The sequence below is a fragment of the Pseudarthrobacter sp. NPDC058362 genome, from assembly GCF_042723515.1.
GTDB lineage: Bacteria > Actinomycetota > Actinomycetes > Actinomycetales > Micrococcaceae > Arthrobacter.
The window spans coordinates 147188-228963 of the sequence record NZ_JBHXIW010000005.1 but is presented as its reverse complement, the minus strand read 5'-3'; the positions used below and the strand labels follow the sequence as shown (position 1 = coordinate 228963).

66 protein-coding genes, 3 tRNA genes and 1 pseudogene are annotated in these 81776 nt (G+C 64.5%); 43 read left to right on the top strand and 27 right to left on the bottom strand.

Annotation, left to right across the window (positions count from 1 at the left end; translation table 11 throughout):
• Window positions 1-99: 99 nt before the first annotated feature.
• Window positions 100-182, bottom strand: a tRNA-Leu gene (locus tag ACFWIX_RS12270).
• Between the two features lie 320 nt (window positions 183-502).
• Between ACFWIX_RS12270 and ACFWIX_RS12265 the strand changes: the two genes are divergently transcribed.
• From ACFWIX_RS12265 to pknB, 7 genes are all read left to right on the top strand, one after another.
• On the top strand, window positions 503-1240 hold the full coding sequence (locus ACFWIX_RS12265; RefSeq protein WP_377216398.1) for an FhaA domain-containing protein: 738 nt from the start codon (window positions 503-505) through the stop codon (window positions 1238-1240).
• Window positions 1237-1719, top strand: a complete 483-nt coding sequence (locus tag ACFWIX_RS12260; protein ID WP_377216397.1) for an FHA domain-containing protein — start codon at window positions 1237-1239, stop codon at window positions 1717-1719. The genes ACFWIX_RS12265 and ACFWIX_RS12260 overlap by 4 nt, the downstream gene beginning before the upstream one ends.
• Window positions 1720-1721: 2 nt before the next feature.
• Complete coding sequence (locus ACFWIX_RS12255; protein ID WP_377216396.1) at window positions 1722-3431, top strand: protein phosphatase 2C domain-containing protein; 1710 nt, start codon at window positions 1722-1724, stop codon at window positions 3429-3431.
• Window positions 3428-4825 (top strand): FtsW/RodA/SpoVE family cell cycle protein, encoded by a 1398-nt coding sequence (locus ACFWIX_RS12250; protein WP_377216395.1) that lies wholly within the window; start codon window positions 3428-3430, stop codon window positions 4823-4825. The genes ACFWIX_RS12255 and ACFWIX_RS12250 overlap by 4 nt, the downstream gene beginning before the upstream one ends.
• Window positions 4822-6279 carry a peptidoglycan D,D-transpeptidase FtsI family protein gene (locus ACFWIX_RS12245; RefSeq protein ID WP_377216394.1) on the top strand — a complete coding sequence of 486 codons (1458 nt, stop codon included), beginning with the start codon at window positions 4822-4824 and terminating at the stop codon, window positions 6277-6279. The genes ACFWIX_RS12250 and ACFWIX_RS12245 overlap by 4 nt, the downstream gene beginning before the upstream one ends.
• A complete protein-coding gene (locus ACFWIX_RS12240; RefSeq protein ID WP_377216393.1) occupies window positions 6276-7988 on the top strand; it encodes a protein kinase in 1713 nt (570 codons plus the stop codon). The genes ACFWIX_RS12245 and ACFWIX_RS12240 overlap by 4 nt, the downstream gene beginning before the upstream one ends.
• A gap of 77 nt (window positions 7989-8065) precedes the next feature.
• Entirely contained in the window at window positions 8066-9958 is a 1893-nt protein-coding gene (pknB, locus tag ACFWIX_RS12235; RefSeq protein WP_377216403.1) for a Stk1 family PASTA domain-containing Ser/Thr kinase, read from the top strand.
• A 37-nt stretch (window positions 9959-9995) separates the two neighbouring features.
• Here pknB and ACFWIX_RS12230 read toward each other — a convergent pair whose 3' ends face one another.
• From ACFWIX_RS12230 to ACFWIX_RS12220, 3 genes are read right to left on the bottom strand one after another with little or no spacing between them, the layout of a single operon-like run.
• Window positions 9996-10637: an anthranilate synthase component II gene (locus tag ACFWIX_RS12230; protein ID WP_377216392.1), complete on the bottom strand. Its 642-nt coding sequence runs from the start codon at window positions 10635-10637 to the stop codon at window positions 9996-9998.
• Window positions 10634-10804 (bottom strand): hypothetical protein, encoded by a 171-nt coding sequence (locus tag ACFWIX_RS12225; RefSeq protein WP_377216391.1) that lies wholly within the window; start codon window positions 10802-10804, stop codon window positions 10634-10636. The genes ACFWIX_RS12230 and ACFWIX_RS12225 overlap by 4 nt, the downstream gene beginning before the upstream one ends.
• Before the next feature lie 2 nt (window positions 10805-10806).
• On the bottom strand, window positions 10807-11601 hold the full coding sequence (locus ACFWIX_RS12220; RefSeq protein WP_377216390.1) for a class E sortase: 795 nt from the start codon (window positions 11599-11601) through the stop codon (window positions 10807-10809).
• Window positions 11602-11789: 188 nt separating this feature from the next.
• On the opposite strand from ACFWIX_RS12220, the gene ACFWIX_RS12215 reads away from it, so the two are divergent.
• Both ACFWIX_RS12215 and ACFWIX_RS12210 read left to right on the top strand, forming a co-directional pair.
• Window positions 11790-12044, top strand: coding sequence for a cell division protein CrgA (locus ACFWIX_RS12215; RefSeq protein ID WP_377216389.1), 255 nt, complete (start codon window positions 11790-11792; stop codon window positions 12042-12044).
• A 24-nt stretch (window positions 12045-12068) separates the two neighbouring features.
• Entirely contained in the window at window positions 12069-12713 is a 645-nt protein-coding gene (locus tag ACFWIX_RS12210; RefSeq protein ID WP_377216388.1) for a DNA-3-methyladenine glycosylase I, read from the top strand.
• Window positions 12714-12896: 183 nt separating this feature from the next.
• Here ACFWIX_RS12210 and ACFWIX_RS12205 read toward each other — a convergent pair whose 3' ends face one another.
• From ACFWIX_RS12205 to ACFWIX_RS12195, 3 genes are all read right to left on the bottom strand, one after another.
• A complete protein-coding gene (locus ACFWIX_RS12205; RefSeq protein WP_377216387.1) occupies window positions 12897-13367 on the bottom strand; it encodes a carboxymuconolactone decarboxylase family protein in 471 nt (156 codons plus the stop codon).
• Between the two features lie 549 nt (window positions 13368-13916).
• Window positions 13917-14792, bottom strand: coding sequence for a rhomboid family intramembrane serine protease (locus ACFWIX_RS12200; RefSeq protein ID WP_377216386.1), 876 nt, complete (start codon window positions 14790-14792; stop codon window positions 13917-13919).
• Between the two features lie 9 nt (window positions 14793-14801).
• On the bottom strand, window positions 14802-15347 hold the full coding sequence (locus ACFWIX_RS12195; protein WP_377216385.1) for a peptidylprolyl isomerase: 546 nt from the start codon (window positions 15345-15347) through the stop codon (window positions 14802-14804).
• A 155-nt stretch (window positions 15348-15502) separates the two neighbouring features.
• Here ACFWIX_RS12195 and ACFWIX_RS12190 point away from each other — a divergent pair, with 155 nt between their 5' ends.
• Window positions 15503-16513: a hypothetical protein gene (locus ACFWIX_RS12190; RefSeq protein WP_377216384.1), complete on the top strand. Its 1011-nt coding sequence runs from the start codon at window positions 15503-15505 to the stop codon at window positions 16511-16513.
• Between the two features lie 127 nt (window positions 16514-16640).
• A complete protein-coding gene (locus ACFWIX_RS12185) occupies window positions 16641-17516 on the top strand; it encodes a glycosyltransferase (RefSeq protein WP_377216383.1) in 876 nt (291 codons plus the stop codon).
• Here ACFWIX_RS12185 and ACFWIX_RS12180 read toward each other — a convergent pair.
• The 13 genes from ACFWIX_RS12180 to dnaA all read right to left on the bottom strand — a co-directional run bounded on the left by ACFWIX_RS12180 (window position 17409) and on the right by dnaA (window position 32788).
• Window positions 17409-18410 (bottom strand): DMT family transporter, encoded by a 1002-nt coding sequence (locus ACFWIX_RS12180; protein ID WP_377216382.1) that lies wholly within the window; start codon window positions 18408-18410, stop codon window positions 17409-17411. The genes ACFWIX_RS12185 and ACFWIX_RS12180 overlap by 108 nt on opposite strands.
• Before the next feature lie 63 nt (window positions 18411-18473).
• A complete protein-coding gene (locus tag ACFWIX_RS12175) occupies window positions 18474-20489 on the bottom strand; it encodes an FG-GAP-like repeat-containing protein (RefSeq protein WP_377216381.1) in 2016 nt (671 codons plus the stop codon).
• A 170-nt stretch (window positions 20490-20659) separates the two neighbouring features.
• Window positions 20660-20735: transfer RNA gene (locus ACFWIX_RS12170), tRNA-Ala, on the bottom strand.
• A gap of 71 nt (window positions 20736-20806) precedes the next feature.
• Window positions 20807-20923: a DLW-39 family protein gene (locus ACFWIX_RS12165; protein WP_377216380.1), complete on the bottom strand. Its 117-nt coding sequence runs from the start codon at window positions 20921-20923 to the stop codon at window positions 20807-20809.
• A 69-nt stretch (window positions 20924-20992) separates the two neighbouring features.
• A tRNA-Ile gene (locus ACFWIX_RS12160) sits at window positions 20993-21066 on the bottom strand.
• 98 nt (window positions 21067-21164) lie between these two features.
• Window positions 21165-21773: a DUF3566 domain-containing protein gene (locus ACFWIX_RS12155; protein ID WP_377216379.1), complete on the bottom strand. Its 609-nt coding sequence runs from the start codon at window positions 21771-21773 to the stop codon at window positions 21165-21167.
• Window positions 21766-24444: a DNA gyrase subunit A gene (gene gyrA, locus ACFWIX_RS12150; RefSeq protein ID WP_377216378.1), complete on the bottom strand. Its 2679-nt coding sequence runs from the start codon at window positions 24442-24444 to the stop codon at window positions 21766-21768. Before gyrA ends, ACFWIX_RS12155 begins: the two co-directional genes overlap by 8 nt.
• Before the next feature lie 54 nt (window positions 24445-24498).
• The gene (gene gyrB / locus ACFWIX_RS12145) at window positions 24499-26583 is read right to left on the bottom strand and encodes a DNA topoisomerase (ATP-hydrolyzing) subunit B (protein ID WP_377216377.1); all 2085 of its coding nucleotides are present in this window, start codon (window positions 26581-26583) and stop codon (window positions 24499-24501) included.
• Window positions 26584-26975: 392 nt separating this feature from the next.
• A complete protein-coding gene (locus tag ACFWIX_RS12140; RefSeq protein WP_377216376.1) occupies window positions 26976-27536 on the bottom strand; it encodes a DUF721 domain-containing protein in 561 nt (186 codons plus the stop codon).
• Complete coding sequence (gene recF, locus ACFWIX_RS12135) at window positions 27520-28731, bottom strand: DNA replication/repair protein RecF (RefSeq protein WP_377216375.1); 1212 nt, start codon at window positions 28729-28731, stop codon at window positions 27520-27522. The genes ACFWIX_RS12140 and recF overlap by 17 nt, the downstream gene beginning before the upstream one ends.
• Before the next feature lie 45 nt (window positions 28732-28776).
• Window positions 28777-29661: a phosphogluconate dehydrogenase (NAD(+)-dependent, decarboxylating) gene (gene gnd / locus ACFWIX_RS12130; protein ID WP_377216374.1), complete on the bottom strand. Its 885-nt coding sequence runs from the start codon at window positions 29659-29661 to the stop codon at window positions 28777-28779.
• A gap of 42 nt (window positions 29662-29703) precedes the next feature.
• A complete protein-coding gene (gene dnaN / locus ACFWIX_RS12125) occupies window positions 29704-30828 on the bottom strand; it encodes a DNA polymerase III subunit beta (RefSeq protein ID WP_377216373.1) in 1125 nt (374 codons plus the stop codon).
• Between the two features lie 538 nt (window positions 30829-31366).
• The gene (gene dnaA, locus ACFWIX_RS12120; protein WP_377216372.1) at window positions 31367-32788 is read right to left on the bottom strand and encodes a chromosomal replication initiator protein DnaA; all 1422 of its coding nucleotides are present in this window, start codon (window positions 32786-32788) and stop codon (window positions 31367-31369) included.
• Window positions 32789-33257: 469 nt separating this feature from the next.
• On the opposite strand from dnaA, the gene rpmH reads away from it, so the two are divergent.
• The 9 genes and pseudogenes from rpmH to ACFWIX_RS12075 form a co-directional block, all read left to right on the top strand.
• Complete coding sequence (rpmH, locus tag ACFWIX_RS12115; protein WP_003800212.1) at window positions 33258-33395, top strand: 50S ribosomal protein L34; 138 nt, start codon at window positions 33258-33260, stop codon at window positions 33393-33395.
• A gap of 40 nt (window positions 33396-33435) precedes the next feature.
• A complete protein-coding gene (rnpA, locus tag ACFWIX_RS12110) occupies window positions 33436-33843 on the top strand; it encodes a ribonuclease P protein component (RefSeq protein ID WP_377216371.1) in 408 nt (135 codons plus the stop codon).
• On the top strand, window positions 33836-34231 hold the full coding sequence (yidD, locus tag ACFWIX_RS12105; protein WP_377216370.1) for a membrane protein insertion efficiency factor YidD: 396 nt from the start codon (window positions 33836-33838) through the stop codon (window positions 34229-34231). Before rnpA ends, yidD begins: the two co-directional genes overlap by 8 nt.
• 15 nt (window positions 34232-34246) lie before the next feature.
• Window positions 34247-35218, top strand: a complete 972-nt coding sequence (gene yidC / locus ACFWIX_RS12100; RefSeq protein ID WP_377216369.1) for a membrane protein insertase YidC — start codon at window positions 34247-34249, stop codon at window positions 35216-35218.
• Window positions 35218-35787: a protein jag gene (locus ACFWIX_RS12095; protein ID WP_377216368.1), complete on the top strand. Its 570-nt coding sequence runs from the start codon at window positions 35218-35220 to the stop codon at window positions 35785-35787. The genes yidC and ACFWIX_RS12095 overlap by 1 nt, the downstream gene beginning before the upstream one ends.
• 21 nt (window positions 35788-35808) lie before the next feature.
• Window positions 35809-36459 carry a 16S rRNA (guanine(527)-N(7))-methyltransferase RsmG gene (gene rsmG, locus ACFWIX_RS12090; RefSeq protein WP_377216367.1) on the top strand — a complete coding sequence of 217 codons (651 nt, stop codon included), beginning with the start codon at window positions 35809-35811 and terminating at the stop codon, window positions 36457-36459.
• Window positions 36460-36549: 90 nt separating this feature from the next.
• A complete protein-coding gene (locus ACFWIX_RS12085) occupies window positions 36550-37617 on the top strand; it encodes a ParA family protein (RefSeq protein ID WP_377216366.1) in 1068 nt (355 codons plus the stop codon).
• A gap of 65 nt (window positions 37618-37682) precedes the next feature.
• Entirely contained in the window at window positions 37683-38981 is a 1299-nt protein-coding gene (locus ACFWIX_RS12080) for a ParB/RepB/Spo0J family partition protein (protein ID WP_377216365.1), read from the top strand.
• Window positions 38982-39890: 909 nt separating this feature from the next.
• Window positions 39891-40526, top strand: a pseudogene (locus ACFWIX_RS12075) (helix-turn-helix domain-containing protein); the annotation flags it as partial.
• A gap of 2480 nt (window positions 40527-43006) precedes the next feature.
• Here ACFWIX_RS12075 and trxA read toward each other — a convergent pair.
• The 5 genes from trxA to ACFWIX_RS12050 form a co-directional block, all read right to left on the bottom strand.
• Window positions 43007-43333, bottom strand: a complete 327-nt coding sequence (trxA, locus tag ACFWIX_RS12070) for a thioredoxin (RefSeq protein ID WP_377216364.1) — start codon at window positions 43331-43333, stop codon at window positions 43007-43009.
• 36 nt (window positions 43334-43369) lie between these two features.
• Window positions 43370-44326, bottom strand: coding sequence for a thioredoxin-disulfide reductase (trxB, locus tag ACFWIX_RS12065; RefSeq protein ID WP_377216363.1), 957 nt, complete (start codon window positions 44324-44326; stop codon window positions 43370-43372).
• Window positions 44327-44480: 154 nt separating this feature from the next.
• Window positions 44481-46028, bottom strand: coding sequence for an ABC transporter substrate-binding protein (locus tag ACFWIX_RS12060; protein WP_377216362.1), 1548 nt, complete (start codon window positions 46026-46028; stop codon window positions 44481-44483).
• A gap of 155 nt (window positions 46029-46183) precedes the next feature.
• Entirely contained in the window at window positions 46184-48355 is a 2172-nt protein-coding gene (gene murJ, locus ACFWIX_RS12055) for a murein biosynthesis integral membrane protein MurJ (protein WP_377216361.1), read from the bottom strand.
• A gap of 60 nt (window positions 48356-48415) precedes the next feature.
• Window positions 48416-48916 (bottom strand): NUDIX hydrolase, encoded by a 501-nt coding sequence (locus ACFWIX_RS12050; RefSeq protein WP_377216402.1) that lies wholly within the window; start codon window positions 48914-48916, stop codon window positions 48416-48418.
• Window positions 48917-49123: 207 nt separating this feature from the next.
• Between ACFWIX_RS12050 and ACFWIX_RS12045 the strand changes: the two genes are divergently transcribed.
• Genes ACFWIX_RS12045 through ACFWIX_RS12025 form a run of 5 tightly spaced genes read left to right on the top strand, consistent with a single transcriptional unit; the run spans window position 49124 to window position 56113 of the window.
• A complete protein-coding gene (locus ACFWIX_RS12045; RefSeq protein WP_377216360.1) occupies window positions 49124-50632 on the top strand; it encodes a CCA tRNA nucleotidyltransferase in 1509 nt (502 codons plus the stop codon).
• On the top strand, window positions 50629-51213 hold the full coding sequence (locus tag ACFWIX_RS12040; RefSeq protein WP_377216359.1) for a histidine phosphatase family protein: 585 nt from the start codon (window positions 50629-50631) through the stop codon (window positions 51211-51213). Before ACFWIX_RS12045 ends, ACFWIX_RS12040 begins: the two co-directional genes overlap by 4 nt.
• A gap of 34 nt (window positions 51214-51247) precedes the next feature.
• Window positions 51248-52693 carry a glycosyltransferase family 87 protein gene (locus ACFWIX_RS12035; RefSeq protein ID WP_377216358.1) on the top strand — a complete coding sequence of 482 codons (1446 nt, stop codon included), beginning with the start codon at window positions 51248-51250 and terminating at the stop codon, window positions 52691-52693.
• Window positions 52686-54131 (top strand): phytoene desaturase family protein, encoded by a 1446-nt coding sequence (locus ACFWIX_RS12030; protein WP_377216357.1) that lies wholly within the window; start codon window positions 52686-52688, stop codon window positions 54129-54131. The genes ACFWIX_RS12035 and ACFWIX_RS12030 overlap by 8 nt, the downstream gene beginning before the upstream one ends.
• A 41-nt stretch (window positions 54132-54172) precedes the next feature.
• The gene (locus tag ACFWIX_RS12025) at window positions 54173-56113 is read left to right on the top strand and encodes a penicillin-binding transpeptidase domain-containing protein (protein ID WP_377216356.1); all 1941 of its coding nucleotides are present in this window, start codon (window positions 54173-54175) and stop codon (window positions 56111-56113) included.
• A gap of 36 nt (window positions 56114-56149) precedes the next feature.
• Here the strand turns inward: ACFWIX_RS12025 and ACFWIX_RS12020 are convergent, their stop codons facing one another.
• Both ACFWIX_RS12020 and ACFWIX_RS12015 read right to left on the bottom strand, forming a co-directional pair.
• Complete coding sequence (locus tag ACFWIX_RS12020) at window positions 56150-57520, bottom strand: aspartate aminotransferase family protein (protein ID WP_377216355.1); 1371 nt, start codon at window positions 57518-57520, stop codon at window positions 56150-56152.
• Between the two features lie 26 nt (window positions 57521-57546).
• The gene (locus ACFWIX_RS12015; protein ID WP_377216354.1) at window positions 57547-59034 is read right to left on the bottom strand and encodes a CoA-acylating methylmalonate-semialdehyde dehydrogenase; all 1488 of its coding nucleotides are present in this window, start codon (window positions 59032-59034) and stop codon (window positions 57547-57549) included.
• Between the two features lie 106 nt (window positions 59035-59140).
• Here ACFWIX_RS12015 and ACFWIX_RS12010 point away from each other — a divergent pair, with 106 nt between their 5' ends.
• From ACFWIX_RS12010 to ACFWIX_RS11925, 18 genes are all read left to right on the top strand, one after another.
• Window positions 59141-60793 carry a PucR family transcriptional regulator gene (locus ACFWIX_RS12010; RefSeq protein ID WP_377216353.1) on the top strand — a complete coding sequence of 551 codons (1653 nt, stop codon included), beginning with the start codon at window positions 59141-59143 and terminating at the stop codon, window positions 60791-60793.
• A gap of 68 nt (window positions 60794-60861) precedes the next feature.
• Entirely contained in the window at window positions 60862-61806 is a 945-nt protein-coding gene (locus ACFWIX_RS12005) for a LysR family transcriptional regulator (RefSeq protein WP_377216352.1), read from the top strand.
• 167 nt (window positions 61807-61973) lie between these two features.
• Window positions 61974-63347: an MFS transporter gene (locus ACFWIX_RS12000; RefSeq protein ID WP_377216351.1), complete on the top strand. Its 1374-nt coding sequence runs from the start codon at window positions 61974-61976 to the stop codon at window positions 63345-63347.
• Between the two features lie 49 nt (window positions 63348-63396).
• Window positions 63397-64662: a M20 family metallo-hydrolase gene (locus ACFWIX_RS11995; RefSeq protein WP_377216350.1), complete on the top strand. Its 1266-nt coding sequence runs from the start codon at window positions 63397-63399 to the stop codon at window positions 64660-64662.
• Window positions 64659-66086, top strand: a complete 1428-nt coding sequence (locus ACFWIX_RS11990; protein ID WP_377216349.1) for an amidase — start codon at window positions 64659-64661, stop codon at window positions 66084-66086. The genes ACFWIX_RS11995 and ACFWIX_RS11990 overlap by 4 nt, the downstream gene beginning before the upstream one ends.
• Before the next feature lie 27 nt (window positions 66087-66113).
• Entirely contained in the window at window positions 66114-67799 is a 1686-nt protein-coding gene (locus ACFWIX_RS11985) for an ABC-F family ATP-binding cassette domain-containing protein (protein WP_377216348.1), read from the top strand.
• Window positions 67796-69022 carry an MFS transporter gene (locus ACFWIX_RS11980; RefSeq protein ID WP_377216347.1) on the top strand — a complete coding sequence of 409 codons (1227 nt, stop codon included), beginning with the start codon at window positions 67796-67798 and terminating at the stop codon, window positions 69020-69022. Before ACFWIX_RS11985 ends, ACFWIX_RS11980 begins: the two co-directional genes overlap by 4 nt.
• A 30-nt stretch (window positions 69023-69052) precedes the next feature.
• Complete coding sequence (locus ACFWIX_RS11975; RefSeq protein ID WP_377216346.1) at window positions 69053-70567, top strand: bifunctional phosphatase PAP2/diacylglycerol kinase family protein; 1515 nt, start codon at window positions 69053-69055, stop codon at window positions 70565-70567.
• Window positions 70564-71487 carry an ABC transporter ATP-binding protein gene (locus ACFWIX_RS11970; protein WP_377216345.1) on the top strand — a complete coding sequence of 308 codons (924 nt, stop codon included), beginning with the start codon at window positions 70564-70566 and terminating at the stop codon, window positions 71485-71487. Before ACFWIX_RS11975 ends, ACFWIX_RS11970 begins: the two co-directional genes overlap by 4 nt.
• Window positions 71484-72314 carry an ABC transporter permease gene (locus ACFWIX_RS11965; protein WP_377216344.1) on the top strand — a complete coding sequence of 277 codons (831 nt, stop codon included), beginning with the start codon at window positions 71484-71486 and terminating at the stop codon, window positions 72312-72314. The genes ACFWIX_RS11970 and ACFWIX_RS11965 overlap by 4 nt, the downstream gene beginning before the upstream one ends.
• Before the next feature lie 22 nt (window positions 72315-72336).
• Complete coding sequence (locus tag ACFWIX_RS11960) at window positions 72337-73644, top strand: M18 family aminopeptidase (protein ID WP_377216343.1); 1308 nt, start codon at window positions 72337-72339, stop codon at window positions 73642-73644.
• A gap of 114 nt (window positions 73645-73758) precedes the next feature.
• Window positions 73759-74634 (top strand): MurR/RpiR family transcriptional regulator, encoded by an 876-nt coding sequence (locus ACFWIX_RS11955; protein WP_377216342.1) that lies wholly within the window; start codon window positions 73759-73761, stop codon window positions 74632-74634.
• 50 nt (window positions 74635-74684) lie between these two features.
• On the top strand, window positions 74685-76844 hold the full coding sequence (locus ACFWIX_RS11950; RefSeq protein WP_377216341.1) for a PQQ-binding-like beta-propeller repeat protein: 2160 nt from the start codon (window positions 74685-74687) through the stop codon (window positions 76842-76844).
• Window positions 76841-77755: a carbohydrate ABC transporter permease gene (locus ACFWIX_RS11945; protein WP_377216340.1), complete on the top strand. Its 915-nt coding sequence runs from the start codon at window positions 76841-76843 to the stop codon at window positions 77753-77755. The genes ACFWIX_RS11950 and ACFWIX_RS11945 overlap by 4 nt, the downstream gene beginning before the upstream one ends.
• Window positions 77752-78582, top strand: a complete 831-nt coding sequence (locus ACFWIX_RS11940; protein WP_377216339.1) for a carbohydrate ABC transporter permease — start codon at window positions 77752-77754, stop codon at window positions 78580-78582. The genes ACFWIX_RS11945 and ACFWIX_RS11940 overlap by 4 nt, the downstream gene beginning before the upstream one ends.
• Window positions 78583-78638: 56 nt before the next feature.
• The gene (locus ACFWIX_RS11935) at window positions 78639-79934 is read left to right on the top strand and encodes an extracellular solute-binding protein (RefSeq protein WP_377216338.1); all 1296 of its coding nucleotides are present in this window, start codon (window positions 78639-78641) and stop codon (window positions 79932-79934) included.
• Window positions 79935-79936: 2 nt separating this feature from the next.
• Window positions 79937-81058: an ABC transporter ATP-binding protein gene (locus tag ACFWIX_RS11930; protein WP_377216337.1), complete on the top strand. Its 1122-nt coding sequence runs from the start codon at window positions 79937-79939 to the stop codon at window positions 81056-81058.
• Window positions 81055-81669, top strand: a complete 615-nt coding sequence (locus ACFWIX_RS11925) for an HAD family hydrolase (protein ID WP_377216336.1) — start codon at window positions 81055-81057, stop codon at window positions 81667-81669. The genes ACFWIX_RS11930 and ACFWIX_RS11925 overlap by 4 nt, the downstream gene beginning before the upstream one ends.
• Window positions 81670-81776: the final 107 nt, after the last annotated feature.

Genomic DNA, 81776 nt, shown 5'->3' with positions numbered 1-81776 from the left:
CCAGAACATCCGGACAAAGAAAAACACCCCGGTCCGAAGACCGGGGTGTAACCGATGACCCGACTCATCCGTGAAGGATGTCTCGACTCATCACATGCGTGCGCGAGGGGGGATTTGAACCCCCACGCCCTTTCGGACACTGGCACCTGAAGCCAGCGCGTCTGCCGTTCCGCCACTCGCGCGCAACTTCTTTCACTTGTTGGCGGGCCGGTTTCCCGTTCCGCGTCCCTGTAAAAGCAGCGAGATCAAGCATAACGGACACCTGCGGCAAAACACCAATCGGGCTCCGGAGCGGCCTTGACCGGCAGGTCAGCAGGGTGGAGGCGCGAACCTTTTGGCGGCGCCCGGCCGTTGCGGATTAAGGTCATTCACAGGCCCGCCCAGTAGTATCGGGTGTAGGAGTGCCTGCCATCGTGCTGGCTCCCCGCAGAGTCACGGGCTGCACCACGTGTGGAGTTCCACCGCCAAGAATGCCCCGCTGCCGGGGGGAAAGGAGAAGACCATGGGTCTGCTGGACAAAGTTGAACGCGGCATCGAAAAGGCAGTCCGGGGCGTCTTCTCCACCGGATCCAAAGCGCAGGTCGAGCCGGTGGAAATCGCCAGCCGACTCCGGAGGGAAGTGGACAACAAAGCGCTGACTGTTGCGGCCGGCAGGACCCTCGCGCCCAACGTCTTTGACGTACAACTGAGCGGGGAGGACTTCGCTCGTGCACAGGAGTGGGGCACGCCCCTGGCCGAGGAACTCTGCGACGTCGTTATCAACCACGTCCGGAGCCAGGGATACACGCTTCAGGGACCCGTCCGGATTTCGTTTCGCCGCCAGGAGGAGCTGCGCGCCGGCGACTTTGAAATCGTCTCCCGCACCGAGAAGGCCACGGGTGCTCCTGCCCCCGCGCGGCCCATGGTTCCCGCGGCGCCCAGCCGCCAGCCGGTGCGGCTCCAGCCCGTGCTGGACATCGACGGCCAGCGTTATTCGCTGAACGCGCCGTCGATCGTCCTGGGCCGGTCCTCCGAGGCCGACATCCTGATCGAAGACACCGGGGTATCGCGCCGCCACTTGGAAATCCGCACCGAGAACGGCGTGACGCACGCGGTGGACATGGGTTCCACCAACGGCAGCTATGTCAATGGCCAGCGGGTTTCCGGAAGCACCGAACTCACTGACGGCTCCACCATCACGATGGGACGGACAAAAATCATCTTCCGCCTGCTTCCCGCCAGTCCCGGGGGCCGCGCATGAGCGACCTCACCATCACGGCACTGCGGTTCGGTTTCCTGCTGCTGCTCTGGGTCCTCGTTTTCAGCATCGTTTCGGCCATGCGCCGGGACCTGATGGTGGGCCGTAAGGCAGCGTCGGGGGCGCCGACCGCGCGGCAGGTCCGCAAGCATCCGGAGCTCGCCGAAGCACCTCCCCAGCCCGTGAAGCAGCAGGCCCACCAGCTTGTGGTGGTGGAGGGCCCACTCAAGGGCACCACGATTCCCCTGGCGGCCAGCCCCATCCTCCTCGGCCGCGCCCAGGAAGCCACGCTGGTCCTTGAGGACGACTACGCATCCGGCCGCCACGCCAGGCTTTTCCCCCAGGGCAGCCGCTGGTTCATCGAGGACCTGGGCTCCACGAACGGAACCTACCTGGCAGACCAGCAGCTCACCCGCGCCCTCCCTGTGGAGCCCGGCGTTCCCGTGAGGATCGGCAAGACGGTCATTGAATTGAGGCCATAGCCGTGGCTGTCCCCGAGACCCCTGCCACCGGGCCAGCACCCGCGGGGCGGCCCCTCATCATGCGTTATGCGGCCCGCTCGGACGTGGGCCGCATCCGGTCCAAGAACGACGATTCCGCCTATGTGGGCCGCCACCTTGCCGTCGTGGCGGACGGAATGGGCGGCCACGCCGGCGGCGACGTCGCATCGGCCGCAACCGTCCTGGACATGATCCACATCGACCGCGCCGACTATGCAGGGGAGGCTTCCACCACCCTGGCCGACGAGATCCAGACCGCGAACTCGCTGCTGTCCGAGCTGGTCCACGTCAATCCGAAGCTTGCTGGCATGGGCACCACCGTCACCGCGCTGCTGCTTGCCGAGGGAAAGCTGCACTTCGCCCACATCGGCGACTCCCGCGCCTACCGGCTGCGCAACGGCGAGTTCGAGCAGATCAGCGTTGACCACACATTCGTCCAGCGTCTCATCGATGAGGGGCGGCTGCGCCCCGAAGAAGCCGAGTCCCATCCGCACAAGAACGTCCTCATGCGCGTCCTCGGCGATGTGGATGCGAGCCCCGAGCTGGACCTGGACACCCTTGACGTCGAACCTGGAGAACGCTGGCTGCTCTGCTCCGATGGGCTAAATTACGTTGCAGCACACGCGGTGGAGCGCACGGTCCGCGAGACCAAGGACCTGCGCGAATGCGTTGAGACATTGGTGGACCTGACCCTCGAGGCCGGCTCACCGGACAACGTCACCGTGGTGATGGTGGAGATTGTGGAGGAAACGCACGACGACGTCCGCACTGCCGCCGTCGACGTCGTGCCTTCCCAGCCGGACAGTGCAGCCGCGGCGGCTGCGGTGGCACAGGCGGCCGCCGGTGAGGGCAAACCCGCAGATGCAAAAGGCAGCCCGGCAACTGCATCAAGGGACAGCGCGCCAGAGACCGCCGCCGGCAAGAACAGCGCAGCTGACAAGACCGCGAAGGGAAGCAGTCCCACCGCCACCTCGGGCGATGTCGGTGCCACCGACCCGAACCTGGGCGAACACCTCTCAGCCGAAGTGCTGCGCGAGGAACTCGCCTCCCGGCCGCATGAGCTGGTGGGGGCGGCTGCGGCCGCTGCCGAATCTGGATCCATCCCCAGCATTGCCGGACGCACCGTCGCCCGCCGCGCGGCCACGGTGCTCACCCACAAGGCCGAGCCCAACGGCGAAGCTGACGAAGTCCTTGTGCCCGCCAAGCCCCGCCGCTGGGTCACGTGGTCGGTCGCCGCTGCGCTCCTGTTTGCCCTGACCGCTGGCCTGTGGCTGGGCTACGCGTGGACCCAAACCCGCTACTACATCGGCGAGTTTGATTCCCGCGTCGCCATCTTCAACGGTGTCTCCCAGCGCCTCGGTCCGTTTCCGCTGTCCACGCTGGAGGCAGTGACGGACATCCGGGTCGACTCTTTGCCCCCGTTCTCCCAGCAGAGGGTCCGGCAGACGGTGCCTGCCAGCGACCTGTATGACGCGCAACGGATCGTGAAGAACCTCGAGCTCACCGGCACCACGTCTCCGGAAGAAGGCTGCCCCACCCCGGCGGCTTCCCCAAGCGCTTCGGCCACCCCGACGGCCATTCCGACGACGAGTGCCACGAAGCCTGCTCCCCCGGCCACCGCGAAGCCCACTGCGGGGGCCACCGCGCCCGTGCCCTCCCCCAGCCCTGCCGTGACCTGTGAGGTGGGCCAGTGAGCCAGATCAGTACCGCCATCAAACCGCGCCGCAATGTGGAACTGGCCCTGCTGCTGCTGGCGCTGGCCGTCGGCATCGGCGCAAACATGCTGGTGGGTGTGGACCAGAAGAAGGCTTTCGACTCCGACTTCTGGTTCCAGTCGAGCCTCCTTGCTGTGGCAGCGATCGTCTTCCATGTTGCCCTGCGCCTCCGCGCAAAGTATGCCGACCCGGTAATGCTTCCCTTGGTCGTGGCCTTGAACGGCCTCGGACTCGCAATGATCCACCGTCTCGATGAGCCCGGCGGGGACACCGGGAACAACCAGCTGCGCTGGACCCTCATCGCCATGGCCGTCTCCATTGCCGTGGTCTGGTTCCTTAAGGATCACCGCATCCTGCGCCGGTTTACCTTCATTTCGCTGGCCGCTAGTGCCCTGCTGCTGATCCTTCCGCTGATCCCCGGCATCAGCGCCGGCGAAATCCTGGGCGCCCGGGTTTGGATCCGGCTGGGGCCCATGACCTTCCAGCCCGGTGAAGTCGCAAAGATCACCCTCGCTATATTCTTTGCCGGGTATCTTTCGTCCAACCGGGACCTCATCCTCCTTGCCGGACGCAAGATCGGTCCGCTGCAGTTCCCGCGCTTCAAGGACATGGGGCCCATGATCACCGCCTGGCTGGTCAGCATCGGGGTGCTGATCTTCCAGCGCGACCTGGGATCATCGGTCCTGTTCTTCGGCCTGTTCATCGTCATGATCTATGTGGCCACCAGCCGGATCAGCTGGGTTGTCATCGGTGTGGCCCTCATTTTGGGCGGCGGTTTCGTGGCGTCCCGGGTGTTCTCCCACGTTGGTCTGCGGATCGATGGCTGGCTGAACGCCTTCACCGAAGAGGTCTACGGCCGTTCGCCGGGCGGCAGCCACCAGATCGTCCAAGGGCTCTTCGGCATGGCCAACGGCGGCCTCGTAGGCACCGGTCTGGGCCAGGGCCGCCCCAACCTTGTCCCGTTCGCGAACAGCGACATGATTATTGCCTCCCTGGGCGAGGAGCTCGGCCTGATCGGCCTCTTTGCCGTGGTCCTGATGTACCTGCTCCTCTTCACGCGGGGCTTCCGGGCTGCGCTGGGGACCCGCGACGCCTTCGGGAAACTCCTGGCCTGCGGCCTGTCCTTTGCGGTTGCCCTGCAATGCTTCGTAGTGATCGGCGGCGTCACGCGCCTGATCCCGCTTACCGGCCTCACCACACCATTCCTCGCCGCCGGCGGTTCTTCGCTGCTCGCCAACTGGATCATCGTGGGACTGCTGCTGATGATTTCCAATACGGCCCGGGGTCCCGTGGACACCACCCCCCTGCCGCCGGCCAAGGGCGGCGAACCCCTGGGCATCGATACCCCCACCGAGACGGTGAAGAGCGCATGAACCAGGCCATCCGGAATTCGTGGGTCGCAGCGGTGGCCATGTTTGCCCTGCTGTTCGGGGCCATCAGCTACGTCCAGGTTGTGGGGGCGGACGAGCTCCAGGCCAACCCCTGGAACCAGCGCGCCATCCTGCAGAACTACTGCAACGACCGGGGTGCCATCGTGGTAGACGGAACGCCGGTGGCGGAATCCGTGGAGGGCTCAGAGTCCTGCAAATTCCAGCGCACCTATCCGGAGCCTGAACTCTATGCCGGCATCACGGGGTACTTCTCGCAGAACTTCGGCGCCACCGGGCTGGAGCGCACCATGGGCGAGCAGCTCGCCGGGAGTTCGGATCAGCTCTTCCTGGACCGGGTGGGCCAACTCTTCCTGGGAAACCAGCCCAAGGGCGCCTCCGTGGAACTGACCATTGACTCCGAGATCCAGAAGCTGGCGTACAGCCTCATTCCGGACGGACAGCGGGGATCCATCGTGGTTACCGATCCCAAGACGGGAAACATCCTGGCCCTGGTGTCCAAGCCGTCCTACGACCCCAATCTGGTAGCCACCCAGGATCCGGCAGCGGAAGCGGCCAACATGGCAGAACTGGTCAAGGTCCCGGGGATCAACCTGAACCAGAACGTCAGCGGCCCCACCGGCGCCCTGCTGGCCCCGGGCTCGGTCTTCAAGCTCGTGGACACGGCGGCCGCGCTGGAGTCCGGCAAGTACGACGCGGACAGCGAATTGCCCAACCCGGCGGAAATGTCGTTCCCCGGCATCGATTACAAGCTCCCCAACTACGCCGGCGGCAACTGCTACACCCGGAACAAGGCCAGCTTCGCTTTCGCCCTGCAGCAGTCCTGCAACACGCCCTTCGCCAGCATCGCCCAGGACTTGGGCCGCGACGCCATCGCAGAACAGGCCGCCAAGTTCGGCTTCGGCCAGGACCTCGGGGGCCAGCTGAAGCTCGGATATGCCCGCGGCAACGGGTTCCCTGAAGATCTGGACGGGCCCGGCCTGGCCCAGTCCGCTATTGGCCAGAAGGACGTCCGGGCCACGCCGCTGCAAGTTGCCCTCATGACGGCAGCCATCGCCAACGATGGGGTGCAGATGCAGCCAAACCTCGTCAAGGCACTCCGCGCCCCGGACCTGCGCATCATCGAAGAGCCCAAGCCCGAACAGCTGCGCACCTCCACCACCCCGGCAATCGCCAACCAGATCACCGAGTGGATGGCCAGCGCCGTCTCTGAAGGAATCGCCCGGGGCGCAGCAGTACCAGGCGTCCAGGTGGCAGGCAAGACCGGCACCGCCGAACTCGGCAACGGAACCAACAACTCATGGTTCACGGGGTTCGCACCCGCCAATGACCCGCAGGTGGTGGTCACCATCGTCATGGAGGGCGTGGACATCACCACCGGCGCACAGCTAACCAGTCCCAACGCGAAGAAAATTTTTGAGGCGGTGTTGAATAAGTGAGGCCTACAACCGGAATCACCCTCGGCGGAAGGTTCCAGCTGACCACGCGGATCGCGATCGGCGGCATGGGTGAAGTCTGGAAAGCCAAAGACCTCGTCCTGGGCCGAATCGTTGCGATCAAGGTGCTGAAGGAGGAGTACACGGGTGATCCCGGCTTCCTTCAGCGGTTCCGCGCCGAGGCCCGGCACACCGCCCTGCTGAACCACGTGGGCATCGCCAACGTCTTCGATTACGGCGAAGAAGAAGGCTCGGCCTACCTGGTCATGGAACTTGTCCCGGGACAGCCGCTGAGCAGCATCATCGAACACGAACAAGTCCTCTCACCGGACCGCACGCTGTCCATGATCGCGCAGACCGCCCGCGCCCTCTCGGTAGCCCACGAACAGGGCCTGGTGCACCGCGACATCAAGCCCGGCAACCTCCTCATCACACCAGACGGCCGCGTCAAGGTCACCGACTTCGGCATCGCCCGGCTGGCGGACCAGGTGCCGCTCACCCAGACGGGCCAGGTGATGGGAACCGCCCAATACCTGGCGCCGGAACAGGCCACAGGACAGACCGCCACCGGGTCATCGGACATCTATTCGCTTGGCGTTATCGGCTACGAATGCCTCACCGGGCACCGGCCGTTCTCCGGGGAGTCCCAGATCGCGATCGCACTGGCCCAGGTCAACGATGCCCCGCCGCCGCTGCCGGACACCCTGCCCGCACCGGTGCGCGCGCTGCTGATGTCCATGCTTGCCAAGGATCCTAAGAACCGGCCCGCAAACGCCATCAAGCTGGCCGAGGCCGCCGAGGCAATCCGTAACGGCGACATCGGAGCCGCCCGCGCCGCCGTCCCGGGCATGCTTCTCATCGACGCGGACACCGGGCCCATCACCGCACCCGTGGATACAGCAACTGCGCCCACCGGCGTCATTGGCGCGCACCGCGACTCTTCCCCCACGCCGACGTCGGCCCTTCCCGTCCTGGGTGCCGGTGCCGGTGCCGCCGGCGCCGCAGCAGGAGCAGCCGCCGCCTCAGCCGCGGACGGGCAGGGACCGCAGGGGGCCTTGGCCCGCGCCAACGCCCTCGCCGCAGAACGCCAATGGGACCAGGAAGACGACACCTACGACGACGAACCCGCCGACGAGCCGGAACGCAAGGGCCGCAGCCCCTGGACATGGCCGCTGATTGCCCTGATCGTCCTGCTGCTGTTCGCCCTCGTCGGGTTCTTCCTCAACCAGGCCGGCGTCCTGTTCCCGGCGAACAGTCCCACAGGTGCCGTCACCAGCAGCCCGGCCAGCAAGAGTGCCACGCCCACTCCCACGTCGGAGTCCCCGACGCCCACACCCACCGAGGACTCGCCGACGCCCACCGAAGAGCCTGATGAGACGGTCAATGTGATCCCCGCGGCCTACCTGGGCAAGGATTACAGGCAGGTGCAGGCCGAGCTGGCTGCCCTCGGGCTGCAGGTTACGGTGGTCCCCCAGGAGACCTCCGCCGCAGCGCCGGGCGAAGTGCTGGAACTCAACCCCACCGGGGAACTGCCCAAGGGGACGCCCATCACCATCATCTACGCCGTGGCCCCGCCGGAACCCGAGCCAGCCCCTACGCCCACGCCCGAACCCACCACGTCCTCCGTAGCCGTACCCACCGCCGGCTCCGCACTCCCCGCATGCGGGACCGGTGAAGAACCCGGGACGCCGCCTACCTGCGCCGCCCCGTAACCGCCGGACATGCCGTGAACGAAGCACCCCGAAGCCACAGCCCGCGCACGCCGCTCCACCGGGAGGACAGCCTCCCGGTGGACAACCAGCGTGTCCTGAACGGACGGTATGAACTGGGCGCCTTGATCGGCCGCGGTGGCATGGCGGATGTCTACAAGGGAACCGACACCCGGCTGGGGCGGACGGTGGCCATCAAGCTGCTCCGCCCCGACCTGGCACGGGATCCCCAGTTCCAGGCGAGGTTCAAGCGTGAAGCCCAGTCCGTGGCTGCCCTGAACCACTCTTCCATCGTGGCTATCTTCGATACCGGCGAACATACAATCCACGACGGTTCGGAGGACACAGTTCGGGTTCCCTACATCGTCATGGAATTCGTGGACGGAAAGACCATCCGCGATCTCATAAGGGCCAAAGACGTCAGCATTGCCCAGGCCATCGACTACTGCCTGGGCGTCCTCTCGGCGCTCGAATACAGCCACAAGGCCGGCATCGTGCACCGCGACATCAAGCCCGCCAACGTGATGCACTGCCCGCGGGACAACTCCATCAAGGTCATGGACTTCGGCATTGCCCGGGCCATGGCCGACTCTTCCGCCACGATGACCCAGACCCAGGCAGTGGTGGGCACTGCGCAGTATCTTTCGCCTGAGCAGGCGCGCGGGGAAACGGTGGACGCCCGGAGCGACCTCTATTCCGCGGCGTGCCTTCTCTATGAAATGCTCACCTGCCGGCCTCCCTTCGTGGGCGACAGCCCCGTGTCCGTGGCCTACCAGCACGTCCGCGAAATCCCCGAGCCGCCCAGCAGCCTGAACCCGGAGGTTACCCCCGCCCTGGACACGGTGCTCGCCAAAGCCCTGCAGAAGAACCGGGCAGACAGGTTCCAGGACGCCGCCGCCTTCCGCCGCGCCCTCCGCGCCGCGCGCGCCGGTATCCCCGTGCCGCCTGTACCCGCCTCCGAGGCCCAGACCGACCCGAACGACCACGTACCTGCCCCGGAAACGCCGCCCACTGAGGCGTTCGCCATGTCCGGCCCCGCATTCCTGGACGGGCCGCCCACCGGCCGACTCGCAGCCTCCCGGGACTACGTGGACGACGCCGGAACGTCAGTTTCCGGGCCACCCCCGGTAAGGCACGAAGCAGCGGAGGCCATGCCCCTGGGGCTCCCTCCGGAACGTGCGCGGACCGCACGGCAGGACTCCCGCCGTCGTACCTGGATCGCCACACTGGTGGTGTTCACCCTGCTGGTCCTGGCCGGAGGCGGCCTGTGGGTCTACAACATCGTCAACCGCCCGGAACCCGTGGTAGCCATGGTCAAGATTCCCGCGGTGGCCGCCATGACGGAGTCCGAGGCGCTGCAGGAACTGTATAACGCCGAACTGCGGCCAAGAATCGCCCGGACCCAAAGCGACACGGTAAGGAAGGGTGTGGCGATCGGCACCGATCCGGCCTCCGGAACGTCCCTGGAGCCGGGATCGGAGGTGGTTCTGAACATCTCCGAGGGCCCCAGCGCCGTGAAGATTCCGGCGAACCTGCCCGGCATGACCGAGGCGGCGGCACGTGACCTGCTGCGCGAAGTGGGCCTGTCCGGTGCGCCGTCCACCACGACTGCCAACAGCGCCACTGTGCCTGCCGGCATCGTCATCACCACCAACCCTGCGCCCGGCCAGAGCGTCGGTGTGGGAACCACTGTGGAAATCGTGGTGTCCACCGGGAAGGTGGCCCTGCCGGAGCTTCGGGGCCGGACCAAGGCCGAGGCGGAAGCCGCCCTAAAAGAGCTCGGCCTCGTAGCCAAAGTCGTCGAGGCAGCAAACGCCCAAGTGGAACCTGGCCGGGTCACGGACCAGAGCGCTCCGGTGAATACGCTCGTTGAGCAGGGGAGCACGGTGACGATCGTCGTAGCCAAGGCGCCCCCGCCGCCGTCACCGGCGCCAACATCCAGCCCGAGCCCTACGGCCAGCAAGAAGGGCTAAAGTATTCCTTTACTGGAATATTGGCTTCGCCTTAGCGTCAGTGCTGGATGAGCGGGCTAAGGGTGGCCGCTTTGGCTGCCGCGCCCTTCATGCCCAGGGACTCAAGCCAGTTGCCGAGCATCTGGTAACCGCCTTCGGTGAGCACCGATTCCGGGTGGAACTGGACACCGCACAGCGGCGCCGTCCGGTGCTGGAGGCCCATGACCACTCCGGAGGCCGTCTGCGCGGTAACCTCCAGGACGTCGGGAATGGATTCCCGGACGGCAGCCAGCGAGTGGTAGCGGGTAGCGGTGACGGGGGAGGGGAGGCCGGCGAAGACGCTGGTCCCGATGTGTTCCACCAGGGACGTCTTGCCATGCATGAGCTCGGGCGCATGGGTGACTTTGCCGCCGAAGGCCTCCGCCAGCGCCTGGTGTCCCAGGCACACACCGAACATCGGCACGCTGTTCTCGCCGCACCATCTGATCAGGTCGATGCAGACGCCCGCCTCCGCAGGGTTGCCAGGGCCCGGGGAGACCAACACGCCGTCGCGCGCGCCGGCAAGTTCGATGGCTTCGGCAAGGGTGACGTCGTCGTTGCGGACCACTGTGGTCTCCGCGCCGAGTTCCTGGAGGTAGCCCACCAGGGTGTAGACAAAGCTGTCGTAGTTATCCACTACGAGGATCTTGGTTGTGGTCATGGCTGGCTTATGGAACCAATCGTTGAGTCGGTGAGGGACGTGTATTCGGACATCCAGGGGAACAGGAACTGGACCATCAGGACTACGGCGGCCGCGACCAGCACCACGGAGGTGACGATGCGGACCCACAGTGGACCGGGCAGGTGGCGGAAAATCCAGGCGTACATGCTCAGCCCTTCCCGGTTGCCGCAGCCACCTGGGCGGCGATCTCAGGCGGAGGCCCGGCAGAGGCGGGTCGCCAACTCTCCAGGAGGGAATAGGCGATGATGCGTTCTTCGGCCCCAAACCGCGGGTTGCAGCTGGTCATGGTGAGGTATCTTTCCGTCGGCTTGACGCCCGGGGCCGTGGGCACGGGCTCCAGCACGTCGGTACGGTCCGGCATCACAATCTGGTTGTTGCGGAACACATAGACGTAGAAGCCGTCCCTCGTCTGGACGTAAATCTTGTCTCCGGGCACCAGCGTGTGGATATTGTCCAGGACCGCGCCGTGGGTCTGCCGGTGACCGGCTACGGCAAAGTTGCCCACGGCCCCGGGCATGGCGGTTGAGGGATAGTGCCCCAGCCCGAGGGTGTCCAGCACGTCTCCGGTGGTCCCCTCCACGATGGGCCGGGTGTACGAGCTGCCGAAACGGGGAATGTAGATGATGCCGATGGTTCCCGCATGCTGCGGGACTGCACCCACTACGGGCTCGCCGAACGCTTTGGCCGCTTGGGTATCAGAAGGTTTAGCCGGGCTCGGTGACGGCTGGACGGGTCCACCCAGTTCCTGCGCGAACTCCTTGATGACCTGGCTCTGCTTGGCGTCGGACTCCACGTTGGTCCACCACAGCTGCCACGCCACGAAGAGCAGCAGGATAATTCCGGCGGTCATCAGCAACTCGCCGATGATCTGGACGGCGCCGCGCAGAATAACGACGCCGGCCGCCGGCGCAGTGCGCAGCCTCGCCTTCTCCTGCAACACCACGCGTTCTCCTCAAGGGCGGTTCCATTGGGCGGGGCCGGCCCATGAACTGCGGCTAGAATTGGCTGCTAGTAAGAATCGAATGTGACCAACAAAGATTTGCTCAAGCTCACTCAGCCCGCTGGCCATTTCCTTCCTGCAGGATATCAAGCCCGGGACGCCGAGCTTGCCGCCGCCCGCAAGGAGACCCCGTGCCCGAGTCCAAGCCCCGCAAGAAGAGCACTGACAGCAGCACCCGCCCCGCTGCAGCACAGGCCTACAAGCCCAACCCGGTGTGGTTCAAGCCCGTCATGTTCGGCCTGATGCTTATTGGCCTCTTTTGGATCATCACGTTCTACATCAGCGAAGGCCAACTGCCGGTCCAGGCGTGGGGATCATGGAACATTGTGGCGGGCTTTGGCATCGCCATCGTGGGCTTCCTGATGACTACCCGCTGGCGCTCCTAGCCAACCCCTCGAACAGACCCGCTCATGGAAGCTGCAGGCGCCGGCGTGGTGGTGGGTCCTGACGGGCTGGCCCGCCCCGCCTGGGCTGCCACCGACCCGCTGATGCGGGAGTACTACGACACCGAGTGGGGCCTGCCCGTCACGGACGAACAGGGCCTTTATGAACGGATCTGCCTGGAGGGCTTCCAGGCAGGACTGTCTTGGGCCACTATCCTGCGGAAGCGTCCCGCGTTCCGCGCCGCTTTCGCGGAGTTCAGCCCGGACGCCGTGGCCAGGTTCACCGAGGCGGATGAGGCGCGCCTGATGGCAGACGCCGGAATCGTCCGCAACCGGCTGAAGGTCCGCGCCGCCATCACTAACGCCCGTGCAACCCTCGCCCTGCGGGCCGAGGGCGGGCTGGTGGACTTCGTCTGGCAGTTTCGCCCGGACGCGACTCCCCGGCCGCTGACCTTCGCAGACGTGCCCACACAGTCGGAGGAGTCTGTGGCGCTCTCCAAGGCGCTGCGCAAGAAGGGCTTCGCCTTCGTCGGGCCCACCACCATGTTCGCGCTGATGGAGGCCATCGGCATGGTGGACACCCATCTTGTCGACAGCCACCGCCGCGGATCCTCCGGGGTTTGGGCAGACGAGGTTGGGTCCGCTTCCCCCACCTTGGGCTCCAGCCGCTGAACTGGCGGCGGCCGGAGTGCCGCCCGCACTTTTCCCCAGTTGTTGGGAAAGTTATCCACAATGGGGATAACTTTCTCGATGAGGGGATTTAACGCCCTGCAACTGGCTTCGAGGCCAATCTTGCGCACCGAATACGGTTATTAACAGTGTGGAAAAGCACTGTGGATAGCCGCTGGGAAGAGCCTAACGCTCGGCGCGCACCGGGTGATGGCTGGTGATCGAAACTCGGTTAAAGGCGTTCATGGTGATGGCGAGCCAGCTCACCACGCTGTACTCCTCCACAGTGAGGTGATCCCGAGCGTACGCTTCCTCGTGCTCCATTGAACGATGGTCCGGCAGGTCCGTTATCGCTTCCGCCAGCGCGAGGGCCGCACGCTCCCTCGCTGTGAACAGTGCCGTTTCCCGCCAAGCCGGCAGCACGGCCAGGCGCTGCGGTGTTTCCCCTGCCTTGACGGCATCCCTCACGTGCAGATCCAGGCAGAAGGCGCAGCCGTTGATCTGGGAGATCCGAACGTGCAGGAGCTCGATCATGCGCTGGTCCAGGCCCGCCTCATCGGCCGCCTCGCGGACCTTGAGTCCCAGGCCGTTCAGGGCCCGCCACAGGACCGGATGTTCCTTGTCGAGAAAGATGTGCTTGGTATTCGCGGCGGTCAAAGGTCCTCCCGGCATCGTTGGGCGCGCATGCGTCAGCTGCTTCTCGAAGCTTATCCACTCCCCACACTTATGCACTTACCAACAGCACGATACCCACAAGTTATCCACAGTTGTGGAAAGATGTCCTCGCCGGATGGCCCGGCGCCCGCTGAGACGGCCCTGCTGCACGAAAGCTGTCCTATGAATTACATGACTGTGAGTTATTAACAGTGTGCAAAACCCTGTTGATAGGCGGCTCAGACCGCCCTCCCCACGGCCTTGTTCAGGCTGGTGGACGGAGTTTGTGCACATCCGTGGCTCATGAGGGGGAGTTGTCCACTTACGCACAGGAGTATCCCCAAGAGTTATCCACAGTTGTGGACGGGCAGCCTGGCCCCTCGCCGACGGACGCCTTGTGACACGGAAAATCCGGAAGAGGCACCCTGAACTACAGGTGTGTAAGTTACCAACAGTGTGGATAAGGGCTGTGGAAAACATCTTTAGCGCAAGAGATCCCACCGTCCGCCTCGAGGAGGCTTGGACCATGGGATCCTTCCGAGCGCTGTCCTGCTACAGCGAGATGCGCACCCAGCTGCTGGCGATGAGCATCAGCAGCACAGCGGCGAGGCCGGCCGCCTGCACCAGGCGCTGGCGCGGGCCCCGCGGGGCATAGGCCAGCACGGCAGCACAGAGTGCGCCGGTTATCAGGCCGCCCAGGTGCGCCTGCCAGGCGATCTGCGGAACCATGAAACCTATAACGCCGTTGATGGCGATAAGGACCCACAGCTGCCGGGTATCGCCGCCGCGGTGGCGTTGGACCAGAAGCATCGCTCCGAACAGGCCAAAGATGGCCCCCGAGGCACCGACCACCCCGACGGGCCCACCCGGGGGAAGAATCGGGGTTAAGGCGAGGTAACCGACCGAGCCGCCGATCGCGGAGATCAGGTAAACGGCCAGGAACCTGATGCGCCCCAGGAGGGGCTCCAGCGCCTGGCCGAAGATCCACAGCATGTACATGTTAAGCACTACGTGCAGAATGAAGCCTTGGGAGTGGAGGAACGCCGCCGTGAGCATGCGCCACGGCTCAAAGGCCCCGTATTCCGGGGTGGCGTATACCGAGGCGAACGCAAAGTTTCGGAATACCGCGTCGCCTGGGATGATCCACTGGAGTACGTACACCAGGGCGCACGCCGCGATGATCCCGAACGTCACCTTGGGCGAGCCGGTCGCAACGGCACCGCCGTAGACCGTCCGCACCTCCGGCGTCGTACGTTTTGTTTCGTTGACGCAGTCAACGCATTGGAATCCGACGGCGGCCGCCCGCTGGCATTCGGGGCAGGCAGGACGCCCGCACCGCTGGCAGCGCACGTAGGATGGCCGGTCCGGGTGCCGGGGGCACACCGGGACCTGCGCGGACGGCTCTGCCGCCGGAATCCCGTAACTCATGGCGCGGTATTACAGCTGTTCGATGTCGATGCTGTTGATGGTGACGTCCTCAACGGGGCGGTCACCCATACCGGTGCGGACACCCTCGATGGCGTCGACAACCTTCTTGGATTCTTCGTCGGCAACCTCACCGAAGATGCTGTGCTTGCCCTGCAGCCAGTCGGTGGGGATGGTCGTGATGAAGAACTGGGAACCGTTGGTGCCCTTGCCCATCTGGATGCCGGCGTTGGCCATGGCCAGCTTGTAGGGCTGGTTGAAGCTCAATTCCGGGTGGATTTCGTCGTCGAAGCGGTAGCCCGGACCACCGGTGCCGCGGCCCAGGGGATCGCCGGCCTGGATCATAAAGTCCTTGATGATCCGGTGGAAGATGGTGCCGTTGTACAGCGGCGTCCCGGTCTTCTCCTCGCCCGTCTCCGGGTGGGTCCAGGCCTGCTCGCCCGTGGCCAGACCAATGAAGTTCTTGACCGTCTTGGGGGCGTGGTTGCCGAAGAGGTTGACGACGATGTCGCCCATGCTCGTGTGGATGGTTGCTTTTGCGGTTGCGATGGCAGTCATGGGGTCTATTCTTTCACGCCGCTTCGCGGGGCAGGCGGCCGGGCAGACAGTTCCGCGCTCGGTGAAATATGCCCAAAATCAGCGCTGGGAATAGCCGGTGGAAGGCAACACACGTAGGCTAACCACAGAACCGTCACATTAATCGGGAGGTAGTTGTGAAGAAGTCAGACCGTATTGCCCGTGACCTTGAGCTGTCGGTCACCCACGCTGTGGAAAACGCCCGCGACTGGGCGACGCCGCGCGTGGAAGCGGCTGTTGACTGGGCGGTCCCCCGCCTCCAGCAGGGCATCGATACTGCATCCCCCAAGATCCAGGAAGGCCTGAAGACCGCAGCGCACAACCTCGCTGACGGCGTCGCCACGGTTACCCCTCGGATCCAGGACGGGCTGGCGCACCTCGCCCCCAAGATCAACGACGCCGTTGAGGGCGCCTCGCCCCGCCTGCACGAGGCCCTGGACAAGGCCACCCCTGTCATACTGAATGCCCGGGACCGCGTTGTTGTCGAATATCTGCCGCGGCTCTCCGACCAGATCGGCCAGGCCTCCACCGTTGTGCACCGCACGCTGGAGAACACACCGGCACACGTCGATGCCGTGGCACAGAAACTGGGGGATGTTGGCCTGATCCACGCTCTCCAGGAGCAGGCACACGCAACCGGCGCCCAGCTCAAGGCAGCCGCCACGGAGGCGGGCCGCGCCGCAAACCTGCAGCTGGCCGAACCGGCGAAACCCAAGAAGCGCGGCTGGCTGGTCTTCGGGGTCATCGCCGCCGCGGTGGCAGCCGGGGTAGCAGCCTGGAAGGCATCGAAGCCCGTCGAGGATCCCTGGAAGACGCCGTCTCCCGTGAAGCCCACCCCGGCTCCTGTTCCTGCCGCCACGGTCAGCGAAGCCAAGGCCGAAACTCCGGCAGCCGCCGTCGGCACCGCCGCTGCCTCTCCTGCCACTACCGCCGCGTCGGCGGCCGCGGGAGATAAGGCAGGCGCTGCAAAGGAGGTGGCTTCCGCGGAAAGCACCGACAAGGATGCTGCCGAGAAGGACTCCAGCGAGAAGGCCAAGCACGTGGCCGGGGATGCCCCCGCCTCCGCGGCAGCGACCGATGCCAAGACCGCTACGAAGAACATTGCAGCGAACATTGAGGATAAGGGCAAGGGCAACGTCCAGGCCTGACCGCCGCCGATTGCCTCAGGGGCCCCGTTCATTCACGAACGGGGCCCCTTTTGTGCGCCACGCAAGGCTTCCGCGCAGGAGTCCCCGGCCCGGAAACTGAGCCGCCATCGGTGCTAGATTTGAAGTGATGTCAGCCGATCAATCCTCTGGGGATGCCTTGAACGACGCAGCCGTGCTGCCCCGCGTGTCCATCGTCATTCCGGCCTATAACGAGGAAAGCGTCATCCAACAGTGCCTGATAGCGGCCATCTACCAGTCAGTGCCCGCGCACGAGATCATCGTGGTGGATAACCTGTCTAAGGACCGTACCGCGGCCATTGTGGACCAGATGCAACGGGAATACCCCGAAACTCCCCTGCTGCTGCTCAGCCAGGACCGGGAACAGGGCCTCATCCCTACCCGCAACTTCGGCCTGGACCAGGCTACCGGGGACGTCCTGGGCCGGATCGATGCCGATTCCGTCGTGGAGCCGGACTGGGTGGAGCAGGTGCAGAAGGCATTCCTGGACCCGTCAGTGCAGGCGGCCACCGGACCCGTCGTGTATTACGACATGCCCATGCGCCGCTTCGGTCTCAAGGCGGACGACAAGATGCGCCAACTCATGCTCAAGCTGGCCAAGCACCAGTACCATTTCCTCTTTGGTTCGAACATGGCGCTGCGGGCGTCCGCCTGGGACACCATCCGTGCCGAAACCTGCCGGGACGAGAAGGACGAAATGCATGAGGACATCGACCTGTCCCTGCACCTGGCTGAACATGGCCTTAAGATCCAGTACTGCCCGCAGATGGTCTCCGGAATGTCCGCGCGGCGTCTGGAGGATTCGCCGCGGGACTACCGGTACTACGTCACCCGCTTCGACCGGACGTACAAGGCCCACAACGTGAAGAAGATGGCCCTAAAGGCTCCCATGGTGGTGTTCTTCTCCGTCTACTTCCCGGCCAAAATCCTCCGGGCGATCCACACGGTCAACACCGCCCAGCCCGTCCGGCGCGGGGGCCAGTAGGCGGGCACGCCGCCCCCGGATCAGCCGCCAGCCGGAAGCCTGACCCAGGACCACCACCGCCAGTCCCACCAGAATCATTCCCAGGCCCGCATAGGTTCCTGCGGGCAGCGTCTCGCCAAGAAACACTGCAGCCAGCAGCGCCGCGCCGGGAATCTCGAGCAGGATGATCATGGACACCACCAGCGGGCTCATAGTGGCCAGGAGGTGGTTGAAGGCCGTGTGGCCCACCAGCTGGGCGCAGACCGTGATGGCAAGGATGCCCAGCCAACCTGCCGCCTCAAAGCCTACGAGCGGCTGCCCCGCCACGAGCGCCAGGACGGCCACCAGTGCGGCGCACATGCCGTAGCACAGCGTGGTGTAGGCCCCGGTGGTCATAGTTTGCCGGGCCTTGCCGCCGGCCAGGGTGTACAGGCCCGCCAACGCACCGCCGGCCACGGCCAGCAGGTCCCCCACGAGGGCCTGCGGCGACGCTCCCATGTCGAACCCCGTAATGGCTACCACACCGCCAAAGGCGATCCCCAGCCCCGCCAGCACGCGCCACCCGTGGCGTGCGCCGCGCAGGAGCTGGAACACCGCGATCCACGCCGACTGCAGGCAGACCAGCGCCGTGGCTGCGGCGACCGACGTCAGCTGCAGCGACGTGATGAAGCAGGCAAAGTGCAGGGCAAGCGCGACGGCGGCCGTCAGGGACCAGCGCAACTCACGTCGGGTGATCCGTCCGAATTGGGCAGGCTCCCGTATCAGGGTGGGCCCGGCCATGACCACGGCACCAATGGCATTACGCCAAAACGCAATGGCCAGGGCGGTAACGGAGGTAGCCCCGAGGGTGGCAGCGATGAGTGGGCCGGAGGAGGCCACACCCAGGACACCCAGGGCCGCGAGAAAGAAGATCACTTCACACCCCTTTCAGCGCAGCGAGGCATGTGCCTCCATCCATCTGACATAGTTCGCTGCTGGTTAGAAAATGCTGGTGAAGTATTGCCAGCCTGAACCGATCTTTACCCGCGGTTTCCAACCGCCGGTCCCGTTACCGGGATACAGGTAGAGCACTCCATACTTGTCCCGGGCCATGACGTCGACGTTACCGTCGCCGTTGAAATCACCCCCGGCACTGATGCTGGTGAAGTATTGCCAGCCTGAACCGATCTTTACCCGTGCTTTCCAACCGCCGGTCCCGTTACCGGGATACAGGTAGAGCACTCCATACTTGTCCCGGGCCATGGCGTCGACGTTACCGTCGCCATCGAAATCGCCGGGACCGAGGATGGTGGTGAAGTTCTGCCAGCCTGAGCCGACCTTCACCCTAGGCTTGAAGCCGCCTGTCCCGTTACCGGGGTACAGGTACAGGGCGCCATACTTGTCCCGGGCCATAACATCGGGTTCGATATCGCCGTTGAAGTCGTCCGGGGCGATGATGGTGTATCCGGTCCAGCCGCTTCCAATGAACCCGCCGGATGGGCCGTCGGACATCCACAACTTTCCCCAGGCGTCCTGGGCGAGATAGTCAGGGAGTCCGTCGCTGTTGAGGTCGCCCGGCCTGACGAGCCCAACGTAGCCCTCGTGTCCGTCCTGCAACCGGTAGCGGGGTTTCCATCCGCCGGTTCCGTTGCCCGGGTAAACCCAAACAATGCCGGCCTTGTCACGTGCCAGGACATCCGACTTATCGTCCCGGGTGAAGTCCATGAAAGCCCGGGCGTCGAAGCTCGGCGCAATGGGTTTAGATAAGGCTGTCGTGCTGTAGTAATAGTGGGTGCGGTGGTATCGGGCACGCACCGTGATCCTGTGACCTCGGTCCTCCCGCGTCACTGTGTACGTCGGGTCGGTGCTCCAGACGGCGAGCTTCTGATCATCCCGGTACCACTCGTACATGACCGTCTCAGCAACAGGTGTGGGGATGCCGGGGACGGCGGTGAGAACCTGGCCAGGTAGCGCCGTACCTTTGATGGTCGGGGCGGTGACTCCCGTGAAGCTACCCCAGATGTACGGTCGCAGGTTGGATGTGACGCCCCTTGTCCGACCCGTGTAATGAGCAGCGACTGGTGTCACGCCGACGTTAATAGTCTTGCCGATGTATTCCGGAGCAGCGATGTACTCCGGCCCCGTCGCCCCGGGAATCGCTTGGCTCCACCAGCCGTCCGAGGCATACCACTGGTACGCATAGCTCAGGTCAGCCGGCGCGGTCCCGGTGACCGGCGGCGCGGAGGCCCGCAGCACGGTTCCGGTGGGGACGTTGTTGGATTCGGCAGTCCTGTTCCAGGTGATCGTTGGATCGGATGCCAAGGTCAGGTAACCGCGGAAACCGGTACCATGCGATGCCGTGTGACGCCATGTCAGATATTCCGGCGCCGACAGGGTAACCGTGCTGTGGAGTTCTGCGCCCAGGTCCGCTTCAGTGACGGTGTAGGTCTCTGCATCCGCTCCCGGGATCGGAACCCCGTTTCGCGACCACACGTAGGAACGCTCCGGCGCGGTGGCTAGGGCTGGTCGTGCACCCACAGATGGAATGCCGGCCGATATGGCTTGGCCCAACACGGGTTCCCCGGCGGACCCCCTGGCAGCGTCGAAGTAACCACGGACCGGAGGTGTCTCCTCAGACACGTACACGACCGGATCAGCGCCGAATTCCTTCATGGTCATACGAACCGAGATACGGCGCCCGAACATCGACTCTTCGAGCGTCGTGTAAGTACCAGCCCGGGAGTAGACCTGGCCGTCAGCCAGCCATTCATAGTTGATCCACTCCCAGGACTTGCTCCGGTCAATGTCCGCGACGAAGTGCAGGGTCCGGAACACCACGGCCTCGCCCTCAAACCTCATCGACGGCGCTGTCGCGGTCTCGTTTACCGAGGACGGATCTGCAGTGGTGGCGCCAGCGGGAACCACCGGCGAGAAAAGGATTACCGTCGTGAATACCGCGCACAAAGCAGCAAGTACCTGACGCGAGCGTCCGGGCAGGATAGAAGAATTGTTCACCGTGCGTGTCCCCCTGGTCAGCGTGGACCAATCACCAGTCGCACGTTTCTACTGGAGAAGATATAGCACCCAGGAACCCACCACCAAGACTGGCCCCGCACACGGCCAGAAAGGTGAGACGGCAACGAAGAAGCCAGGCGGGTAGCCGCCTGGCTTCTTCGTTTTCAATATGGTGGAGGCACGGGGACTCGAACCCCGAACCCCCTGCTTGCAAAGCAGGTGCGCTACCAATTGCGCCATGCCCCCATAAGAAGCAACCCGTCCATCATACCCTAAGAACCTGGGAGCCTTTGACCGGCTCCGGTCCGGGTTCCGGGCTAGTCCACCGTGTCGGTCGACTTGCTCCAGAGTTCTTTCCGGGCTTCGGATTCCTGTGCTTTCTTGTAGACCAGGACGCCTGCGATTGCCGCTGCCAGTACAAGCAACTTCTTCACGTGCTCCCCGTTCCGGCCTGTCCGCAGAGCCTGCGAACCAACCTTCAACTTGAACCTGCACAGGTTCCGTGGGCGTACCAGGACTTGAACCTGGGACCTCTTCGTTATCAGCGAAGCGCTCTAACCGCCTGAGCTATACGCCCCGATGCCTCATCGGGCCGAGACATGACTTTACAGCACATCCCGGCCCGATCTCAAATCGGGCCCTCCTGCCCGGTTTTACGGGGCGAAAGGAGGATTACTAATCGTCAGTGAGGGTCACGCCGATGCCGCCCACCAGGGTGGCAGAGATGTTGTAAAGAACCGCCGACAGCATGGAGAGTGCCGTCAGCAGGACCACATTCACCACCGCAATGATGGTGGCGAAGGACGCCACCTGGCCCAGTGAGGCAACCTTCTTGAGTTCGAAGCCACCGCCTTCGGACCCGGACAGCGTACCCAGCAGGCTGTCCACCTGGTCGAAGATACCTGTGAGGTCCAGGACCGTCCACAGCACGATGGCAGCCACCACCGTAACGATGCCCAGTGCCACGGACAGCAGGAACGCCATCTTCAGCACGGACCAGGGATCCACCTTGCTGACCAGCAGTCGGGCCCGGCGGACCTTTGCCTTGGGCGCAGGCTTGACCAGGCCGGGAGTACCCTGCTGGGCAGGACGCTGGCCGGGCGATGAGGGGCGTGGACCGGAGATGGGCCGCTGACCAGGAACTGCAGGCCGCTGGCCGGGGGTTCCGGCGCCGGCGGGACGCTGCTGGGGGCGGACGGGAGCGTTCACCCGCGGCGCCGCAGAGGCCCGCCCGGGGCCGGGGGCGGTGCTGTTCGGCTTGGGAAATGAGTCGGAATTACTCACTCGTTACCTCCGTGTTGTCTTCGTTCGGCTCAGCGTCGCCCGAGGCGTCCTCTGACTCAACGGCCGGTGATTCTTCTGCCACTGCTGGCTCGGTGGAGTCCACAGGGGCTCCGCCGTCTTCAGCCAACGTTACGTCATCCTCCGCGGATTCCTCGCCCTCAAGGCCGCGTTCGCTGTTGCGGGCCACCTCGATGATGCGGTCGTTCTTATCCGGCTTGGCGAAGATGACGCCCATGGTGTCACGGCCCTTAGCCGGCACGCCGGCCACCGATGACCGGACTACCTTGCCGCCTTCCATGACCACCAGGACCTCATCCTCTTCCTGAACGATGAGGGCACCCACCAGGTCACCGCGTTCCTCGGCCAGCTTGGCCACCTTGATGCCCAGGCCACCGCGGCCCTGGAGCCGGTATTCCTCGACAGCGGTGCGCTTGGCATAGCCGCCCTCGGTCACCACGAACACATAGGAACCGTCAGTGACCACATTCGCAGCAAGAAGTTCGTCGTCCTCGCGGAACTTCATCCCGGTCACGCCGGAGGTGGCGCGACCCATGGGGCGGAGCGCTTCTTCTGAAGCGGTGAAGCGGATGGACTGGCCCTTGCGGGATACGAGCAGCAGGTCGTCTGTTTCGGAGACCAACTGCGCGGACACCAGTTCGTCGCCGTCGCGCAGGTTGATCGCGATCACGCCGGCGGAGCGGTTGGTGTCGTAGTCCTCCAGCCTGGTCTTCTTCACCAGGCCACGCTTGGTGGCCAGGACGAGGTAGGGAGACTGCTGGTAATCCCTCAGGTCAAGGACCTGGGCGATGCGCTCATCCGGCTGGAACGCCATCAGGTTGGCCACGTGCTGGCCCTTAGCGTCACGGCCCGCTTCCATCAGCTCATAGGCTTTCGCCCGGTAGACGCGGCCGAGGTTGGTGAAGAACAGCAGCCAATGGTGCGTAGTGGTCACGAAGAAATGTTCCACGACGTCGTCACCGCGCAGCTGGGCGCCCTTGATTCCCTTGCCACCGCGCTGCTGCGACCGGTAGTTATCGCTGCGGGTCCGCTTGACGTAGCCGCCGCGGGTGATGGTGACCACCATTTCCTCTTCGGGAATGAGGTCTTCCATGGACATGTCGCCGTCGAATCCCATGAGGATCTTCGTGCGGCGGTCATCACCGTGCTTGTCCACGATCTCACCGAGTTCGGTGCTGATGATTTCGCGCTGGCGCTGCTCGGAGCCGAGGATGGCGTTGTACTCGGCAATCAGCGCCTCGAGCTCTGCGTGGCGGTCCTGGATCTTCTGTCGTTCCAGGGCGGCCAGCCGGCGCAGCTGCATGTCCAGGATGGCCCGCGCCTGCAACTCGTCGATGTCCAGCAGCTCCATCAGTCCGTCGCGCGCCGCCTCGGTGGTACTGGAGGCGCGGATCAGGGCGATGACCTCGTCCAGCATGTCCAGGGCCTTGAGGAGCGCACGGAGGATGTGGGCTTCTTCCTCTGCCTTGCGGAGGCGGTAACGCGTCCTGCGGGCGATGACGTCCATCTGGTGCGTGACCCAGTGGCGGATGAAGGCATCCAGGCTTAGTGTCCGGGGCACGCCGTCCACGATGGCCAGCATGTTGGCGGAGAAGTTGCTCTGCAGTTCGGTGTGCTTATAGAGGTTGTTCAACACCACCTTGGCCACGGCATCGCGCTTGAGGACGATGACGAGTCGCTGGCCGGTGCGGCCCGATGTTTCGTCCCGGAGATCCGCGATGCCCTGGATCTTGCCGTCCTTCACCAGTTCGGCAATCTTGATGGCCAGGTTGTCCGGGTTGGCCTGGTACGGCAGTTCGGTGACCACCAGGCAGGTCCGCCCCTGGAGCTCCTCCACGTTGACCACGGCCCGCATGGTGACGGATCCCCGGCCTGTACGGTAGGCGTCCTCAATGCCCTTATGGCCCAGGATGGTGGCCCCGGTGGGGAAATCCGGTCCCTTGATCCGGAGCAGGAGCTCTTCCAGCAGCTCCTCACGGCTGGCACCGGGGTTGGCCAGGTACCACTGCACGCCGTCCGCCACTTCCCGCAGGTTGTGCGGCGGAATGTTGGTGGCCATGCCCACTGCGATGCCCGATGAGCCGTTGACCAGCAGGTTGGGGAACCGCGCCGGCAGGATAGTGGGTTCTTGGTTCTTCCCGTCGTAGTTGTCCTGGAAGTCGACCGTTTCCTCGTCGATGTCCCGGACCATTTCCATGGCCAGCGGGGCCATCTTGGTCTCGGTGTACCGCGGTGCAGCGGCGCCGTCGTTGCCCGGGGAGCCGAAGTTGCCCTGGCCAAGGGCCAGCGGGTAGCGCATGGTCCAGTCTTGGATGAGACGCACCAGGGCGTCGTAGATGGCTGTGTCGCCGTGGGGGTGGTACTGGCCCATGACCTCGCCCACAACGCGGGCGCACTTGTTGAAGGAACGGTCAGGGCGGTAGCCGCCATCGAACATGGCGTACAGCACGCGGCGATGCACCGGCTTGAGTCCGTCCCGGACATCCGGCAGGGCACGGCCCACGATCACGGCCATCGCATAGTCAAGATAGGACCGCTGCATTTCGGTCTGCAGGTCCACCTGTTCGACGCGGTCGATCAACACATCGCCTTCAAGAACGGTGTCCGGGTTCCCGGCCTCGGGGGCGGGCGTCTCGGGAGTTTCGTCACTCATGTATATATTTTCCGTTTCAGGTATATGTCAGTCCGGGAATTCGTAGCGGGAGGCCTAGATATCCAGGAACCTGACATCCTTGGCGTTCTGCTGGATGAAGTTACGGCGGGATTCAACGTCTTCGCCCATCAGCACGGAGAAGATCTGGTCCGCGGCCAGGGCATCGTCCATGGTGACCTGCAGCAACGTCCGGTTGTCCGGGTCCATGGTGGTATCCCACAGTTCCGTGTAATCCATCTCGCCGAGTCCCTTGTACCGCTGGATGCCGTTTTCCTTGGGAATGCGGCGTCCAGCGGCTTGGCCGGCGACGAGTTTGGCGTCGCGTTCCCGGTCGCTGTAGACGTAGTCGTGCGCCGCGTTGGACCACTTGATGCGGTACAGCGGAGGCTGGGCCAGGTACACATAGCCGTGCTCAATAAGGGGGCGCATGTAGCGGAACAGCAGGGTCATCAGCAGGGTAGTGATGTGCTGGCCGTCCACGTCGGCATCAGCCATGAGGACAATCTTGTGGTACCGCAGCTTGGAAAGGTCGAAGTCCTCACCGATGCCGGTGCCAAAGGCGGTGATCATCGACTGGACTTCGGCGTTGCCCAGCGCCTTGTCCAGGCGGGCGCGCTCCACGTTGAGGATCTTGCCGCGCAAGGGCAGGATGGCCTGGGTCTCCGGGTTGCGGCCGCGCTTGGCAGATCCGCCGGCGGAGTCACCCTCCACGATGTAGACCTCGCACTTCTCCGGGTTCTTGGAGGAGCAGTCCGAAAGCTTTCCGGGCATGCCGAAGGATTCCAGCGGGCTCTTGCGGCGGGCGTTGTCGCGGGCCTTGCGGGCCGCCATGCGGGCCTGCGCCGCCGAGATGGCTTTGCGGATTACGTCGCGGGCCGGGCCCGGGTTGCGTTCCAGCCAGTCACCTAGCCCATCCGTCACCACGCGCTGCACGAAGCCCTTGACCTCGGAGTTGCCCAGCTTGGTCTTGGTCTGGCCTTCGAACTGCGGCTCGGAGAGCTTCACCGAAATAACGGCAGTGAGGCCTTCACGGATGTCATCACCGGTGAGGTTGTCCTCTTTTTCCTTGATGATGCCCTTCTCGCGGGCGTACCGGTTGATCAACGAGGTCATCGCCGCGCGGAAGCCCTCTTCGTGGGTTCCGCCCTCATGGGTGTTGATGGTGTTGGCGTACGTGTGAACGCTTTCAGAGTAGGCGTTGGTCCACTGCATGGCCATTTCCAGCGCGATCCGGCGCTCGGTGTCTTCGGTTTCGAAGGCAATGACGTCCTCGTGGACGACCTCCACCTTCTTCCCCGAGTTCAGGTGCTTGACGTAGTCCAGCAGACCCTCGTCGTACTGGTAGACCACGGTGCGGTGTTCGGCGGCCACTTCACCTTCGATGGCAACGCCATCCAGATCCAGGTCTGCGTCGGCTTCGTTGGCCTCGGTCTCGCGTTCGTCGGTGAGGGTGATCCGCAGGCCCTTGTTCAGGAAGGCCATCTGCTGGAAGCGGGCGCGGAGCGTCTCGAAATCGAACTCAGTGGTCTCAAAGATGGCTGGGTCCGGATAGAACGTCTGGGAGGTTCCGGTACGGTCCGTTTCCTCGCCCTTGACCAGGCTGCCCTGCGGCTTGCCGCCGTCCGCGAAGGACATCCGCCAGACGTGGCCCTGACGGCGAACTTCGGTATCCACCCTGCTGGAGAGTGCGTTGACGACAGAGATGCCAACACCGTGCAGGCCACCGGAGACGGCGTATCCGCCGCCGCCGAACTTGCCGCCGGCATGCAGGATGGTCATGACTACTTCCACCGTGGGCTTGTGCTCGGTGGGATGCATGTCCACGGGGATGCCGCGGCCGTCGTCGACAACCTTCACGCCGCCGTCCGCCTGAAGCACAATCTCGATATGGGTGCAGTATCCGGCCAACGCCTCATCCACGGAGTTGTCCACCACTTCGTACACCAGGTGGTGCAGGCCGCGCGGTCCGGTGGAGCCGATGTACATGCCCGGACGCTTCCGGACAGCCTCAAGGCCTTCAAGGACCGTGATGTCGCTGGCACCGTATTCCCGAGGTGTCACAGCATCCGGGCTTTCTGGGGTGCGGCCGTCCCCGGCTGCGGATTCGGCTGCCGGAATGTCTGTATTGTCGTTAGCCACAGGCGCTGTCGACTCCTCTGTTCTCGATGATGGCCGGCTGATTCCCCCTTGGTTTCCACCAGGGAAGCACCCGCCAACAGGCACAAACTTATGGCGCCGATGAGGTACTGACGGAGGGGACCCATGCTCCGCGAAGAGGAATTCGCGGAGAACGGACCCGGTCAATGTGTCACCCGCGCCCAGTTATCTCCGTCGATTCTACCGCGACACGCCCTATTTCCCCGCATTCCGAGGCCGTGGGCGAAGCCCAATATGGCTGTGACTGGCCATTGACCGCGCCTAGGGCGGTCCAACAGCATGGCCTCCGGGGGCCTATACACCCATGGGGCTCTAGCGGGCTCTACATGGCGTTAAAGGGATTTTCAAGACCTGTGGCACTGCTTTCGGCGGAACTATCCATAGGTGTCCCGCGGACCCCGACCATTGACGGTCCGTCCGCCTTTGCGCCAGCTGGGGGCCGCCGGTCCCAGGACGTGGATGCTGGTCACCACGCCGTCGCCCAGTTCGGTCCGGAACTTCTCGAGCAGGCTGGCGCTGAGCAACCTCAGCTGGGTGGCCCAGGCGGTGGAATCGCAGCGGACATGGAGGGTGGTGTCAGTGAAGCTCTCGGGCGTGCAGTGCGCAGAAATTTCCGGCCCTACAAGGGCAGGCCACTCTGCCATCACCGAACCGACCGCCACCGGCGAGGTCCAGCCGCGTTCCGCCACCAGGCGGCCCACCACTTTTCCTAGGCCCAGCGGATCCCGGCCGGTTGCGTGGAACTGTCCGAAACCCCGGGTGTCCCGGATTCCCTTCTTGGCCTTGGCTGAGCCGGGACGGACCGCTTTCCTTCGGATTTCGCCCCGGGCCGCGGCCGCCTCCCGCATCCGGTTCAGTGCGGCCTGGGCGGCATCGATCGCGTCGGGATCCCGGCCGGGCTGCAGCCCGCCTGGACCTTCACTGTCCCTGCTCATCGATTCCTCCCGGGATGACCTTCACCCGCCGCCCGGCGAGTTCTTCCGGAATATCAGCGTCGACGGCGGCGGTCACCAGGACCTGTTCCGCGCCTGCGACTATGGCGGCCAGTTTACGCCTGCGCTGGACGTCCAGTTCGGCGAACACATCATCGAGGATCAGGATCGGAGCGGACCCGCCGGTCCGTGCGTCATCCAGCATGACGTAGTACGAAGCAAGCCGCAGCGAAAGACACATGGACCAAGTTTCGCCATGTGAGGCGTAGCCCTTGGCCGGTGCCTGGCCCAGTATCAGTTCCAGATCGTCCCGGTGCGGGCCGACTAGCGAAATGCCGCGTTCGAGCTCCTTCTTGCGCGCTTCGGCGAAGGCCCGTACATACCGTTCGGTGAGATCTTCAACCGAAAGCGCGCGCAAGTCCTCCCTTCCCCCTGCCGCACCCGGCACCCCGGCCGCGCCGGCCCCGGCGAGGGCAGCGCCGTCGTCGTCCATCTGGTCCTGGAGGGTGGAGCGGTAAGTGGCGTCCGCAGGCTTGGTCGCATCCGTCAGCCCCGCATAGGCGTGGGCCAGGTGCGGGCGCAGGAGTTCCACCAATGCCAACCGGGCATGGAGGAGCTCGGCGCCGGCCCTGGCCATGTGCTGGTCCCAGACATCCAGCGTGGCCTCGTGCCCCGCAGTGAACTTTCCGGCACGCGCGGACTTCAGGAGGGCGTTGCGCTGTTTCAGCACCCGGTCATAGTCGCTGCGGGTCGCTGCGTGGTGCGGCACCAGACTGGCCAGAAGCTCGTCCAGAAACCGGCGGCGGTGCGAGGGATCTCCCTTCACCAGCGCCAGATCCTCCGGCGCGAAGAGGACTGTCTGGCAAATGCCCAGCAGATCGCGGGCCCGCACAGGATTGCTCCGGTTGATCCGTCCCCGGTTGGCACGTCCCGCATTGATCTCCAGTTCCAGCACAGTGACCTGGCCGCCGCGGACCAGGCGGGCCCTCACCAACGCGCGTTCCGTCCCGAACCGGAGCAGCGGAGCGTCCGTACTGACGCGGTGGGAACCCATCGTGGCCAAGTAACCGATGGCCTCCATCAGATTGGTCTTGCCAATTCCGTTGGAACCCACCAGGACCGTGACGCCCGGCTCCAGGGCAAGGTCCACCTGGGCGTAGCTGCGGAAATCGGTCAGGGAGAGGTGTTCCAGGTACACGCGGAAATCGGCAATTCTGGGACCCGTACGGGTTCCCGGTGGATGTTACTTGGCGGGGCGGGTGGCATGCCCGCCGAACTGGTGGCGGAGCGCGGAAACCATCTTCATGGCAGGCGAGCTGTCCTCGCGGGATTCGAAACGGGCGAACAGGGCTGCCGTGATGGCCGGAGCGGGGATGGCATTGGCGATGGCTTCTTCAACTGTCCACCGTCCCTCGCCCGAGTCCTCCACGTAGTCGTCGATGTTCTGCAGGCCCGGATCCTCGTCAAGGGCCTTGACCGCGAGGTCCAAGAGCCAGGACCGGACGACGGTACCTTTCTGCCATGCGCGGAAGGTCCCCGGCAGGTCCGTGATGATGTCCTTCGAAGCCAGCAGCTGGTAGCCCTCGGCGTAGGCCTGCATCAGGCCGTATTCAATGCCGTTGTGCACCATTTTGGCGTAGTGGCCTGCGCCGATGCCGCCCACGTGGACGAAGCTGTCCGCCCGATCGCCTTCGGGGCGCAGGGCGTCGAAGACGGGAAGTGCGTACTCGATGTCCGCGGCATCCCCGCCGGCCATGAGGCCGTAGCCGTTCTGCAGGCCCCACACTCCGCCGGATACACCGCAATCCACAAAGCGGATGCCCTTCGCCGCCAGTGCTTCTCCGTGCTTCTGGTCCTCCGTGAAACGGGAGTTCCCTCCGTCGATCACGAGGTCGCCCTCGGCGAGTTTGTCGCCAAGCTCAGTGATGACTGCATCCGTAATGCCACCTGCAGGGACCATCACCCAGACCAGTCGAGGGGCAGGAACGGCGGCAATCAGGGCATCCACGGACGCCACGTCAGTGATGTCGGGGTTGCGGTCGAATCCCGTCACCTCGATGCCTGCCGTGCGCAGGCGTTCGCGCATGTTGAAACCCATTTTTCCGAGGCCGATCAATCCAATGTGCACGTGGATCCTCTTTCCTGCGCTGGGGAAGGGTGGCGGTGTGGATTAGTTGGGCAGGCGGACGGGCATGACGAGGTAGCGGTAGTCGTCCTGGTCCTCGCCGTCCGCATCCGTTTGTGCCGTGATCATCGCGGGTTTCGGGGCGGTGGTGAAAGAGAACCGGACGAATTTGGTTTCGATAACGCTCAGGCCCTCCACCAGGTAGTGGGGGTTGAATGCGACGGTTATGTCCTCACCGGAAAGCTGGGCTTCGAGTTCTTCGGAGGCCTGCGCGTCCTCGCCGGTGCCGGCGTCCAGGTTCAGCTGCCCTTCGGTGAAGGCGAGGCGGACCGGGGTGTTCCGTTCAGCCACGAGCGACACACGGCGTACTGCTTCGACGAGTTCCTGGGTCTGGACCGTGGCATGGATAGGTGTGCTGTCCGGGAACAGCGAACGGATCTTGGGGTAATCGCCGTCCACCAGCAGAGAGGTGGTGGTGCGGCCGCCACTTTCGAAACCGATCAACCGGCTGTCGTCATCCGAAAGCGCCAGGTTGATATCACCGCTGTTGCCAAGGGTCTTGGCTACTTCGTTGAGCGTCTTCGCTTTGACCAGTGCGCTGGTGGAAATACCCGGAGTTGCCGGCTTCCAGGGGACTTCGCGCATGGCAAGCCGGTACCGGTCCGTTGCGAGGAGCGTAATGAGGTCGTCTTCGATCTCCATCCGCACGCCGGTGAGGATGGGCAGTGTGTCGTCTTTGCTGGCGGCAATGATCACCTGGGAGACCGCCTGGGCGAAGGCATCTCCGGGGACGGTGCCGCTGATGGCCGGTAGGGCAGGAAGCGGGGGGTACTCAGCCTCGGGCATGGTGGCCAGATGGAAACTGCTTCGCCGGCACGTCAGGGTGACCTTGTTGCCGTCGGTTTCGACATCGACGGGGGCAGAGGGCAGGCTGCGGCAGATATCTGCGAGCAGTCGGCCGGAAACCAGGATGGTGCCTTCGTCCCGGATATCCGCAGCGATCTCCAGTCGTGCGGAGGTTTCGTAGTCAAAGCTTGAGAGGCTGACAGTGCCGGCTTCGGCTTTGAGCAGGAGGCCCGACAGGACGGGAACCGGCGGCCGCGGAGACAAGGACCGGGCTGTCCAGGTAACGGCTTCTGCCAGGACGTCCCGATCGACTCTGAACTTCACGGAAGGGTGCCGCCTTTCATTGCTGCTATCTGAACTGCCATGTGATACCGGGATCCCTAGGAAGGAAGTCCCTGCCAAGGATGCAGCGCCCGCCCCGGACTTGCATGGTCCGCGCTGTGCGGAACCGGGCTGGAACCCAAGGATGGGAGCGCTGCTGACAGCTTAGCCGGAAGATCCGCGATTAACCCATCCCCGGGATTGCATCAGGGCGGCCCGTTGGCCGGCCGGCCCGTATGGAGCGTGAGTCGGATCGATCTTGTTGTTTGAGGGATTTCAATTTTTTGGGATTAGTAGTGTTAATAACTGCTGTGGAAACTGTGGATAACCCTGTTCCAGCCCGCGATCCGGCGGTTAAGGCCTGTTCATGGGCTGTGGGCAGACCTGGTTTTAAACAGGGTGTGGATGGGGACAAGATTTTTCGTGATTTTGCTGATCCACAGACGCCTTAAGGGTTTTAAGCCCATTAACCGCGGTTGTCCCCTTAAGTATCCACAGGCTTATCCACATGCACCTGTTAATAAGGTATGGAGCAGGCGGATCAGGAGTCGCGCTGCTGCTGCTTGATCCGGTTTGTCAGCTCCGTAACCTGGTTGTAGATCACACGCCGTTCCGCCATCAGTTCGCGGATCTTCCGGTCGGCGTGGATGACTGTGGTGTGGTCACGGCCGCCGAGCTCCTGGCCGATCTTGGGCAGGGACATGTCCGTCAGTTCACGGCAGAGGTACATGGCGATCTGCCGTGCGGTCACCAGGGTTCGGGTACGGGACTTGCTGCAAAGTTCGTCCATGCTGAGCTTGAAGTACTCTGCAGTCTGCTGCAGGATCTGGGCGGACGTGATTTCCTGTGCGCCGTCGTCCGTGATCAGGTCCTTCAGCACCATCTCGGCCAGGGCAACATCGACCGGCTGGCGGTTCAGGCTGGCGAACGCCGTGACACGGATCAGGGCGCCTTCGAGTTCGCGGATGTTGCTGGAGATCTTGGAAGCGATGTACTCCAGCGCGTCGTCGGGTGCGGACAGCCCCTCACTCAGTGCCTTCTTGCGGAGAATGGCGATTCGGGTTTCGAGCTCCGGGGGCTGGATGTCCGTCAGCAGGCCCCACTCGAAGCGGGACTTCATCCGGTCCTCGAATCCGGCGAGCAGCTTGGGCGGCTGGTCCGAGGTGATGACCACCTGCTTGTTGTTGTTATGCAGCGAGTTGAACGTGTGGAAGAACTCCTCCAGCGTCCGATCCTTGCCGGCCAGGAACTGGATGTCATCGATCAGCAGGACATCCACGTTGCGGTAGGTGGTTTTAAAGCTGGCGCCTTCGTCATCGCGGATCGAGTTGATGAAGTCGTTGGTGAACTCTTCGGAGTTGACGTACCGGACGCGGATCCCGCTGTACAGGCGCCGGGCGTAGTGGCCGATGGCGTGCAGCAGGTGGGTTTTTCCCAGGCCTGAGTCGCCATATATGAACAGCGGGTTGTAGGCCTTGGCTGGAGCTTCGGCAACGGCAACGGCGGCGGCGTGCGCAAAGCGGTTGGATGAACCGATCACGAAGGTGTCGAACACGTACTTGGGGTTCAGCCGGCCAAATTCATGGGAGGTGCTGGGCAGCATGGGCTGCGGCTTCTGCTCGATTGGCTGGTCACCCTGGAAGGAAGGTTCGACGACGGGTTCGGGCTCCGCGTGCACGGGCACCAAATCAGTGTCGACGTCGATGGCGCAGCGGATATCTTCGGAGAATACGCTGTGGAGGGCGTCGTCCAGGGCGTCCTTGACCTGCGTTTGGAGCACTTCGCGGGTCAACTCGTTGGGAACGGCCACCAGCAGGGTAGAACCAATCAGGCCCTGGGCCTGGGCCAGGATAACGAAGCCACGCTGCCGCGGCGTGACGCGGTGGTCCTCTTCCAGCAGGCTGATGACCCGCCGCCATGAACTTCCGACAGTATTGGCGTGGTTGGCTTCATCTACTGTCATCAACGGGTTCCCTCAAACTTACTTATGCCTGCATTGCCTGCAGCCCCATGCCGGGAACCGGAGCGCCGGTCCCCCGGTAATCCACAGGTTATACACAGCCCGTGGATAATCGGCTACTGAGCCACTCTAGGGGATGGAATGGCCAGAAGATAGCTGGGAAGTTGGTTGTGGATAATTACACTGTTGTGGTTCTGAAAACGGCCCTGTGAGCCACTTCATCCACAGGTCGCCGAGGCAGGTTAGGCACAGCTGTGGACAGCTCTTCGGCACCTGCCCGGTTTGACTGGGGCGCCTGATTTGCCCTAACGTTGTGAAGTCCTTTGTGTCCGCTTTTTGACCCCATCTGATTCTCCCAGCCGCACCGCGTCTGGGCAGCCGGGGGAAGCGTGCATATACAAAACTTAGCGTCGGCCAGTTCTTCCCCATACTGATCGGGTGGACGCACCTTTGATCCACTGGAGTAACTAACGTGAGCAAGCGGACTTTTCAGCCGAATAACCGCCGTCGAGCCAAGAAGCACGGCTTCCGCCTTCGTATGCGTACCCGTGCCGGCCGCGCCATCCTGGCAGCCCGTCGTGGCAAGGGCCGTACCGAGCTTTCGGCATAAATAACTGACTTGTCGGCAGACATTTCTTTGCGAGTTTAAGGTGCTGGCCACCCGTAACCGACTGAGGACTGCAGCCGATTTTTCAACAACTGTACGTTCCGGTGTCCGCAATGGACGCCGGAACGTAGTGTTATATGCGGCAGCCATCGCTGCCGACGAGCCCAGCCGGATCGGGTTCATCGTTTCCAAGAGTGTTGGGAACGCTGTCGTCAGGAATCTCGTTAAACGAAGACTGCGCGAAGCCGGTGCCGCCTCGCTGAGCGAGTACGGTACAGGCCTTGCCATCGTTGTCCGGGCGCTTCCTGCGTCCGCCTCCGCCAGCTGGGCCCAGCTATTGGCAGACTATAACGCCGCACTGGATTCGACAGTGGCCCGGCTGGCAGCCCGTGCCCGGGCAGCCGATCCGGGCCCCGCCGGGACTACACAGGAAGGGACACCGCGTGCCTGACGCAAGCGCCGCCGTCGTCCGTTCCCTCCACAGTGCCGCTGTGGCGTTGGGACGCTTCCTCTGGAACGTACCCCGGAACATCCTCATTCTTTTCCTGAAGGCATACCGCAAAGTGGTATCGCCACTGTACGGCCAGGTGTGCCGTTTCTTTCCCTCCTGCTCGGCGTACGCGCTTGAAGCCGTCACCGTCCATGGTGCCGTGAAGGGAAGCTGGCTGGCCGTGCGCCGACTGGGCCGCTGCCACCCTTGGAATGCCGGCGGTGTGGACCACGTCCCCGCCGGTTCGCGTGAATGGCCTGCCGGCCGCACCCCCATAATTGTTGTGCTGAACAACCCGGATAAGTACCTGGCTGCTCGGACTGATGAAGAAGGCCGCAGTGCGGCCTGACGAATAGGGATAAGTATGGACTTCTTTGAAACAATCATGTTTCCGTTCAAGTGGCTTGTGTCCATCATCATGGTGGGCTTCCACGAGGGACTGACGGCCATTGGGCTGCCGGAAGCATCGGGCTGGACGTGGACGCTGTCCATCATCGGTCTGGTGCTGGTGATCCGTGCCGCCCTGATCCCTGTGTTCGTCAAGCAGATCAAGGCGCAGCGCGGCATGCAGCTGCTGCAGCCGGACCTGAAGAAGCTCCAGGACAAATACAAGGGCAAGACCGACCAGCTGTCCCGCCAGGCCATGGCGCAGGAACAGATGGCCATGTACAAGAAGCACGGCACCAACCCGTTCTCCGCTTGCTTGCCCATGCTGATCCAGATGCCGTTCTTCTTTGCGCTGTTCACGGTGCTCTCCGGCATTTCCACAGCCCGGGACAAGGGCGAGGGCATCGGTGCGATGAGCCACCAGCAAGTGGAGCAGTTCGACGAATCGACCATTTTCGGTGCGCCGCTCTCCGCGACCCTGCTGCACGGCACGCCTCCGGGCGGCAACGTTGTGGCGGTGTGGGTCCTCTCGATCATCATGATCCTGGCCATGACGGCTTCGCAGTTCATCACGCAGAAGCAGATCATGGCCAAGAACATGTCTGAAGAGGCCATGGCCAGTCCTTTCATGCGGCAGCAGAAAATGATGCTCTACATCCTGCCGATCGTCTTCGGTGTGGGCGGCATCAATTTCCCCATCGGTGTCCTCATCTACTGGACCACCACCAACCTTTGGACTATGGGCCAGCAGTTCTTCGTCATCCGCCGCATGCCGACGCCGGGATCCCCCGCAGCGAAGGCCCTCGCCGAGCGCCGTGCCGCCAAGGGGCTTCCACCCCTCTCCGTCCTTACCGGTAAGAAGGACACCGCGGCCGACGTCGTGGAAACCCCCATTGAGCCCAAGGGCCAGCGTGTCCAGCCCCAGCGCAAGAACAGGAAGAAGAAGTAATGTCAGCCGAGAGCACCGAACAGGCACTTTCCCAGGAGACCCTCGAGGACGCCGAGACCCTCGAGGACGCTGCAGCCAACGAAGACAATAAGGGTTCTGCGTCCAGCCGCCTCGAAGAAGAGGGCGACGTCGCGGCCGACTACCTGGAAGAACTCCTGGATATTGCCGATATTGACGGCGACATCGATATCGAAGTGCGCAGTGGACGCACCTACATCTCGATTGTGGCCGAAGAAGAATCTGCAGCGTTGGACGGTTTGGTTGGGGAAGACGGCGAGGTGCTGGAAGCCCTGCAGGAACTAACTCGCCTGGCCGTACTCTCCGCAACGGATAACCGTTCGCGCCTGGTCCTGGACATCAACGGCTACCGCCAGGAGCGCACCGGCCACCTTCAGAAGATCGCCGAAGAAGCGGTTGAAACCGTCAAGAAGACCGGGGAAACCGTTGCCCTGGAGCCCATGAGCGCCTATGAGCGGAAGATCGTTCATGACGCCGTGGCGGACCTCGGCCTGGTCAGTGAGTCCGAGGGCGAGGGCGCTGGACGGCACATCGTTGTATCCGCAGACTAGGGAATTGTGGATCCGCTAATCATGGTTGACATCACGCCGGCTGAGTCGCTGGCCGCTGAAAAGGTTTTCGGGGACCGGTTGGACCTCGCCAAGCGCTATGTTGAACATCTCGCCACGTCCGGGACTGAGCGAGGGCTGATCGGCCCCCGGGAAATCCCCCGACTGTGGAGCCGCCACGTCCTGAACTGCGCGGTGATCGAAAGTGAGATCGCCCAGGGTAGCCACGTGGCCGACGTCGGAAGCGGCGCCGGCTTACCGGGCCTCTGTTTGGCGATTGCCCGTCCGGACTTGGAACTGACCCTGATTGAACCACTGGAACGCCGGGTGATCTGGCTGCAGGAAGTGGTTGACGACCTTGGCCTGGATAACGTGACGGTGATGCGCACCCGGGCCGAACTGGCCGTGGGACATGTAGACGCGGACGTTGTAACGGCACGCGCGGTTTCAGCCCTGAGTAACCTGGCCGGACTGACCATTCCCTTGCTTGGCGGGCACGGCGAAGTAGTTGCTATTAAGGGCCGGAGCGCCGCGGAGGAAATCGAGAAAGCGTCCAAGGTCATCCGAAAACTGGGTGGCGTTGAAACCTCCGTGGTGATCGTTGGCTCGGAACTCCTCGAGGAGCCCACCACTGTGGTCCGCATCGTCGTAAACAAGTCCCAAAAGAAGGCCTAGGCAGGGGCCGGTTGGCCATTGGCCACCGGGCCGAACCGTTAGGCTAGAGAACGGCATCATAATTGGCCGAACGAGAGTGAGTGTGCCCCAGTGACCAGTAGCGAAGCCTCCGCACAACGGATCCCGCCGTTTGTGTCCTTGGGGTCTGCACGTTCAGCTGCTGGTCCTTTCGGTATGTCTATTCGTGCCGGTATTCATCCGAACCCGGTTGAAGATGTAGCTTCTGCCTCTCTCGTTTCACGTGAAACAACCGCATCCGGTCGCTCCAACGTTATGGATTCCATGGATGACGCAAGCCCCATTGCCCGTGACCTTGCGCATGAAACGCGCCGCCGGGAGCGTCTGATGGGACGCAGGCTCCCGCGCCCTGAGAAGACCCGCGTCTTCACCGTCTCCAACCAGAAGGGCGGTGTAGGCAAGACCACCACCACGGTTAACATCGCTGCGGCCCTGGCTGCCGCCGGGCTGAATGTATTGGTCATTGATATCGACCCCCAAGGAAACGCCTCCACTGCGTTGGGCATCGAGCACCACGCCGATGTGGACAGCATTTATGACGTGCTGATCAATGACGTTCCTTTGGCTGATGTCGTCGCCCAGTGTCCAGATATCGCCAACCTGGTCTGCGCGCCCGCCACCATCCACTTGGCTGGGGCGGAGATTGAACTTGTGTCCTTGGTTGCCCGGGAACAGCGTCTGCGCCGGGCCATTGACGTCTACGCCAAAGAGCGGGAGAAAAACGGCGAAGAGCGGCTGGACTACATCTTCATCGACTGCCCGCCGAGCCTTGGCCTCCTGACAGTTAACGCCTTCTGTGCCGCGGGTGAAGTCCTCATTCCTATCCAGTGCGAGTACTACGCCCTGGAAGGTCTGAGCCAGCTCCTGAAGAACATTGAGATGATCCAGAAGCACCTTAACGCCGAACTGGAGGTCTCAACCATTTTGCTCACCATGTACGACGGACGGACAAATCTGGCTGCCCAGGTTGCTGCCGAAGTGCGCCAGCACTTCCCGGAGAAGGTCCTTTCCGCAGTGGTGCCGCGTTCGGTCCGTATTTCTGAGGCACCCAGCTACCAGCAGACCGTCATGACCTATGACCCGTCCTCCAGCGGCGCGCTGTCCTATCTGGAAGCCGCTGCCGAAATAGCGGAGCGCTAGAATCTTGGAAACTGCAACGACCGGAGCTTGGCATGTCCTAGCTCCGTCACTGAGGGGATTACTGCATGAGTGAGAAGAGACGGGGCCTGGGCCGCGGTCTTGGCGCACTGATTCCAAGTTCCGCTGCCGGTAACGGTGCTGCGGCTCCTGCCACCGCGTCGCGTCCCGTGGATCTCTTCTTCCCTGAAGGCCGGAAGAAGTCTGAACCGGCGGCAGCCGCCGAGGCACGGCCCGCACCTGAGCCGACGGAGTCCGGCTCCGATTCTTCAGCACCGCGTGCCAGCAAGGTTCCTTCTGACAAGGCTCCTGCCGCCAAAGTTGCTGCTCCTAAGTCCCGGACAGCTGCTAAGGCGAAGCCTGCGGCCGCCCGTGATGCAGGGTCGGCCGATTCCGGCGCCGGCTCCGCGCAGGACGCCGGGGCGCCGGACGCGAAAGCAAAGCCTGGGATGGAAGTCCAGCCGGCTTCAGCAGCGTCTGTCACCGGATCGACAGCAAAGGACAGTGACGACCTTAGCGGCGCGGACACCGGCGTTGATCTCGTAGAGGTACCCGGCGTGCACTTTGCGGAGATTCCAGTCACCGACATCCACCCGAACCGCAAGCAGCCCCGTTCCGTCTTTGATGAAGATGACATGGCTGAGCTGGTGCACTCTGTCCGCGAAATTGGCGTGCTCCAGCCAATCGTAGTCCGTAAATCAACGGAAACCGGTGGAGAACCCTTCGAACTGGTCATGGGTGAGCGTCGCTGGCGCGCAGTACAGGCGGCAGGTCTGGAAACGATTCCGGCCATCGTGCGGGAAACGACCGATGATGACCTCCTGCGGGACGCGCTGCTGGAGAATCTGCACCGAAGCCAGCTGAATCCGTTGGAAGAGGCGGCCGCTTACCAGCAGCTCCTCGAAGACTTCGGTACGACCCATGAGCAGTTGGCCGACAGGATCGGCCGATCGCGTCCACAGGTCTCTAACACGCTGCGTCTCCTGAAGCTCCCTCCGTTGGTGCAGCGGCGGGTGGCTGCAGGTGTCCTGTCCGCCGGCCACGCCCGTGCTCTGCTGTCCTTGCCCGACGCTGCGTCGATGGAAAAGCTGGCCCAGAAGATCGTGGCAGAAGGTATGTCGGTGCGTGCCACAGAGGAAGCCGTGACGCTGCACCAGGATCCCGCGAAGGCAACCAAGAACAACATTCCGCGGCCCGGGGCACGACACGAACGCTTGGACTATCTGGCATCTTCGTTGTCCGATCGACTGGACACGAACGTCAAGATTTCTTTGGGCGTGCGAAAAGGCAAGGTAAGCATCGAATTTGCCAGCGTTGAAGACTTGAACCGCATCATGGACGTCCTCGCTCCGGGGTCCAACAACTAGTTTCTCGGCCTGCTCGGTGCCCGCATGGAAGGCCCGGTCCCTAGGGACCGGGCTTTTTCGCGTTCGTGCCCATGCCCGATTGTCGCCCGACAGGGCTGCATGATCCGGAGCTTTGATGGTCTTTTGGATCTTCATCTCACGATAGCGCGCAAATCTCATAGCCCTCGGGCCCGCTGCGAGTTTCTCAGACGACAGTTTCACGTGAAACAACTCAGCGCTTTGTTTAGGCGCCTGCACAGTCTCCGGAAGTGAGCGCACTTCAAGAGCCAGGTGTCTCCGTTCCTTGGTTCACCTATGAAGCTCCGCAGTACTAGGTTCCTGCCCGTTCACTCGTTCGGGAAGTGCGCTGCGAACTCCTCTTACAGACGGCGTTTTGTCGGATGACATGATGATCCGGCGTGCTGTTTCACGTGAAACACGGCCGCCGGGGTGTGAAATTTGTGATTAGACAGGCGCCATACAGTGGCCGTCGCACTACATGCGATTGCTTTCACTGTGGTGGTTCTGTCCATGGGCTAGGCCTATCGTCGCTCCCCTTTTCGGTAGCGCTGGTGCCCTGAGTACGTCGAAATACACCTACGTGCAGGCTCCGAGAACCTGCTTTGCACGTTCGGCGGATGGTCAAAGACCAAGTGCCGTTCCGAATTCCACTGAACGCATTGGCGGGCGATGGACTCACGGGGAGGTCAGAAATTTCACCAGTCTGGCGCGGTTCCCCTTCCTGAAGTGGCCCCCTTGTTGGGCCCGCGAGCTTCCCCAAGGACGAATGACCGCGGGTGATGGGAGACGCCGCAGCTAGCTGTATTGACCACGGACGTTGATGACGCTCGGCGTGGTTTGGTGACATGAAGAAGACCTCCGGGTGGAGTGGGGCTTGTCTAGAGTCCAATTCCACGCACGGAGGTCTTCGTGTCCCATCCTAATGCTCTTCTGACCCCTCGTGGCCGTTTGCAGCTTGTGCAATGTGTCGTTGATCAGTGTTGGAGTCTGCGCCGGGCCGCGGAACGCTTCCAGGTCTCAGTCCCGACTGCTGCTCGTTGGGCGCGGCGCTACCGCGAGCACGGCCCGGCTGGGATGGAGGACCGTTCCAGCCGCCCGCATTCCTCGCCCCGACGGACAGCAGTGCGGACGGAGCGGCGGATCATCGCCCTGCGCGTGAACCGCCGGTGGGGCCCTGCCAGGACCGGTTACCTGCTGGGCGTCCACCCCTCCACGGTGCACCGGGTCCTGTCCCGATACCGGCTGGCGAAACTGGCTTGGCTTGACCGTGGCACGGGGCGGGTGATTCGCCGCTACGAACACGAGAAGCCCGGGGACCTGGTCCATGTCGACATCAAGAAACTCGGCCGGATCCCGGACGGGCGCGGACACCGTGTCCTGGGCAGGGCCAGCGGGCGCCGGAAGAAAGCAAGGACTCCATTCAACCACCGGCCCGGCTACCACTACCTCCATAACGCCGTCGATGACCACTCCCGCTTGGCCTACACCGAGATCCTCACTGACGCGACAAAGGAAACAGCAGCAGCCTTTTGGCAGCGCGCCAACCGGCCAGCCGCGTCACCAACCTCTCAGGGCAATACAGCTAGCCTGCTCCTCCCCTGCTGCACTCACAGTACTTTCCGGCCCGGTAGCTGTTTCACGTGAAACCCCGCTTCGTCACCGGGGTGGTTAGCGCGGGGAAAGGCGATCAAAAATGGACTGGATATCTTGCTGGGCAAAAACAAGGAAGGGCTGCGACACGTTGGGGACGAGTCCGCCGAATATTGTGTTGCTGCTAATACCGCCCTGAAATGCTTCCCTTGGATACCGTCGTCGAGCCTACCGAACGAACCGCTTTTTCGCGCATGACCGATAACATCTGATGGCACATGCGGGGTGTCTTGGGGTCTCTTGCTAGCATCGCGGAATCTCGGCTGGCCTGGCCAATTCTGGTGGCCGACATCATTGATGCACGGTCGTCGAGGCACGTTGCTACAGACGGATTGCACGGTGACAGATGAGCCTGACTTGGATGATCCTTTCAGCCTCGAGACGGGCGCGCGAATAGTTCCATAAGTTAGCTCCTCCCGTGCGTGTCACGCCACCACCCCTTCCATCCGGGGCTTGTGGATGCGCCTGTGGATAACTCTGTGCATAGCTGTCGGCCTCGCCGCCATTCAATGCGTCGTCTGTACCGGTAGCCAAGCACCTCCGAACCGCGGGCACCGCCCATAATCTCCGTCCTACTGTTTCACGTGAAACAAGTGCAGTCGGGGCCAATCACTCATACACGTCTCTGAGTGACTCATGAGGGGCAAATCAGCCGCTTCTGGTGAACTTTCCCCTGCCGTAGAGGCCCCTCCTCCACGCGGCACGCGGTGAAGCGCGACTGCGCATTCGCGAGGATCGGTGCGCAGACAGCTCCGCTGCCCCGGGACGACCACGTATGAGCACGATCGCGTCGTTCTATGCCTGTGGATAAACTTGTGCATAAAACGGCTCGCGTGGTGTGGATAAGTTGTGGATATCAGCAGGCTTGCGTCCAAGAGTTCCGGACTTCCGCATCGGCCGCACGCCTAGCGCCAGGCCCAGGCGGGACGCGCCTCTCCGGCCACTGGAGGTATGAGTTATGGTCGTATGCGCCAACCTGCGGCAGACCATGAGTTGCTGTTCGCGCTTCCCTATTTGATAACGCTGCAAGGTCTCACGGATTGGGCTGCCGGAAATTCAGGGCGGTCATAGCCAGGGCGGCGTGGGTAGGGGTGATGACCAAGGGACTGCTCGGCTGCTACCACGTCCATCGGCGGTACTGGAAGGTACGTTGCCGGAATCCGCAGGCAGGGCGGGGACGCCCGTGTGGATCGTTTCCTGCTGTGCGGCCAGTCAGGCTTGCCGTTTTGCTGAGAACAGTACGGTGTATCTTGTCGAGAACAGTACGGTGTATCGAGCCGTTGCGCGGAGGTCGGTTGCTCGTCAGTGTTGCGGCTGATGACGGGACCCGAAGGGCGAACTTCCCTTTCCCAATACCCACCCTGTTGTTGGCCGAGTGCGGGTTTGGTAGGTGGTCGCCCCCGAGCCTCAAAGACGTTGTTGCCGTGATAGCCCGGGGGCCTTCTCGTGTTCCGTTGTGCCTTGTCGCTGCTCGACCCAAAGGTCGCGTCGATGACATCTGGTTATGCACGGTCAGGTGCAACTTGGAGGACCGCAGGATAGCCGGTCGTTATTTACGTGAGTCGTCTGCGGGCCCGAGAAGCGCGCTCACGTAGGCACCAGACCGGACGTCCCGGTCCTCGCCGGCGCTACCCCCGATGTAGGTATGTTTCACGTGAAACGAACGGGTGGTCGGCTCTGTCCACGGAATCGCGAGGCGCGGTAGTTCACTCGGTTCTACCCACGGGACGCCGCTGCAGCATCCATGCAGGGCCGATGCCATCCGAGATCTCGTAGTGGTTTCTTGAAACCACCACTGCCTTGGCGCGTGGTTGAGAGTGTCCCTTCATCCGAAGTTGAAAGGGCTCCCGTACTATGGTGTGGCGCTCGAGCACCCTACGGCGGCAGGAACTGCGATGTTGCTGCCCATCGTCGAGGCATCATCCTGCAGGCGCCTACCCCCTGCGTTTGATGCGCTGGGAGGAAAACGAATCTTGAATTGAGAAAAAACGGTTTCTGAACTGGCTTGGTTTCAGGGTCAGGAAGGTCAGCGTCATTCGAGCTGAGGCGCAACTCTCGTCAACCCGATGTATGCGTCGACAGGAAGTGAGAAACCGTCTTCAGACAGATTGCCCGGGTCGGCCAGGGACGCTGGCCATGGAATACGTGCCGCTGCCACCCATTTCACGCTAACGTCGCTTCAGTTCAGCCGGTGTAACAGGGGCCGCTATGTTTCACGTGAAACGCCGAGGAGGCAGTCGGTGAGAGACTGATGCCTACGTGTTTCACGTGAAACGAAGACATTCGCTGGACCTTACAGAATCAGTACGGGCCTCAAATGTAGGAGGTCACCATCCGCTTGGATGGTGACCTCCTATAAACTGAACACTGGGCCGTTAGGACAGAACGTCCGCGAACTCCTTCTCGAAGAACTGCTTAGGCTTGGCGCCAATGACCGTGTTCTTCACTTCTCCGCCTTCGAAAAGGTAAACGGCGGGAATAGAGGTGATTCCATACTGCGCAGCGATCGAGGGGTTGTCGTCAACATTGACCTTGACGACATCCACCTTCTCGGAGTATTCCACCGAAATCTCGTCCAGGATGGGTCCCAGTTTGCGGCAGGGGCCACACCATTCGGCCCAGAAGTCCACGATGACCGGCTTGTCCGCCGACAGGACATCAGTACCAAAACTTGCGTCAGTTACGTCTTTCGCGTTGCTCATATCCTTTGTCTTTCTCTTCAGGGTGTCTTGGAGGACTTAGGCAGGAAGGTCTGCCAAGTAGTGTTCGACGTCGATGGCCGCGGCGCAACCAGACCCGGCTGCGGTAATGGCCTGACGATAGGTGGCGTCCACCACGTCGCCGGCTGCGAAGACCCCGGGAATGCTCGTTCTGGAGCTCCTCCCCTGGACAGCGATGGTTCCCTCTGCCGTGATGTCCAGTACGTCCTTCACCAGGTCGGTCCGGGGATCGTTGCCGATAGCGACAAATACACCGGTGACGTCCAGGATCATGGTGGTGCCGTCCACCAGATTTTTCAGCGTCAAACCGGTAACCTTGTCCTCGCCGAGGACGTCCGCAACGGTGCTGTTCCAGATAAAGTTGATCTTCTCGTGGGCTAGCGCGCGGTCGGCCATAATCTTGGAGGCCTTGAGGGTGTCGCGGCGATGCACCACCGTGACAGATTTTGCGAACTTCGTGAGGAAGAGTGCTTCTTCCATGGCGGAGTCTCCGCCGCCAATAACCGCAATGTCTTGATCCTTAAAGAAGAAACCATCGCAGGTTGCGCACCAGCTCACACCGTGGCCAGAGAGGCGCTTCTCGTTGGGCAGCCCCAGCTCGCGGTATGCGGAGCCGGTGGAGAGGATGACGGCCTTCGCCTGGAAGGTCTCCCCCGAAGCGATGGTCACTGTCTTCACGGGTCCGGCGAGGTCCACCTCAGTGACGTCCTCGAACTGGATTTCCGTCCCAAAGCGCACGGCCTGTTTCTCGAAGTTCTCCATCAGGTCCGGACCCATGATGCCTTCGGGGAAACCGGGGTAGTTCTCCACATCAGTGGTGTTCATGAGTTCACCACCTGCAGTGACCGATCCTGCCAGCAGCAGCGGCTTCATGTTGGCGCGGGCCGTATAGACGGCTGCCGTGTAACCTGCCGGGCCTGAGCCGACGATGATGACATCACGTACTTCAGACGCGGTGTTTTCTGCAGTGGTCACTGACGTGAACCTCTTCCTTATTCGACGCGCCTCCCTTTAGAGGCCGGCCACATGGCACAACTATTACCCCACCCCGATTATTCCGGGGTGCATTCGCGGGCAGCCGTCCAGCCCTGGCGGGTTGGACGGCTGCTCAGTCAGTATTATCCGAAAACTACTGGACCTTCACCTCGGCGAGTCGCAGTCCGTAACCATACCGGGTCTTAGGCGCCGCGAGCTTGGGCAGGGAATTGATAGACACGATGACATACTGTGCTTCCACCGGTTCGGCGAGGGGCATGTTCAGATCGGTGGACGTGAAGCTATTGGTCCCAACGGCCTTGGCACCGTCCAGGGAGGGCCGGTCGTTGGTGTACACGGTGATGTTTCCACCCGATCCGCCGAGTTGGGTCAGCGTGATGGACGATACCGTCGCAGGACTCTTGAGCTTGACCACCAGCGGCACACCGTCGGGGGCCAGGCCGCCCCAGGAGTCAGTAGCGAACTCCATGTCGGACCAGTAGCTGGCGCCGTTGCCGTCGAAGGCCTTCACGAGGTCGCCGTCGAAGTTGGCTGCGAACTCGAAGTCGCCCTGACGGCTGATGGAATCGATGGCAGGAGGTACGGCGGGCGCCGCAGTGGTGGGTTCCTCGGTTGCGGTTGCCGAAGCCGAGCCCTCCCCCGTTGTGGCCCCTGAAGTGGTGGCGGGTGCGACAGCACGAGGTTCCGGAGTGAACAACCCGCCCAGGTTGGTCAGGGCGAAAATGAGACCGGCGATCAGTACAACAGCGAGCAGTCCCCCGACCAGCCAACGCATCGAACGCGGTTCACGCTGCGGCTCGTCATCCTCGTAATCGTCCTGGCTCGCAAAGGCTGCTCGCGCCGCAGCGGCCGGAGCAGCAGCCCGGGCAAGGATTCCGGGCCGTTTCCGGTCCTGCGGCTCGTCATCCACGTCCTCGTACCGTGCGTCGGACTGGTCGTAGTCCTCATCGGACCACAGTGAAACCTTGGGTTTCCCGGCGTCACCGTCCCGGGGCCCGGCCGCGGGAACGTCCGCGCGCTCTACGGGACGGGTGTGTGCATCGGGCCGGCCACCGGCAGAGGCGGAAGCTGCGGCAGCTCCTGCTCCCGCGGCCCCGGCCGCACCGGCGACGCCACCGGCGACGCCACCGGCGACGCCACCGGCGGCGGGTGCCGCCGTCGGACGTACCGGAGGCTTGGGCGGGACGGCCGGCGACATGCGCGGCTGCGGAACCCGCGGAGGATTCACCTGCCGCGGCTGTCCGGTGGAGTAGTCGATGTAACCGGCGTCGACGTCTTCGTCGTCATCATACGGTTCCGGTTCGTTGGAGCGTGCCTGGCCAAAGATCTCGCTGCCGAGGGTGTCGGTGAAGAACGGTTCAACGTACGGCGGATTGGCGGCAACCACCAGGTCCAGCAGGTCGGCCGCGGAGGTGTGGTTGGTGATCAGGTAGGTGGCATCCTCGGTCACGCCAAGGTCAAGCACCTGGACTGATCCCGGACGCTCACCGGTGGCCACCTCCCGGGCGCTCTGGGCGACCTGCTCGGTGTTTTCCGGGCCGGCAACGAGGATGCTGACAGGCCGGTTCAGAACCTGGTCCACACCGTCCAGCACCAGATCGTGGTCGTGCGAGGTCAATACGGTGGCCGTGACCTTGTAGCGGCCGCCCAGTACTGATCCGACATCGATCGGGTTGGACACGTGTTCCTCCTCATGCTGTCCGGGATTGCCGGCATTTGATTCGCGGGCTGGCCAGCGGCCGGCTTTGCGACTGCAACTACCCCCTGTACCTTTCCGATCCTAGCCGATCGAGCCTGCCCCGCCTTGAAGAAGCGGGGCGCGAAGGTGCGCCTGCGTCACTTTTTACGCGGCCGCCGATTCTTGAAATACGGGTTTTCTCCGGCTTTGCCCTGGAAGGTACGCCGGCCAGGCAGCGGGATCTGCTCGCGCAGCAGCCCGCCGCGGGCGGTGCCCGGCTGGTCCTCAGCCGGCAGGTAGGGGCCCTTGGACGGCACGTTCGTGCCGCCGTCGTCAGCGTTCCTGCGGGCCGAACGACGCGACGGATCCGGCCCGGCACGGAACGAAACGGCGTCGAATTCCCCGGAAATCCGCGGAATGAGACCGGTGTCGACGGACGTGGTGGCGCGCTCCGGGGTGTACTTGGGGGAGCCCGACGGCGGCGTCCCAGCCCCGCCGCGCGAATCCTCCGCGGAGTCCGGGGTATTGCCGCCGTGGTCACCGGGGTAGCCATCCCGCGGCTGGGGCTGCGGGGGCTGTCCGTCCTCATCGTCAGTCCCGCCACCGCGGCCCAGCCGGCCCAGGAGCGGACGGAGGAGATCCCGGAGCTCGGAAACCCGGAACAGCCTGAGGAGCAGGAGGTAGGCCACCAGCATGACGGGGCCCACCACAATCACGGTGACCAGCGCCGTGATGCGGTCGCGCCAGGCGAACCCGTCCGGGCTGTAGCTGCCCAGGAGCCAGAGTGCGCCGGCCCCGGCGACGGCCGATCCCAGTGCCGCGTAGCCCATGCGGATATACGAGTTGGCAATCCGCGGACCATCGAGGTGCCCCAGGAGCCGCCGCAGGAAGATGGCGCTGATGATCACGGAAAGGACATTGCCCACCATATACAGGACGGCGATGGCGTAGATGATCTGGTCCACCGGCAGGAACTGGATGGCGAACGCGCCCGCAACGTACACCAGCGCCAGCAGCAGCTGGATGTAGAACGGGGTGCGGGCGTCCTCATTGGCGTAGAACACGCGGGACATCATGAAGTTGGCGCTCATGAACGGCGTGCTCAGGGCCAGGATGGTGAGCGTCTGGGCCAGCATGACGCCGTCCTGCCGCAGGCCTCCGGAGAAGAACATGCCCAGCGGTCCGGCTAGTGCAAAGAGCGCCAGCGCTCCGAAAACGGTGGCCACCGCCATGGTGCGCAGGCCGTGTGACAGGGCGTCCCGGAGCTCATCCCGGTCTCCGTCCTGGGAAGCGCGGGTCATCCGGTTGAACAGGACGGTCGCCAGCGAGAGCGCAATGATGGAGTGCGGCAGCAGGTACAGCTGGCTGGCGACTTCGAGGACGGCGTTGCCGGGCAGCATGGCCGCGGCCGGGTCCCCCGCCTTTTGCAGCCGAAGCCGCTCCGCACCGGGGATGGTGGCAATGCGCATGACGTACAGGAACGCCAGCTGTCCGACGGCGGCAGTCAGCAGCGTCCAGACGCTCAGCTTCGCTGCCTGGCCCAGTCCCACTCCGCGCCAGCCGAAGCGCGGCCGGAGTCCAAGCCGTAGCCGGAAGACGGGGATCAGGAGGATGGCGGTCTGCGATACAACGCCGATGGTGGAGAATCCGGCCACGAACAGGGTCTGGGTGGGACCCCAGTTGTCCAGCGTGTGGGGCGACAGTTCGTTGGTGCCAAAGATCCAGATGAACATGCCCAGCCCGGCGATGGCCACCAGGTTGTTCAGGATGGGTGCCCACATGGCGGGACCGAAGGCGCCGTTGGCGTTCAGGACCTGGGTGAGGAGCGCGTACAGGCCATAGAAGAAGATCTGTGGCAGGCACCAGAAGGCGAACGTTACCGCCAGGGCCTTCTGCTGGCCTGAATAACCCTGCGTGGTCAGTTCGATCACCCAGGGCGCCGCGAGGGTCACCAGGGCCGTGAGTCCAAGCAGAAGCAGCACGGCGAGAGTCAGCAGGCGGCTGATGTAGTCCGCTCCCCTGTCCGGGGCCTTGCTTGCTTTGATGATCTGGGGTACCAGGACCGCGTTGAACACGCCGCCGGCTACCAGGAGGAAGATCAGGTTGGGCAAGTTGTTGGCGTTGATGAACGTGTCATTGACCGTTGAACCGAGGCCAAGGGCGGTGCCAAGCATCCACGTCTTGCCAAAGCCCAGGAAACGGGACACCAGCGTGCCTGCAGCCATGATGGCACTGGAACGGGTTTCACTGGCTGTGCCGGGCTGGGGCGCAGGCTGAGGGGCTGGGCCGGGGTTTCCTGAGGTGCCCGGGGAGGAGTTGGTAGCTGACATCGACTTCATCGTCTCACCCGGCGGCGATTAACACCGCAACGGGCACGGAGGCCGGCGGGCCTAGAGGTGGCCGGGGAGGACTTCCCTGGCCAGATCCGCGATGCGCCGCTCGTTGGGGAAGGACAGTTTCCGTGCGAGTTCCTGGATGGGCACCCAGGCCACATCCACGGCTTCCTGGTCGGGATCGTTCTCGATGGTGAGTTCTCCGCCGGTGGCGCGCAGCAGGTAGTGGTGCACGGTCTTGTGGACGCGGTGGCCGCTGACCGTGAACCAGTAATCGATACTGCCCAGCGGCGCCAGGATGTCGCCCTCAATGCCGGTTTCCTCGGCAATTTCGCGAACCGCAGCCTGCTCGTTCGTCTCCTTGCCCTCCGGATGGCCCTTCGGCAGGCACCATTCGAGCCGCCCACCGCGGTTGAAGCGGGCAATAATCGCAACGCGCAGTTCGGCGTCGGACGCGTCAACCACGACGCCGCCGGCCGAAACTTCCTCCACCGTCGGCAGCGACGCCGGCGCCGAGTGCGGAGCAGGGGCGACATGCGCCCCGATTGCCGACGGCAACGGTGCGTTTGTCCTCCTGCCTGGAGCGCTCGGTACTGGATGGGCCATGCAGTCCACTCTAACGACTGTTGCCCGTTCGTGATGACCGGAACATGACACCAACATGGACGGCATATGACGCCAGCCGCCGGGGCCGGGCGGATAAGAGAGGATCTTCCGCGCATTTTGGCCTGACGGGCGCGCGGTTTCTGACAAGCTTAAGTAACTATGGCGCACGCACATCACAAGATTGAATCCCACACCGTCGATTTCCAAGTGGACCCGGTGGTCCTGGAGCTCGGCCAGCGTTTCGTGGATGCCGGGCACGAGCTGTCCCTGGTGGGCGGGCCTGTGCGTGACCTTTTCCTGGGCCGCACCTCCCCGGACCTGGACTTCACTACGGACGCGACGCCGGACCAGACCGTCGCGCTGATCAAGAAGTGGGCTGACAACTTCTGGGAGATCGGCCGCGCCTTCGGGACCATCGGCATGCGCAAGGCCGGCTTCCAGATCGAGATCACCACCTACCGCGCCGAGGCCTACGACCCCGACTCCCGCAAACCGGTGGTGGCCTTTGGATCCTCGCTCACCGATGACCTGCTCCGCCGGGACTTCACCATCAACGCGATGGCGCTGAAGCTGCCGTCTCTGGAACTGGTGGACCCCTTCGGAGGGGTCCGCGACCTGCACGCTTCGGTCCTGTCCACGCCCGGCGCCCCGGAAGCATCATTCTCCGATGATCCGCTGCGCATGATGCGCGCCGCCCGGTTTGCCGCGCAGCTGGGCGTTTCGGTGCACCCGGACGTCCGTTCCGCCATGGAACAGATGGCCGAACGGATCAACATCATCTCCGCCGAACGTGTCCGGGAAGAACTGGTTAAACTGATCTGCGGGGCCCACCCCCGCGTCGGCGTGGACCTCCTGGTGGACACCGGCCTGGCGGATCTCGTGCTGCCGGAGGTGTCCGCCCTGCGGCTGGAATCGGACGAACACCACCGGCACAAGGACGTCTACCAGCACTCACTGCAGGTCCTGGAACAGGCCGCCGAACTCGAAACCGACGCGGATGGCCCCGTCCCGGGTCCGGATTTCGTGTTGCGTTTTGCTGCATTAATGCACGACGTCGGCAAGCCGGCCACGCGGCGCTTCGAACCGGGCGGCGCGGTGAGCTTCCGCCACCACGACATGGTGGGCGCGAAACTTACCTCGAAGCGCATGAAAGCCCTGAGGTTCGACAAGGACACTACCAAGGCGGTGGCCAGGCTGGTGGAGCTGCATATGCGCTTCTACGGATATGGCGACGCCGGCTGGAGCGACTCCGCCGTGCGCCGCTACGTCACGGACGCCGGACCGCTCCTGGAGAGGCTGCACCGGCTTACCCGCTCCGACGTCACCACCCGAAACCAGCGGAAGGCCGAACGGCTGGCGTTCGCGTACGACGACCTTGAGGCCCGGATAGCCGCCATCCGCGAACAGGAATCCCTGGACGCGGTCCGCCCCGACCTGGACGGGGCCCGCATCATGGCCCTCCTGGACCTCAAGCCCGGCCCGGTGGTGGGGCGCGCCTACAAGTTCCTCCTGAATGAGCGGATGGAACACGGCCCGTTGCCCGCCGAGGAAGCCGAGGCGAAGCTCTTGCGCTGGTGGGCGGAACAACCTGAATCCGCACCTGCCGAAACCAGGGCGGAAACGCCGCCGGCCGCCGTCGACCGTTCCCCGTCAGAGGAGTCCCCATGACCAGTCCCGCCCTTGCCCCCCGCCCCCAGCTGTGGATCCTGCGCCACGGCGAAACCGAATGGTCCAAAAGCGGCCAGTACACGGGCCTGACCGACCTGCCGCTGACCGTTGAGGGCGAGCAGCAGGCCGTCGAAGCGCGCAAACTGTTGGACACGGTGGACTTTGACCTGGTGCTCACCTCGCCGCTGCGCCGTGCACGCCGTACGGCTGAGCTGGCAGGGTTCCCCGATGCCCGGCACGAGCCGCTTGCCGTGGAATGGAACTATGGGGAATATGAGGGCATCAGCTCGGACCTTATCCGCAAGGACAACCCCGATTATTTGATCTGGACCGACGGGGTGCCCAACGGTGAAACCCTGGACGAGGTTGCCGCGCGGGCGGACAAGATCATCGCGCGGGTGCTGGAGTCCGGGATGGACAACGTGCTGATCGTGGCCCACGGGCACTTCTCCAGGATCCTGACCGCGCGCTGGCTCGAACTGCCCGCGGTGGAAGGCCGCCACTTCATCCTGGGGACGGCAAAGATCTGCACGCTGGGCTGGGACAAGCGGACACCCGCCATCGTCCGGTGGGGACTGTAACCGTCCGGTAACCTCCCCGGGTAAGGTCGAAGCCATGCAGGAGACGCAGCCGCAGAAGCACCCGCCGCACGCCCGGCTGGTGGTGCCCAGCCGCAGCGACCACCTGCTGCGGAACTTCACGGAAGTGGTCGGCGGGCCGTTGGGAACCCGTGCCGAGCCGGGGGTGGTCTCCCCCGGCGTTTTCAGCGTGGAACGCGTGCTGATCCTGATGACCGTCCTGGCCGCTTTCGCAGGACTCCTGCTCAAGGGCTACTGCCGGGCCAACGGCTGGGACACGCCCTCGCAGTTCTATTCCACCTGCTATTCGGACCTCCCGGACCTATTCCGCAGCCGGGGGCTGGCGGACGGGGTGTTCCCGGTTGCCGCCGGCCAGTTAGAGTACCCGGCATTGACCGCGCTCATCGCCGGGATCACCGCCTTGCTGGTACCGGGCTCCGGTGCGACGGACCCCCGGATACTGGCCTACTTCGACCTCAACGCCGTGCTCCTGGCCGGCGCAGCCATGGTGGCTGTCCTTGCGACGGCCCGACTGGCGGGGCGCCGCCCGTGGGACGCAGCCTTCGTGGCCCTCGCGCCGGGCATAATCCTGGCGGGAACCATCAACTGGGACCTGTGGAGCGTGGCCCTGCTGGCCGTGGGGATGTATTTCTTCGCCACGGGACGGTTGGTGGCGTCGGGACTGCTGGTGGGACTCGCTGTGGCGACCAACCTGTATCCGCTGTTGTTCCTCGTGGCCGTTGCGCTGCTGGCCGTGCGCACCGGACGTTACCGGCCGCTTGCCGTGACCGCAGTGGCGGCGGCTGCAGGGTGGCTGGCCGTGAACCTTCCGCTCATGGTGGCCAACCGGGCCGGCTGGGGGCACTACTTCGGCTTCCTGGCGGACCGGGAGGCCAGCTACGGCTCGCTCTGGTTTGCCTATAACCTGTTGGCGGAACGGCTCAACCGGCCTACCCTGAGTCCCGAATCCGTCGACGTGTTGTCCTCCGGGCTGTTCCTCCTGGGCTGCGCCGCGATTGCACTGGTGGCGCTCTCAGCGCCACGCCGGCCCCGGCTGGCACAACTGCTCTTCCTGCTGGTGGCGGCGTTCATCCTCACCGGCAAGACCTATTCGCCGCAGTACGTCGTGTGGCTGGTTCCGCTGTTCGCCCTGGCCCTGCCACGGTGGCGTGAATTTCTGGCGTGGCAGGGAATCGAGGGCCTCCACTGGGCGGCCGTCTGGATGTACCTTGGTCAGGTGACCAGTGCAGGCTCAACCCAGCACAACCTGGACATGCCCTACTACGTCCTCGCCGTCGTCGTACATATGCTCGCGGTGGCATATTTGATGGTTCGCGTGGCGGGGGATATCTATGATCCTCGGCGGGATCCGGTCCGGCGGCAGCATGCGGATGATCCACCGGGCGGACCCTTCAACGGGGCGTCCGACGCATTCCGGCTGGGCCGGCCACGCAAGCGCGCGGAGGCGGGTGCCGATGCCTGACGTCGCCGTTGTTGGAGCAGGTCCCAACGGTCTTGCCGCAGCTGCCGTCATGGCGCGGGCCGGGCTGTCCGTCGAAGTTTTCGAGGCATCGGGGGCCATTGGGGGCGGGACACGGACCACGGAGCTGATGCGCCCGGGGTATTTCCATGACGTCTGCTCGGCAGTGCATCCCATGGCGGTGGCGTCTCCGTTCTTCCGTGCCTTCGAGCTGAACCGCAGGCTGGAGCTGATTACGCCGTACGTGTCTTACGGCTCGCCCCTCGATGGTGGCCGGGCCGCGCTGTCCTACACGTCATTGGAGCGGACCGCTGCCGAACTGGGCAGGGACGGGGCCGCCTACCGGCGGCTGATGGCCCCGCTGGTACGCCACGTTGGCGGCATCATGGATTTCACGCAGAACCAGCTGTTGCGGGTACCCAGGACTCCCATCGCGGCTGGCATCTTCGGGCTGAGGACGCTGGAGCAGGGAACCGGGCTGTGGAACGTCCGGTTCCGTGAAGAAGCGGCGCCGGCCATGCTCAGCGGGGTAGCCGCGCATGCCGTCTCGCACCTGCCCTCGCTGGCTTCATCCGCAGCAGGGCTGATGCTCGGCGCCCTGGGACATGCGAAGGGCTGGCCGATCCCTCTCGGCGGCTCTGCCTCGATTGCCGGTGCCCTGGCCCGGGACATCATCGACCACGGCGGCTTGATCCACACGGGCACACCTATCGACCGGCTGGAGCAATTGCCGCGCGCCCGCGCGACCCTGCTGGATGTGGCTCCCCGGGGGCTGTTGACCATGGCCGGAGACGCCCTGCCGCCCCGCTACCGCCGCGCCCTCCAGCGGTTCCGGTACGGAAGCGGGTCCTGCAAAGTGGACTTCATCCTGGCCGGGCCCGTTCCGTGGCAGGCCAGGGAGCTGGCGGATGCCGGGACGGTCCACGTAGGAGGCACCCGCGCTGAACTTGCCCGCGCCGAGAATGAGGTAAGCGCCGGGCGGCATCCGGAGAGACCCTACGTTCTGGTGGCACAGCCGTCCCGCTTCGACCCTTCCCGGGCCCCCGCCGGCAAGCACACGCTGTGGACCTATTGTCACGTTCCGGCCGGTTCGACCAAGGACATGACCGGGGCCGTCATTGCCCAGCTGGAGCGCTTCGCTCCGGGCTTTCGCGATCTGGTGCTGGAATCGCACGTCGTCACCGCGGCGGGCCTGGCTGAGTACAACCGAAACTACGTGGGCGGCGACTTTTCCGCGGGCGTCATGGACCTCAGAGGGCTCGTCCAGCGTCCTGTCGTATCTCCGGTTCCGTGGCGGACCCCCGTCAAGGGCCTGTATCTGTGCTCGTCCTCCACGCCGCCTGGGCCCGGGGTTACGGGAATGCCCGGACTTCATGCCGCAAGATATGCCCTGAAAGACATATTTGGCCTGGAGGTCCCACACCTCGGGCTTAAGGCGTAAAGCTGGCGTAAAGCTCCGGATGAACAGGCGATAATGGCGCCATGGGGATAAAACAAAAGCTTTCCGCCGGGGCCGCTGCCGTCATTCTTGGAACTTCGCTGGTTTCCTGCGATGACGGGCGCGGCGACGCCGAAGCCGCGGCACAGAACTTTGCCTCTGCTCTGGCCACGCTTGACGTCAGCTCCGTGGCGTTCGACGGCAAGGATGCTGGCGCCGCCAACGAACAGCTCCAAGCCGTCTTCGCCGCCCTGGAGCCGCAAAAGCCGGCTGTGGAGGCCGGGGAGCTGGCACTGGACGGAGACAAGGCGTCCGCGCCGATGAGCGTCACCTGGGCATTCGGAGACGCAGAGTGGAAATATTCCTCAACGGTGAACTTCAAGAAGTCCGACGGCGAGTGGCTGGCTGTCTGGGATCCGGGCACCCTTGCTCCCGGACTGGCAGACAGCGAGATCCTCACCAAGGGCACCAGGACACCACCCCGGGCAGACATCCTCGGCGCCGGTGACGCGCCCCTGGTCACCTACCGACCGGTCGTCAACATCGGCATCGACAAACCGCGCCTTGGCACGGCGGATCCGGCGGCGTCAGCCGCCAAACTGGCCGCGCTCGTGGGTGTGGACCCCGGCGACTACGCGAAGCAGGTGGAGGCTGCCGGCCCCGAGGCGTTTGTCCGGGCCATCACGTTGCGCCAGGACGGCCGCACCATCACGGACGAGCAGCTCGCGGCGGTCCCCGGAGCGCGAGCCATTCCCGACTCGATTCCGCTGGCACCGACCCGGACCTTCGCCCGCGCTGTGCTCGGCACGGTGGGCGAGGTGTCCGCAGAAGAGATCGAGGCATCCGAAGGCGCCCTGACAGCCGGGGACGTCATCGGCAAAGGGGGCCTCCAGCAAAGGTATGACGAACAGCTGAGGGGAGCTGACGCCGTCGTCATCCGGGCTCAGCGGGCAGACCTGACGCGGGAGGAAATCGAGTCCTCCGGCAGTGACCCCCGGCGTGTCCTGTTCGAGGTGGAACCGACTCCCGGCGAGCCCCTGAAGACCACGTTGGATCCCACCTTGCAGACGCTCGCCGAGACAACCCTGGAAAAGGTGGGCCCGGCCTCCGCTATCGTTGCGCTGCGGCCGTCCACCGGAGCTGTCCTTGCTGCTGCCTCCGGCCCCGGCAGCAATGGATACAACACGGCGATGCTGGGGCAATACGCCCCGGGCTCGATCTTCAAGATCGTGGACTCGCTGGCCATGTTCCGCAATGGATTCACGCCGGATTCCAAGGTCCAGTGCACCCCGACGCTGACCGTGGACGGCCGCCTTTTCAAGAATTCAGAAGGCTATCCGGAAGGTTCGCTGGGATCCGTCACCCTCCGGGATGCGTTCGCGCATTCCTGCAATACGGCGTTCATCGCCGCGCGCGATTCCGTGTCCCAGGCCCAGCTGGAGGCCGCGGCGACGGCGCTGGGCATTGCGGTGGACGCGCCCTCGCTCGGTGCGGACGCCTTCCTGGGTTCGGTGCCTGGCGAGGCCGCAGGAACGGAACACGCGGCGTCCATGATCGGGCAGGGCAAGGTTCTTTTGTCGCCACTGGCCGCGGCCGTGATGGCGGGGTCGGTGGCCAAGGGCGCCCCGGTTTCCCCGCAGCTGGTCATCGCGAACGCAGCCGATGCCACGGCGTCGGCTGCGCCGTCGCCCTCGCCCGCTGCCGCGGGTGAGCCGGTGACAGCCAAGGAAGCTGCGCTGCTAGCCGACATGATGCGGGCCGTTGTCACTTCGGGCCATGCCGGCTTCCTGGCTGAGGTTCCCGGGGAGCCGGTGGGCGCCAAGACGGGAACCGCGGAATTCGGTGACGAAAACCCGCCCAAGACGCATGCCTGGATCGTGGCGGTGCAGGGAGACCTCGCCGTCGCCGTGTTCGTGGAAGACGGCGGCCTGGGCGCCACGACCTCCGGCCCGCTGTTGAAGCAGTTCCTCACAGCCGCCGGCTAAGCCCCTCCCCGGGAGGCCTGCCGGCGGCCACCGGGGTCAGTCCGCGAAACCGTCGGCGATGTCCAGAACCTCGTCCAGGATGGCCAGACCGGCTTTGGTGTCTGCCACGCTGGTGTTGCAGGGCGGCACGACGTGGATGCGGTTGAAGTTGGCGAACGGCAGGAGCCCCCGGGTCTTGCAGGCGGCGACCAGCTGGTTCATTTCCGGACTGGAACCCCCGTACGGGGCCAACGGTTCGCGCGTTTCGCGGTTTCTGACCAGCTCGATGGCCCAGAACACGCCGACGCCCCGAACTTCACCGACGGACCTGTGCCGCTCCGCAAAGCCTTCGAGCGCAGGGCCGATGACCGTTTCTCCCAGTGCCGCTGCGTGCTCCACCATCCGCTCATCTTCCATGGCGTTGATGGTGGCCACAGCAGCGGCGGCGGCCAGCGGATGACCGGAGTACGTCAGGCCGCCCGGATAAGCCCGCTGCCCGAAGGTGGCCGCGATTTCGGGACTGATCGCGACCCCGCCCAGCGGGACGTAGCCGGAATTGACGCCCTTGGCGAAGGTCAGCAGGTCCGGAACCACATTGAAATGCTCCACGGCGAACCATTTGCCGGTCCGTCCGAAGCCCGCCATCACTTCGTCCGCGATCAGGACGATGCCGAATCGGGTACAGAGCTCGCGGACCCCCTCGAAATACCCCGCCGGCGCCATATAGATACCCGCAGTTCCCGGTATGGATTCCAGGATGAGTGCTGCAATGGTGGACGGGCCCTCCAGGCTGATCAGCTGCTCCAGGTGGGCCAGTGCACGCTCGCTTTCCTCTTCCGGGGTGCTCGCATGGAACGCCGACCGGTACAGGTAGGGCGGAAAAAAGTGAACGGTCCCGGTACTGCCGCTGTCGCTTGGCCAGCGCCGTGGATCCCCAGTCAGATTGACTGCCAGATGGGTTCCGCCGTGGTAGGAGCGGTAGGCGGAGAGGACCTTGTGTCGGCCGGTGTGCAGCCGGGCCATGCGGACTGCGTGTTCATTGGCATCGGCGCCGCCGTTGGTGAAGAAGATTCTGTCCAGTTCTCCAGGGGTCCGCTCAGCGATCAGGCGCGCCGCTTCCGAGCGGGCGTCATTGGCGTAGCTTGGCGCGATCGTGCACAGCTTAGTGGCCTGCGCCGCAATGGCGGAGACCACCGCCGGGTGCTGGTGGCCGATGTTGGTGTTCACCAGTTGGGAGGTGAAGTCCAGGTACTTGTTTCCGTCCCCGTCCCAGACGTAGGAACCCTCGGCGGCGGAGATGACCATTGGATCAAGCAGATCCTGGGCGGACCAGGAGTGGAAGACGTGCTTGCGGTCCAGCTCATAGGCCCGACGGGCGCTGTCGGAGTCAATGTCGGGAACCGGTCCGGACTCAACGGTGGAGGTCATGGCAGTTTCCTTTCGAGGTTCCGGTCTTAGGCGTTCTGCGGGAAGCCGAGGTTGATGCCCCCGTGGCTGGGATCCAGCCAGCGGGAGGTGACGGCTTTGCCCCGGGTGAAGAAGCCGACGCCTTCCGTACCGTGTGCGTGGGTGTCGCCAAAGAGCGAGTTCTTCCAGCCGCCGAACGAGTAGTAAGCCATGGGCACGGGCACGGGCACGTTGATCCCCACCATCCCTACTTCCACTTCGTTTTCGAAGCGCCGGGCGGCCCCGCCGTCATTGGTGAAGATGGCTGTGCCGTTGCCGTACGGGTTGCTGTTGATGAGGTTCAGTGCCTGCTCATAGGTATCTACGCGCACCACGGACAGGACCGGGCCGAAGATTTCGTCCTGGTAGATGGACATGTCCGGCGTGACGTTATCGAAGAGCGTGGGCCCGACAAAGAAGCCGTCGCCCTCAGCGTCGGCGGCGATGTTCCGGCCGTCCACGACGACAGTGGCGCCGGCTGCTTCGCCGGCGTCGATGTAGCCGGCCACCTTGTCCCGGTGCTGGGCGGTAACAAGCGGTCCCATGTCACAGCCGCGAAGTCCGTCCCCGGTGCGCAGTCCGGTGGCGCGTTCAGCGATCTTGGCAACCAGTTCGTCTGCTATGTCACCGACGGCAAGGAGGGCCGAAATGGCCATGCACCGTTCGCCAGCTGAGCCGAAACCTGCATTGATTGCCGCGTCTGCCGCCAGGTCAAGATCGGCGTCGGGGAGGACGATCATGTGGTTCTTTGCACCGCCTAGGGCCTGGACACGCTTCCCGGCGGCCGTGGCGGTCTGGTAAACGTACTTGGCGATCGGAGTGGATCCGACGAAGGAAACGGCCTTGACATCCGGGTGGTTCAGGAGCGCGTCAACCGCCACCTTGTCACCGTGAAGGACGTTGAAGACGCCGTTCGGAAGTCCGGCTTCTTTCCACAGTTCAGCCATCCAGTTGACAGCGGTGGGGTCCTTTTCGCTGGGCTTGATGATTACCGTGTTGCCGGCCGCGATGGCCAGCGGGAAGAACCACATGGGGACCATGGCCGGAAAGTTGAAGGGGCTGATGACGGCCACGGGACCCAGCGGCTGGCGGATGGAGTGGACATCGACGCTGGTGGAGGCGTTCTCCGTATAACTGCCCTTGAGCAGGTGCGGGATTCCGCAGGCAAACTCGACCACTTCCTGGCCGCGGGTGACCTCACCGAGGGCATCGGACAGAACTTTGCCGTGTTCGGCGGTGATGATTGCTGCGAGCTCATCCTTGCGTGCATTGAGGAGTTCACGGAATGAGAACAGGATCTGGGTGCGGCGGGCAAGGGACGTGTCCCGCCAGGCCGGGAAGGCGCCTTTAGCGGCAGCCACAGCCGCCTGACTGTCCTGAGCCGTGGCCAGGGCAACCTGCCCGGTGACTTTCCCCGTGGCGGGATTGGTGACCGGCGCCGTGTTCTCCCCAACAGGGACATAGCTGCCGTTGATCCAGTGCTCGATGATGTTCAAAGTGTCTCCTTAAGGTCGCTGCGTTTGCGTCCAGTCTTACCGTCACGCAAGGGCAGCGTTAGAGCCGATGTGTAAGGTAAATCACAGGCTCGTTTACACTTTGTAAATGCTCCCCTCGGTCCGCGACGTTCTCGCCCTCCCGGTCCTCCAAGCAGCTGCACCGCAGCTGCTGGGCGGCTCCGCGCGTTTGGATGCTCAGGTCCGCTGGGTACATGTCAGTGAACTGCTGGACATCTCGGGCCTGCTGGCCGGCGGTGAACTGGTCCTCACCACCGGACTGGAGCTGGAAAAGCATCCTGACCTCACGGTCGGGTTCGTCGCATCTCTTGAACAGGCTGGCGCGGCGGGCCTGGTGGTTGAGCTCACGGGCAACCGTGAACGCAGTATGGCCGCGCTTCACGCCGCCGCGCAGCGCACCTCGCTTCCGATCGCCGTGGTTCAGCGGCGGGTACGTTTCGTGCAGGTCACGGAGGTCGTACACCGCATGATCGTTGCTGAGCAGCTGGAACGCGTGGAGCGCGCGCGCGACGTCCATGAGGCGTTCACGCTCCTCAGCCTGGAGAATGCCGGCACGCAACTCGTGGTGGAAAAGGCAGCCGAACTGATCGGCGCCCCGGTCATCCTGGAAGACCTGGCCCACCTGGTGCTCGCGTTCTCGGCCCACGGGAGGTCCGCCGCGGAGCTGCTGGCGGACTGGGAACGCCGCTCCCGGACCACCCCATCGACTGCCGGGACATCCCGGGCGGGCGCCGAGGCCTGGCTGCAGACTCCGGTGGGTGTGCAGCGCCAGCTTTGGGGACGGCTGGTGGTTCCCATGGAAATGGACGACGATGGCCCGGCGGCTATGGTCCTGGAGCGCGCCGCGCAGGCGCTTGCGATCAACCGGCTTGCCGAACGCGATCGGCGCGAACTTAGCCAGCAGGCCCAGGCGGGACTGCTCAACGCACTGCGACAGCCCCGCGGCCTTGACGAGGCCGAAGCGCTGGCACGGGCGGCTGCACTGGGCCTGAAACGGTCACCGTTCTACGTCCCGGTCGTTTTCCGAAGGACTGGCCATACGGCCGCTGCTGAGGCAAGTGCCGGACCAAGGCCGGGCGGGGCCTCCCGGGATCCGCTTGCCGGCCAGGAGGAGGAAAGGATCCTGCTCGAGCAGCTGGGGCGCGCACTGAAGACAATCTCCAGTACCGCCCTGTCAGCAAGTATCCAGTCAGGTTCCGTAGGCATGATCCTGGCCCTGCCGGCAAGGCAGCTGGAGGACCCTACCTTGCACCGGCTGACCGATGCCTTGGGCCGGGAGCCCGACAGCGTGTCGGCGGAGTGGACCGTCGGCGTCGGACATCCGCGGGGAAGCCTGCTCGAAGCCGCCGCCGGAGTGGATGGAGCCGCGCACGTAGCGGAAACTTCGGCAACCCTGCGCGGGGTCCGCAAACCGTTCTACCGGGCCACTGACGTCCGGCTGCGTGGACTGTTGGCGCTCCTGCGAAACGATCCGCGCGTCCAGCAGTTCGTGGAGTCGGAACTGGAGGCCCTGCTGCAGGCTGAAGCCCAGGGCCGGGGCGGTCACCTCGAACTACTGGCCCGGTACCTGGAATCGGGCGGCAACAAGGCAGCAATGGCGCGCAGCGGCTACTTTAGCCGACCCACGCTGTACGCCCGCCTGGCGCGGCTCGAGGAACTTCTGGGCGTTGATCTTGATGACGCCGAGTCCCGAACTTCGCTGCACGTGGCGCTCCTGCTCCACAGGCTCCGGGCTCTTTGAACCCGATGAGGACCCCAACCGACCGGACATCCGTAACGGCACCTGCCGTAGAGAGTGGACGTTGACCGATGGCAAAGCCCTTTACCCTTACCCAGTTGCGCTACTTCGCTGTGGTCGCCGAACTGGAGAACATGACGGCGGCGGCGGAACGCCTGCTGGTCACCCAGTCCACCCTTTCAACCGCGGTTTCCCAGCTGGAGTCAAGCCTTTCAACGCAACTGTTCGTGCGGCTCCCGACCCGCGGGCTGAGGCTCACTCCGTCCGGCCGACAGCTTTCGCAGGACATCAAAGTGCTGCTGGAGCATGCGGACGCGTTGTACGAATCTGCCCGGGGACTGTCCGCCGGCCTGGTCGGGGAGCTGAAGGTGGGAGTTTTTGCGCCCCTGGCTCCCTTCAGGCTGCCCGCGATCCTGCAGACCTTCGAGGTCCAGCACCCCGGCGTGGAGGTGTCATTCCTGGAGGCCGATCTCGCCACACTCCAGAGCGCCCTGCTGGACGGGCGGTGCGACGTTGCGTTGATGTATGGCCTGGGCCTTGGGCGCGGCTTTACCTACAAGGTGCTGGAACGCGTACCGCCGCACGTCCTGGTACATGCCGGGCATCCGGCCGCAGCACGCCCCGGCCGCAGCATTGCGCTCAAAGAACTCGACGGCGAACCGTCCGTGGTGCTGGACCTCCCCCACAGCCGCGAATATTACGAACAGCTCTATGCACTTGCCGGCATTGTGCCCAACGTCCGGCACCGCTTCGCGGGATATGAGACGGTCCGGTCCTTTGTGGCGAAAGGGCACGGTTACGCGATGCTCAACCAGCGGCTGAACAGTGACATGACGTATTCCGGCGGGAAGGTGGTGGCGTTGACCCTGCAAGACGATTTCCCGCCCATTGAGGTGATGCTGGTCCGGCCGGAAGGCGTACAGCCCACGCGGCGTACGCTCGCTTTTGAAGAGACCTGCCGCCGAATCTATACGACTGCCGTCGGGGGCCAGCTGCCCGGGTCTGTCGTACATTGATGAAATCTATCGATGGCACCAAATCAATCAATTGGACACATGTGCTGCAGATCACACATGGTTATTGCAGCGCGGATGTCGGCGGGTCCCGGGAAGGGAAACCCCTCTAACCACGGCGCACACCCCACCTCCCCGGCGGGACAACCATGTTGATCAAAGGAGATTCTGTGGTTCAGATCCATCCCCAACCCCAGCAGGCACCCGAAGTTGCACCAACCCCCGGGCTGGGGGCACCCGTTCTCGAAACGGAGGCCCTGAGCGCGCGTCCCGGCGTTACGAAGATGCAGAAGCGGGTGCTGGCAGGCGGAAGTATCGGCCAGTTCATTGAGTTCTACGACTTTACGCTTTACGGACTCACCGCGGTGATCTTCTCGCAGCTCTTCTTCCCCGCGGCCAACCCCGTTGCAGCGATGCTGGCCACATTTGCCACGTTCGGCGTCGCGTTCGTGGTGCGGCCCATTGGCGGGCTCTTCTTCGGCGCGCTTGGTGACAGGATCGGCCGACGGCGGGTCCTCACCATCACGCTCATCGCGATCGGCGCAGCCACCGCCCTCATGGGCATCCTGCCCACCTATGGCCAGATCGGCGCATGGGCACCGGCCCTCCTGGTCCTCTGCCGGCTGGTCCAAGGCTTCTCGGCAGGCGGCGAGTCCGTAGGTGCCCCGTCCTTCGTCTTCGAGCACGCACCAGTCAAGAGCCGCGGGTTCTGGCTGAACATCACTATCGCCGCAACCGCGCTGCCTTCTGTGACTGCCGGAACCATGATCCTCATCCTTAGCCAATCCATGTCCAACGAGTCCTTCATGGCCTGGGGATGGCGCATCCCGTTCCTGCTGGCCCTGCCGCTTGCACTCTTCGGAGTCTGGATCCGCAGCCGCACGGTGGAGAGTGAAGCCTTCAACGAGGCCAAGGCCAGCCGGACGAAGGAATTCAGTCCCGTCCGCGAGGCCTTCCGCGAAAACAAGCTCCGGATGGTCCAGGTCATCTTCGTCATGGGCCTGACCGCCATGGGGTTCTACTTCCTTTCCGCTTACTTCGTCTCGTACGTCCAGACCTCGGGCGGCCTCAGCCGCGAGCAGTCCCTGTTGGTCAACGCTGCCGCACTGGCGCTTTACGCCGTACTCCTGCCATTGGGCGGCCGCATTGGTGACCGCGTGGGCCGGAAGCCGATGCTGATCGCAGGCTCCGCTGTCCTGGCACTCGTTTCCGTACCCTGCTTCATGCTGGTCACCAGCGGCAGCCTGCCGCTCGCGCTTTTGGGCCAGTCACTGTTCGTTGTGGCGCTGTGCATCTACGGCGGCGGCTGCTACACGTTCTTTGTCGAGATCTTCACGACGAAGACGCGCTTCACCTCGGCTGCGATCAGCTACAACGGCGCCTACGCCCTGTTTGGCGGCACCGCACCGTTCATCGGCACCGCCCTGGTGGGAAGCAGCGGCGTGCCGCACGCGCCGGGCTTCTACATGGCCGCGGCAGCCGCCGTCGTGCTTCTCCTGGTGCTCTTTACCCGGGTGCCGGAGACGCGCGGCCGGATGGGCTAGAAGCCCCCGCCCTCTTTCCTCTCCACAGCCAGACCTAAGGACTTCTCCCATGAATTCAGCAGCTTTCCTGTCCGACTTCCACCACGTTGCCACCATCGGCGCCACAGCGAACAACGGTGTGGACCGGCAGGCCGCAACTGCCGAGGATGCGCTCACCCGGCAGTGGTTCGCGGCCTGGGTGAACGACGCCGGATGGGAACTTCGGGTGGACGGAATCGGCAACATGTTCGGGCTGGTGGAGTGGGTGCCCGGGGCTCCTTACGTCATCATCGGATCACACCTGGACAGCCAGCCGCTGGGGGGCCGTTTCGACGGCGCCTACGGTGTCATCGCCGCGCTGCACGCGGCCCGGCGGCTCCAGGAGGAGGTGGTTGCCGGCAGGGCGGTGCCCCGCTTCAACCTGGCGGTGGTCAACTGGTTCAACGAAGAGGGCGGGCGCTTTGCCCCGAGCATCATGGGCAGCTCGGTGTACGCAGGCCTGCTCGACCAGGGGCAGATGCTCGACGTCGCCGACCTGCAGGGTGTCACTGTCCGCGATGCCCTGGCCGGCATCGGGTACCTCGGCACGGCCGAGGCGCCCGATGCCGCCGCCTACGCTGAAATCCACATCGAGCAGGGCCGCATCCTGGAGCGCGAGGGGATCACGATCGGACTGGTGGACAGCAGCTGGTACACCCAGAAGCTGGATATCGAAGTACTGGGCGAACAGTCGCACACCGGCGCCACGGCGATGGCTGACCGGCACGACGCCCTGGTGGCTGCCTCCAAGATCATCCTCATGGTTCACGATGTCACGAAGGAATTTGCCGACGAGGCGATTGTTTCCTCTGTGGGCCAGCTGACCTTGGAACCGAACTCACCGATCGTGGTGGCCCGTCGGGTGCACCTCGTCGCCGACCTGCGCTCGGCCGACCCGGACATCGTCACGGAAGCGCGGGCGAAACTCCTGAAGGACATCGACGTCCTGGCGCGTGAACACGACATCAAAGTGAACGTTAAAGACTTCGACATCCGCCCCATCCGGCGCTTTCCTGAGGCTGGCCTGGAACTTGCGGACAAGGTTGCTGCTGATCTGGGTCTTTCAGCCCGGCGCATCCAGACCATGGCGGGCCATGACTCCGTGGCCATGAACACGGTTGTCCCCTCCGTCATGCTGTTCATCCCCAGTGTGGAGGGCGTATCACACTGCGAGCGGGAGTTCACCACCGACGCCGACATGGTGGCCGGCGTGGACATGCTCACTGGGGTTGCCCGCGAGCTTGTGGCGGGCGCCTTGACCGAGGCCCCGGCCCGCGCCGCGGCGGCGCTGGCATGACGGACCTGCACTACCTTGATGCCACAAGCGCGCTGAAGTTGTTCCGGAGCCGGGAGCTGTCACCGGTGGAGCTCCTGGACGCCCTGATTGCGCGGACCGATGCGGTCAACGGGGCCATCAACGCTCTCACCGAAACGCTCTTCGCGGAAGCACGGCTGGCCGCCCGGCAGGCTGCAGCCCGGTACGCGCGCGGCCGGGACCTCGCTCCGCTCCTGGGTCTTCCGGTGGCCACGAAGGAAAAGCACGGGCTCCGTGGCCGCACACTCTCGCAGGGTCTCCTGGCGCGCAAAGGCGATATCGCGATGGCCGACCATCCGGTGATCGAACGCATCATAAACGCAGGCGGCATCATCCATGCCCGCACCACCACCCCCGAGTACAGCTGCGCCACCGTGACCCACAGCCCGTTGTGGGGCGTGACGCGCAATCCATGGAACCTGCAGTACTCCCCCGGTGGATCCTCCGGCGGTTCCGGAGCGGCGCTGGCAGCCGGCCTGGCACCCTTGGCCACGGCCTCGGATATCGCCGGGTCAACCCGGCTGCCGGCAGCCTTCACCGGGACCGTTGGGTTCAAGGCTTCCTACGGCCGGATCCCGGGGCTGGCACCGCTCGCCGCGGACCACTACCGCGGAGATGGGCCGATGGCCCGGACGGTGGCGGACACGGCGCTGCTGGCCGGTGTCATGGCGGGGCGGTCCCGGGCGGACCATGCGTCCCTGGCGGACCTCCCCGAGGGCTGGCCCGGACCGGGCACTGCGGTTGGAGGGATTTCGGTGGCGGGGATGAGGATCGCCCTGTGCATTCGTCTGGGCAATTACCCGGTGGCAGCAGACGTCGAAGCCAATACCCGTGCCACCGCAGAGGCGCTTCGCCAAGCCGGCGCGGTGGTGGAGGAAATCGAGCTCCCGTGGACCACGGAGAGTATCCGGCGGACCATCTTCACCCACTTTGGCTATCTCCTGGGACCTGCAATGGAGGACGAGACAGCGGCATCCGTGGAGCAGTTGGCTCCCTACACGCGGCAGTTCATGGCGGATGCCCGCCGGGCAGCCGAGGAGAACCGTTACCTGGACGGCATCCGGGCCGAGGCCCAGCTTCAGTCTGAGCTGGCCGAAGCCATGGCGGATTTTGACGCGTTGGTCTGCCCGGCGTCCGCAGTCCCCGCACTGGAGGCGGAGGGTCAGTACCTTGACGGGATCGATGCCGGCGCTGTGCACCTCGAGCACTACTGGCAAGGGCACATGACGGCTCCGTTCAACATCGCAAACCGCTGTCCGGTGCTTGCCGTCCCGAGCGGGATAGCCGACTGTGGAATCCCTACGGGCGTCCAGATCGTTGGACATCCGTTCGATGACGCAACGGTGTTCCGGCTGGGCGCCGCGCTGGAAGCCGTGCAGCCCTGGACCTGCCGGCCCCCGCTCTAGGGAGGGGTTCGTGGGAGTATTGAACGTGTGGCCCATATTGACGTTTCCGGCATAGATTACTTCCTTTCCGACGGCACGCAGCTGCTGAACGGGGTGACCTTCAAGGTCCCGGACGGCACCAAGACCGCGCTGATAGGTCCGAATGGCACGGGCAAGACGACGCTGTTCCGCATCATTGCCGGCGACCTCGCCCCGGATGAAGGCGTGATCGGACGCTCCGGCAACATGGGCATCATGCGCCAGTTCGTGGGCCAGGTCCGGGACGGGTCCACGGTGCGCGACCTGCTGGTCTCCGCCGCGCCGCCCGCCTTGGCCGCGGCCGCGCGCGAGGTGGACGACGCAGAGCTCGCCATGGTGGAGCACGACGACGAGCCAAGCCAGCTGCGGTACGCCCAGTCGATCGTGGACTGGGGAGACGCCGGAGGGTACGACGTCGAGACGGTCTGGGACGAGGTCTGCATGGCCGCGCTGGGAATCCCCTACGACCGCGCCCAGCACCGCCCGGCGTCGACCCTTTCCGGCGGTGAGCAAAAGCGCCTGGTGCTGGAGGCTCTCTTCGCCGGTCCGGATGAGCTGCTCCTCCTCGACGAACCGGACAACTACTTGGACGTTCCCGGCAAGCGCTGGCTCGAAGAGAAACTCAACGAATCCCGGAAGACCGTGTTCTTCATCAGCCACGACCGGGAGCTCCTGAACAACGCAGCCGGCCGGATCGTCACGTTGGAGCCCGGCATCAACGGGGCCTCTGCGTGGATCCACGGCGGCGGCTTCGGCTCCTACGTCGACGCGCGGGCAGACCGCAACGCCCGGTTCGAGGAGCTGCGCAAGCGCTGGGACGAGGAGCACGTGAAGCTCAAGGAACTCGTGAACATGTACAAGAACAAGGCGGCGTTCCGTTCCGACATGGCCAACCGGTACCACGCAGCCCAGACCCGCCTTGCCAAGTTCCTGGAGATCGGACCGCCCGAAGCGCTGCCTGTTGAACAGAACGTGCAGATGCGGCTGAAAGGCGGGCGGACCGCCAAGCGCGCCATCGTTGCCGAGAAGCTGGAGCTGACCGGCCTGATGAAACCGTTCTCCACCGAAGTCTGGTTCGGCGACAGGGTTGGCGTGCTGGGCTCCAACGGCTCCGGCAAGTCGCACTTCCTCCGCCTGCTGGCCACCGGCGGCACGGACCCAGAGCGCGAACACCTGCCCGTCTCTGACGTCGAGATCGCCGAAGTGCCGCACGAGGGCACAGTGAAGCTGGGCGCACGCATCCGGCCAGGCTTCTTCGCCCAAACGCACGTCCGCCCCGACCTGTTGGGCAAGACCCTGCTGGAAATCCTGCATCGGGGCGACGAGCACCGCTCCGGACTGGGCCGTGAGGCCGCGGCCGGTGCCCTGGACGGTTACGGGCTGGCGGGACAGTCCGAGCAGAAGTACGAGTCGCTCTCCGGCGGGCAACAGGCACGCTTCCAGATCCTGCTCCTCCAGCTCTCCGGCGCTACCCTGCTGCTCCTGGACGAGCCCACGGACAACCTGGACCTGCACTCGGCCGAGGCGCTGGAACGGGCCATCGACCACTTCGAAGGCACGGTCCTGGCAGTCACCCATGACCGCTGGTTCGCGCGGACCTTCGACCGGTTCCTGGTGTTCGGCTCGGACGGGAAGGTCTATGAATCCGCGGAACCGGTGTGGGACGAAAAGCGCGTGGAACGGGCGCGCGCGTGAGCGCCAGCACCAGGACAGGCGAACACCACGGGCTGAAGGCTGCCGCCGCCGCGACCTTCGTCGTCTTCGGGATTAACGGGCTTGCCTTTGCCAGCTGGGCCGCACGCATCCCGGCAGTCACCGAAATCCTGCGCATCAGTTCCGGACAGATGGGCACGCTCCTGCTGTGCACGGCGGTGGGATCCCTTCTGGCGCTCCCGACGGCGGGACTGGTGGTGGGCAGGATCGGCACCGCCAATGCGGTACGCACCGGAGGCATCCTGGCCGCTGCCGCGGCGGTGGGCATCGCGGGATCGCTTTTCGCGACGTCAATCCCCGGTACGGCGGTTTCCCTCTTTTTCTTCGGGATCGCGGTGGGCCTCTGGGATGTTTCCCAGAACATCGAGGGCGCGGATGTGGAACACAAGATGCGCCGGACCATCATGCCGCAGTTTCACGCGGCATTCAGTGGCGGCGCGTTTATTGGGGCGATCGTCGGCGCTGGCCTGTCCAATCTCGGTGTCGGGCTGCCCGTCCACCTCGTTGCCGTTGCGGCAGTGGTTCTGCTGTCTACGCTCGTGGCTCCCCGGTACTTCCTCCCCCACCTCACCCGGACGGTCGCCGAGGGTGAACCTAAGCCCGCCAAGGGACCGACCGCCTGGCGCGATGGCCGAACGCTGCTGATCGGCGTCGTGGTCCTCGGCGCGACTCTCACCGAAGGCGCCGGCAACGACTGGATCGCGAAGGCGTCGGTGGACGGGCTCGGTACCTCCAATTCCACCGGGGCCCTGATGTTCGCCCTGTTCGTCCTGGCCATGACAGCCATGCGCTTCCTTGGCGGACGGGTTATCGACGCCTACGGCCGGGTCACGGTTCTCCGGACAAGCATGGCGGCGGCCGCGGCCGGCCTCTGCCTGTTCGTGCTGGCCGGCAACGTCTGGCTGGCCGCGGTGGGCGCTGCCCTCTGGGGCGTGGGCGCCGCACTGGCGTTCCCGATGGGGATGTCGGCGGCGGCAGACGACCCCCAACACGCGGCAGCAAGGGTATCTGTTGTGTCCACCCTGGGGTATGTATCCTTCCTGGCCGGGCCTCCGCTGCTGGGTTATTTGGGCGACCTCACCGGCATCCATCTCGCCCTCCTGGCCATCCTGGCACCCATCGTCCTGGCGCTCCTGCTGGCGGGAGCGGCCCGTCCGTTGCCTGTGCAACCCATGAAGACCGCGGAAACGGGCCCCCGCGGATAGTCGGCCCAATCGGTGGAGTAGGGTGATCGCATGCAGAGCACCTGGCGCCGCAGCCATCGCTGGATCGGTCGGATGGATAAATACCTGGTACGGCATGTTTCCCGTTTCCCCGGCGGCGGGCACGACGACTTCTTCCGCAGGCTCTCGGCCGCAGCCAATCATGGAAAGCTGTGGATGGGGGCGGCCGCCGTCATGGCCGCCTTCCCGGGGAAGCCCCGCCGCGCGGCGCTCCATGGGCTGATCGCACAGGCTGTGGCATCGGCGGTGACCAACATGGGCTTCAAGACCCTTCTTCCCCGGGCACGTCCGCTGCCAGAACACCTCCCGGTCTTCCGCTTCGTCCACCCTCAGCCCACGAGCTCCTCCATGCCCTCGGGGCACTCAGCCTCGGCAGTGGCCTTTGCTACCGGCGCGGGCCTGATCCACCCGGCACTGGGGGCCGTTCTAGCCCCCGTTGCTGCCGGCGTTGCCTACTCCCGCGTGCATACGGGCGCGCACTGGCCCTCCGACGTCGTGTTTGGATCTGCGCTCGGCGCCGGGGCGGCGCTGGTGACCCGTAAATGGTGGCCGGTTAGGCCTCCGATCCCGGATACAGCACGGGCCTGGACTGACGCCGCGGAACTGCCCGGCGGTGAAGGCCTCAGCATTGTGGTGAACACCTTAGGCGGATCGTTCAAAGAGGAAACTGCGGATGCTCTGCGGGAGGTATTCCCCAAAGCGTATATAAATGCCGTCCAGCCGGAGGCGGATCTCCGCCAGGAAATCGAAGCGACGCTGAACCACCCTGGTACAAAAGCGTTGGGCGTGTGGGGCGGTGACGGGACGGTGGGCGCTGCCGCTGCGGCCGCCGTCGAACATTCCCTTCCCCTGCTGGTGCTGCCGGGCGGCACGCTCAACCATTTTGCCCGGGACGCCGGAACCGGGAGCCTCAAGGAGGCAGTGCTGGCCGCTAATAATGGCGAGGCGGCGTTGTCGGATACCGGCCTCGTAGAGGTGGAGAGGGGACTTCCGGACGAGCCCGAAACGTCGCACCTGCTGATGCTGAACACCTCCAGCATCGGGCTATACCCCAACTTCGTCAGGCGCCGCGAGCAGCTGACCCCGGCGCTGGGCAAGCCGCTGGCAGGCGTAGTGGCCATGTTCCGTACCTACGCGGCGGGTACGCCGGTGACCCTCGCGGTGGATGGCGTCCGGCACCGGGTGTGGATCGCCTACCTGGGGCGGGGCCGCTACTATCCGCGGGACCATGCGCCACTGCTCCGCCCGGTCCTTGACGACGGTGTCCTGGATGTCCGGCTTATCACCGCCGATGAACGCTTTGCCCGGATCCGGCTGCTGTGGTCCGTCGTGACGGGGACTGTGTCAACGTCGCGCATCACCCACCTGCGGGAGGCCACCGAGGTGGAGATCGACGCTGGCGGGGCACCCATGGCGCTGGCCGTAGACGGTGAGGCTTTGGCCGGCGTGCGGAGGGTCCGGTACCGCGTGACGCCGAGATCGCTCATCTACTACTCGCCGCGGCCGTTGAAAGGAAACCAACCATGATTGAGGCTCAGGACCTGACGAAGGTGTACGGCAGCAAGACCGCCGTGGCCGGAGCCAATTTCACAGTGGAACCGGGCCGGGTGACGGGCTTCCTGGGCCCGAACGGCGCCGGAAAATCCACCACCATGCGGATGATTATGGGGCTGGACCGGCCGACGTCGGGCAGCGTAACCGTCAACGGCGTGCCCTACGCCCGGCACAAGGCACCGCTGCGTGAGGTGGGTGCGCTGCTGGACGCCAAGGCGGTTCATACCAGCCGCAGCGCCTACAACCACCTGCTGGCCATGGCCGCCACGCATGGGATTCCCAAGGCCCGGGTGCACGAAGTGATCGAGATGACTGGATTGGAGGCGGTGGCGCGGAAGAAAGCCGGTGGATTCTCCCTGGGCATGGGGCAGCGCCTCGGTATTGCCGGAGCCCTGCTCGGCGACCCGCAGGTGCTGATCCTGGATGAGCCGGTGAACGGCCTGGACCCCGAGGGCGTGGTGTGGGTCCGTAACCTGGTGCGCTACCTGGCCGGGCAGGGGCGCACGGTGTTCCTCTCGAGCCACCTGATGAGTGAGATGGCGCAGACGGCGGACCACCTGATTGTGATCGGCCGCGGCCGGGTGATTGCCGATGCTCCCATCCGCGACATCATTAGCGGCAAAGGCCAGGCGCGGGTCCGGGTGCGGACCGAGGAGCCGGAACGGCTGGCGCCGCTGCTCACTGCCGAAGGTGCCGCGGTTGAGTCGCCGGAGCGCGAGCTGCTCGAGGTCACGGGGCTGGATCCGCGAACCATCGCCGCGGCGGCACTGGCGCACCAGGTCATGGTCTACGAGCTCACGCCGCTGGTCGCCAGCCTCGAGGAGGCCTACATGGAACTGACAAAGGACGACGTCGAATACCACTCCCTGCCCGCTGCGGAGGTGAGCAAATGAGCACTACCACTGACCGGGCCATGACCGGCCCGAGCTTCCTCCGCGTGCTGAGGTCTGAAGGAATCAAGTTCCGCACCCTTCTTTCCACGCTGGTCCTGATCGCTTCCACGGCGGCGGTGATGGTGGGCTTCGGCGCATTGTCCGCCTGGGGCACGGGCCAGTTCGCCGATGCGGCCACGAGGGACCCGCAGGCAGCGGCCCGGCTGGCGGCCCAGGGCGGCGATCTGGCAGTCAGCGTGCCCACTTCAGGGATCGCCTTTGCCCAGCTGATCCTTGGGTCCCTGGGCGTGCTCCTCATGAGCTCGGAGTTCTCCACCGGCATGGCCCGTTCCACGTTTTCCGCGGTGCCGAAGCGCCTTCCCGCGTTCGCGGCCAAACTGGTGGTCGTTACAGTGACGTCCTTCGCCGTCACCGCTGCTTCCACCTGGGTGGCCGGCCTGGTGGCAGTGCCCATTCTGGACAACTATGGGCTCAAGCTGGACCTGGGCAGTTCCCAGTCCCTGAAGCTCCTTCTGGTGAGCAGCGTCTACGTTGCGGCTGTTGCAGCGATCGGCCTGGCGCTGGGCACGTTGCTCAGGAACTCCGCCGGCGGCATCATGACCCTGGTGGGACTCTTCTTCGTGGCACCCATTGCCTTCCAGCTGATCCCCGGCGAGTTCTTCGAGGAGACCCGCAAGTATCTGCCAGGCAACACGGTTGAACCGTTGACGGCCGTGGAGCATGTGCCGGAGACCCTGGAGGCATGGCAGGCCGGACTGGTTCTGGGCGCGTGGGTCGTGGTTCCGCTGGTGCTCGCCGCGGTGCTGCTGAAACGCCGGGACGTGTAGGCGGCTGGCTAGACTCGTCACCATGCCCAACCACCGCTCAGCTGCCGCCCACATCCAGGACCTCGGCGCGTATGTCAGCGCGTCGCCGTCGAGCTTTCACGCCGTTCACGAGGCGGCCAGGCGGCTCACTGACGCCGGGTTCACCCGGCTCGACGAGCTGGAGCCGTGGGAGGCAGGAGAGGGATCCTTCTTCGTGGTCCGCGACGGCGCGCTGGTGGCGTGGGTGGTGCCGCAGGGTGCCGGGCCCACCACGGGGTTCAACATCCTGGGCGCGCACACCGATTCGCCGTCCTTCAAACTCAAGCCGAAGCCCACCATGGGCGCGTTCGGCTGGCTGCAGGCGGGGGTGGAGGTGTACGGCGGGCCACTCCTGAACTCATGGCTGGACCGGGAGCTGCAGCTGGCCGGCCGGCTCGTGCTGCGCGACGGCACCGAGCACCTGACCGCCACCGGCCCCATGCTCCGCTTCCCCCAGCTGGCGATCCACCTGGACCGGGCAGCCAACGAGGGTCTCGTGCTGGACAAGCAGCGGCACATGAATCCGGTATGGGGACTGGGCAACCCCGGTTCGGCGGACGTCCTGGCAGTGCTCGCCTCGCACGTGCAGGATGCCGCGGTGGATCCGGCAGACATCGGAGGGTTCGACGTCGTCATGGCGGACACGCAGGCACCCGCGGTTTTCGGGGGTGAGGGGGAGTTCTTCGCGTCAGGGCGCCTGGACAACCTTTCCTCCACGCACGCCGGGCTGGCGGCGATGATCGCGCACGCGGGGTCACTGCTTCCTTCCCCGGGCGCCCCGATCGCGGTGCTGGCAGCGTTCGACCATGAGGAAATCGGTTCCAACTCGCGTTCCGGCGCATGCGGTCCATTCCTCGAGGACGTCCTGGTGCGCATCTCCGACGGCCTCGACGCGACGGCGGGCCAGCGGCGGCAGGCGATGTCGGCGTCGTTCTGTGTTTCCGCCGACGCCGGCCATGCCGTGCACCCGAACTATCCCGAGCGGCACGACCCCGCCAACCACCCGGTGCTCAACGGCGGCCCGCTGCTGAAGATCAACGCCAACCAGCGGTACGCAACGGATGCCCCGGGTGCCGCGTTCTGGGCGCGGCTGTGCGCGGAGTCCGGCGTGCCGTACCAGGAGTTCGTGTCCAACAACGTGATGCCGTGCGGGTCCACCATTGGCCCGCTCACCGCCACGCGCCTGGGGATCCGGACGGTGGACGTGGGCATCCCGCTGCTGTCCATGCACTCGGCGCGCGAGATGTGCGGAGTGGAGGACCCGGCGCACCTGGCGGCAGTGGCGGAGCTGTTCTTCCGGACGGCTGCATAGGGCCAGCCGACTGGGGATGAATGGAAGTTTCATAGATGGCATTGCTATGAAAAGTTGTTTCTTCGTTAACCTTTTAGGCTCTCTCCCGTTCAACCCAGTGGCTAATTTCGAATTGTGACCACGCAACAGCTCAAGCCGGCGCCTCAACACCGGGCGGAGTTTCTCGAGACCGTCCGCGAAAACATGGCGTCGTTTTCAGGAGTGGAGCTTCGCATCGCCCGGGCCGTACTGGCCGGGCCGCAGAGCATCATCAACAGCTCAATCGGCCAGTTCGCGGCCGAAACCGGGGTCTCTTCGGCCTCGACGGTTCGGTTCTGCCAAAGCATGGGCCTGGCCGGTTTCCAGGCACTGAAGCTGGTGCTGACCCGCGAATCACCCTCGACGACCGTGCAGCTGGCCGACATCGAAGCGGGCGACAGCAGCGCAGCCGTAAGCCGAAAGGTTGTCCTGGGATCCGCCCAGGCACTCCAGGCTGCGGCGGAGAACATCGATCACGAGAGCGTGGCGGCCGCCGCGGCGCGGATCGGCGCTGCGAGGCGAACCTTGGTACTTGGCGTCGGAACGTCGGCTCCACTGGCCGCGGATGTGGCTTATCGGTTGGCGCTTGTCGGCGTGGACGCTGTCTTTGCCGCAGATGCACATGTCCAGAACATCATGGCAAGCCGTCTGACCAGCGAAGATGCCTGTCTGATCATTAGCCACACCGGAGCCACCACGGAAACATTGGCCGCAGCCGGTGCGGCAAAGACCGCCGGAGCGGCCACGGTGGCGGTGACCAGTTTTACCGGAACTCCCCTGACGGACCTGGCTGGCCTGTCCATCGTGGCGGGCAGCCAGGAAACGGCGTATCGGGTGGACGCCATGATCAGCCGCGTAGTGCACCTGGCCGTGCTGGACGCGATTGTGGTCCTCCTGACCCATGGATCCCCGCGCCGCATGGCCGCCCTCTCCGCCAGCAACGACATACTCGCCAAACTCCATCGCAGCTAAGCGCATTTCCCGCCCTGTTCGACACTTCTTGACCCAATCATGGAGGCCTCATGCCCAAAATCATCACCGGACGTGTCATCACGACTGAGGGACTGCCCCTCCCGGGCATCGCTGTTACAAACGGCCGCGATGTCGTGGCAACCGGAGGCGACGGCCGTTTTGCCGTGGAACCTCACGGTGCCTTCATCACCCTGACCCGCCCCACCGGCTGGCACACGGACCAGTGGTTCGAGCGGCTTCCGGCGGGCGAGGCAGCGGCCGGAACCGAGCTTGTCTTCCAACTTCAGGCCGTGGAGCAGCCGCTTCCCTACCAGTTCATGCATATCACCGACACGCACATCGACATGGCGGCACCGGACGAATGGGCGTTCGACAAAGGACGACTGACGACACCTGACCAGTTAAAGGAGTTCATCCAGGATCTCCCGCAGCTGTCGCCGGCAAGCCGGTCTGTGATCGTGACCGGCGACCTCGTCGACAATGGAACCGCCGAGGAGTTCGCCGGCCTGCTGGACGCCGTGGCTGGTGCTCCCGTGCCCGTCAACCTGGTGCCGGGGAACCACGACCACATGCATGCCGGACGGTCGGGGCGGATTTCCCGGAACAACTACATCGTCAACGACGGCAACCCGGCCCTGTATGAGTCCCTCGTGGGGCCCCGTTGGTTCTCCTACAATGTGGCGGGGCTGCATGTCGTAGTGATGGACTGGCACACCCACGAGCTCGGGCTGGACCACACTGTCCAGGAGGAATGGCTGCGCAACGACCTCGCTGCCGCGGGGGAGGACGCCCCCTACATCCTGTGCATGCACGACCAGCCCGGACACCCGATCATGGACCGGCTTCCGCGCAAGCCGCTGGCTACTTTCTCCGGCCACTGGCACACATCGCGGGTAGTGGACATTGACGGCGTCCTGCACGTCAACAGCCCCACGCCGTTCTTCGCGGGCCTGGACTACTCGCCGCCGATGTTCCGTGAAGTCACGTGGGACGGCACCGGCCTGGAGCTGAACTCCCGGATCATGCCGGCCCGCTACCTACATAATCCTGACCACGCATTCGACGTCGACAAAGCCACTATTACCGGTTACGACGCCAAGTCCGGCAGTTCCCTGGTCCGCTGGCGCCACCAGCTTGCGGGCGCAGGCCACCGCGCGGGTCCCACCCTTGCCGGGGACCGGATTTACGCCGGCTCACAGATCGAGGACCGCCCGTCAGGCACGGTAGAAGCTCTCGACGCCGTCACCGGCGAGCTCCTGTGGTCCGCCCCAACCTCCTCCGCCGTCAAGACACGGCCCGTCCTGGCCAGCGGCGTTGTGGTGGTGGCCGAAGTGAACGGCGCGGTCACGGGGCTGGACGCCACATCCGGAAACAGGCTATGGACGACGCCCTCTACCGACCCCTATCGGCGGTTCGCATGGCAGTCGCCGGTGGAATCCGAAGGCATCGTGGTGCTCGGGGACCAGAGCGACCTTCGGGCACTGGACGCGGCCACCGGGGAAGTCCTCTGGCGGCGCACGGATCTTTCCCCGCACCACAACATCGTCACCCACTCGAGCCCGGCAATCATCGGCGACTTGGTCATGGTGGGGTTCTGGCCAACGCCCAACTCACCCATCGCCGTCGACCTTCACACCGGGAAGTCCATTTGGCACCTGCCTGAACTGCAGGATGACCCCTGGGACACCGCCCGGAACCTCCGGGTCACCGGAACGGCTGCTTACGACGCCGGCCAGGACAGTTTCCTGGTGCCTGCGATCACCAGCACCGCCAAGCTGGACCGGATAACCGGAGCCGTGCAATGGGCCGTGCAGCATGAAGGCGGCTACAGTCCCTCCACGCCGGTCATCACCCCCGATGGATACGTCGTCACCGTGACCGGCAAGGGCCTGCGCATGCTGGCCAAGGACGACGGCGGGCAGCTCTGGGACGTGCCGGTGGACGGAGTGGCACCCTTCCCCATGACCGCCTACCGCATGAAGGCAAACCCCGTCATGGCGGCGCCTTCCTATGAAGAATCCAGCGCAACGCTGTTGCTGCCGGGGCTCGATGGCGTCATCCGCCGGTTCCGCTTGGACGGTAGCCAGGCGGGGACGTACGACGTCGGGGTTCCCCTCGCCGCGCCCCTGGTCGCCGCCGGAGGTGGCAGCTACCTCACCGTGGGGGTCGACGGCGGGTTGCTATCGCTTGACCTGGGGGCCGAATCATGAGCCTGCTGACGCGCCCGGCGCCGAAAACAGCTGCTCCGGCAAAGGTCCGGCCGCGGCTGTCCCTGACTCCTTACTTGCTCCTGCTGCCCGCCCTGGCGGCCCTGCTGGCGTTCGTCTATGGTCCCGCACTGCTTTCCCTGATTGGGAGCTTTTTCATCATTCCGCTGTCCGGAGGGCAGTGGAAGTACGCCGGCTTCAACAACTACCTCAAGGTGTTTGCCGATCCGCTGATCCATCAGGCCGCCATGAACACGCTGGTTTACGCCCTGGCGACCATCCTGCCGTCCATGGTCCTGGGACTGCTCCTGGCACTCCTGATGGAAAAGATGGGCCGTGGAAGCTGGCTCGCCAAGACGGCGCTCATCCTTCCAATGACGGCAAACATGGTGGCCATGGCCGTGGTCTTCAAATGGATCTTCGCCTTCCAGGGCGGGTTCACCAACCAGATCCTTGGCTTGGCCGGGCTGGCCCCGGTGAACTGGCTCGGTGAAGCGGATACGTCCCTGTTCACCGTCATCCTGCTGGGGCTATGGCGGGCCACATCCTTGTGCATGCTCCTCTTCATGGCCGGACTGACCACGATCCCCTCCTCCATTCACGAAGCGGCGTCGGTCGAAGGCATCAGGGGCTTCACCAAGCTTCGGACCATCACCCTGCCCATGCTCCGGCCCACCCTCGTCTTTGTGACGGTCCTGTCCATCACCGGGGCAGTCCAGGTCTTCGAAATCGTCAACGTCATGACCAAGGGCGGGCCCCTGGGAAGCTCGGAAACCGCCATGACAGCCGCCCACAAGGTGGGTTTCGAGTACTTCCGGATCGGCGAGGCATCCGCCATCTCCTTCATCCTGATCGCTCTGCTGCTGATTGTCGGCATCATCGGCCGTCAGCGGCGTACCAAGGAAAACCAATGACATCACCGAACAAAGTCCGCACAGCCCTGGTCACCGCACTCGGCATCCTGGCGGCCGCGCTGGCCCTGTTTCCCTTCTATTGGATGATGCGGACGGCGGTTGCCCCCGCAGAGGGCCTGACGACCACAGGGCTGAGCCTGATCCCAACCGAGTTCGACTTCTCAAACTTTGGCCGGGCGTGGGAGAAGGCCAACCTGGGCCAGGCCGTCCTGAACGGAATCGCCGTGACGCTGGGAATTCTGGTCCTTCAGCTGCTCACCTGCATTCCGGCGGCCTATGCGCTGTCCAAGTTCCGCTTCCGCGGTGCCGGCGTCATTCTCAGCCTAGTACTGGCGTGCCTTCTGATTCCCCACCAGGCCACCATGATCCCCACATTCGTCGGCCTGAACCTCCTGGGGCTGGGCGACACGCGGCTGGGGCTTGTCCTCCCGTTTGTTACCAGTGCCATCGGCATCTTCATGCTGCGCCAGCAGATGATGGCTGTACCCGACGCCATTATGGAAGCCGCCAGGACAGATGGGCTCGGACCGCTGCGGACGCTGGTCTCAGTGGTGGTCCCGATCTCCGCGCCGTCAATTGCAGCCTTCTCCCTCCTTTCGGTCTTTACGCACTGGAATGACTACCTGTGGCCGCTCCTGGTGGCACGCAGCCCGGACATCATGACGCCGCCGCTGAGCCTGGCCATTTTCCAGAACGCCGATACGGGCTTCGATTACCCCGCCCTGGCAGCTGCCGCCGTCGTAGTCACCGGGCCGGTGGTCATCCTCTTCCTCCTTGCACAGCGGCACTTCGTCCGCGGTATGGCCGGAACTGAAGTGGCCGGCTAACCCCGAAACCTCCCCCCTCCCCTAACTGCAGAACCAATCAAACGAAGGAATCCCCAATGCGTTCCAAAATCCTTGCAACGGCTGCCCTGGCCACCGTTACAGCCCTAAGCCTGTCCGCTTGCGGCGGCGCCGAATCCGGCTCCGGCGGTGCCGTGGCCAGTGCTGCCGCCATCGACCAGTGCAAGCCGGAGGGAACCACGCTCAAGCTGGCGTTCGCCCCCCAGGGCACACCCGCGGTGGAGCATGCGAAGAAGATCATGGAGGAAAAGTACCCCGGCCTCAAGATCGACGCGGTTGCTGCCCAGAGCGGCAACTATTCGGATCTCACCAAACAGGTCGTGGCAGACACGGCCGTGGGAAAGCGGCCTGACCTCATCATGACCGGCCTGGGCCAGCTCCGGTTCTGGACCGACAGCTACAACCCCGCACCGCTTGACCCGGCCACCCTGCCGGAGGGATACCAGAAGCAGTTCCTGACCGCAGGGGAGGTGGACGGCACCACGTACCTGGCTCCGTTCCAGATCTCCACACCTACCATGCTGGTCAACAAGAAACTCCTGGCCGAGGCCGGCATCACCGACCCGTCCTCCATTAAGGACTTTGCAGCCCTCGAGGACGCGGCCCGCAAGGTGACGGCAAAGACCGGCAAGCCCAGCATCAACATCTCCTCGGACGACCTGCCGGACTGGTTCTCGCAGGCACTGGTGCAGTCCTCCGGCGAAAAGTACGTGGCCGAGGACGGCTCGTTCGGCTTTGACACCCCCAAGGGCCGGGAAGCCATTGGGCTGCTCGCCCGCCTTGCCAAGGACAAGACGTCCCTGAACGTGCGCATGGACGACGGCCAGGCGCAGTTCGTCGCCGGCAACCTGGCCTTCCACATGGCCACGACGTCCCGCATCGTCAAGGTCGTCAAGGAGGCTCCGAAGGACCTGGACTGGATGCCGATCGACCTTCCCGGACTGAATGGGCCCGAGGGTGAACTGCCCGCAGGCGGCAACGGCTGGGTTGTCATCTCCGAGGACTCCTGCAAGGCCGCGTTCTCGCAGGCCATGGTCACCGAGATGCTCACCAAGGAAGCCTCGCTGCTGAGCAGCGGCAAGGACTACAGCTACATTCCGGTCAACAAGCTCGCCACGGAAGAGCTTCTCAAGGGCGACAACATTGCTCCCCAGATGCGCTACGCCTGGACCTACGACAAGCCGCTCACCGTATGGGGCGGATTCGAGGGCGCGCAGACCGCCCAGATCATCGACACCGTCCGGAACATGATGGAGCAGCTTGCTACCGGAAAGCCGGCCGACGAGGTCGTGCCGGCCACGGCCAAGTCGATCAACTCGATGCTGGGCAAGTAGCAATGACAGCCATTGAACTGACGAACATCACCAAGCGCTTTGGGGAGGTTGTGGCGCTCGACGGCGTGAGCCTCTCCATCCGCGACGGTGAGAGCCTGTCTATCCTGGGGCCCTCCGGATCGGGTAAGTCTTCCCTGCTGCGAATCATCGCGGGGCTTGAGGATCCCGACGAAGGCACTGTGGAACTGGACGGCAAGGACCAGGCGGGCGTTCCGGCCCATCAGCGCGACGTGTCGATCGTTTTCCAGAACTTCGCCCTGTATCCGCACCTGACATCCCTGGGAAACATCACCCTGGGGCTGCGCCACGGCTTGGGTCTGTCCAAGCAGGAGGCCGAAAAGCGGGCACGCGAGGTTGCTTCACGGATGCGCGTGGAGGAATTGCTGGAACGGCGTCCCAAGGCCATGTCGGGCGGGCAGCGCCAGCGCATTGCCCTGGCACGGGCGCTCGCCCGGCATGCCGGCGTCGTACTTCTGGATGAGCCAATGTCCGGGCTCGATGCCCAGCTTCACATCTCACTGCGGGCGGAAATCCACCAGCTCATCAGCCAGGAGGGAGCCACGGGCGTGACAGTCACCCACGACCAGCAGGACGCCATGTCCATGGCAGACCGGATCGCTGTTATGGACAAGGGACGCATCGTCCAGCTGGGGACGCCGGACGAGCTCTACGATGCACCGGTCTCAGCCTTCGTGGCCGGGTTCATCGGTGCTCCGCCAATGAACCTGCTGGCCTCAACCCGGACGGAGTCAGGCCTGTTGGAAACGCCGTTCGGTCAAGTGTCGCAGGCCGGGGGCCGCGCCAGCCTTGAAGGGGACGTTGTCCTGGGGGTCCGGCCGGAGGACGTCCGCCTCGGAACTGACGGGCACGGCAATGCCTGGACGGCGGAGGGTGAAGTGATCCTGGTGGAACCCAACGGCCCGCTGCGTACCGTCCATATCGATCTGGGCGGTTCCGTGCTGCTGCTGTCCTGCCGCTCGGCTGAGCGCCCGCAGCTTCATTCACGCGTTCCTGTGTGGTCCGATCCGGAGAGCATTCACGTCTTCCATGGTCCCGCCGGACGACGCGCGGGCATGGCATCCGGGCTTGGATTGTCCGCTGCTGCATTGTCGGCTGCCGTATGAAATACCTGTTCGACTGGAACGGCACCATTGCCGACGACGCCGGCCGGGCCTGTGATGCCACCAACGCGGCCCTGAGGCTGGTGGGGGTACCCGAAATCAGCCCGGAGCTGTTCGACCGGTCATTCTTACTGCCGATGGATGAGATGTTTCTGAAGCTTGGGGTGGGCATCGGGGACGTGGCGGCGGCCATTACGGAATGGAACGCCGCGATGGCTGCCCAGGCCGCCCCGCTCCGGACCGGGGCGGCGGGGTTCCTGGCTGACCTAAACGCAGCTGGTGAGGCCTGTGCCGTCATTTCGGCCGCCGGCCCCGGTTATCTGCTGGCCGAACTGCGGTCCTTTGACCTGGACGAGCGCTTCGGTGCTGTTGTCACGGAGGCTGCGGACAAAGCCCAGGTGTTGGCGGAGCTGAGGGACGGGGGCGAAGCTCTCTACTTCGGCGACACCGAGTACGACATGCGCTGTGCAGCCGAAGCCGGGTGCGTCCCGGTGGGTGTGTTGAGCGGATACTGTCCGGAGCAACGGCTTGTGGCCGCGGGGGCCGAACTGGTGGTGCGCGACTTCGACGAGTTCAGGTCAACCGCCCTGGGCCGGAGGCTTTTGCCCTTGTAGGGACTACGAAGCGGGGGGGGGGGGGGGCGAGGGGAGGGCCGCGCCGGGGGGGGGGGTGGTGGGTGAGCGGGTGGGGGGGGCGGGAGGATATGTGGGTGGGTTAGAGG

Bases quoted from the DNA above. Each gene is read 5' to 3' on its own strand.
- ACFWIX_RS12045 (WP_377216360.1), top strand. From the start codon at position 49,124: ATGGCGCACGCACATCACAAGATTGAATCCCACACCGTCGATTTCCAA.
- ACFWIX_RS11940 (WP_377216339.1), top strand. From the start codon at position 77,752: ATGACATCACCGAACAAAGTCCGCACAGCCCTGGTCACCGCACTCGGC.
- ACFWIX_RS12020 (WP_377216355.1), bottom strand. From the start codon at position 57,520: ATGACCTCCACCGTTGAGTCCGGACCGGTTCCCGACATTGACTCCGAC.
- ACFWIX_RS11995 (WP_377216350.1), top strand. From the start codon at position 63,397: ATGAATTCAGCAGCTTTCCTGTCCGACTTCCACCACGTTGCCACCATC.
- ACFWIX_RS12140 (WP_377216376.1), bottom strand. From the start codon at position 27,536: ATGAGCAGGGACAGTGAAGGTCCAGGCGGGCTGCAGCCCGGCCGGGAT.
- ACFWIX_RS12005 (WP_377216352.1), top strand. From the start codon at position 60,862: ATGGCAAAGCCCTTTACCCTTACCCAGTTGCGCTACTTCGCTGTGGTC.
- ACFWIX_RS11930 (WP_377216337.1), top strand. From the start codon at position 79,937: ATGACAGCCATTGAACTGACGAACATCACCAAGCGCTTTGGGGAGGTT.
- dnaA (WP_377216372.1), bottom strand. From the start codon at position 32,788: ATGACAGTAGATGAAGCCAACCACGCCAATACTGTCGGAAGTTCATGG.
- ACFWIX_RS12030 (WP_377216357.1), top strand. From the start codon at position 52,686: ATGCCTGACGTCGCCGTTGTTGGAGCAGGTCCCAACGGTCTTGCCGCA.
- yidC (WP_377216369.1), top strand. From the start codon at position 34,247: ATGGACTTCTTTGAAACAATCATGTTTCCGTTCAAGTGGCTTGTGTCC.
- ACFWIX_RS11925 (WP_377216336.1), top strand. From the start codon at position 81,055: ATGAAATACCTGTTCGACTGGAACGGCACCATTGCCGACGACGCCGGC.
- ACFWIX_RS12195 (WP_377216385.1), bottom strand. From the start codon at position 15,347: ATGACTGCCATCGCAACCGCAAAAGCAACCATCCACACGAGCATGGGC.
- ACFWIX_RS11975 (WP_377216346.1), top strand. From the start codon at position 69,053: ATGCAGAGCACCTGGCGCCGCAGCCATCGCTGGATCGGTCGGATGGAT.
- ACFWIX_RS12265 (WP_377216398.1), top strand. From the start codon at position 503: ATGGGTCTGCTGGACAAAGTTGAACGCGGCATCGAAAAGGCAGTCCGG.
- murJ (WP_377216361.1), bottom strand. From the start codon at position 48,355: ATGTCAGCTACCAACTCCTCCCCGGGCACCTCAGGAAACCCCGGCCCA.
- ACFWIX_RS11935 (WP_377216338.1), top strand. From the start codon at position 78,639: ATGCGTTCCAAAATCCTTGCAACGGCTGCCCTGGCCACCGTTACAGCC.
- trxA (WP_377216364.1), bottom strand. From the start codon at position 43,333: ATGAGCAACGCGAAAGACGTAACTGACGCAAGTTTTGGTACTGATGTC.
- ACFWIX_RS11990 (WP_377216349.1), top strand. From the start codon at position 64,659: ATGACGGACCTGCACTACCTTGATGCCACAAGCGCGCTGAAGTTGTTC.
- ACFWIX_RS12185 (WP_377216383.1), top strand. From the start codon at position 16,641: ATGTCAGCCGATCAATCCTCTGGGGATGCCTTGAACGACGCAGCCGTG.
- ACFWIX_RS12035 (WP_377216358.1), top strand. From the start codon at position 51,248: ATGCAGGAGACGCAGCCGCAGAAGCACCCGCCGCACGCCCGGCTGGTG.
- ACFWIX_RS12010 (WP_377216353.1), top strand. From the start codon at position 59,141: ATGCTCCCCTCGGTCCGCGACGTTCTCGCCCTCCCGGTCCTCCAAGCA.
- ACFWIX_RS11950 (WP_377216341.1), top strand. From the start codon at position 74,685: ATGCCCAAAATCATCACCGGACGTGTCATCACGACTGAGGGACTGCCC.
- ACFWIX_RS12040 (WP_377216359.1), top strand. From the start codon at position 50,629: ATGACCAGTCCCGCCCTTGCCCCCCGCCCCCAGCTGTGGATCCTGCGC.
- ACFWIX_RS12225 (WP_377216391.1), bottom strand. From the start codon at position 10,804: ATGTACGCCTGGATTTTCCGCCACCTGCCCGGTCCACTGTGGGTCCGC.
- ACFWIX_RS11970 (WP_377216345.1), top strand. From the start codon at position 70,564: ATGATTGAGGCTCAGGACCTGACGAAGGTGTACGGCAGCAAGACCGCC.
- ACFWIX_RS12230 (WP_377216392.1), bottom strand. From the start codon at position 10,637: ATGACCACAACCAAGATCCTCGTAGTGGATAACTACGACAGCTTTGTC.
- ACFWIX_RS12200 (WP_377216386.1), bottom strand. From the start codon at position 14,792: ATGAGTTACGGGATTCCGGCGGCAGAGCCGTCCGCGCAGGTCCCGGTG.
- ACFWIX_RS11965 (WP_377216344.1), top strand. From the start codon at position 71,484: ATGAGCACTACCACTGACCGGGCCATGACCGGCCCGAGCTTCCTCCGC.
- ACFWIX_RS12025 (WP_377216356.1), top strand. From the start codon at position 54,173: ATGGGGATAAAACAAAAGCTTTCCGCCGGGGCCGCTGCCGTCATTCTT.
- rsmG (WP_377216367.1), top strand. From the start codon at position 35,809: ATGGTTGACATCACGCCGGCTGAGTCGCTGGCCGCTGAAAAGGTTTTC.
- ACFWIX_RS12245 (WP_377216394.1), top strand. From the start codon at position 4,822: ATGAACCAGGCCATCCGGAATTCGTGGGTCGCAGCGGTGGCCATGTTT.
- gyrA (WP_377216378.1), bottom strand. From the start codon at position 24,444: ATGAGTGACGAAACTCCCGAGACGCCCGCCCCCGAGGCCGGGAACCCG.
- ACFWIX_RS12080 (WP_377216365.1), top strand. From the start codon at position 37,683: ATGAGTGAGAAGAGACGGGGCCTGGGCCGCGGTCTTGGCGCACTGATT.
- ACFWIX_RS12260 (WP_377216397.1), top strand. From the start codon at position 1,237: ATGAGCGACCTCACCATCACGGCACTGCGGTTCGGTTTCCTGCTGCTG.
- ACFWIX_RS11945 (WP_377216340.1), top strand. From the start codon at position 76,841: ATGAGCCTGCTGACGCGCCCGGCGCCGAAAACAGCTGCTCCGGCAAAG.
- ACFWIX_RS12210 (WP_377216388.1), top strand. From the start codon at position 12,069: ATGGAAGCTGCAGGCGCCGGCGTGGTGGTGGGTCCTGACGGGCTGGCC.
- ACFWIX_RS12095 (WP_377216368.1), top strand. From the start codon at position 35,218: ATGTCAGCCGAGAGCACCGAACAGGCACTTTCCCAGGAGACCCTCGAG.
- ACFWIX_RS11960 (WP_377216343.1), top strand. From the start codon at position 72,337: ATGCCCAACCACCGCTCAGCTGCCGCCCACATCCAGGACCTCGGCGCG.